This window comes from Streptomyces sp. NPDC093586, from assembly GCF_044764905.1.
Taxonomy (GTDB): domain Bacteria; phylum Actinomycetota; class Actinomycetes; order Streptomycetales; family Streptomycetaceae; genus Streptomyces.
Genome location: NZ_JBIWJA010000028.1, coordinates 1 through 105136, shown reverse-complemented (window position 1 = coordinate 105136; position 105136 = coordinate 1). Strand labels below are relative to the sequence as shown.

Sequence of the window (105136 nt, the reverse complement as noted above, 5' to 3'; positions counted from 1 at the left end):
GCGACGCCCGGCACGCTCCCCCGGAGGGGGTGCCCCCACTCGCCGCACCGGACGCCGCTCCTCACCGGGCGAACGTCGCCTGCCGCGGCACTAGGCCCTCGGGTACCGCGCCAGCCAGCCCGGGGACGAGCCCGCCGGGCCGTGGAGGGCCGGACCCTGGGTCAGCTCCATGGCGAAGTCGTCGGCCAGTTCCAGGATCGTGGGACGGCCCTCCAGCTCGGCCAGCCAGGCCGGCGGGAGGGCCGTCTCGCCGTGCAGGGCGCCGAGCAGCCCGCCCGTCAGCGCGCCGGCCGCGGCGGAGGGCCCGCCGTGGCCCACGGCCAGCCGCAGCCCGTGCCGTACGTCCTCGGCGACGAGGGCGCAGTACACGGCGGCGGCGACCAGGCCCTCCGCCGTGCCCTCGCCGGCCAGCCCGGTCACCCGCGCCGCCGTCGGGAGCCCCTGCCGGACCGCGCCCAGCGCGCGCCGCAGCGCCTCCGACACCGGCTCGTGTCCGGGCCGGACGGCGAGCAGCGTGAGCGCCCGCCGCACGGCCGGTTCCAGGCCCTCGCCCCGCGCCAGTCCGTGCACGACCACGGCGTACGCGCCCGCCGCGAGGTTCCCGGTGGGGTGGCCGTGGGTCTGCGCCGCGCACTCCACGGCGAGCTGGGCGACGAGTCGGGGGTCCCAGCCGACCAGCAGCCCGAACGGCGCCGACCGGGCGGCGGCCTCGGGGCCGCGCTCGCCGGGGTTCTTGGGCGCGTCGAGGGTACCCATCGTGTCGTCGCCGAGCCCGAGCAGCAGCGCGCGGGTGGGGTCCCGCCGGGCGTACAGCCACTCTTCGCGGGCCAGCCAGCCGTCCTCCGCGCGCCGCTCGTCGGGCCCCCAGTCCCGCTGGGTCGCGAACCAGCGCCGGTACGCCCGGTGCAGATCGGTCGGCGGGTGCCAGGCCCCGGTGTCGCGCCGCACCTGGGCGCGGATCAGCCCGTCGACGGAGAACAGGGTGAGCTGGGTGAGGTGGGTGACGGCGCCGCGCCGCCCGTGGACGGGGACGAGGTCGGCCGGTCCGTCGGGGCCGTGCGCCTCCCGGACGGCGTCGGGGTCCATCCGGTCGACGGGCGCCCCGAAGGCGTCCCCGACGGCGGCGCCGAGCAGCGTCCCGCGCACCCGGCTCCGGAAGTCCTGCTGCTCGGCACGACCCCACACGGCGGCACCGCCCGTCGCGCCCACCCGGCCTCCCACGGCATCGTGCGTACGTACGACGCGAGCACTGTAATCGACCGGGGACGGTCGGTTCAGGGGGTGGCGGGGCACAGGGGGCCGCCCGCCGGATGAACACCGGGCCCGCCGGGAATGAGGTGAGCATGACCACCACTACCGCCTCGCGGGCCTTGCCCCTGGCCGCGGCCCTCCTCACCGGCACCGTCGCCCTCTACATGGCCCTGGTCGCCTTCGGGAACATCACCGACTTCGGGACGAACCAGGCGTTCGTCCAGCACGTGCTCGCCATGGACACCACGTTCGAGGACGAGGACCTGATGTGGCGGGCCGTCACGAGCGAGGGACTGCAGAACGCGGCCTACGTGGCGATCATCGCCTGGGAGACGGTGTCGGCGCTCGTGCTGATCACCGGCACCTGGTCCTGGTTCCGCCGGGACCACGCGCGGGCACGCAGGGTCTCCACCCTCGGCCTGCTGATGGTGATGCTGCTCTTCGGCGTCGGTTTCATCGGCATCGGCGGGGAGTGGTTCGCGATGTGGCAGTCGGACACCTGGAACGGGCTGGACGCGGCGACGCGGATCTTCCTGCTCAGCGGCGTCGTGCTGATCGTCACGCACCTGACGCCGGAACGGGGCGGTGCTACGGGACGACCGTGACCTTCGTGCCGGTCGTCGCGAACGTCCACAGGGCCCGGCCGTCCGGCAGGTGCAGCCGGATGCCGCCGGTCTTCGTCCCGGGGACGGGCGGCGGGGGCGAGGAGCCGTCGGCCGCGTGGGAGAAGGCGACCCAGACGCCGTCCTCCAGGGCGAAGTACACGATGTGCTCGATCGGGACCCCGTCGGAACCGGTCGTGGAGTCCCGGCGTTCGCCGACCGTGTAGGTGCCGGGGTCGGGGTCGACCGTGCCGGGCCACACGGTGAAGGTCCGGCGGGTGGCGTCGCTCGCGTCGACCAGCCAGGCCCGCTTCTGCCCGAGGGAGTAGACGACGCGCCGTCCGGTGCCGGAGCCGTCCGGGACCGGGGCCGGTGCCGTCTCCTTCGGTGCGGGGGTCACCCGGGCCGAGGCCGACGGGTTCGGCCCGGCCACGGCGGCCGTGGGGTGCGGGCCCCGGTCCGCCTGCACGGTCAGGAAGCCGACCCCCGCTATCGCTCCCACGGTCAGACCGGAGACCCAGGCCCACGAGGGAAGTCGGGCAGGCACGGGCACGCATCTCCTCAGCTACGAGAACCCCCCGACACACCGGGGGCCCGATCATCGTACTGCGAGCGGCCCGTGCCCCCGGTCCGACGACGGTCAGGCGGTCAGTCCAGCACCGGCAGCAGCTCCGGCAGGTGCCCGTCCGAGGCCGCCGCCGCCCGCCGCCGCTCCTCGGGGACCTCGCCGTACAACGTGGTGCGGGGCTTCGCCGGGCGGCCCGCCGCGTCCGCGACCGCGATCAGGTCCTTGACCGACTTGTAGGAGCCGTACGACGAGCCCGCCATGCGCGAGATCGTCTCCTCCATGAGCGTGCCGCCGAGGTCGTTCGCACCGGAGCGGAGCATCTCCGCCGCGCCCTCCGTGCCCAGTTTGACCCAGCTCGTCTGGATGTTGGGGATATGGGGGTGGAGCAGGAGGCGGGCCATGGCCGTGACCGCGCGGTTGTCCCGCAGGGTGGGGCCGGGGCGCGCGATGCCCGCCAGGTAGACGGGCGCGTTGGTGTGGATGAAGGGCAGCGTCACGAACTCCGTGAAGCCGCCCGTGCGCTGCTGGATGCCGGCGAGGGTGCGCAGGTGGCCCAGCCAGTGGCGGGGCTGGTCGACGTGGCCGTACATCATCGTGGACGAGGAGCGGATGCCCAGCTCGTGGGCCGTCTCGATCACCTCGATCCACGTCGCCGTCGGCAGCTTGCCCTTGGTCAGGATCCAGCGGACCTCGTCGTCGAGGATCTCCGCCGCCGTGCCGGGGATGGAGTCGAGGCCCGCCTCCTTGGCCGCGGTCAGCCACTCGCGGACCGACAGGCCGGTGCGGGTGGCGCCGTTGACGACCTCCATCGGCGAGAAGGCGTGCACGTGCATGCCGGGGACGCGGGCCTTGACCGCCCTCGCGATGTCGAAGTACGCCGTGCCGGGCAGGTCCGGGTGGATGCCGCCCTGCATGCAGACCTCGACCGCGCCGACCTCCCACGCCTGCTGGGCGCGGTCCGCGACCTGGTCGAGGGAGAGCGTGTAGGCGTCGGCGTCCGTGCGGCGCTGCGCGAAGGCGCAGAAGCGGCAGCCGGTGTAGCAGACGTTCGTGAAGTTGATGTTCCGCGTGACGATGTACGTCACGTCGTCGCCGACGGCGGACCTGCGGACGTCGTCGGCCACCTTGCACAGGGCGTCCAGCGCGGGGCCGTCGGCGTGGAGGAGGGCCAGCGCCTCGTCGTCCGTCAGTTTCGTCGGGTCGTCGGCCGCCGTGGCCAGCGCGGCGCGTACGTCGGTGTCGATGCGCTCCGGGGCCATGCCGGGCGCCGCCGCCTCGCGCAGGGCGCCCCAGTCGCCGTAGACCTCGTCGAAGTCGTCGCGGCGGTCGGAGGTGCGGCCGTCGGTGTCGATGGTGCGGTGCAGGTCGGTGCGGCCGGACGCCTCGAAGACCTCGTCCGGCTCCTGCCACGGGTGGCCCTGAACCGTCGCGTCCTCGCGCGCGAGGCCCGTGGCCGGGTCGGCGAGCGCGGCCACGTGCGGGAGCAGGCGCGGGTCCAGCCAGGGCTCGCCGCGCCGCACGAACTCGGGGTAGACGCAGAGCCGTTCGCGCAGCTCGAACCCGGCCGCGCGGGACCTCTCGGCGAGTTCGTCGATCTGCGGCCAGGGGCGTTCGGGGTTGACGTGGTCGATGGTGAGCGGGGAGACCCCGCCCCAGTCGTCGATGCCGGCGGCGATCAGGCGCTCGTACTCCGCGTCCACCAGGTTGGGCGGGGCCTGGAGGCAGGCGGCCGGGCCCATGACGAGCCGGGCGACGGCCACCGTGGCGACCAGCTCGTCCAGTTCCGCGTCCGGCATGCCGCGCATCGCGGTGTCCGGCTTGGCGCGGAAGTTCTGGATGATCAGTTCCTGGACGCCGTGGTAGGCGCGGGAGACCTTGCGCAGCGCGAACAGGGACTCGGCGCGCTCCTCGTACGTCTCGCCGATGCCGATGAGGATGCCCGAGGTGAAGGGGACGGAGGAGCGGCCGGCGTCCTCCAGGACGCGCAGGCGCACGGCCGGTTCCTTGTCCGGGGAGCCGTGGTGCGGGCCGCCGGGCTCGGACCACAGGCGGGTCGCGGTGGTCTCCAGCATCATGCCCATGGAGGGCGCGACCGGCTTGAGCCGCTGGAAGTCCGTCCAGGTCAGCACGCCCGGGTTGAGGTGGGGCAGCAGGCCCGTCTCCTCCAGGATGCGGATGGAGACGGCGCGGACGTAGGCGATCGTGTCGTCGTAGCCGTGCGCGTCGAGCCACTCGCGCGCCTCGGGCCAGCGGTCCTCGGGCTTGTCGCCGAGGGTGATCAGGGCTTCCTTGCAGCCGAGGGCCGCGCCCTTGCGGGCGATGTCCAGCACCTCGTCCGGCGACATGAACATCCCGTGCCCCGCCCGGCGCAGCTTGCCGGGCACGGTGACGAAGGTGCAGTAGTGGCACTTGTCCCGGCACAGCCGGGTGAGGGGGATGAAGACGCTCTTCGAGTACGTGATGACGCCGGGGCGGCCGGCCGCCTCCAGGCCCGCGTCCCGCACCCGGGCGGCGGACGCGGTGAGGGCGTCGAGGTGCTCGCCGCGGGCCTGGAGCAGCACCGCGGCCTCGGAGACGTCGAGGGCGACACCGTCCCGGGCGCGTTTGAGGGCGCGACGCATGGAGTTCTCGGTGGGGCCGGTGGTGCCGGTGGCACCGGCGGGGTCGGCGGGTCCGGTTCCGGAGGTCGCGGAGGTCGTCATCCTTCGAGGATACGAGCGGCATGATCGGGCCGGGGTGCGCGCTCCGCTCCTCCGGGGATCATGGAGGCACACGAGACCAGGAGCTGAGCGAGCGATGTCGTCCTACGCCGAGACCAAGTACCGGGCCGTGACGGCCCTCCAGCGCCGGCTCAACGCGGTCGTGCGCCGGCTTCCCGCCCAGACCCTGCTGGAGACCACCGGCCGCGTCTCCGGCCTGCCCCGCCGTACGCCCGTCGGGGGACGCCGGGTCGGCGACTCCTTCTGGCTGGTGTCGGAGTTCGGTGAGCGGGCGCAGTACATCCGCAACATCCGGGCCGATCCCCGGGTACGGGTGCGGATCCGGGGCCGCTGGCACGCGGGCACCGCCCGTCTCCTCCCCGACGACGACCCGGTCGCGCGCCTGCGCCGCCTGCCCCGGTTCAACAGCCTGGCCGTACGGGCGATGGGGGTGGGAACGGGGCTGCTGACGGTACGGGTGGACCTGGAGAGGTGAGGGACCTGTGATCGGCGTCTCCCACCACTGACGTGGTCGGCATGAACAAGGCAAACTGGCGTAGTTGCTCAGGATGTCTAGGGGGACGGCATGGACGGTGGACCGCGCGCTCCGGAGCAGCGGCTTTCCGGGGCACCGGCGGAACCGGAGCCGCCGGCCGCGCTGCGGTTCGGCGTGCTCGGACCGGTGCGCGCCTGGCGCGGCGACGAGCCGCTGCCCACCGGGTCCCCGCAGCAGCGGGCCCTGCTGGCCGCCCTGTTGCTGCGCGAGGGCCGCACGGCCACCGCGGCCGAGCTGATCGACGCGCTGTGGGGCGAGGAACCGCCGTCGCAGGCGCTGGCGGCGGTGCGCACGTACGCGTCGCGGCTGCGGAAGGTCCTGGATCCGGGGGTGCTGGTCAGCGAGTCGGGCGGGTACGCCGTACGCGGGCTCGGAAGCGGTGCGCTCGACCTCGGCACGGCCCAGGACCTGGCCGCCGAGGCGGAGAAGGCGCGGGCCGCCGGGGACCTGTGCCGGGCACGTGAGGTGCTGCGGCGCGCGCTGGCGCTGTGGGACGGCGAGACGCTGGCGGGCGTCCCCGGCCCGTACGCCCAGGCGCAGCGGGTCCGGCTGGAGGAGTGGCGGCTCCAGCTCGTCGAGACGCGGCTGGACATGGACCTGGAGCAGGGCTGCCACGCGGAGGCCGTCTCGGAGCTGACCGCGCTGACCGCCGCGCATCCGCTGCGCGAGCGGCTGCGGGAGCTGCTCATGCTCGCCCTGTACCGCAGCGGACGCCAGGCCGAGGCGCTGGCCGTGTACGCGGACACGCGGCGCCTGCTCGCCGACGAGCTGGGCGTCGACCCGCGCCCCGGCCTGCGGGAACTCCAGCAGCGCATCCTCCAGGCCGACCCGGCCCTGGCGGAACCGTCCGCACCGGCCGCGGAGTCGGCCGCGGCACCGGTCCGCCCGGCTCAACTTCCCGCCACCGTGCCCGACTTCACGGGACGCGCGTCCTTCGTGCGCGAGCTGAGCGAGGTGCTGGGCTCGGCGTCGGGCACCGAGGGCCGGGTGATGGCCGTCTCCGCGCTGGCGGGCATCGGCGGCGTCGGCAAGACGACCCTCGCGGTGCACGTGGCCCACCAGGCGCGCTCCGCCTTCCCGGACGGGCAGCTCTACGTCGACCTCCAGGGCGCGGGCGCGCGGGCGGCGGAACCGGAGACGGTGCTGGGTGCCTTCCTGCGCGCCCTGGGCACGGCCGACTCGGCCATCCCCGACTCCCTGGAGGAACGCGCGGCCCTCTACCGCTCGGTCCTGGACGGCCGCCGCGTCCTGGTGCTGCTGGACAACGCCCGCGACGCCGCACAGGTACGCCCGCTGCTGCCCGGCACGGCCGGGTGCGCGGCGCTGGTGACGTCCCGGGTGCGGATGGTGGACCTCTCCGGCGCGCATCTGGTCGACCTGGACGTGATGGCCCCGGACGAGGCGCTGACGCTCTTCACGAGGATCGTGGGCGAGGAGCGGGTCGCCTCGGAACGGGAAGCGTCCCTGGACGTGGTCGCGGCGTGCGGTTTCCTGCCGCTGGCCATCCGCATCGCGGCGTCCCGTCTCGCGGCCCGGCGCACGTGGACGGTGTCCGTCCTCGCGGCGAAACTGGCGGACGAGCGACGCCGGCTGGACGAGCTGCAGGCCGGTGACCTGGCGGTCAAGGCCACGTTCGAACTGGGCTACGGGCAACTGGAGCCGGCCCAGGCCCGTGCGTTCCGGCTCCTCGGACTGGCCGACGGCCCGGACATCTCCCTGGCGGCGGCAGCGGCGGTACTGGACCTCCCGGCGGAGGACACGGAGGACCTGCTGGAGTCCCTGGTGGACACGTCCCTGCTGGAGTCGGCGGCGCCGGGGCGCTACCGCTTCCACGACCTCGTCCGGCTCTACGCGCGTGCGTGCGCCGAACGCGACGAGCACCCGCCGAGCGAGCGGGGGGCGGCGCTGTCGCGGCTGCTGGACTTCTACCTGGCGACGGCGGCGGGGATATACGCGATGGAGCGCCCCGGGGATCGCCTGGTGGACCACCTGGAACCGACACGGCATCAGGGCCTGCGCTTCGCCGAGGGCACGGAAGCCCTGGACTGGCTCTACACCGAGGGCGCGTCCTTGCTCGCCAGCGTGCGGCAGTCCGTGAACACGGACCGGCTGCGGCGTGGCGTGGATCTCCTCTGGGCTGCGAAGGACCTGGCCGAGTCGGGTGCCAACTCGCGTCAGTACGAGGACACGGCCAGCGCGGTGTGCGAGGCGGCCCAACTGATCGGTGACGACCGTACGGAGGGACGTGCCCGGGCAACCCTCACCAACGTCCTCCTCGTGTCCGGCCGCATTCATCAGGCGGAGGAGGAAGCCAGGCTCGCCATGGAGCGGGCCGCCTCCGCGGGGGACCTCGCCGCGGGCAGTTGGGCCGCCAACGACCGCGGGCTCATCTCACTGCATCAGCACCGGTACTCGGACGGCAAAGTCTTCTTCGACCAGGCCATCCGAGCCTTCAGCGAAGCGGGCAACCGAGCCGGCGAAGCGACGACGTCATTCAACCTGTCGCGCGCCCACTTGGCCATGGGCAACATCGGTAAGGCCGTCGACATCGCTCGGGACGGACTCGAGATGCTCGCTGAGCTGGGCCGGACCATGCGCTTGGCCAACGGCCACTACGCGCTCGGCATGGCGCTCACCCAAGCCGGACGGCACACCGAGGCACTTGGCCAGTTCAACGATGCCCTGGCCATTTTCATCGCCCATCGCCAACGTCTCTGGGAAGGGACCACCCACTTCCGGATCGCCGAGGCACACGTGGCCGCGCGCCGTCCGGCCCAAGCGGCTCAGCATGCCGAACAAGCCCTCGCCGTCGGATGCATCGGAGGCGACCGGATGCGCGGCAACGTCCTCACGCTCCTCGGACGAACGCTGTCCGCGCTGGGGCAGGTGGACCGGGCAAGGGCCTGCTGGCTCGAAGCCCTCAGGCTTTACGAGGAGAACTGTGCCCCTGAGGCTGACGACGTACGCGCTTTGCTGACTCCCGTCGATGCCGCATGAGCGGGCCGACGCCACTGCAAACGGCAGCGTTCATCGTTCGTTTATCTCCCCCGGCGATGCTGGCAATCACCAGATCGTCGCGTCGGGGGGCAGGCGATCTCATGAGGAGCCGACCGGGTTGACGTTCGGCTCCGAACGCCCGCCCGGTGGCCCTCGGGGGAGCTTCCGGGCGGGCGTTACGTACCCAGACCTCGTCGTTGCAGAGGAGCACCAGTAGATGAGCGAGCAGAAGGCCGCGCCTGCCAAGCCGCTGGACAACCAGATGCCCACCCCTCCGGCGGAGGGCGAAGCGATCACCACGATGGACAACCAGATGCCCACTCCTCCGGCGAAGGACGAGGCCATCACCACGATGGACAACCAGATGCCGGCCCCGCCCGCCCTGGACCTGGACGGCAAGTAGACCTTCTTCCCACACGGGGATCGGCCGCGGCGGCGCGGAGGGGGAGCCGCCGCGGCCGATGTATGTCTGTGATCATTTCCTGAGAACGTCCGGCGCCCAGCGTGCGAAGTACTCGGACACGCGCGCCTGGTACCTCTGCTCTCACCTCCTGTCTGGACACCCTCTGGCACACAGGAGTGGGGATGACCCGCGCCAAGAGGCTTCTCGCCACCGTCGCCCTCGTGCTCGGCGCCACCGCCGCCGCCACGAGCCCGGCGTCGGCCGACAACCACACGCCCTGACGCGGGCGCTTCGCCGAAGAGACCGAGGGGAACCTCGGCCTCACTCGCGTACGGCGCCGGTCTCCGCCCCGCCCACCTCGCACCACACCGTCTTCCCACCCGCGCCCCCGCGCTCCACCCCCCACCTGCACGCCACCGCGTCCACCAGCGACAGCCCGCGCCCGGACTCGTCCTCCGCGCCGGCGTGGTGGAGGACCGGCAGGACATGTGCCGCCGGGTCGGTGACCTCGATGCGCGTGGGCGCACCCGGCGTACGCCCGACCACCCGCACGTGTACCGGCGTCCCCTCCCCCACGTGCCGGACCACGTTCGCGACCAGCTCCGTCACACAGAGCTGCGCCTCGGCACGCACCCCGGCGTCCACGTACTCCCCGACCGCCCGGCGCAGTTCGGGCACCGCCTTGGGCAGGGCGAGCAGGTCGATCCGCAGGCACGGCGGGTCCTGGACCGGCCCGCTCACCCCTCCGCCGCCTTCCGGAGAACCTCCGCCAGCCGCCGTGCCGTCGCCAGGTTGCAGTTCCCCAGCGCGATCAGCCCGGCCGGCGGACGGTACGAGCCCGCGAAGCTCGGCAGATCGACACGGAGAGACGGCAGCGTGATGCCGTGGGCGGCCAGGGCGGCGCGCAGGGCCTCGGCGCAGAGCGTCACGTCGTGGGCCGTGGGACCGGGGTCGGGGACGGCGGGGGGCTGCGACTGCATGGACGTACACCTTCCGGACTCTGGGTGATGAATCAGTCACAGCGTGGATCCGTCCTCCCTATCGTGGAAGAGGAAAACCTTCCCGGCCGCGACCCGCGGAACCGGGCGTGGTGCTGGTGGAGTCGCGGGATCGGGGAGACGGGTGGCTGGCGTGCGGCGCAAGGACATCGACGGGTCGGAGAGCGTACCGAGCTTCTACGGCAAGGAACTTCGCTGGAAGCGGGAACAGGCGGGGCTCACTCTCGGCCAGTTGACCGAGGGGAGTTTCTACGGGCTCAGCCACCTCAGCGAGATCGAACGCGGCGAGCGCCGCATGCCCCGCGAACTCGCCGAGCACGTGGACCGCGTGCTCGGGACCGACGGCTTCTTCGCCCGGCGCTGCGAGGACGTGCACAAGGCCCGCCGGAAGGGACACGCCAAGTACTTCGAGCGGGTACTGGAGTCGGAACGGCACGCCGCGACCATCGAGGAGTGGTGCCCCACCGTCTTCCCCGGCCTGCTCCAGACCGAGCCGTACATCCGTGCCGTCGTCCGGGCCACGCACCCGTTGGAGCCGGTCGAGAGGACCGACGAGAAGGTACGGGCACGGCTCGGCCGCGCCCGGATCTTCGATGACGACGACACGACGCCCGAGTACTGGGTCGTCCTGCACGAATCACTGATCAGGCATCCGATCCTTCCGCCGGCGGAGATGGCGGAACATCTGGAGCGGGTGGTGGAGCTGGCCCGGCGGCCGAGGATCATTCCACAGGTGCTGCCGTGGAATCGCGGCGCGCACCCGCTCATGCAGGGCATGGCCAAGGTCATGACCTTCGCCGACGCCCCGCCACTGGTCTACACGGAGTCCGCGTACAGCGGTGACACCATCGACGAACCGTCCGTCGTGAAGCAGTACCGCAAGGCATACGATCGGCTCAGGGCCGCCGCTCTGCCGCCGGAGGCGTCCCTCGCCATGATCGAGGAAGCGGCTGAGGACTGTCGAAATGGCACACAGCGACTTTGACGTGAACTCCGCGCGCTGGCGCAAGAGCAGTCACAGCAATGGCGACGGCGGCGACTGCGTCGAGGTCGCCCACGGCCTCCCCGGCCTCGTCCCCGTGCGGGACTCCAAGCAGGTGCGGGACGGCGACGACGGCCCCGTCCTCCTCTTCCGCCCCCGCGCCTGGCAGGCGTTCGTCGACGGGTGCCGGGCCGGCTGAGGCCGGTTGTCCACAGGGCCGGGGCCACTCCCCCGTTCCACGGCACACCGGCGCCGTGGAGCACGAACGCAACGGCCTGCGCGCGCTCGTCGAGGAAGGCGTGCTGCTCACGTCACGCGCGCTGGAGGCCGGGTGGACCCGGTCCTCGCTGTTCCGGCGGCTCGGGGCGGAGGGCTGGGGCCGGGTGCGGCAGGGCGCCTGGGCCGAGCCCGGCACCGGCGCGGAGCACGACCCCGACGTCCGGCTGAAGGCGGTGCAGCTTCTCCATCCGCGGCTCGTGGTGAGTCACCGTTCCGCCGCCCGGCTCCAGCGGATCGAGACCCTCGGCCACGGCACGACCGAGCGCCTGGAATTCACGGACCCGGCACTCACTTTCCGCCAGAGGCCCACCGGCATCCGCGTGTACCGCGTCCCGCTCGCCGACACCGACGTGGAGGTCGTCGGGCGCCACCGGCTCCGGACCACGGCCCTCGCCCGTACGCTCGGTGACCTCCTGCGGTGCGGCCCGAGGGACGACGCCCTGGTCGCCGTCGAGTCCGCCCTCGGCCACCGCAGGGTCGGCGGTGTGCGCGGGCCTCCGCTCATCACGCCGGCCGCCCTCGCCATCGAGGTCGAGGCCCCACTGCCCGGCAGCGCACGAGCGCGGAAGTGGCTGGCGCTCGTGGACCGCGGCGCCGGTTCACCGGCGGAGACCGTCGCCCGGCTCCGTATGCACGACGCCGGGCTGCGCCCCGAGACGCAGGCGGAAGTGCGGACGCCGGACGGACGGTGCCGCTACCTGGACTTCCTCTTCCGTGCCGAGGGACTGGCGGTCGAGATCGAGGGCTACGCGTACCACGGCACCCGCGACTCCCACCGCCGGGACATGGTCCGCTTCGACGAGATCTCCCGCTGCCCCGAGGTCCGCCGCCTCCTCCGCTACGGCGCCGACGACGTCTTCCACCACCCCGCCCGCATGCTGGAGGAGATCCACGGCGTACTGACCGAGTGCCGCGCGCGTCCCTGACGGGGCCGGGCGAACGGGATCGGTGCGAATGTCCCGCGCGGACCGGCGGATACCCGGCAAGGGCGGGGGCGACGGGACCTTCCGCGTGGGACAAACGCTCCCATCACTGACACCGGCCCCGGCCCCCGCCGGGGGCCCACCCCGGCCAGTTCCGGCCAAGCCGTGGCCTGAGTCGTTCGAAAGGGTCGAACGAAGCCCCGTCCGTCACTAAGGTCTTCCCGACCTGTCGGTGTACGTCGGTGATGTCCCGGGGAGGGGGAAAACCGGCCCGTGAGTCCGCGAGCGATGAAGGCGCTGCTCCGTGCGCTCGGCAGGGAGGCCGCCCAGGATCTGGACCGGCCGGCGGAGCCGGAGGCCGTCATGCGGGCCTTCTGCCGGGCCATGAGCGTGCGCGCGGGGCGGCCGGTGGAGCTGGTGTTCCGGGCGTTCCCGGCGGACGTCCCGGTGTCGGGGCTGCGGCTGGACCTGGGGCACAGGTCCGTCATCGTGGTAGAGGAACGCACCGTCCCCGAGGCGCAGTTGGTGATCCTCGGGCACGAGCTGTGGCACGAGGAGCAGGGCGACTGCGGGCATCACGTCGCCGGGCTCGCCGACGCCTCCGCGCGGGCCGGCGCACCGTCGCGGCAGGCGTCCGACGCGGTGCGGCGGGCGGCGGAGCAGATCCTCGCCGAGGCCGAGGTGCCGCGCGACGCGCTGCTGGCCGTCGCCGCCCGGGCCGAGTCGCCGGACGGGCACGAGGTGGCCGCCGAGACCTTCGGGTTGCTGTTCGGCCGCGAGGTGCGCACCTGGATGCGCGGCCGGTACGCCGAGGGCCCGGTCTCCCCGGCGACGCTGGAGGGCCGCATGAACCTGTCGCTGACCAACCGCGGCGGACGCCTGCTCTGATGGTCCCGCACCTCCCGCCGTTCCACGTCCCCTACGCCCTGCCCACCGCCCTGCTCGCCCTCGCCGTCCTGCTCAAGCTGCCGACGTTCGTGCGGGCCTGGCGCACCCCCGAGGTGCGGGCGACGACCGTGCTGCTGGCGTGCGCGACCTGCGTGCTGGTGGTCATCACGCCCGTCAACATCGAGCGGCTCAACGGCTGGACGGGCATCCCCAACTTCGCCTCGCCCTGCGCGTACTCGTTCCTGACGGTGTCCGGCGCGACCGGGCTGGCCATGATCACCCGGTGGCGCCAGCCGCCGTCCGAACGGCGCCGGCGCGGCATCCGCCGTATTTACTGCGCGTACGGCGGGATCGTGGCCGGGCTCTGGGTGACCTTCCTGCTCGCACGCGTGCCGGAACCGCGGACCTACGACCTCGACACCTACTACGCCGGCACCCCGTGGATGCGCGAGCACATCCTTCTCTACCTGGGCGCGCACGCGGTGACCGGCATCGTCGCCACGCGGATGCTGCGGCAGTGGTCGCCGGCCGTGACCGACCGCTGGGTGAAGTCGGGGGTCGTCTTCCTGCTGCTCGGCTTCGCCACCGGGCTGCTCTTCGACGCGGCGAAACTCCTCGCCGTGGCGGCCCGGTGGTGCGGGACGGACTGGGACGTGCTCAGCACCCGGGTCGCGCCGCCGTTCGCACTGCTCCAGGCATCGCTGGTCGCCGTCGGGTTCATCGTCCCGCAGGCCGGGCCGGCGCTGCGCAACGCGGTGCGCGATCAGCGGGAGTACCTGCGGCTGCGGCCGCTCTGGCGGGCGCTGCGGGTGCTGGCGCCGGCGGCGGCACCGGCCCGCTTCGGGTTCTGGGTGCCGTTGGACCTGCGGGTCGTGCAGCGGCAGCAGCGCATCCACGACGCGCTGCGGCTGCTGGCCCCGTACTTCCGCCCCGACGTCCACGCACGGGCCCTCGCCGCGGCGCGGGCCGCCCACGGTGAGGCGCGGGCCCGTGACCTCGCCGGCGCGGTCGCGCTGCGCGCCGCCATCGACGCCTACGCGGCCGGTGTCCCGGCCCCCGCGAGCGAACGGCCGCCGGGCATCGGCACCGACATCAGCGACCACATCGACACCATCTCCCTCGCCCTGTACCGACGGCGTGCCCTCGCCGACCTCGGCCGCCGGGTGACCAGCACAGAAAGCGGCCTCGACACCCATGCCTGACACTCCCGCCGTCCCCCGGCCGCACGCCGTCGTCCTCGGCGCCGGCGCGGCGGGCCTCTTCGCCACCGCCGCGCTCACCGAGTTCGCCGACGTCACGGTCGTCGAACGCGACGTCCTGCCCGAGGGGCCCGAGCCGCGCCGGGGCGTTCCGCAGGCCCGGCACGCGCATCTGGTGTGGAGCGGCGGGGTGCGGGCCCTGGGCGAGCTGCTGCCCGGGCTCGTCGACGACGTGGTGGGCCGGGGCGGGCGCCTGGTCCACATCATGGGCGACATGGTGTCCCGGGCACCCAACGAGGTCTGGTTCCGCAGGTTCCTGGCGACCCACCACCGGAACCTGGTCTGCTCGCGCGACCTGCTCGACTCCGTCGTCCGCGACCACGTCCTCAAGAGCGGGCGGATCACCCTGCGCCAGGGCACCTCCGCCCTGGCCCTGGAGGGCGACGCCCGCCGCGTGCGCGGGGTCCGCGTCCGGTCCGGCGACGGCGAGCAGGTGCTGGCCGCCGACCTCGTCGTGGACGCGACCGGACGCGGCTCCCGCGCCCCGCGGTGGCTCGCCGACCTGGGCCTGCCCCGGGTCGCCGAGCGGGAGGTCGACGCCGGCCTCACCTACGCCACCCGCGTGTACCGCGCCCCCGGCACCACCGCCGACGGCACCTTCCCGCTGGTCAACGTGCAGGCCAACCCGGCCAGGCCGCCGGGGCGGGGCGGGGTGATCCTGCCCGTGGAGGGTGACCGGTGGATCGTCACCCTGGGCGGTACGCGCGGCGGCGAGCCCACCGCCGACCCGGACGCGTTCGTGCCGTTCGCGCTGGGCCTCGCCGACCCGGTCATCGGCGAGCTGCTGCGGGACGCCGAACCACTGGGCGACGTCACCGTCACCCGCAGCACCGCCAACCGGCGCCGCTACTACGAGAAGCTCGGACGCCGGCCCGACGGCTTCGTCGTCCTCGGCGACGCCGTCGCCGGCTACAACCCCGTCTACGGGCACGGCCTGACCGTCGCCGCCCAGAGCGCCCTCGCGGTCCGCGACGTGCTGCGCCGCACCGCGCTCACCGCGCCCGGGACGGCCGGTGCCCTCCAGCGGGCCGCGGCCCGCCCGGTCGCCGGCGCCTGGGACCTGGCGGTCGGCCAGGACGCCTTCTACCCGGGTGCCGCCGGGACACCGCCGACCGTGGTGGAGAGGCTGCTGGCCCGCTACGTCGACCGGGCCGTCGCCACCGGCGCCCGCAGTCCGCGCGCCATGGGCGCCCTGCTCGACGTGATGAGCATGGAGCGGCCCCCGACCCGGCTCTTCTCGCGGGACATGCTGGTGCCCATGCTGTTCGGGCCGAAGAAGCCGCACCTCCAGGGCCCGCCGCTCAGCGGGGCGGAACGCCGGGCGGCCCGCTCCTGACCCCGGGGGCCGCGTCACGTCAGCGGCAGGATCTCCTCGTCGTCCAGCTCGCAGTGGTCGACGGTCCCGCCCCGGTCGTCGAACGCGAGGCGTACGCGGTTCACGCCTCTGGCGGGGACGGTGGTCTCCTGGCGGGTGTCGTCGATCGTGACGTCGCCCGCGTCCTTGAAGAACACGGTGACGGCGAAGGTGTACTCGCGGTCGTTCGGGTTGGTGACCTCGACCGTGGCGTACGGGTCGGCCTCGGTCGCGCAGCTCACGAGTTCCACCGTGGCGGCCTGCAGGGCACTGCTGCCGCTGTCGCCGCCGCTGCCGCCGGTGTCGTCGTGGTCGTCGTCGGAGCCGGAGCCGGAGCCGGAGCCGGAGCCACCGTAGCCGTAGCCGCCGCTCGTGCCGCCTCCGTACGAACTGTCGTCGTCGTCCTTGTAGACGTCACCGCCCGACGTGGACGACGAGGTGTCGTGGTCCTGGCCGCTGCTGCTGCACCCGCCGCCCCCGCCGCCGTCACCGTGGCCGTGGCCGCGTCCCGTCGAGAAACCGGTCAGGCTGAGCACCACCAGTGCCGAGATCGCCGTGAACCTGAGTGCTCGTCCCCGTGTCGTCATGGCCCCCACGCTAGCGAGCCCCTGTCACGGGCATGTCACTGGCCTGCCACGGCCGGGCACACGGGGTGACCGGGCCGGGGCGGGGCGCGTCACGTCGTGCGCGCCGTCCCCGTGCCCTTCTCCGCGTCCAGCGCGTACACGCAGCGGTCCTTGCTGCACGCGTACACGATGCCGTCCCGCACCACCGGGGAGCCGGTGATCTCGCCGCCGGTCGCCAGCTTCCAGCGCAGCCGGCCGTCGTCGGCCTTCAGCGTGTAGAGGAGGTGGTCGGTGGAGCCGAAGTGGATCCGGCCCTCGGCGACCGCGGGCGCGCCGACGATCTCGCCGCCCGCCTGGAAGCGCCACTTGGGCGTGCCGGTGACGGCGTCCAGCGTGTACAGGCCCTTGCCGCTGCCCACGTGGACGTGACCGGCGGCCACCAGGACCGGGTCGGTGGAGGAGCGGCCCTCCGTCGCGATGCGCCAGCGGTCGCGGCCGTCGGTGGCGTCGAGGGCGTACACCGTGCCGAGGTAGTCGGCCAGGTAGACGCCGCCGCCGGTCACCGCGGGGCCCGGCACGAAGACCGGCGGGGAGAGGAAGACGGCCGGGGCCTCGAAGTGCCAGCGGACGTGTCCGGAGGCGACCTCCAGCGCGAGGACGCGGGTGCCGGCCGCGACGTACACGTAGCCGTCGGGCGCCTGGGCCAGGCGGACCGGAACGCCGCCGCAGGACGCCGCGTCGCCGATCGGGTACGACCAGCGCTCGTCACCGGTACGGGCGTCCAGGGCGCGCAGCCGGGCGTCCTGCCAGACGTACACCGTGCCGTCGTGGACCGTCGCGCCCGCTTCCGGGGACTCGAAGTCGGTCTGGGCGCCGGTGATCTCCCACAGCTTCTGGCCGCCCGAGGCCTCCCAGGCCTGGACGCCGCCGCCGCGGGTGGCGGTGACGACCGTGCCCCGGTCGGCCTGGAGGGAGTAGACCCAGGCGTCGGTCTGGACGCGCCACAGGTCGGCGCCCTCGCGGGCGTCCAGGGCGAAGAGGGTCGGGCCGTCGGAGGCGTGGATACGGCCGTCCGCGACCGCCATCGACCAGGCCACGTCCCGGGTCTTGAAGCGGCGGCGCCCGGTGGCCACGTCCAGGGCGTGCACCTCGAAGGAGGTGACGTAGACCAGGTCCCCGTCGACGGACGGCGTGCCCCAGACGTCGTTGGACATGCGGAAACGCCAGGGGCGCCAGCCGCTCGCCGCCGCTTCGGGGGGCGTCGCGGGGGCGGCAGGCGCCGGTACGACCGGGTCGGCGCCGCCCACGCCGGGGCGCGGCCGGGACCAGGAGGCGGCGAGGGCGGACTCCGGCGGCGGCGCGGCCACCGCGGCGGCCCGCATGTCGGCGACGCGCGGGCCGGGGCCGATGGGCACCGCGGCACCGGCCAGCCGGACGGGCCCGGCGTCCGGGGCGCCGACGGGCGCGGGCACCGGGGGGCCGTGCACGGACGGCGCCGGCACGACGGGGTCGTGCGAGGGCGGGGGCGGCAGCGGGGGCGCCGGCACGGCCGGCCGGGCACCGGCCGGGCCGCCGCCGCGCCCGCCGGCCGTCGCCGCGGGCCGGGCCGTGGGGCGGCCGTTGCGGCGTTCCTCGATCAGGCTCACCGCCCGTTCGGGCAGCCACGCCGAGGCCGTACCGCTGTCGTCGGAGCCGGAGCCGTACAGGTGCGGGGCGAGCTGGGACTGGAGGTCGGCGGGGTTGGGGCGGGCCGTCGCCTCCATCTGCATGCACGACTCGATGAGCGGACGCAGCTCGTCCGGGAGGCCCTCCAGGTCGGGGCCCTCGCGCAGCAGCATGAAGACCGTCTCGACCGGGTTGGCCCCGTGGAAGGGCGGGTGTCCGGTGGCGGCGAAGACCAGCATGGAGCCGAGCGAGAACACGTCGCTGGCGCCGGTGACGCTGCGCGAGTCCTTCGCCTGTTCCGGCGACATGTAGGCGGGGGTGCCGACGGCGACGTTCGTCATGGTCAGACGGGTGTTCGAGACGCCGGAGGCGATGCCGAAGTCGATCACCCGGGGGCCGTCCTCGACGACGAGGACGTTGGACGGCTTGAGGTCGCGGTGGACGAGCCCGGCGCCGTGGATCGACTGCAGCGCCTCCGCGACGCCCGCCGCCAGCCAGCGCACGGCCTGGGCCGGCAGCGGCCCGCACTCGTTCACTATCTCCTCGAGGGAGGGCGCGGGGACGTACGCGGTGGCCAGCCACGGCACGGCGGCCCGCGGGTCGGCGTCGACCACGGCCGCCGTGTAGAAGCCGGAGACCGCGCGGGCGGCCTCCACCTCACGCGTGAAGCGGACGCGGAACAGCTGGTCCTCGGCGAGCTCCGTCCGGACCGTCTTGATCGCCACGCGCCGGCCGGACGCCGAACGCGCCAGATAGACCAGCCCCATGCCGCCGGCGCCGAGCCGCCCCAGCACCTCGAACGGCCCGATCCGCCGCGGATCGTGCTGTGTCAGCTGATCCACCACTTGCCTGCCACCTCCCCGTACGAGCCGCACCACCCACATATGTACGCGGCCGACGTGCAGCGTCTCACCACCACACCGCCGCGGCGGCACACACCCCGATTCTTCCTGTCCGAGGCGCTGGTGGCGAACCCTGGGACAATCGGGGTGTCATGCCTCAATCCCGGGCGAACGACCATCCCGGTACGGTGTCGCGGCGGCCCTCAGCGCTGGAGCAGCGCGAACGACGCCCCCTGGTCGTCCGAGACCACGGCCACCCGCCCGTACGACGCCTCGAACGGCGGCACCCGCACCCGCCCGCCGAGCCGGGCCACCGTGCCGAGCGCCGCCTCGCAGTCCTCGACCCGGAAGTGCACGAGGAAGTGCGGCGGCATCTCGGCGGGGAAGACGTCGGTCACCGCGGCGCGGCCCACGTCGGGTGCGGCGCCGGGGCCGAAGAGGGTGTCGTGGAACAGGCCGCCGTAGAAGGCGTTGGCGGCCTCGGTGTCGCGGGTGTACAGCTCGGCCCAGGCGAAGGCACCCGGCTCGTGCCGCCTGCCGAAGCCGGTGAAGGCGGTGGAGGCGGTGGAGGCGGACCCGTCGGCGTCGGCGCCGGGGGCCGGTTGCCACAGGGCGAAGACCGCGCCCTGGGGGTCGGCGACGAGGGCGGTCGTGCCCAGGCCGTCCACCGGCCGGGGCGGCGTGACGACCTGCCCGCCGGCCTCCCGGATCCGCCCGGCCAGTGCCCCGGCGTCCCGGGCGGCGAAGTACACCGTCCACACGGTGGGCATCCGGCCGTCCGTCTTGGGAACCAGCGCGGCGACGGGCTCGCCGTCCAGGCGGGCCCACCTGGAGGCACCGGGCCCCTGGGTGAAGGCCCATCCGAAGAGCTCGCCGTAGAAGCGCTCGCCCGCCCGGACGTCGGAGAGCTGCGCGTCCACCCAGCAGGGGACGCCTTCCGCGTACCCGGACGCCCGCCGGGCGGATGCACCGTTTTCGGCCATACCGCCAACGTAACCGCCTCGCGCGCACCGCGCAGACCAGGCACAGCAGCCACTTCGCACCCGCACACCCCATTTGCAGTCGGCCGAATCGCGCGCCGATCGGCCGTCGGTAAGCTGACGGCATGACAGGACAAGTGCGCACCGTGGACGGCCGCGTGGCCGGTCGACGCGGGCAGGCGACCCGGCAGAAACTGCTCGACTGCCTGGGCGACATGCTGAGCTCCTCCCCCTACCGGGACGTCAAGGTCATCGACGTCGCCCGGAAGGCAGGAACGTCGCCCGCGACCTTCTACCAGTACTTCCCGGACGTCGAGGGAGCCGTCCTGGAGATCGCCGAGCAAACGGCCGCCGAGAGTTCCGGGTTGGCCGGGCTGGCGGCGGGACGCTCCTGGGCCGGCAAGGCCGGCTGGCAGACGGCGCAGGAACTGGTCGACGGGTTCCTGGACTTCTGGCGGAGGAACGACGCCATCCTGCGGGTCGTCGACCTGGGCGCCGCGGAGGGCGACAAGCGGTTCTACAAGCTCCGGATGAAGATCCTGAACTCGGTGAACACGGCCCTCGCGGACTCCGTCGCCGAACTGCAGGCCAAGGGCAGGGTCGACAAGGACGTGAACCCGGCGGCGATCGCCGGTTCGCTGGTCACGATGCTCGCGGCCGTCGCCTCGCACCAGAAGGGCTTCAGCTCCTGGGGCGTGAAGCAGGCCGAACTCAAGCCAAATCTGGCTCTGTTGATGCACCTGGGCATCACCGGCAAGAAGCCCTCCAGGTAACGCGCCCGTCCGGTCGCACGGCAGCCTGTCATCCCTGCCCGCTCCGCCACGCCCCGCCTCCCGGACGCCCTTCCCCGCCCCGGTGCTCCCACCGCCCTCCGCGCCCCCTGCGCCGCCCCGGTCCCCTTCCCCGACCGCGCGTCCGCCGCCGCACCCCGCCCGTGGCGCCGATCCGCCCGCCGCCGCCGACCGGCCCGCGCGGGAACAAGCACCCGCCCGGCCACCGTTGCGACCGCTGCAGGCACCCGAACAGCCGTACACCCGTACGCCGTTGAGGAGACGAGACCGGAATGGCCCTGACCCGCGAAGAGCGTGAACAGTTCCTGGCCGAACCCCACATCGCCGCGCTGGCGGTGGACGCGGGCCCCGGACGCGCCCCGCTGACCGTGCCCATCTGGTACCAGTACGCGCCGGGCGGCGACGTCTGGATCATGACCGGGCTCGACAGCCGCAAGAACGAGCTGATCAAGGCGGCGGGCCGGTTCTCCCTCATGGTCGACCGGCTGGAGCCCACCATCCGGTACGTGTCGGTGGAGGGCCCGGTCGTCGAGACGGTCCCCGCGACCGTCGAGCGACTGCGGGAGATGGCCGCCCGGTACCTGCCGGCCGAGAAGGTCGACGGCTACGTCGACTTCGCCCGGAAGAGCCACGGCGAACAGGTCGTCGTCCGGATGCGGCCCGAGCGCTGGGTCTCCTCCGACCTCGGCCAGGTGTGAACCGTACGGCGAACATCCCTCGCCCGGCCCGGCCCCACGTGACAATCGGGGCATGGAACCCGATCTTCACGAACTGCTGAGGTCACTGCGGGTGTGGGACCCGGCGGTCACCGAACTGCCCCCGTTCGACCCGGCCACCGCACCCGGCGACCCGCTGCCCCTGTTCACCCGGTGGTTCGCCGAGGCGGTGGCGGCCGGGCAGAGCGAGCCGCACACCGTGTCGCTGGCGACGGCCGACGCGGAGGGCTGGCCGGACGTACGGATCGTGATGCTGCACGGCGCGGACGCGGACGGCTGGTCGTTCGCCACGCACGCCGACAGCCGCAAGGGCCGCCACCTCGTCGCCCGGCCGTACGCCGCGCTCGTCTTCTACTGGCCGGTGCTGGGCCGCCAGGTGCGGGTCCGCGGCCCGGTCACCGTCGCCCCGGCCGAGGAGGCGCGGGCCGACCTGCACGCCCGGTCGACCGGCGCGCTGGCCGCCGCCCTCACCGGCCGGCAGAGCGCGCCGCTGAGCTCCCCGGACGAGCTGGCGCGCGCCTCCGAGACCGCCTGGGAGCGGGCCGAGCGGGAACCGGACGCGCCCGTCCCGTCCTGGACGCTGTACCGGCTGCGCCCCCAGGAGGTGGAGTTCTTCCAGGGCGACGCCCGGCGCCGCCACGTACGCCTCGCCTACCGGCGGACGGAGGAGGACTGGCGCACGCAACTGCTGTGGCCGTGAGCGGCGCTCACCGCGCGTCGGGGGCGGCCGGCTCCGCGTCGGTCGCCAGCCGGGCGTGCAGGTGGGCGTCCCGGAACGCGTCGCGCCGGTTCTCCTCGAACATCGCCCCGCGCATCGTCCCCTCGTAGCGGTACCCGCACCGCTCGGCGACCCGGCAGGAGGCGCCGTGGCCCAGGGCGTGGCCCAGTTCCAGGCGGTGGAGGCCGAGTTCCGCGAAGGCCCAGCGCGACGCGAGGAGCAGGGCGCGGGTGGCGACGCCCCGGCCGCGGGCCTCGGGCAGCACCCAGTAGCCGACGCGGGCCAGCTTCAGGGGCAGGTTGATCTCGCCGACGCCGATGTGTCCGAGCGTCGTGCCGTCCGCCCCGTCCGTGATCCGGAACGACGCGGACCTGCCCTCGCCGGCCTCCCGCGCCCGTGCGCGCAGCGACTCGCGGGCCGCGTCGAGGCCGGTCATCGGCCTGAGCGGCGTGTTCCAGCGCTGGAAGTCGGGGTCCAGGTGTCCGCGCAGCCACGTCTGCGCGTCGGCGTCGCTGCCGGCGTCCCAGGCACTCAGGTGCAGGCCGTGCCCGCGCGGTTCGGTGACGGAGGGAGCGAGGGTGCGTATACGTGTGTGGGCCATCGGTCCATTCAATCCGACCGTGGGCCGGCGGGGCCCGCGGATTTCCCCGTGACCGATCCACAACCGATTCCGGTCTTGACCGAGACCCATCAAGCGGAGCCGTGGTTGCGCTCGCCGCACGGCCGACTCCGCACCGCCTGCCGAACCCGGTCCGCCCGTCCCGCGGGCCTGCCCGTGCACGTCGTCGGCGGCGGCCCGGGCGGGCGGGCCGCCGCCCAGTGCCGCGACAGGCAGTGTTCGCCCCGTCGCGACGCCCGGCACGCTCCCCCGGAGGGGGTGCCCCCACTCGCCGCACCGGACGCCGCTCCTTACCGGGCAAACGTCGCCTGCCGCGGCACCAGGCACTGCGCGCACGCGGACCGCGTCTCCCGTCTGCCGGGCTGAGGCAGGCGCCCGGGACCGCGGCACCGCCGTCGCCGACGGCGTGGTCCGCCGGACCGTCGTACCGCCCCTCCGCGACGGCGGGCAGGCGCGGTGCACCGAGCGGCCGGTGCCCGATCCGCAGGCGTCGTCCACAGCCTGTGGAGGGTGAGGGCGTCACCGGGAGGCGTCGGCCGGCGGCGCGGCGCCGGCCGCCCCGGCCGTGGCGCCGCACGCCGCCACCCGACTCCGGCGCTCCCGCCCGGTTCCCGTCGCCCCCGGGGGAACCGCCGCCGAATCACGACCCACACTCGTCGAGGACCCCGTCACCGGGCCCTCGCCGTCCCCTCGCGGCGAATCGTTGTCCACAAGCGTGAGGAAGCGGTGACGATCCGTCAACCGCCGGGGAGTGTTTCCCCCCGGGGCTCCCGCTCGCGCGGGACGCGCACGGAAGCACACCCCGGCGCACTGCCGCACCGGCGTCGGCGGAAGCGGGGGCCGATGCGCCGGGCAATGCCTCCCCGCGTCGCCGGAACGGTCCGGACGACAGGTCCTACACCACTTCGTAGGTCATTCCCTCGTGGGGCACCGCGCCGCCCGTACGGACCGGCGGGGCCTCCCCCGGTCCGGCGCAGCGGTCCAGTTCGCACCAGATGCGCTTGCCGGCGCCCTCGCGGCTCCAGCCCCAGCGGTCGGCGAGGCCGTCGACGAGGGCGAGGCCCCGGCCGCCCGTCGCGTCGTCGTCCACGCACCGGGGCACCGGGGCGCTCCCGCTGGTGTCGTCCACCTCGAGGCGGACCGTGGTCTCCCCGGTCACCACGCCCGGCAGGACGAGCCGCAGCACGGCGGGGCAGCCGGTGTGCACCACGGCGTTGGTGACGAGTTCGGAGACGATCAGGACCAGCGTCTCGGCGAGTTGCTCGTCCGCCCGTATCCCCGACCCGGCCAGCCGCGAGCGAGCCCACCGGCGGGCTCGCCCCACCTCTGCGGGGTCGGGCCGGATCTCCAGCTGCACTTGAAGCACCTGCACCGCTCACACCATCCGAACCGGCGGACACAAAGGCTCGCGCCTCACGAGGGCCACGATCGTAGCCACTTCCTGCATGGCCAGAACAACGGCCGGGCCAGGGTTCACGGAACGTGAATCCCGTAGGGGACAGCATGGTTGACGTACAGTCACGCCAACAAGCGCTTCGGGCATATTCCAGCGCGAAGGAGTACTCGTGCGGCATACTGTGCGACGCCCGGTCCGGGCAGTCGAACAGGCGGTGGCCGACGGCCTCTCCGCCTTGCGGGGCAAGGCGCACACGCCCGGTCCCGGAGCCGCCCGGCGGGCGGCACCGGCACGGCCGGCGCTCGGGGGCACTCGCATCCCACACAAGGTACCGGAGGACGGCGCCGACTCCGGTCCGTGACGGGGCACACGCCGGACACGACCCGGCGACTACCCTCGGTGATCATGTACTGCCACGATCCGCGTCACCGCGGGCGGGGCCGACGCGGCCCCGCGCGCGTCACTCGGGCACGGTGAACCAGCGGGCGAACGCCGGAACGGCCTCCGCCTCCCCCACCTTGCCGTCGCCGTCCGTGTCGAGTTCGTCGGCGACCGCACGGGCGGTGGCCCCGGGGACGCCGAGCGCGGTGAGCGCCCGCGCGGTGTCGGCGACGGTGACGGCTCCGTCGCCGTCCGCGTCGGCGACGGCGAGGGCCGCGTGCAGGAACGGGCGGGCGATCTCGGCGAACCGCTCCGGGTTGTCCCGCAGCCGCTTGACCGCCGCGGTGACGAACTCCTCCCGGGTGATGCGCTGGTCGCCGTCGCGGTCGGCGATCCCGGCCATGCCCTGCCAGAGCGCCTCCGCTCCGCCGTACAGGGCCTGGCCCCTGTCGGACCGGGCGGCGACGGCGAACTCGGCGAGCAGCGCCTTGGCCGCCGTGTTGAAGTCCTGCCGGTCGATGTAGCCGTTGCCGTCCTGGTCGAAGGTGGCGAACCGTGCCGCGATCCTGCGCTCGTACTCGCTGCTGACCATGTCTTCTCCGACCGCCCTCTCGTCACGTCGGGTGGGTGCGTCTCGCACGGAGAGTACGACGCCCGGGGGCCGCCCGCAGGGCGAACCCGGGCCCGTCCCTCCCCCGCGCACACCGGGGGCACGCCCCTACGCGGAGAGCGGTCGCGGTCGGTCGCCGGTCGCCGAGGCGAGGTCGGGGTGGACGTCGAAGAGCCGGCGCACACCCAGCGCACCGAGGACCCGGTTGACATGGGAGCCGTCGACGGCTCCCCGGGCGGGCAGTATCAGGCGCAGCCTGCCCTGACAGGAGCGGATGAGACGCCGGGAGGCGATGAGCACGCCGACCCCGCTGGAATCGCAGAAGAGGACCTCGGAGAGGTCCAGGACGAGGCTGTGCCGCCCCTCGGCCACCTCGTCGTGCACCCGCTGCCGCAGCACCGGGGACGTCACCAGGTCCAGTTCGCCCGACACCTGGAGCACGGCCCAGTCGCCGCGCTCGCCGCCGGTCACCTTGAGCGTCACCGCCATGCCCTTCATCCGTCGGTGCGTCCGGACCCGCCGAAACGGAAGCCACGCCTACGCTTCTTGGTCGCGCGCCTGCCCACCGGCCGTTCCCGCAAACACCTGCCCGGAAACGGGATCCGATCAAAAGAGGCTTGTTTCAGACGGTTTCGATCTTGTTCGATCGAATTCGGTCGCACTATGGAGGGTAGGCGGTCGACCTGAGAGGTCGATGAGCGCCCTACCATCTGCGGCCCGCCGGGGGCGCGCATTGACACAAAGGGGCGTGCGTCGTCGGACGTGCCGACTACATTCGAGGAGACGGTGGCCACAGGCTGGACACCGGTGGGGGACCGGCCCGGCCGTCGGGCCCGAGCAGGGGGGAGGAGCCGTATGGCGAAGAAGGACCCGCCGCTGCGCTGGGACCGCACGATGCAGCAGCGGCTGGCCCGGGGCGAGGCCGCCGCCCTCGGCGAGTTCTACGACCGGTTCGCCTCGCTCGTGCACGGCCTCGCCCACCGCGTGCTGGACGACGAGCGGGCCGCCGACCACCTCACTCGTGACGTGTTCGCGCACGTCTGGGAGCACCCGGAGACCTACGACCCCAAGCAGGGCCCGCTGCGCAGCTGGGTCGCCGCCCTGACCCGCCGCCTGGCCGTGCAGCGGCTGCGGGCCACCGAGGCGGCCGCTCTCGCGCGCGGTGGCACCGGCACCACCGAGGAACTGGAGCGCAAGGTGCGCCACGCCTCGGTCGCCGCCCGCGCCGACTACATCGCCCAGTCCATGCCGGCCTCGCTGCGGGCCGCCCTGGAGCTGGCCTACTTCCAGCGCCGCGACTACCGCCAGACCGCCGCCGACCTCGGCGTCACGGAGGACGAGGCCCGTCGCCGCCTGCGCCTGGGACTGCAGCTGCTGGCCACCGCCCGCGACGTGCCGTCACCGGGGGCGCCGCCCGGATACGGGGGTGCGGCGTGAGCGGAGCGTACGGCGAGCACGACGGGCACGACGAGAAGGGCGAGAACGGTGGGAACGAGGCGTGCGACGGCGCCGGTGGGTCCGGCCCCGCGCCGCGCATCCCGCTGCCGCGTGCCTCCGTCGAGGACGGCGGACACCCGCTGCCCGCGGTGGAACCGGCCGCACCCCTCGTACTGGAGCACCACGTGCTGACCTCCCTCCTCGGTGCCTGGGCGCTGGCCGTCTGCTCCCCGGAGGAGGCCGCGGCCGTCGAGGAGCACCTGGACGAGTGCGGCACCTGCGCCGAGGAGGCGCTGCGGCTGCGCGACGCCGTCGGGCTGCTCCAGCGCCCGGAGAGCCTCGACCTGAACCCCGCCCTGCGCACCCGTGTCCTGGAGAGCTGCCTGGAACGTCGCCCGCCGCGCATCCCGGTGCCCGAGTGGGCCGCGCCGTACGACGCCGAGACCGCGCGCCTGGACGCGCTGCTGCAGGACATCGGGGACTCCGAGTGGCACGCGCCGGTACGGCTGCGCTGGTTCGGGGACGACGGCGCGGTGAGCCGGCGCACCACCGTCGCCGGGGTCATCGCGCATCTGCTGACGGTCGACGGACTGGTCGGGATCGCACTGGGCCTGCCCGACCCGCTCGGCGAGATCGCCGCCGAGGCCCCGGCCCCGGCGAGCCGCACCGAGGCCTACTGGCGTGCCTCGCACTACCCGCCCACGCGCGCGGTGCGGGCGCCGTGGCGCGAACAGAGCCACGCCCTCGTCCGGACCGTGGCGTTCACCGGCGGCACGGGCGGCACGGGTGGTGGCGCGGGCCGGATGCCGGTCTCCTACGGCGACTTCGAGCTGCCGCTGCGCGACGCCATGCTGGACCGGGCCTTCGAGTGCTGGGTGCACGCGGAGGACATAGCCGAGGCGGTGGACTACCCGTACGAGCCGCCCTCGCCGCGCCATCTCCACCGCATGATCGACCTCGCCGCCCGGATGCTGCCGGGCGTCCTGGCCGCACGCCGCAGGTCCGGCCTCGCCGCGCCCGCCGACGGCCGGCACCTGGTCACGGCGGGCGAGCCGGGGCGCAGCCTGCGACTGGAGATCGAGGGTTCGGGCGGCGGCGAGTGGCTCATCCCGCTGGACTCACCGGCGGCGGTGGGCTCCGCCGACCACGAGGTGGCCCATGTCGCCCTGGACGGCGTCGAGTTCTGCCACCTGGCCGCGGGCCACGTGCCTCCGGCGGAGGCGGCGGCGGGGCAGGTGGGGGACCGGGAGGCGATCCGGGACGTGCTGTTCGCCGCGGCGAGCCTGAGCCGGATGTAGGGGCGGGACGCGGCTTCGTCGGCGACTGCGGGCGGGTCGCGGCTGCGGGCGCGGGCGGGTCGCGCCCACGCGGCGGAGCCGCACATGCGACACAGCCCCGCGCCCCTGGAGGTACGTGCGGTGAACGCGTCCCGGAGGGACGCGGGGAACCGCGCGAACAACCACCGCTCGCCCGCGGCCGCCCGCGGGACCGAACGCCCCCGGGCTACTAGGCGAAGACGACGGTGCGGCGCCCGTTCAGCAGGATCCTCCGCTCGGCGTGCCACTTCACGGCCCGCGCCAGCGCCTGGCACTCCACGTCCCGGCCGATGGCGACCAGCTGGTCCGGCGTGACGTCGTGGCCGACCCGCTCGACCTCCTGCTCGATGATCGGCCCCTCGTCGAGGTCGGCCGTCACATAGTGCGCGGTCGCGCCGATCAGCTTCACACCCCGGGCGTGCGCCTGGTGGTACGGCTTCGCGCCCTTGAAGCTCGGCAGGAAGGAGTGGTGGATGTTGATGATTCGGCCGCTGAGCCGCTTGCACAGGTCGTCGGAGAGGACCTGCATGTAACGGGCCAGCACGACGAGTTCGACGTCCTCCTCGCGCACGATCTCCAGCAGCCGCGCCTCCGCGTCCGCCTTGGTGTCCTTCGTCACGGGGATGTGGTGGAAGGGGATGTCATAGGACCCCACCAGCTCCGCGAAGTCGGTGTGATTGGACACCACGGCGGCGATCTCCACGGGCAGCGCGCCGATCCGGGCCCGGAACAGCAGGTCGTTCAGGCAGTGCCCGAACCTGCTGACCATGAGCACGATGCGCATCTTCTCGTCGGCCCGGTTGATCTGCCAGTCCATGTGGAAGGAGTCGCCGATCGCCGCGAAGCTGGCGCGCAGCTTGTCCACGGTCACCGGGGCCTCGGCCGAGAAGTGGACGCGCATGAAGAACAGGCCCGTGTCGTGGTCGCCGAACTGCTGGCTGTCCTCGATGTTGCAGCCGGTCATGAACAGGTAGCTCGACACGGCGTGCACGATGCCCTGTTTGTCGGGGCAGGACAGGGTGAGGACGTACTGGTCGGCCGGTGCGGCGGCGGGGCTGGACTGCTCGTTCATGGAGGACAGGGTCCCATATCGGCCTCCCGGACCGACGGTCGTCCCGTCAGACGGGCGTCAGGCGGACCTGGTCATGATCCGCAGCACCTCGAGGCTGCGGGGCTCCGCCTCCGGGTCGTCGCCGTCACCGGTGGCCAGCCGCACGTGCGCGTCCCGCGCCGCCCGCACCGCCTCCGGCCAGTCCGGGTGCTCGAGGTAGGTGGCCACCGGCGCGTCCGGCCCCACCTGGTGCATGATCCGCAGGACGCGCAGCACGGCGGTGTCGACGAGGGCCGCCTCCTGGGAGTCGCGGAAGATGGTGCCGACGTACTTCTCGGCGGACCAGTGGTCCAGCCAGGTGTCCTCCACCAGCCGGTACACCGCGTCGGTGACGTCGCCGTAACCGGGCGTGCCGGCCAGCCAGACGTCCCGCTGGAACGCGGGCGCGGAGAGCATGTGCAGCGCGGAGCGCACCTGGCTGCGCCAGCGCCACCACGGCATGTCGTTGAGTGGCATGCCGCCCATGGTGGAGGAGCGGCGGCCGCGACGGGAAGAGTTCTCCGAACCTTGCACGGTCATCGATCGTACGTTCCCCTCCACCCGCGTCGGACCGGCCCCCGTAATTCACCTCGGCGTCACCACGCGTCGGCCGGAGGTCACGCCCAGGTTATCCGTGTGGCGGAATCGTGCGGGACCATGACCGGCAGGCGACGCAACCGCAGCACGTTCCTCCGCGGCCTCCCCGGCCGCTCCCGGCCCACCCGGACCGGCGCGCTGACCGCGGGTGCGCTGGTGGTGTGCGCGTCGCTCGCCGCCGGCTGCGGGGTCGTCCCCGGAGTCACGGGGGGCTCCGGGGACGACCCGATCACCGTCATGACCTGGGCGCCCTCGGACACGGACGCGACCAACAAGCCCGGCATGCCCGCCTTCGCCCGCGCCTACGCCCGCTGGATCAACGACCACGGCGGCCTCGGCGGCCACCGGCTGAACGTCCTGACCTGCAACGACCACAACGACAGCGTGGCCGCCGTGAAGTGCGCCCGCCGTGCCGTCAAGGAGGGCGCGGTCGCCGTGGTCGGCTCCTACAGTCAGCACGCCGACTCGTTCTTCCCCGTCCTGGAGGGCGCCGGCATCCCGTACATCGGCGGCTACGGCATCACCAACGCGGAGTTCACCAGTCCCCTGTCCTACCCCGTCAACGGCGGCCAGCCCACGCTGCTCGCCGGTCTGGGCAGCGCGCTCGCCGAGCCCTGCGGGCCCGTCACGCTCGTCCGCCCCGACACCATCGCGGGCGACCAGCTGGCCCCGCTGCTCGACTCGGGACTGACCGGGGGCGGGCACGCCGCGACCCACGACCAGCGGGCGCAGGAGGACGCCACCGAGTACCACGACGAGTCCGACCGGGCGCTGCGGCGGGCGACCGCCGACCCGGCGCGGCCGGGGTGCGTGGTGCCGGTCCTCGGGGACCGCACCGGCACCTTCATGGACTCCTTCCGGCGGGCCCGCGAGGAGTACCCGCGGGTGCGGACGGCGACCGTGCTCGGCAGCGTCGACCAGTCCGCCGTCAACGCGTCCGGCGGCGCCTCGGGCCCCTACGAGGGCGCGTACGTCACCGGCTGGTACCCGGAGGTGGACGATCCGGGCTGGGACGGGATGAAGAAGGTCATCCAGGAGGAGGCGTTCGGCGACAACAGCGTCGACGCCGCGGACGCCGGGGTGCAGACCACCTGGATCGCGTACACCGTGTTCAAGGAGGTCGTCGAGTCGCTCGGGGACGGCGGGGTGAGCGCCGACCGCGTCACCCGGGCCCTGGACGGCGGGCTGGAGGTCGGCACGGGCGGCCTCACGCCACCGCTCCGGTGGAAGTTCCAGGACAAACTGGCCTCGGTCGGCTTCCCGCGGCTGGTCAACGCCGAGGTCACCCTGCAGGTCGTCCGGCAGGGCCGGCTGGTGTCGGCCCGCAGGGGCGCCGTCGACACCACACAGACCCTGCGCGACGCCCGCCTCGCCTGACCGGACGGGCCGGTGAGCCCGCCCTCCCGCGGCCTGCCGTCCGCCCTCCGCGGTCAGGCCGTCCGCCCTCCGCGGTCAGAGCTGGGCCGGCTGGCGCTCGGTGAGCCCGTACTGCTTGGCGATGGCGTTCCAGAGGGCGGCGGCCTTCGCCTTCTCCTTGCTCGCCGTGCCGCTCGCCCGGTTGGCCTCCTGGGGCTGGGTGGCGGCCTTGCCCTTCTTGCAGCCCTTCTTCCCGGCCGTCCGGTCGGCCCAGGCCGCGTAGTGGTTGTCGGCCGACGCCGAGGCCTGCCACGCCTTGGTGAGCGCGGTGGTCAGCTCGGTGTGGCCGGGCAGCCTGTCCACGGACAGCTGGGAGAGGCTGGTGACCAGCCCGGTGCGCTGCTTGGCGGCCTCGCGCAGGTCCTTGGCGGCCTGGGGCAGGTTGTCGCAGGACTTCACGTCGGCCACCGCGTTGATCACGGTGCTCCGGCTGTTGCCGCTCTGGGCCAGCAGTTTGTCCAGCTCGACGGCCTGCTGCCGGACCGGGTCGACGGACGGTGACGCGGAGGCCGACGCGGAGTCCGCGGGGGCCGTGGCGGACACCGTCTGGTTGCCGCCCTTGTCGTCGCCCTCCTCCCCGCCGGCCATCATCGCGCCGGCGCCGATCCCGACGACGGCGATGCCGACGCCGACGGCCGCGAGGAGCGGCAGCCGGGAACCGGTCCGGCCGCCCCGGCCCGCGTCGTCGTGGCCGCCGCGGCGCCTGCCGCCGCCCGGGCCCTGCGGGACGTACGGGGGCGGGTCCGCGGGGCCCGGCTCGTCGAAGCGGGGCAGCTGCTGGGTGGCGGAGGCCGGTCCGTCGGCGGGGCCGCTGCGGAAGAGGCTGTCGAACTCGGCGGGCGGCTGCCGGCCGTCGTCGGCGCCGGGGACGCCGCCGTGGGGTGCCGCGGGGGGCCCGGCGGGCACGGGCGCGATGTACTGCGTGGCCTCGGCGTCGGGGTGGGACACGGCCGGGGCGTGCTGCGGCGCGTGGCCGAGGAACTGCGTCTCGTCGGCGGGCGGACCGACGGGTCTCTCGGGCGGCAGCGCCCCCGGGCTCACGGGGGGTATGTACTGCGTGGCCCCCTCGTCCGCGGGTGTGCCGACCGGCGGCAGGTACTGGGTGGCGTCCCCGTCGGCCGGGGGGAGCGGCGCGGACTGCTGCCCGTGCTGTCCGTACGCCGGCTGCCCGTAGGCGGGCTGCCCGTACTCCGGCTGCCCGTACGGCGGCTGCGCGCCCCGGGCGGCGTGCCCGGCCGCGGCCGGGCCGCCGTACGCCGGCGGCTGCGTGTTCTCCGGGGGCAGCGGGCCGGGGCCCGCCATCGGCGGCGGGCCGCCGGGGCCCTGCGCCGGACCCTGCGCGGGCCAGGCGTGCTGTGCGGCGGACGGGCCGCCGGTCTGCGGGGTCTCCCAGGGCCGGGCGCCGGGCGGAGCGGGCCGGCTCTCCTGCGGAGGCGGGCCGTACTGCTGTCCGGGGCCCCACGGCTGGTCCCATGCCCGGGCGTCGGACGGCGCCGAGGCGGGCGCGGGCCCGGCGGCTCCGCCCGCCTGCCCCGGCAGCACGGGCGTACCGCCGTCCGAGGGCAGCACGATGCCTTCGCGCGCTCGGCGCGGCGAGGGCTCCTCGCCCTGTCCACTCTGCGTCACCGGGACTCCTGTGAATGGGGGACCTTCGGAATCGTCGGCTCACGCTACCGGGTACCCCGAGCCCGCTGCCACGCCGCATGGGGCATGATCCACTTCCCCGCCTCCGCAGTAACGAAACCGGGCCTCGGCACGCTGTTTACGTTCCTTTCCGCTTCCCGCACGGAGTTCCACCGCACGTTCACACGCCGGCGGACCGTCGGTTCACGCGGCGGCGGGCAGGTCGAGCCGTGCCCCGAACTCCCGCACCACCGCCTCCTCCCGGTAGGGCTCCAGGCGCTGCTGGAAGTCCTCCAGGTACTCGGCGCCCCGGTTGGAGCGCAGCGTCTCCAGCAGGTCCACGGCCTTCAGCGCCGTGTGGCAGGCCTGTTCGATCTCCCGCTGCTGCACCTGCGCGGTGGCGAGCAGCACATGGCCGATGGCCCGCCTGCGGGCCCGCGACTCGGGGTGCCCGGCCAGGGACTCCTCGGCGCACCGCGCCGCCGCGTCGGCCTGCCCGAGGTCCCGGTGGCAGTGCGCCAACTCGTCGGCCAGGTAGGCCTGGTCGAAGTGCGCGATCCACGCCGGGTCGTCGCCCGAGGCCGCGTCGGCCGCCTCCATCGCCTCGACCGCGCGCCCGGCGGCCGCCTGGGCCGACCGCGCGTCGCCGAGCAGGGCGTGGCCGCGCGCCTCGGCCGCGTGGAACATCGACTCCGCGCGCGGGGTGACCCGCCCGCGCGCGCCCTCCTGCGCCGCGCGCGCCAACTGCGCGATCTCGCGCGGATTGCCGAGCTGCGCGGCCAGGTGGCTCATCGACGCGGCGAGGACGTAGCCGCCGTATCCGCGGTCGCCGGCCGCCTGCGCGAGCCGCAGCGACTGGATGTAGTACCGCTGGGCCAGGCCCGGTTGCCCGGTGTCGACGGCCATGTACCCGGCGAGCTCGGTCAGCCGGGCGACCGTGGCGAACAGGTCCCGTCCGACCGTCTCCCGGTAGGAGCCCGCGAGCAGCCCGGAGACGACGCTGTTGAGGTAGTGCACGACGACCGGGCGCACGTGCCCGCTGCCGTACTGGTGGTCCAGGTCCACCAGCGACTGCGTCATCGCCCGCACGGCCGCCACGTCGGACCGGCCCACCCGCGGCCCGGCCGAGCGCGCCACCTGCGGGTCGGGCGCGGAGATCAGCCAGTCGCGGCTCGGTTCGACCAGCGCGGAGGCGGCGACGGAGGAGCCGGACAGGAAGTCCCGCCGCCCCACGTCGCTGCGCCACAGCTCGCAGACCTGCTCGATGGCCCCCAGTACCGTCGGCGAGAACTGGAGACCGACGCCCGACGCGAGGTTCTTGCCGTTGGCCATGCCGATCTCGTCGATCGTGACCGTACGGCCGAGCTTGCGTCCCAGCGCCTCCGCGATGATCGCCGGGGCCCGGCCGCGCGGCTGCTGTCCGCGCAGCCAGCGGGCCACCGACGTCTTGTCGTACCTCAGGTCGAGGCCGTGCTCGACGCCGCACATGTTCACCCGGCGGGCCAGGCCCGCGTTCGAGCAGCCCGCTTCCTGAATGAGCGCCTGCAGCCGTTCGTTGGGCTGTCGCGCGACGAGAGGCCTTGCGGCCATGGCGTACCCCCATGCGGTCTCGATGCTGTCTCGGCGGAACGGGAGATGTCCGGCCGTGGAGATCAATGCCCCGTCGATGTGCCGACAATGCGAGGCTTGCGAGGTTTGCCGGGTGACGGCCGGAGCCGACCCCAGACGTGGTTACCCGGCTCGGGCCACGGATCCTCCCGCGCGCCCCCGAACGTGCACCCGTGCGCCCCGGATGCGGGACCGGTGCTCCTCCCCCGCGCGTGCGGGGGACGCTCCGGCCCCCGTGCGCGGGGGCCGTAACCCGTGGTGGGCACGGGAGTTGAGTTCCACGTGGAAGAGACCATCCCGGGCACCGAAACCGCTCATGTCCCGCTGCAGCGCGGAACGTCGCTGCTGGAGACCGCCGTCCGTTACGCAGAGGAACGCCACTGGGACGTGCTTCCCGGGACCTGGCTGGAAACCGACGGCGGGGTGCAGCGCTGCTCCTGCGGGGAGGCGGCGTGCGGCGCCCCGGGCGCACACCCGGCGCGCGAGGACTGGGCGACGCAGGCGGCCGGCAGCGCGGCCGCCGTCCGCCGGATGTGGCAGCAGCGACCGGCTGCGTCGGTGCTGCTGCCCACGGGGCGGACCTTCGACGTGATCGACGTGCCCGAGACCGCGGGGTTCCTCGCGCTCGCCCGGATGGAGCGGATGGAGCTGACGCTCGGTCCGGTGACGCTGGCGCCGGACCGGCGGATGCGGTTCTTCGTCCTGCCGGGGGCCACGGTGAAGGTGTCCGGTCTCGTCCGGCGGCTGGGGTGGTCGCCGGCGGCCCTGGATCTGACCGCGTCGGGCGAGGGCGCGTACGTGGTCGCGCCGCCGACGCGGTACGGGACGCGGGGGGCCGTGCAGTGGGTGTGCCGGCCGACGGCGGCGAACCGGTGGCTGCCGGACGTGGAGGAGCTGATCTCGCCGCTGGCGTACGCGTGCGGCAGGGACCGGTGCGGCAGGGACCGGTAGGGGGCGTCCTCTCGTCCGCGTGACCTGTGCCCGTCGGCGGCCTCCGGTCGTCCTCGGTCGCCCGCGCCCCTTCGGGGCGCTCTCCCTCCCCGTAGGGTTCTTGCCGGCGGAGGGAGACGTGGTGGGCACAAGTGCCGTACGGATTCAGGGTCTCTGGAAGCGGTTCGGGCAGCAGGTCGCCGTGGGCGGGATCGATCTGGAGCTGCCCGCGGGCAGGTTCATCGGGCTCGTCGGACCGAACGGGGCCGGGAAGACCACCACGCTCTCCATGGTCACCGGGCTGCTGCGGCCGGACCAGGGGGCGGTCGAGGCGGCCGGGCACGACGTGTGGCGCGATCCGGTCGAGGTGAAGGCCAGGATCGGGGTGCTGCCCGAGGGACTGCGGCTGTTCGAACGGCTGTCGGGGCGGGAGTTGCTCGTCTACTCGGGCCGGCTGCGCGGACCGCCCGGGGCCGAGGTGGACAGGCGGGCCACGCAGTTGCTGGACGTGCTCGACCTGGCCGGGGCCCAGCACAAGCTGGTCGTCGACTACTCGACCGGCATGCGCAAGGAGATCGGCCTCGCCACCGCACTGCTGCACAACCCCGAAGTGCTGTTCCCGGACGAGCCGTTCGAGGGCGCCGACCCGGTGTCGGCGCAGACGATCCGGGGCGTCCTGGAGCGCTACACCGCGTCCGGAGCCACCGTCGTCTTCTCCTCGCACGTGATGGAGCTGGTGGAGTCGCTGTGCGACTGGGTGGCCGTCATGGCCGTCATGGCCGCCGGCCGCATCCGCGCACCGGCACGCTCGGCGAAGTGCGCGGCCGAGCGGCCTCGTTGCAGGAGGCGTTCCTCGAACTCGTGGGCGCCGACGCCCGGAACGCCGGGAGCGACCTCGACCGGCTGGGCGGCGGGGTGCGATGAGCGCCCGGACCGCCCCCGTCACGCCGGCCGCCCCCGCCGCCCCGGCCACGCCCCTCACGGCCGTGTTCGTCCGGCTGAGACTGTCCCTGCTGCGCAACGGGCTGCGCCGGTCCGGCGGACGGCGGGCCGCCTACGTCGCCTCGGCCGTCGTCGTCCTGCTCCTCGCCGCGCTCCAGCTGATCGGCCTGATCGTGCCGGTGTTCAACGCCTGGCAGGGCACCGGCTCGGTCTGCTTCGCCTGCTTCGCCTGCTTCGCCGCCGGGATGCTCGGCATCCAGATGTACAACCAGTTCGGCCAGGACACGTCCGTCTTCTGGATCGTCGCGATGACGATCTCCTCGACGCGGGACGCGTACGTCGAGCTGCGGGCCCGCGCGCTGGCCCTGCTGCTGATCACCCTGCCGTACGCCACCCTCGTCACCGTCCTGACCACGGCGATGCTCGACGACGGGGACAAGCTGCCCGAGGCGCTCGGCCTGTCCTTCGCGCTGCTCGGCGCGATGCCGACGACCGGCGCCTGGGCCTCGGCCCGCTTCCCGTACTCCGTTCCGCAGGAGGGCCACAAGAACGTGGTCCCCGGTCAGGCCGGACTGCCCTGGATCTCCCTCTTCGGCGGGATGGTGGGCGCCGCCCTGCTGTGCGCGCCGGTCATCGCGCTGACCGTCTGGCCGCACCTGCGCGAGGGCGGCGACGGGTGGGGCGCGGTCCTGCTGCCGGTGGGCGCGGTGTACGGCGCGGTGCTCACCCTGCTCGGCCTGCGTCTGGCCGCACCGCAGACGGCCCGGCGGCTGCCGGAGATCCTGTCGGCCGTCAGCAAGGGATGACCGGGGCGGGGCGGCCCACCCCGCCTCACCCCTCTCCGAGAGCGTCCAGGAACGGCTCGATGGCCGCCCGCCACGCCTCCGGCTGGTCGTAGTGGACGAGGTGGCCGGCGTCGGCGACCTCCGCGTACTGGCCGCGCGGCAGGACGCGGACCATCTCCTGCGCCTCCGCGCGGCCGAGCTCGCCGTCCAGGCCGCGCACGACGAGGGTGGGGCAGCGGACCTGGGCCAGCTCCTCCCAGTGGGCGTCGTGGACCCAGGTCTCGCGGGAGCGCAGCATCTGCTCGGGTTCGAAGACCGGGCGCCAGCCGTCCGGGGACTCGGCCATCACCTCGGCGTAGAAATCGCCCCGGGCCGGATTGGGCCGTTCCACCCACGGGTCGTCCTCGCCGAACCACTTGCGGACGTCGGCGAGCGTCGCGAAGGGGACCGGCCAGGCCCGGAACCACTCGGCCCACACCTGCTGCGAGGCACCGCCGAGCGCGGAGGCCCGCATGTCGCAGACGACCAGGCCGCGGACCAGGTCGGGTCGTCTGGCGGCGAGCTGCCAGGCGGTGAGCGCCCCCATGGCGTGACCGACGAGGACGGCCGGGGCGAGACCGAGCTGTTCCAGGGCGGCCTCGACGTCCTCGACGTAGGCCTCCCGGGTGTAGGCGCCCCGCGGGGGTTTGTCGCTGCGGCCGTGGCCTCGCTGGTCGAGGGCGACGGCCCGGTGGCGCGCGGAGAGCCAGCGGGCCGTGGGCGCCCAGTGCGACGCGCGGCCCATCAGGCCGTGCAGTAACAGCACGCCCGGGAAGCCGCCGCTGCCGTCCGCCGGGTCCGTCCCGTGCGTCCCGTCGGGTTTGGGAGGGTCGCCGAACTCCCAGGCGGCGAGGCGTACGCCGCCCGCCCCGGTCACGTCGATGCGCCGCGCCATAGGTCCTGGCACCCCCAAGTGTCGCGCCCTGTCGTGCCTGCGCCCTGCCGTCCCCGCGCTTCGTCCGTCTCCGCGCTGGTCCTGGCCGGTGCCTGTCGTCCGGGCCGTTCGTGTCCGACAACCGCAGAGTATCGAATGGGCATTCGAAAACGCCGTTCGCCGGGCAACACCCCTCCTTCGAGTGACACCCCTCAGGGATTGATCGCCGCCGCCGGGGGGAGATCTTCAGCGGGGGGCGGACCGCTCGGGGAAAACGGTCCGAGGGGACTGACCCTGAGAGCTCGGGGCTCCGGGTCAGCACAGGGGAGGACAGGCCCCGGCGCCACCAGGCGCCGGGGCCCTCTCCGTCTCTCCGGCATGATCCCTCCCCTCTCCGGCCGGGGCCGACATCGCTGTCACCCACCGCCCGGAGCCTCACGCCCGCCGCTCCACGCGACAGCCTCGCACGCGAGACGCGCGACCGCTGCGATTCGGCGCACCCCGCCCGGAAACGACGGGATCGACGCGGTGGCACGGAACACCCCCGCGCCGCGCCCCCGCGCCACCGGCCGCCCGACGGCCCGCGGCCGGCCCGCGCGGACGCTCAGCGCTTGGCGACGAACACGTGGGAGGCGACGTCCGCGTCCAGCTCGGCCGCCTCGCCGCCGCTGCCGACCAGCACACCGCCCGCCGACTCCGTCACGCTCACCACCGAGCCCGGCTGCACACCCGCCCGGCGCAGCGTGTACATCAGCTGCGCGTCCGTCTGGATCGGCTCGCCGATGCGGCGCACGACGACCGTCTTGCCCTCGGGACCCGGACCGAGGTCGGCCAGCGAGACCATGCCCTCGTCCAGGAACGGGTCGGCGCCGTCCGCCTCGCCCAGCTCCTCCAGACCCGGGATCGGGTTGCCGTACGGCGACTCGGTCGGGTGCCGCAGCAGCTCCAGCACGCGGCGCTCGACGGCCTCGCTCATCACGTGCTCCCAGCGACAGGCCTCGGCGTGCACCTGCTCCCACTCCAGGCCGATCACGTCGACGAGCAGGCACTCCGCGAGCCGGTGCTTGCGCATCACGCGCGTGGCCAGCCGACGCCCCTCGTCGGTCAGCTCCAGATGCCGGTCGGCCGCCACGGACACCAGACCGTCGCGCTCCATCCGCGCCACCGTCTGACTGACCGTCGGACCGCTCTGGTCGAGCCGCTCGGCGATCCGGGCACGCATGGGGACCACACCTTCCTCCTCCAGCTCGAGGATGGTGCGGAGATACATCTCCGTGGTGTCGATCAGTCCGGACATACGTGCCCCTTGGTGAGATCTGCCGGAGGCGGAGGCCCACCGGCGCGTGCGCTGGCCCTGGTTCCAATTCTGACGCATACCACCGACAAGCGTCCCTCGCCGGGGGCCGCCGGGACGTCCGGCACCACCGGACACGGCCCGACACGGCCCGCCCGGCCGTATTGACACCGCACAGGTCCAGACCGCACGGTGATCCGCGACGCAGCCACACCGAAGGGGCCCCGCATGAGCGACCGCAAGCCGGCCGGCCAGTTCCTCGACGCGGCGATCGACCTGCTGCGCCGCGTCCGCGACGAGGAGGCCGACGCCGTCGAGGCGGCCGGCACCCTGCTCGCCGACACCGTCCGCGACGGGGGCCGCCTCTTCGCCTTCGGCGCCGGTCACTCCTCCCTCGCCGCGCAGGACGTCGTCTACCGCGCCGGCGGACTCGCCCTGATGAACCTGCTCGCCGTGCCCGGCGTCGTCGGCGTCGACGTCATGCCGGCCACGCTGGGCTCCGCCCTGGAGCGCGTCGACGGCCTCGCGAGCGCCGTACTGGACTCCTCGCCCCTGCGCGAGGGCGACGCCCTGGTGATCATCTCCCTGTCCGGGCGCAACGCGCTCTCCGTGGAGATGGCCATGAACGCCCGCGCCCTCGGCGTGAAGGTCATCGGCGTGACCTCGGTGGCCTACGCCGCCGAGACCAGGTCCCGGCACACCTCCGGCACCTTCCTGAAGGACCACTGCGACATAGTCCTCGACTCCAAGATCGCCGTCGGGGACGCGGAACTCACCCTCGACACCGTCCCGGCGCCCTTCGCGCCCGCGTCCACGGTCGTCACCACGGCACTGATGCAGGCCGTGATGGCCACGGCGGCCGGCACCCTCGCCGAGTACGGCATCGAGCCGCCGCTGCTGCGCTCCGGCAACGTGGACGGCGGCCACGAGTGGAACGGCCGCGTCATGACGGAGTACGGCGACCGGATCTTCTACCGCCACTGACCCGCGGACGCCCGGCCGTCGGTCAGCACCGGCCCGGGGCACCGGCGGCCGGTCACCGGGCCGATTCCGTCCGGCGCAGCGTCTCACCCCGGCGGCGTCCCCGCCCACGCCCGCCATGAGCGCCTCGCCGACGACGCGTCACCGGCCCCCGGCACGCGACGCCGGGCACCCAGGCACCCGAGGAGTGCGCCTACTCCTCGACCACCGCCGCCGCCAGGTCCAGCGTCGTCGCGATGCGCACCGCCACGTCCTCCGCGTACATCGCGTCGGGCCGCTCGAACGCGCTGCGGCCCGCGCCCCGCAGGAACGTCACGACCCCCAGCGTCCGCCCCCGGCTGCGCAGCACCGTGCACAGGGCGTGCACCGTGTCCGCCGGCCACTGCCGGGCCTCGGCCCACCGGCGCGCCTGCTCGTGCGGCACCCCACCGACGCCCGCGCTGGCCCGCACCGAACCGACCCGCTCCACGCACTGCAGCGCCGGATGCCCCTCGGCGTACCGCACCGGCAGCCCGGCCGCACCGGACGGCAGACCGGTCCCCGGCGCACCGGACGGCGTCGTCACGACCCGGACCAGACGGACCGGATCCGCCGCCCCCGAATCCTCGAGCGCCCCGCCCGCCACCCGGTCGATCAACGCGTGGTCCGCGAACCCCGCCAGCGCGAAGTCGAGATGCACGGTCGCCGCCTCCGCCGGGTCCTCGCACTCCGCCGCCGCCCGCGCCGCCCGGTGCAGCTGATTGGCGCGGAATCGCAGCAGCGCCGCCTCCTGCTCACCCTGCTTGGCCTCGGTGACGTCCTGGAACAGCCAGCCGACGCCCAGCGGCACCGGCTCCTCCGCCAGCGGCGAGGCCAGCCGCACGAACCCGCTGCGCCAGCACCGCCGCCGCTCCCCCTCCGGGCCGCGCACACTCACCCACACCTCGGCGGGCGCCGGCGGCGCGCCCTCCGCCAGGACGTGCGTGAGCGCGCTCTCCAGCTCCTCCACCCCCTGGGAGAGCAGATCGCCCAGCGGCCGGCCCAGCACCGACGTACGGCCGGCGCCCAGCGCGCGCGCCGCGTGGTCGTTGACCACGGCCGGCCGCAGATCCACGTCCACGAGCACGACGCCCCAGCTCGCATCCTCCAGCAGCGCCTCGCTCAACGCGATGGACCGCTCCAGGTCGATCTGCGCGTGCACCTCGCTGAACGCGCAGTACACCCCCGCGGGTCTGCCGTCCGGGCCGCGCACGGCCGCCGACTGGGTGCGCACCAGCACCCGCCCGCCGTCCTTCGTCAGCAACGCGAACTCGTTCACCTGTCGCCCGGGGGAGCGCATCGCGGACAGCAGCCGCTCCTCGACCTCCCCGGCGTCCGCGCTGCGCACCGCCCAGCCGGCGAACCCCCGCCGCCCCACGGCCTCGGCAGCGGTCCAGCCCAGGATCCGCTCCGCCTCACGGTTCCAGTGGGTGACGACCCCCTCCGCGTCGAAGGCGCACAGCGCCGCGTCCATCCCGTCGAGGAGCGCGGCCAGAAGATCCGCACCGTCCCGCTCGGGCTGCTCCGGTTCGTCCGGCCCCAGCTCGTCGGTGGTCCCACTACGCCGGGAAGCACTCACCTGAACCCCCTGCAGGCTGCGTCCGCCGTACCGTACGCCGGTTCGTCCACTGGCCTTCATTCAACTCGAACGTGATGCAGCACACACCGGGTTCCCGCAAGATTGCGGAAATCGTTGCACGGCGGAAATCCGGCATACGTCCCTGTCATCAAGGGTCCCGCCGTCACGCCCCGGCCGCCAGCCGTAGATCGACCCACTCGTCGCTCCCGCCGTCCAGGACGTACCGCTCCCGCTCGGTGAACCCCCGCGCCGCGGCGAACCGCAGCCCGTCCTCGTCGGCCGCCGGCACCACCGTCTCCACCGCCCCGGCGCCCAGCCCGCGCGCGTGCGCCAGCCCCCGCTCGTACAGCGCCGCGCCGATCCCCCGCCCCCGGAACGCCGGCAGCACCCGGGCGATCACGGTCGCCACCCGCTCCTCCCCCTCGGGCGGCCGCACGGTGGAACATCTGACGAGCGCGTCCCCCAGGTAGGCGTTCTCCAGCCGGTACCGGCCGGCGCGCTCGCGCACGTCGTCCAGGCTCATTGCGGCGGGCGGGACGATCTCGTTGTGGACGTGCCGCCACTCCTCGGCCATGGCGTCGCCGTCCACGGCCTCGATCCGCAGTCCCGAGCCGGGCCCGACGGGCCCCCGGCGCGCGTCCACCTCGATCTCGATGCGCATCCGCTCGTCCGCGAGCCCGCACACCGCCCTCGTGGCCGTCGGCCGCACCTCGCCGAACACCCGCCGCAGTACGGGCCGGCACGGCTCGAAGTCCTCCCGCTCGGGCAGCAGGTACCGCACCCGCACCACGTCCGCGAACGTGCAGCCCGCCTCGGCCAGCGCGGCCCCGGTGTTGCGCAGGCACTGCTCGGCCTGCTCCACCACACCGCCGGCGATGGTCATCGCCGCGTAGTCGAACCCGGGCGGACTGGGCAAAACGCACACTTTGGGCGCGCTCTCGGTCGGGCCGCTCGATCACGAGGGCGGGGACCGGATCGTACGGTTCGCCGGGGAGGTGCTGGTGGCCAAGGCCACCGGACGGGGCTCGTACGCGCGGACGACTCCGGACCGGTACGGCTTTCCCCGCCTACGGCGATCACGAGCCAAGCAGCACTTCGGCTTCGTCACCGGAGACCTCGTGCGAGCAATGCTGCCCCGCGGGAGGTGGGCGGGCACGTGGACCGGTCGGGTCTCGGTCAGGTCCAGGGGGCAACACAGCCTCACGACGCCGGCGGGGCGGATCAACGTCTCCCACCAGCATCTGCAGCTGCTGCAACGAGGCGACGGGTACGGGTATGACATCCGCCGTGAGCAGAGCCGACCTGCTACTCGAAAAATAGCTTGATAGGACGGAGACCGGTTCTTAGGGTGTGCCCTACACCGAAAGGAGGTGATCCGGCGAATGTATGAATCCCGGACGCGTGAGGTGGCTGCGGGCTAGCGGCCCGGCACCACACGGAGTGCGGTGCCGGACCAGCGCGTGAACGGTGCGCGCAGCCGGCCCCAATTCCCAGCAGTCACCCGACCCGCGAGTCGCCGGTACGTCCGGCCGGCTCCTCCACGGAGGAACCAGACTCGCGGGTCGTCTGCGTTCTGCGGGGTCTGACGGGGATCAGTCCGCGATGTCCTCGTAGCCCTCGACCTCGCGCGGGTCGCGGGGGCCCGGGCCGGTGTAGCGGGCGGAGGGGCGGACCAGGCGGCCCGTGCGCTTCTGCTCCAGGATGTGGGCCGACCAGCCGGCCGTGCGGGCGCAGGTGAACATGGACGTGAACATGTGGGCCGGGACCTCGGCGAAGTCCAGCATGATGGCCGCCCAGAACTCGACGTTGGTGGCCAGGACGCGGTCCGGACGGCGGTTGTGGAGCTCCGCCAGGGCCGCCTTCTCCAGGGCCTCGGCGACCTCGTAGCGCGGGGCGCCCAGTTCGCGGGCGGTGCGGCGCAGGACGCGGGCGCGGGGGTCCTCGGCGCGGTAGACGCGGTGGCCGAAGCCCATGAGGCGCTCGCCGGCGTCGAGGGTCCTCTTGACGTATCCCTCGGCATCCCCGGTGCGTTCGATCTCCTCGATCATGTGCAGGACGCGGGAGGGCGCGCCGCCGTGCAGCGGACCGGACATGGCGCCCACGGCGCCGGAGAGGGCGGCGGCCACGTCGGCGCCGGTGGAGGCGATGACGCGGGCGGTGAAGGTGGAGGCGTTCATGCCGTGCTCGGCGGCGGAGGTCCAGTAGGCGTCGACCGCGGCCACGTGCTTGGGGTCGGGCTCGCCGCGCCAGCGGATCATGAAGCGTTCGACGACGGACCGTGCCTTGTCGATCTCGCGCTGCGGGACCATGGGCAGGCTCTGGCCGCGGGCGGACTGGGCGACGTAGGACAGGGCCATGACGGCGGCGCGGGCGAGGTCGTCGCGGGCCTGCTCGGCGTCGATGTCCAGGAGGGGCTTGAGGCCCCAGGCCGGGGCCAGCATGGCGAGCGCCGACTGGACGTCGACGCGGATGTCTCCGGAGTGGACGGGGATGGGGAAGGGCTCGGCGGGCGGCAGGCCGGGGTTGAACGCGCCGTCGACGAGCAGGCCCCACACGTTGCCGAAGGAGACGTGTCCGACCAGGTCCTCGATGTCGACCCCTCGGTAGCGCAGGGCGCCGCCCTCCTTGTCGGGTTCGGCGATCTCCGTCTCGAACGCGACGACTCCCTCTAGCCCGGGTACGAAATCGGACATCAGGCGGCTCCTCGTGGTCGTGATGTGTGGCGACGCGCGGGGGGCGGTGCGGTCGTCCCCATGGATCCACGGCCGTGTCGCGGCTCGCGGTCCCTGCGGTCACCCGTGTGATGCCCCGTCCGGACGGGGCTCATCCGGCCGGGACGGAACCAGCACGATATCCCCGGGTGCCACCTTTGGGGAGGGGTTGCGGCACTCAGTGCCACTCCGTGACGTAGGACACCCCGGACGGGGGTGCCTCGGTACGGCAGGATGGCCGATGTGACCGACCGCGATGCCGTCCCCTTCGATCTTCCCTCGATGCGCAAGCAGTACCGGGCCGACGGGCTCCTGGAGAGCGAGCTCGCCGCCACGCCCGTCGAGCAGTTCGCGCGCTGGTTCAAGCAGGCCGCGACGGAGGCCGGCCTGTTCGAGCCGAACGCCATGGTCGTCTCCACGGCGGACGCCGAGGGCCGGCCCAGTTCCCGCACGGTGCTCCTGAAGCACTTCGACGAACGGGGCTTCGTCTTCTACACCAACTACGACTCCCGCAAGGGGCGTGAGCTGGGCGAGAACCCGCACGTGTCGCTGCTGTTCCCCTGGCATCCGATGGCCCGCCAGGTCATCGTGTCGGGTGTCGCGCTGCGGACCGGGCGGGACGAGACCGCCGCGTACTTCCGGACCCGGCCGCACGGCTCCCAGCTGGGCGCGTGGGCCAGCGTCCAGTCCGCGGTGGTGCCCGGCCGGGACGCCCTGGACTCCGCGTACGCCGAGCTGGCGGCGCGCTATCCGGAGGGCGAGCGGGTGCCGGTGCCGCCGCACTGGGGCGGGTTCCGGGTGGTGCCGCGCACGGTGGAGTTCTGGCAGGGCCGGGAGAACCGGCTGCACGACCGGCTGCGGTACGTGGCGGAGGGCGACGGGGGCTGGCGGGTGGAGCGGCTCGCCCCGTGAAGCGCCGGGCGGGCCGGGGCCCGGAACGGGGTCCTGGTCGGGGCCCGGAGCGCGGTCCGGAGCACGGTCCTGGTCGAGGTCCGGGTCGGGGTCCGGAGCACGGTCCTGGTCGAGGTCCGGAGCACGGTCCTGGTCGAGGTCCGGGTCGGGGTCCGGAGCACGGTCCTGGTCGAGGTCCGGAGCACGGTCCTGGTCGAGGTCCGGAGCACGGTCCTGGTCGAGGTCCGGGTCGGGGTCCGGGGCGGGTCAGCCCAGTGCCCGGTCCAGCAGGTCCGCCCACTGGGCGACGACCCGTTCGCGCCGGGCGGTGTCGTCGGTGAGGAGGTTGGCGAGGCCGAGGCCGCGGGCCATGTCCAGGAGGCCCTGGACGGTCTCGCGGACGCCGGGGCGGCTCTCGTCGGCGCCGAGGAGGTCGACGGCGATGCGGTGGCTCTCCCGGCCGACGCGGGCCTCCAGCTCGGTCACCCGGCCGCGCAGCTGCTCCTCGTCGGAGGCGGCGACCCACAGGTGGAGGGCGGCGCGGAACAGCGGGCCCGTGTAGAGGCCGACCAGGGCGGCCACCACGGCGCGGCGGTCGCCGGCCGCCGCGCCGCCGGGGAACAGGGCGCGCAGGGCGGTGGAGCGTTCCTCGGCGACGTACTCGACGGCGGCGGTGAACAGGTCCTCGCGGGTCGGGAAGTGGTGCTGGGCGGCGCCGCGGGAGACGCCTGCGCGTTCGGCGACGACGGAGACCGTGGAGCCGGCCCAGCCGTGTTCGGCGAGGCAGGCCACGGCGGCTTCCAGGAGCCGCTGCCGGGTGGCCCGGCTGCGGTCCTGCTTGGGTACTCGTCCGGCACGGTCGGCCGTGCTCACACCACCCATTCCGGATCCCGTCGTTCGAGGAGGGCCGTCATCCCCTCCCGTGCCTGCGGGGAGGAGAACAGCCGGGCCGAGAGCGCGGTCAGGCCGGCCGCGTCCCGGTCGAAGGTCTCCAGCACCCTAGTCGTGAGCAGCCGTTTCGTCTCGGCCAGGCCCTGGGGTGAGGCACGGCGCACACCGTCGAGGACGGGTGCGAGCACGGCGTCCACGTCGTCGCCGGCCGCCGTGACCAGGCCGGTGCGGACGGCCTCGGCGGCGTCGAAGCGCTCGCCGGTGAGGTAGTGGCGGGCGAGGGCGCGGGGGTCGGCGCGGGGCAGCACGGTGAGGCTGATGACGGCGGGTGCCACGCCGATGCGGACCTCGGTGAAGGCGAACGTGGCCGCGTGGGAGGCCGCCGCGATGTCACAGGCGGCGAGCAGGCCGAGGCCGCCGGCGCGGACGTGTCCGGTGACCCGGGCGATCACCGGTTTGGGCAGCTCCACGATCTGCCGGAGCAGGGCGGCGAGCGCGTCCGGGCGGGGCGGGTCCCGCAGGTCGGCGCCGGCGCTGAAGGTGGTGCCGGTGTGGGTGAGGACGACGGCGCGGACGCCGGTGTCCTCGCCGGCCTCGGTGAGCGCGTCGGCCAGGGCGGTGACGAGGGCGGCGGAGAGGGCGTTGCGGTGGTGCGGGGAGTCGAGGGCGAGGGTCTCGACTCCCCGCGTGCGGGTGCGGGCGATCAGGGTCACGGGCGGTCCCTCGGTTCAGGGTGGAGGAGCGCGGGGGGCACGTCGTCGCCGGGTCAGTACGACTTGGGCAGGCCGAGGGTCTGGTGGGAGACGTAGTTGAGGATCATCTCCCGGCTGACCGGGGCGATACGGGCCACGCGCGCGGCCGTGATCAGCGAGGCGAGTCCGAACTCGCGGGTGAGGCCGTTGCCGCCGAGGGTGTGCACGGCCTGGTCGACGGCCTTCACACAGGCCTCCCCGGCGGCGTACTTGGCCATGTTGGCCGCCTCGCCCGCGCCGATGTCGTCGCCGGCGTCGTAGAGGTGGGCGGCCTTCTGCATCATCAGGCGGGCGAGTTCGAGGTCGATGTGGGCCTGGGCGAGGGGGTGGGCGATGGCCTGGTGGGCGCCGATGGGGGTCTTCCACACGGTGCGTTCGCGGGCGTACGCGAGGGCCTTGGTGAGGGCGTGGCGTCCCATGCCGATCGCGAAGGCCGCGGTCATGATGCGTTCGGGGTTGAGGCCGGCGAAGAGCTGGAGGAGGCCGGCGTCCTCGTCGCCGACGAGGGCTTCGGCGGGCAGCCGGACGTCGTCGAGGGTCAGCTCGAACTGCTTCTCGGCGGCGGCGAGTTCCATGTCGATCCGCCGGCGTCCGAAGCCGGGGGTGTCGCGGGGGACGATGAACAGGCAGGGCTTGAGCCTGCCGGTGCGGGCGTCTTCGGTGCGGCCCACGATCAGGGTGGCGTCGGCGATGTCGACGCCGGAGACGAAGACCTTGCGGCCGGTGAGGATCCAGTCGCCGGTGGCGCCGTCGCGGCGGGCGGTGGTGGTGATGCGGTGGGAGTTGGAGCCGGCGTCGGGTTCGGTGATGCCGAAGGCCATCAGGCGGCTGCCGTCGGCCAGGGCGGGGAGCCAGGCGCGTTTCTGGGCCTCGGTGCCGAAGCGGGAGATCACCGTGCCGCAGATCGCCGGGGAGACGATCATCATCAGCAGGGGGGTGCCGGCGGCGCCCATCTCTTCGAGGACGAGGCAGAGTTCGGTGATGCCGCCGCCTCCGCCGCCGTACGCCTCCGGCAGGTTGACGCCGATGTAGCCGAGCTTGGCCGCGTCCTGCCAGAACTGTTTGTCGTCGGTGCGGGGGTGGTGCTTCGCGAAGGCGGCCACCGCGGTGCGGAGGGACTTGTGCTCTTCGGATTCGATGAGGGTGGTCACGGGGCTCCTTCGGGTGCGGGTCGTGTGTGGTTGCTCGCGCTCACGCGGTGGAGCCGCATGTTCGATACGGCCCCGCGCCCCTAACCGGCGTCCCCCTCGACCACGGCCAGGAGGGCGCCGACCTCCACCTGCCTGCCGGGCTCGGCGTTCAGGGCGGCCAGGACGCCCGTCACCGGGGCGGTGATCCGGTGTTCCATCTTCATCGCCTCCAGCCACAGCAGGGGCTGGCCCGCCTCGACGGGGGAGCCTTCCGTCAGGCCCTCCGCGACGCGGACGACCGTGCCCGGCATGGGGGCGAGGAGGGAACCGGGGGCGTGCTGGGTGGTGGGGTCGGGGAAGCGGGGCAGGGCGGTGAGGGCGGTGGTGTTCACGTGGATCTCGTCGCCGTAGCGGGAGATGCCGTACGTGCGCCGGACGCCGTCCGTTTCGAGGACGACGCGTGCGGCGTCGGCGTGGACGACGCGGACGCCGTCGGCGGTGAGGCCGTCGCGGGTGTGGTGGTAGCGGACCTCGTGCTCCTCGCCCGCCACGGCGTACCGCTTGGTCTGCGGCTGTGAGGGGAGGTTGCGCCAGCCGCCGAACCGGGAGCGGCCGTGGGCGTCGGCGAGGGCGGCGGCCAGCGGGGCGAGGGGGTCGGGGGCGGGCTCGGTGAGGGCGGCGAGGTGGCGGTCGTAGAAGCCGGTGTCCATGCGGGCGGCGGTGAACTCCTCGTGGCGCAGGGAGCGCACGAGCAGGTCCCGGTTGGTGACCGGGCCGTGGATCACCGCCCGTTCCAGGGCGCCGGCGAGCTTGCGGACGGCCTCCGCGCGGGTGGGGGCGTGGGCGACGGCCTTGGCGAGCATCGGGTCGTAGTGGACGCCGATGTCGTCGCCGTCGGTGCAGCCGGTGTCCAGGCGGATGCCGTCGGGCACGGCGAGGCGGTGCAGGCGGCCGGTCCGCGGGGCCCAGCCGTTCGCCGGGTCCTCGGCGTACAGGCGGGCCTCGACGGCGTGGCCGCGCGGGCTCGGCGGCTCGGGGGCGAGGGCGTGGCCCTCGGCGATCCGGAGCTGGAGGGCGACCAGGTCGATGCCGAAGACGGCCTCGGTGACGGGGTGTTCGACCTGGAGGCGGGTGTTCATCTCCAGGAAGTGGGTCTTCTCGCCGGGGGCGACCAGGAACTCCACGGTGCCGGCGCCGGTGTAGTCGACGGCGCGGGCGGCGCGCACGGCCTGCTCGTACAGGTCCTGGGTGAGCGAGGCGGTCAGGCCGGGTGCCGGGGCCTCCTCGATCACCTTCTGGTGGCGGCGCTGGAGGGAGCAGTCCCGGGTGCCGAGGGCCCAGACCGTGCCGTGCGTGTCGGCGAGGATCTGCACCTCGACGTGGCGGCCGTTCTCCACGTAGGGCTCGGTGAACACCTCGCCGTCGCCGAAGGCGCTCGCCGCCTCCGCGCGGGCGGCGGTCAGCGCGGCGTCGAGGTCCGCCAGGCGCCGTACGACGCGCATGCCGCGTCCGCCGCCGCCCGCCGCGGCCTTGACCAGGACCGGCAGGTCGGCCTCGGTGACCTCGCCCAGGGGCGCGATGCCCATCAGTTCCCTGGCGCGGGTCTTGGACGCCATCGCCTCGATGGCCTCCGGTGGCGGCCCGATCCAGGTCAGGCCCGCGTCGGTGACGGCGCGGGCGAAGCCGGCGTTCTCGGAGAGGAAGCCGTAGCCGGGGTGCACGGCGTCGGCGCCGGCCGCGAGCGCGGCCTTCACGATCAGGTCGCCGCGCAGGTAGGTGTCGGCGGACGCCGTTCCCGGCAGGCGGACGGCGGCGTCGGCCACGCGCGCGTGGAGGGCGTTCTCGTCGGCGTCGGAGTGCACGGCGACGGTCCGGACGCCCAGCTCGCGGCAGGTGCGGAAGATCCGGCAGGCGATCTCGCCCCGGTTGGCGACGAGGACGGTGCTGATCACGGGGAACCTCACATCCGGAAGACGCCGAAGCCACCGCGCGCGCCCTCGTAGGGCGCGGTGTGGACGGCCGACAGGCACAGGCCGAGAACGGTGCGGGTGTCGCGCGGGTCGATGACGCCGTCGTCGTAGAGCCGCCCGGACAGGAACACGGGCAGCGACTCGGCCTCGATCTGCCGCTCCACCATGGCGCGCAGCGCCGCGTCCGCCTCGTCGTCGTACGGCCGGCCCTTCGCGGCGGCCGACCGGCGGGCGACGATGGACAGGACGCCGGCGAGCTGCTGCGGGCCCATGACGGCGGACTTGGCGCTGGGCCAGGCGAACAGGAAGCGGGGGTCGTAGGCGCGGCCGCACATGCCGTAGTGGCCGGCGCCGTAGGAGGCGCCGAGGAGAACGGAGAGGTGGGGCACGCGGCTGTTGCTGACCGCGTTGATCATCATCGCGCCGTGCTTGATGATGCCGCCCTGCTCGTACTCCCTGCCGACCATGTAGCCGGTGGTGTTGTGCAGGAAGAGCAGCGGGATGTCGCGCTGGTTGGCGAGCTGGATGAACTGGGCGGCCTTCTGCGACTCCTCGCTGAACAGGACGCCCCGCGCGTTGGCGAGGATGCCGACCGGGTAGCCGTGCAGGCTCGCCCAGCCGGTGGTGAGGCTGGTCCCGTACAGGGGCTTGAACTCGTCGAAGTCGGAGGCGTCGACGATCCGGGCGATGACCTCGCGCGGGTCGAAGGGGGTCCTGAGGTCGCCGGGGACGATGCCGAGGAGTTCGTCGGGGTCGTACTTCGGCGGCTCGGCGAGGGGCGGGTCGGCGTACGCCTTGCGGTGGTTGAGGCGGGCGACGACGCGGCGGGCCTGGCGCAGGGCGTCCGGTTCGTCCACGGCGAAGTGGTCGGCGAGGCCGGAGGCGCGGGCGTGCATCTCGGCGCCGCCCAGCGACTCGTCGTCGCTCTCCTCGCCGGTGGCCATCCTGACCAGCGGCGGCCCGCCGAGGAACACCTTGGCGCGCTCCTTGACCATGATCACGTGGTCGGACATGCCGGGGATGTACGCGCCGCCCGCCGTGGAGTTGCCGAAGACGACGGCGATCGTCGGGATGCCGGCCGCCGACAGCCGGGTGAGGTCCCGGAAGATCGCGCCGCCGGGGATGAAGATCTCCTTCTGGGAGGGCAGGTCGGCACCGCCGGACTCGACCAGGCTGATGCAGGGCAGCCGGTTGGCGAGGGCGATGTCGTTGGCGCGCAGGGCCTTCTTCAGCGACCAGGGGTTGCTGGCGCCGCCGCGCACGGTCGGGTCGTTGGCGGTGATCAGGCACTCCACGCCCTCGACCACGCCGATGCCGGTGACGAGGGAGGCGCCCACGGTGTACTCGCTGCCCCAGGCCGCCAGCGGCGACAGCTCCAGGAAGGGCGTGTCCGGGTCGAGGAGCAGCTCGACGCGTTCGCGGGCGAGCAGCTTGCCGCGTTCCCGGTGCCGGGCGACGTACTTCTCGCCGCCGCCCGCGAGGGCCTTGGCGTGCTCGGCGGCCAGCTCCGCGAGCTTGGCGAGCATGGCCTCGCGGTGGGCCCGGTGCTCGGGGGCGGCCGGGTCGACGGCGGTGGGCAGGACCGTCACAGGAGTACCTCCGGGATGTCCAGGTGGCGGGCGCGCAGCCATTCGCCGAGCGCCTTGGCCTGCGGGTCGAAGCGGTGCCGGGCGGCGACGCCCTCGCCGAGGAGCGACTCGACCACGAAGTTCAGGGCGCGCAGGTTCGGCAGCACGTGCCGGGTGACGGGCAGGTCGCGGGCCTCGGGGATCAGCTCGCGGAACCGGTCGGCGGTCAGTTCGTGCGCGAGCCAGCGCCAGGCCTCGTCGGTGCGGGCCCACACGCCGACGTTGGCGTCGCCGCCCTTGTCGCCGCTGCGGGCCCCGGCGACGAGCCCGAGGGGCGCGCGTCTGCGGGGCCCCGCGGGCAGCGGCTCGGGCAGGGGCGGCTCGGGTACGGCGGCGAGTACGGCGGTGTCCTGGGCCGGTGGCACCGGTATCCGGCGCCCGTCGTGGAGGACGGCCACATGGTCGACGGCGCCGTGGGGGACGTACACATCCTCGAAGACCCCGTAGGGGGCGCCCTTTCCGGGTGGGGCCGCCACATGGAAGCCCGGATAGCTGGCGAGGGCCAGTTCGACGGCTGCCCCGCTCAGCGCCCGCCCGACGGCCCGCTGGTCGGCGTCGCGGACGACGAGCCGCAGCAGGGCGCCGGCCGTCTCCTCGGTCGGCGCGTCCGGCCGGTCGGTGCGGACCAGCTCCCAGCGCACGTCGGCGATCCTGGCCAGGGCGGGTTCCATCTGCTCCCGCACGAGCGCGGCCTTGGTCTCGACGTCGAGGCCGGTGAGCACGAAGACGACCTCGCCCCGGAAGCCGCCGAGCCGGCTGCGGCCGACCTTGAGCGTGGGCGGCGGGGCCTCGCCGCGCACGCCGTCGATCCGCACCCGGTCGGGGCCGTCCTGGGTGAGCCGTACGGTGTCCAGCCGGGCGGTGACGTCCGGTCCCGCGTACCGGGCGCCGCCCGTCTCGTACAGCAGCTGGGCGGTCACCGTGCCGACGTCGACGAAGCCGCCGGTGCCGTCGTGCTTGGTGATGACCGAGGTGCCGTCGGCGTGCAGTTCGGCGAGCGGGAAGCCGGGGTGCCGGACGTCGCCGTCCCGGAAGAAGGCGTAGTTGCCGCCGGTCGCCTGCGCCCCGCACTCCAGCACGTGCCCGGCGACGACCGCGCCCGCGAGCCGGTCGTACGCCGTCGGCGCCCAGCCGAAGTGCGCGGCGGCGGGCCCGGTGACCAGCGCGGCGTCGGTGATCCGCCCGGTGACGACGACGTCGGCGCCCGCGCGCAGGCACTCCGCGATGCCGAAGCCGCCGAGGTAGGCGTGCGCGGCCAGCGCTCCCGGATGGGCGGCGGTGAGGTCGTCGCCCTCGACGTGCGCGACCCGCACGGGGATGCCGAGCCGGGCGGCGAGGGCGCGTACGGCGTCGGCGAGTCCGGCGGGGTTGAGGCCGCCGGCGTTGGCGACGATCCTGACGCCCCGCTCGTGGGCGAGGCCCAGGCACTCCTCCAGCTGGCGCGGGAAGGTGCGGGCGTACCCCGCACCGGGGTCCTTGAGCCGGTCGCGGCCGAGGATGAGCATGGTCAGCTCGGCGAGGTAGTCGCCGGTGAGGACGTCCAGCGGGCCGCCGGTGAGCATCTCGCGCATGGCGTCGAAGCGGTCGCCGTAGAAGCCGGAGGCGTTGCCGACGCGGAGCGGCCGCGTCACCGCCGGGTCCCCTTGGGCTCGCGTCCCGCTCCCGGCGGTCCGGCGAAGGCCTGGGCGATGTCCAGCCAGCGGTCGGCGTCCGGGCCCTCGGCGGTGAGGGCGAGGTCGGCGCGGTGGGCGCGCTGGGTGGCGAGCAGACAGAAGTCGAGCGCGGGGCCGGTGACCCGCTGCGGGGCGTCCTCGGGGCCGTACGTCCACAGGTCGCCGCCGGGGCCGGTGAGTTCGACGCGGAACGGTTCGGCGGGCGGGGTGAGGCCGTGGGCCGCGTAGGCGAAGTCCCGGGCCCGGACGCCGATGCGGGCGACGTGCCGCAGGCGGTCGGTGGGCGGGCGGGACGCGCCGAGGGCCGCCGCGACGTCGAGGCCGTGGGCCCAGGTCTCCATGAGGCGGGCGGTGGCCAGGGAGGCGGTGGCCATGGGCGGGCCGTACCAGGGGAAGCGGGCGCCGGGGGCGGCGGCGCGCAGTGCCGCGTCGAGGGCGGCGCGGTCCTGCCGCCAGGACGCCAGCAGCGCGGCGGGGTCCTGCTTCGCCCCCTCCTCGGCGCCGTCGTCGACGTACCGGTCGGGCGCGGCGAGGGCCTGCTCGATCAGCCCCTCGAACCCGTCCTCGTCGGTGACGGCGACCAGGGCGGCCCGGTCGGTCCAGTTCAGGTGCGCGATCTGGTGGGCGACCGTCCAGCCGGGCGCCGGGGTGGCGAGCCGCCACTCCTCGGGGCCCAGCCGGGCGACCAGCGCGTCGAGTTCCTCGCTCTCGTCACGCAGGTCGTCGATCACGGGCGTCGGATCGGACACGGGCGCTCCCCTCGGGCACGGCGGCGTGCGGCGCGGTGGGGAGGAGCATGGCAGAGGTGTGAATAACAATCAAGCACGCTTGCATGATTTTTGGAGGCGCCTGGAAGGGCGGCTCCGTGGGGATGGCTCAGTCCTTCTTCGCCGGCCAGACGGTCGTGTCCATGGTGACGAAGGCGGAGTCCGGCATGGCGGTCGATTTCACCTGGACGACGAGCAACGCGATGTCCCCGTTGTTCCGCCTGAGGCAGATCTCCTGGCCGGCGGATGCTGCGGCCAGGGGAAGACGATGGGAGGCCTTCCGGCCGGCGGTCATCCGGTGGCACTCCTCATAGGTGGCACCCGGGTTACCGAACAGCATCATGAAGACGCTGGAGTCGCTCTCCAGCGCGCAGCCGGCGTTCTTGCAGTCGAAGCGGATGTCCCCCTTGCGGTCCTCGCGCATCGTGCCTTTGGTGAGACTGATCGAGTTGTCGCCGTTCACCAGCAGGCCGCCGTAGGCGTGGGCCCGCGGCAGCGCCGTCCCGGCGGCGGAGCCGTCGGAGCCTGCGGCGGCCCCCGACGACCCCTCCGCCACCGGACGGGGCGTGCCGGACGCGGATCCGGGTGCCGGCGCGGACTCCGAGGCGAAGGCGGACGCCGCCGCGTCCCGGGCCCGGTCGAGGCCCCGTTCCGTCGCGTCGAGGAGCGCCGAGCCCGCCAGGACGACCAGGCCGCACGCGACGACGGCGGCGGCCGAGACCAGGGCGCCGCGTCTTCTGCGGCGCTTGCGCTCCTGCGGCCCGTCCGGCCGCCGCGGCACGAGCGGCCCGCCCGGTCCGGCGGCACCCGGCCAGGGCAGGGGGGCGGTCCCCTGCGGGGCGGTCCACGGCGCCGTGTGTGTCGCGGTCCGCCCCGGGGCCGCGGCCGGAGCCGCGACGGTCGCCGGTCCGGTGGCCGCGACCGGCGGCGGAACCGTCACCGGCGGCCCGGCGATCTCCCGCCACACGGCCTGGCCCGCCGCTTCCCCGGCGTCGTCCCGGCCCAGCTCCCGGCGGCACCACTCGACGATCTCCGCCGGGGTGGCCCGTTCCCCGGGCTCGGCGGCCAGGCACCGGCCGAGCACGTCGCGCAGACGCTCGGGCAGCCCGGACAGGTCGGGCTCGGAGTGGACGATCCGATAGAGCACGGTGGCGGCCGGGCCGTCGCCGTACAGCGGCCTGCCCAGCGCCGCGTATGCGGCCGTCTGCCCGAGGGAGAACATGTCGGTGGCCGCCGTGACGGCGCCCCCGGTGGCCTGTTCGGGGGCCATGTACTGGGGCGTGCCGATGGTGGTGCCCGTGGCGGTGTGCGCGGTGCTGTCGGCGGCGAGCGAGATACCGAAGTCGATGACCCGCGGCCCGTCGGCGGCCAGCAGGACGTTCGCGGGCTTGAGGTCCCGGTGCACGATCCCCGCGCCGTGGATGGCCTGCAGCGCCTCGGCGACCCCCGCCATCAGCCACAGCACCGCGGGCACCGGCAGCGGCCCGCTCCGGGCGACCGCGTCCGACAGGGAGGGCCCGGGCACGTACAGCGTGGCCAGCCAGGGCGGGGTGGCGTCCGGGTCGGCGTCGATCAGTTCGGCGGTGTAGGCACCCTTGACCTTCCGGGCCGCCTTGATCTCCCGGCCGAAGCGCCGCCGGAAGGTCTGGTCGTCGGCCAGTTCCGACCGTACGACCTTGATGGCCACGGGCCGGCCGCCCCGGGTGTGCGACAGGTAGACCCGCCCCATGCCACCCGAGCCGAGCCGGGCCGCGAGACGGTAACCGGCCACGGTGCGCGGATCGTCGCCCTGCAAGGGCTGGAAGACCTCGGCCGTGTGATTCATCGGTTCCCTCCCCATGATCCCGATGAGCTGACCAGGTACGCAGCCTATGCGGTGCGGCTGCCGCCCGGCTCGGGCGGGGTGACCGGGACGTCGGGCGGCCCCCGGGTGCCTAGGTCCTGTCGTCAAACTCCCGTCGTCCGCCCGGAGGGCGGGTCTGGCGGCGTCAGGTGCGTGCTCCGGGCCCCCGGCCGGAGGCTGGGGGAGTGCCGGCCCCTGACCCTCGTACGGGATGTACTCGGGTCAGGGGCCGGTGCGGCGAGTGGGCCCCCTCTGGGGGGAGCGTGCAGGGCGGCGCCAGGCAGACGGGAGTTCGCCGACAGGACCTAGGACACCTCGGGGAGCGCCTTCGCCCTCCGGCGCCCCACCTGGGTCCGCACCGCGCCCATGCTGGCCGCGATGACCAGGGCGATGGCGGCGGACTGGGTGGCGGTCAGGGCCTGGTCGAGGACGAGGAAGCCGGCCGCCGCGGCGATGGCGGGCTCCAGGCTCATGAGGATGGCGAAGGTCGGCGCGGGCAGGCGCCGCAGGGCGAGCAGTTCGAGGGTGTACGGCAGGACGGAGGAGAGCAGGGCCACCCCGGCGCCCAGTCCGAGCGTCACGGGGTCGATCAGCCCGGTCCCCGCCTCGGCGATGCCCAGCGGCAGGAACAGCACCGCGCCGACCGCCATGGCGAGGGCCAGCCCGTCGGCCTGCGGGAAGCGCCTGCCGGTGCGCGCGCTGAAGACGATGTACGCCGCCCACATGGCCCCCGCCCCGAGCGCGAAGGCGGTACCGGCCGGGTCGAGGCCGTCGAAGCCGCCGCCGCCGAGCAGGAAGACGCCGGCCAGGGCGAGCGCGGCCCAGACCAGGTTGATCGCACGGCGGGAGGCGAAGACGGACAGGGCGAGCGGGCCGAGCACCTCCAGGGTGACGGCGGGGCCGAGGGGGATGCGGTCGACGGCCTGGTAGAAGAGGCCGTTCATGCCGGCCATGGCGATGCCGAAGGCGACGACCGTGCCCCAGTCGGTCCGGGAGTGGCCGCGCAGCCGGGGCCGGCAGACCAGGAGCAGGACGACGGCGGCCACGACCAGGCGCAGCGTCACCACGCCGAGGGCACCGACCCGGGGCATGAGGCTCACCGCCAGCGCGGCGCCGAACTGCACGGAGACGCCGCCGGCGAGGACCAGTCCGACCGGGCCGAGGGCACCCCACCGGCCGGTCGGGGCACCACCTGGCGCGGGCGCGTGGCCGACGGCCTGCGCCGCCTCGGGGCCCGTGGCGGGGGCGGCCGGGGAGGAGGTGCCGGGGGTGGCGCGGGAGGTGCTCACGAGGACTCCGGAACGGTCTGCGGGTCGATGACGGTCTACGGGTCGATGTCGTTCATCAAAATGTACGACACAGTCCAGGGCAATGGACCCGGTCAGGCGCATGGCCCTGTCATGCAACTGTCGTCGGCGGGGTGTGCGGCTGTCAACGGACGTCCACCCGGCGGTCGGGGACGCGCCCGCCGGGGCCGGCCGCCGAGGAGGTAGCGTCCGCGGGGTGAGACGACTCCTTGCCCGCCTCTGGCGCCTCCTGCGCCCGCTGCAGAGCCGCGTCATGTGGCTCCTGAACGCCAAGTTCGTGGTCGGCGTGACCGGCGTCGTGCGGGACGACGAGGGGCGGGTGCTGATGCTGAGGCACCGGATGTGGCCGCCGGGCCGCCAGTGGGGCCTGCCGAGCGGTTTCGCGCGCAAGGGCGAGGACTTCCGGGCGACCGTGGTGCGCGAGGTCAGGGAGGAGACCGGCCTGGACGTGGCGGTGGGCCGGCTGGTCATGCTGAACAGCGGCCTGCGCACCCGTCTGGAGGTGGCGTACGAGGCCCGTCTGCTGGGCGGCGAGCTGCGCCTCGACCCGCTCGAGATCCTGGAGGCCCGCTGGTGCGAGCCGGACGCCCTGCCCGAGGGCGTCCAGCCGGTGTGCGGTCCGCTGGTGCGGGGCGAGACGGTTCCCTGAACCGCGGCCCCTGGGTGTCGAAAGCGCCGGCGCCGAGCCGGTCTCCGGCTGGATCCGCACTCCGGCGGGCCGACGCGGCCGCGGACAGGCCAGGGTCGTCGGGACGCCCCCGGCCACGCACCCGAGGCACCGCTTCGTAGAGTGACCCGGCCGTCCCCGCGGCACCCGTGTCACAGCTGTGTTCGGAGTCCCGGCAGTGCTTTTCGACGTCACCCGCGGCGAACTCGCCGACACCTTCGGCGAGCACCGGCTCGCGACCCTGCCCGCCACCGCCTTCCCGCCCCTCGCCGCGGACACCGGGGGCGCCCGCCTCCTGCGGACCGTCGGCGTCCCCACCGGGACGCTCTCGCTGCGTGAGCCCGACGAGGAATCCGGTCGGCTGCCCCTCGTCCAGGAGGTCGTCGACCCCGAGGACTTCGAGGCCGCCTCACGGGGCGCGGGCGGATGGCCCGTCATCGGCTGGCTCCTCGGCGCCCACCTCGCTCTGGACCCCGGCAGCGGCAAGGTGTACGCCTTCGACCCCGACGAGGAGACCGTGCGGGAACTCCACACGGACGTCTCCTCCCTGGTCCGGGTCACCGTCCGGTTCCAGCGTCTGCTGGACGAGTTCTCCTTCGGTGACGACGGCGACGAGGAAGCCGGCTTCGAGCGCCTGGAACGCGAGGTCGAGCGCGTCCGCCGGGAGACGGACGCGCTCGACCCCCTCCCCTTCCGGGACGACGAGACGGTCTGGTCGGTGGTCGGCGAGGAGATCGCCATGGGGCAGCGGTTCGAGGGCGGCAGCCCGGGGGCCCGCTCGCTCTACGGGTGATCACCGGCCGCCCGCCCGACCGGACACCACCGGTCAGCCCATGCTCTTCGCACCGTCCAGGGACTCGCGGATGATGTCGGCGTGGCCGGCGTGCTGAGCGGTCTCGGCGATGAGGTGCAGCAGCACCCGGCGGGCCGACCAGTGCGTGTCCTCGAACCAGGGAGCCTTCGGCAACGGCCACGAGGCCCCCAGGTCGGGCAGGGTGGCGACCAGGTCGTCGGTCCGGCGGGCCGCCTCGTCGTAGTCGGCCAGGACACCGGCCAGCGTCTCGCCGGGCAGCATCCGGAACTCGTCGGCCCGCCGGGCCCAGTCGGCCTCGGTCATGGCCGTGAAGTCCCGCATCGCCGACGGACCGTTCAGGATGAAGTCCCCCCAGCTCCGCTCGCCCGCGGCCATGTGCTTGATCAGGCCGCCCAGGCACAGATCGCCGGCGGTGGTCCGGAGTCCGGCCTGCTCGTCGGTGAGGTCACGGGTGGTGAAGCGCAGGAAGTGCCGGTGCTTGGCCAGCGTCTCCAGCAGGTCGGCGCGCTCGCCGGTGACGGCCGGGGCCCCGGCCCGGTCGCGGGTGGTCGTCTCGTCGAAGGTCATGGTCTCCGCCTTCCGGTGGTGCTCTTCCGTCGGTCGGGGACCACGCTATGAACCATCGAGGTCAGATGCTGTCCTAGATCGTGAAGGGCGAGGGGTGGACCGCGGCGGCGTGGTGCGGGCGGGCCGACGGGCGGACGGACGGGCGGACGGGCGGACGGGCGGACGGGCGGACGGACGGACGCGATCGGAGCGAACGTCCCGGCGGAACAGTGTTCGTGCGGCGCGTCGGCGGGACTTCCGCTCCGATCTCCCTCCCCCCTGCCCGCGTCACTTCCCCAGCCCCTCCGCCAGCACCTCCGCCAGGTGCCGCCCCCGCACCCCCGCCAGCTGCTCCAGCTGGGTCCGGCACGAGAAGCCGTCCGCCAGGACCACCGCCCCGTCCGGCGCCTCGCGCACCGCCGGCAGCAACTGGTCCTCGGCGCAGGCGGCCGAGACCTCGTAGTGGCCGGCCTCGAAACCGAAGTCGCCCGCGAGACCGCAGCAACCGCCGCTCAGCTCGCCGGTGAGGCCGGCGGCGGCGCGCAGGCGGCGGTCGGCCGCGTCGCCCAGGACCGCGTGCTGGTGGCAGTGGGTCTGGCCGGTGACCGGGCGGTCCAGGACCGGCGGGGTCCAGTCGGGGGTGTGGCGTTCCAGGGTCTCCGCGAAGGTCAGCACCCGCGCCGCGAGCCGGGCCGCGCGCGGGTCGTCGTGCAGCAGCTCGGGCAGGTCCGTGCGCAGGGCGGCGGCGCAGCTCGGTTCCAGGACGACGACCGGTGCGGACGTCGTCAACACCGGTGCCATCAGGTCCAGCGTGCGGCGCAGCACCGCGCGGGCGCGGTCCAGCTGGCCGGTGGAGACGTACGTCAGGCCGCAGCAGACCCGGCCCCGGCGGGCGGTCAGCAGTCCCATGGCCGACCTCGACATACCGTCTCCGACGGCCCGGCCCCGCGTCCGCAGCGTCGGCGGCAGCACCACCCGCAGGCCCGCCGCCTCCAGCACCCGTACGGCCGCCCGGCCCACGGACGGGGACAGGTGCTCGGTGAAGGTGTCGGGCCACAGGACCACCAGCTCACCCCCGCCGGACGGTCCCCCACGCCCGCGCCACCACCGGCTGAACGTCTCCCCCGCCAGCCGCGGCAGCTCCCGCTCGGCCGCGATCCCGCCCAGCCGTTTCGCCACCGCGGCCAACGGCCGGACAGGGGCCAGGGCGTTGACGACCGGAGTCACCCGGGTCCGCGCCGCCCAGCGCAGCCACACCGGCAGCCACCCCATCGCGTAGTGCGCGGCCGGGCGGAGCCGGCCCGCGTAGTGGTGGTGCAGGAACTCCGCCTTGTACGTGGCCATGTCGACCCCGACCGGGCAGTCGGAGCGGCAGCCCTTGCAGGACAGGCACAGGTCCAGGGCGTCCCGTACCTCCGTCGACCGCCAGCCGTCGGTCACCAGTTCACCGGCGAGCATCTCGTGCAGCAGCCGCGCCCTGCCCCGCGTGGAGTGTTCCTCCTCCCCCGTCGCCCGGAACGACGGGCACATCACCGCCGCGCCGGACACCGACGTCGTACGGCACTTGGCGACCCCCACGCAGCGGCGCACCGCCGCCGAGAAGTCGCCGCCGTCGGACGGGTAGCCGAACTCCACGTCCACCGGGTCGCGCGGCAGCACGGAGAAGCGCAGGTTCGTGTCGAGCGGTGCCGGACGGACCAGCATCCCCGGGTTGAGCAGGTCGTCCGGGTCCCAGATCCCCTTGGCCCGTTCGAAGAGGGCGACCGTCTCCGCGCCGTACATCCGCGGCAGCAGCTCGGCCCGCGCCTGACCGTCCCCGTGCTCCCCGGACAGCGAGCCGCCGTGCGCCACGACCAGGTCGGCCAGCTCCTCGGAGAAACGGCGGAAGCGGGCCACCCCGGCGCCCGTCAGCAGGTCGAAGTCGATGCGTACGTGGATGCAGCCGTCGCCGAAGTGCCCGTACGGCGTGCCGCGCAGGCCGTGGGCGGCGAGCAGGCCCCGGAAGTCCCGCAGGTAACCGCCCAGCCGCGCCGGCGGCACCGCGCAGTCCTCCCAGCCGGGCCACGCCTCCGCACCTCCCCCGGACCCCGTCCGGGAGGTGCCCCCAGGCAGCCGCGTCGCCGTGCCGCTCGCGTCCTCCCTGATCCGCCACAGCGCCCGCTGCCCGGCCGGGTCGGTCACCACCAGCGCGTCCACGACGTCGGCCGCCCGCACGACCGCCTCGGCACGTGCGCGCGCCTGCGCCTGCGACGCGCCGCCCGTCTCCACGAACAGCCACGCCCCGCCCCGGGGCAGCCCCCGCGTGGACGGCACCAGGTCCACCGCCATGCCCTCCACCGTCAGCGGCCCGAGCGGCAGCAGCCCCGCCGCGGCCTCGGCCGCCCCGGTCTCGTCGGCGTACCCGAGGACCGCCAGCGCCCGTGCGCGCGGTGCCTCGACCAGGCGGACCACCGCCTCGGTCAGCACGCCCAGCGTGCCCTCCGAGCCGCAGAAGGAGCGGGCCACGTCCGCGCCCCGTTCCGGCAGCAGCGCGTCCAGCGCGTAGCCGGAGATACGGCGGGGCAGGGCGGGGAAGCCGGTGCGCAGGCGGGCCAGGTCGCCGTCCACCAGCTCGCGCAGGCCCTCGGGCGCCCCGGCCCACTCCCGCCCGAGGCGCAGGCGCCGTCCGCGCGCGGTGAGCACCGTCAGCTCGCGCACGCTGTCCGCCGTCGTGCCCCAGGCCACCGAGTGGGAGCCGCACGAGTTGTTGCCGATCATCCCGCCGAGCGTGCACCGGCTGTGGGTGGAGGGGTCGGGGCCGAAGCGCAGGCCGTGCGGGGCGGCGGCCTCCTGGAGGCGGTCGAGGACCAGGCCGGGCTGGACGACGGCCGTGCGCGCCTCGGGGTCGAGCGAGACCAGCCGGTTCATGTGCCGGGTGAGGTCCAGGACGACGCCCGTGCCGGTCGCCTGCCCCGCGATCGACGTCCCGCCGCCCCGCGCCACGACCGGCACGCCCCGCTCCCGGCACACCTCCAGCGCGGCCGCCACGTCGTCGGCGTCCCGTGGCGCCACCACGCCGAGCGGCACCCGGCGGTAGTTGGAGGCGTCCATGGTGGTCAACGCCCGCGCGGTCGTGCCGAAGTCGACCTCGCCGCGCACGGCCGACCGCAGTCCGGCCGCCAGGTCCCGGTGATCCGTCATGCCGTCAGGATGCCCCCGCCGGGACCCGGACACGGTGACGGCCTGCGCGTCGCGCCGCGCCGCGGAAGGCCCGAAGCACGCACCGGACACCTCGCATACCGAGAACCGAAGCGGAATCTCCCCAACCCGATCACGAACTCCCCTATAGTGACCGCGAATTGCGCGCAGTTGACGGGCCACGTTCGAAAATGACCCCCTGCATCCGGTCCGGCAGCGCAGTGGAACCTGCCCGAGGGCCGCGCGGACACGACGGTGCACGCCCGCGGACCGACCGAGGACGACCGAGGACCCTGATTGATGACCCCCCTGCTCCCCGGCGACCGCCCCACCCCCCGCAGCGTGCTGCCCGTCCCGCTGCTCACCGCGGTGCCCGCCGCGCTCGCCGTCGTCGCCGCCGTCCTCCTCGTACCGGACGCCGCGGCCGGCGCCGTCGCGGTGACGGGCACGGTCGCCGCCGCACTGCTGTGCGCGGCCGCCGCGGTCGCCGCCCACGCCGTCCTGTCGGCGCGGGCCGCCCGGACCCGGCTGGACACCGTCACCCAGGACGTCGGCCGACTGCTCCAGGACCGGTCCCGGCTGACCGAGGAGTCCCGCCGCCAGCACGAGCGGCTGACCGGCGAACTCGCCCGGGAACGAGCGCGGTTGTCCGCCGAACTGGACCAGGAGCGCAGCCGGCTCACCGAGTCCCTGGCCGCGGAACGCGACCGCCTCACCGAGCAGCACGCCGCCGAAGCGGCCCGTTCGGCCCGGGAGCACGCCGAGGAGCGGGACCGGATCGCCGGTGAACACGCCGCCGAACTGGCCCGGCTGGCGAAGGAACACGCCGAGGAGCGCGACCGGCTGGGCGACGAGCGCGCACGGCTGGAGCGGGAACAGGCCCAACTCGCCGCGGAGAACGCGCGGCTGACCACCCGGCTGCGCGAGGCCGACGCCGCGCGGGCCGCCGCGCTGTCCGCGACCGCCAACGCCGCCGGGCGGATGCAGGCCCTGGCCACCGGCATGCTCGCGGACCTGCGCGCGATGGAGGAGAAGCACCACGACGAGGAGGTCCTCGCCGACCTGCTCCACCTCGACCACCGCACCGCGCAGGCCGGCCGGCTCGCCGACTCCGTCGCCGTCCTCACCGGCGCCCGCTCCGGCCGCCGCTGGGCCCGGCCCATCTCCATGGAGTCGATCCTGCGCGGCGCCATGGGCCGGATCAGCGGCTACCGGCGGGTCCGCGTCCACTCCGCCAGCGACACCGCGGTCGCCGGACACGCCGCCGAGGGCGTGATGCACGCGCTCGCCGAACTCCTTGACAACGCTGCGAACTTCTCGCCGCCGACCGCCGAGGTCCACGTCTACGTCGAGGAGGTCCCGGCCGGGGTCATCGTGTCCGTGGAGGACAGCGGACTCGTCATGGGCGAGGCGCAACTGCGCCGCGCCGAGCGCGCGGTCGCCGGTGAGACCGCCGGGCTCGGCGGCCTCACCGGAACCCGGCTCGGCCTCGCCGTCGTCGGCCGGCTGTCCCGGCGGTACGGGCTCCGGGTCTCGTACCGCCCCTCGGCCCGCGGCGGCACGGGCGTCCTGATGCTCGTACCGCAGGACATCCTCGTACCGCCGAACGCGCCCACGGCGCCGACGGCCGCCCGCACCGCCGCTCCGGCCGGCCCGCCGTCCGTCCCCGACCGCCCGGCCCCCGAGCCCGCCCCCGGCCTGCCGGAACCGGAGACGAGCCACGTCACCGCCCGCGACGACGGCGACGGCACCGGCGTCACGGCCGGGCGGGAACAGCCCCGCGACGGCGCCCGCCCCGCCCCCTCCTACGCCGCCGCCCGCGCCGGGACCGACCTCGACCCCGACCCGGTGCCGGCCCACGGCTCCCCGGACCGGGGCACCGACGCGCCGCCGCTCGTCCTGCCCCGACGCCGCCGGGGCCGGACCCTCGCCGACGCGGAACGCGCCCGTTCCGGCGACCGGGTCACCGCTCCCCGGCCCGCGCCGACGGCCGAGGAGACCAGGGCGCGCACCGCCCGCTTCAGCAGCTTCCGTCAGGCCGTCCGCCCTCCCGCCCCGGACGACTCGGCCGGCCCGGACACCGGCACCGCCCCCGGCCCGGACACCGGCACCGCCCCCGACCCGACCCCCGAAGCACGACCCACCCCCCCGACCCCGGAAGGCGACACCACCTCATGACCGGCACGACGACCGCCGACGAGAAGCTCACCTGGCTGCTAGAGGGGCTGCTGAAGCGCACGCCGGGCGCGCGGCACGCGCTCGTGCTGTCCCGTGACGGCCTGAGGCTGTGCCGTACCCCGGAGCTGTCCACCGACCAGGCCGACCAGCTCGCCGCGATCGCCGCCGGCATCCAGTCGCTGTCGCACGGTGCCTCCGTCGAGTTCGGCGACGGCAGCGGCGGCGTGCGCTCGGCGATGACCGAGTTCTACGGCGGCGTGCTGTTCATCGTGGAGGCCGGCGAGGGCGCGCACCTGGCCGTCGTCACCACCGAGGACGCGGACGCCGGACTCGTCGGGCACAACATGAGCGAGCTCGTGGAGCAGCTCGGCGAGCACCTGACCGCACGGCCGCGCACCTCATGAGCAGGCCCGGCAGGGACGACGCCCCCGACCGGCTCTACACCCTCACCGGAGGGCGCAGCCGGTCCGGCCCCGACAACCCCTTCGACCTGGTCACCCTCGTCGTCGCCGAATGCGATCCGGTGCCCGGCATGCAGTCCGAGCACGCCGCGATCCTGCGGCTGACCGAACGCCCCACGGCGGTCGTGGAGATCGCGGCGGAGCTGAGACTGCCCGTGAGCATCACCCGGATCCTGCTCCGTGACCTCCAGGCGGCGGGCCGGGTCAGCGCCCGCCACCCCCGCACGGCCGCCGTACCCGACCCCGACATCCTGGAGCAGGTGCTCGTTGGACTCCGCAATCTCTGAGACGCGCACGCCGCTGGGCGCGTCGGCCGACAACGGCCTCAAGATCGTGGTCGTGGGCGGCTTCGGCGCCGGCAAGACGACCATGGTCCGCTCGGTCAGCGAGATCCGCCCCCTCAACACCGAGGAGACGATGACGCAGGCGGGCGAGGCCGTCGACGACATCAGCGAGGTGCGCGGCAAGACCGCGACCACCGTCGCCTTCGACTTCGGCCGCATCACCCTCGACACCCGCAACGTGCTGTATTTGTTCGGCGCCCCCGGCCAGGAACGCTTCTGGTTCCTGTGGGACCGGCTGTTCTCCGGCACGCTCGGCGCGGTCGTGCTGGTCGACACCCGGCGCATCGACGACTCCTGGTACGCCATCGACCGGCTGGAGAAGCACGGCACGCCCTTCATCGTGGCCTGCAACGACTTCGGCGGCCCCACCTTCACCCCGGCCCAGATCCGCGAGGCCCTCGACCTCGATCCGCACGTGCCGCTGGTCAACTGCGACGCGCGGTCCCGGGAGTCCAGCAAGATCGTGCTGATCACCCTGGTCGAGCACCTCCAGGCCCTGTACGCCGACCCGGCCCGAGCCCCCCGTCAGGAGCTGGTGTGACCTCCGCCCCCGCCCCCATCCCCGGCGCCGTCCGGTTCAGCGGCCCCCTGCTCCAGGACGACCCCGCCCGCGTGTACCGGGAGCTGCGGCGCGAGCACGGCAACGTCGTCCCGCTGCTGCTGGACGGCGACGCGCCGGCGTGGCTGGTGCTCGGCTACCGCGAACTGCACCAGATCACCGGCGACCCGGTGCTGTTCAGCCGCGACTCCGACCTGTGGAACCAGTGGGAGAACATCCCCGACGACTGGCCGCTGCTGCCGATGATCGGCCGGAAGCAGCCGTCGATCCTCTACACCGTCGGCGAACGGCACCGGCAGCGGGCCGCGATGCTGGTGAACGCGTTGGAGGCGGTCGACGCGTCCGAACTGCGCGGTTACGCGGAGAAGTTCGCGGACGAGCTGATCGACGGCATCTGCGCGAAGGGCTCGGCCGACCTGATCGGCGAGTTCGCGATGCTGCTGCCGGTGCGGGTGCTGGCGCGGCTCTACGGCTTCTCGGACGAGGAGGGGCCGGGCCTGGTCACCGCCCTCAACGACATGATCGACGGGCGGGAGCGGGCGCTGGCGGGCCAGACCCACCTGTTCACGTCGATGACCCGGCTCGTGGCCGACCGCAGGGAGCGGCCCGCCGAGGACGTCGTGTCCCGGATGCTCGCCGACCCCTCCGGCTTCACCGAGGAGGAGATCGGCCAGGACCTGATGGTGATGATGGCGGCCGGACACCAGCCGACCGCCGACTGGATCGGCAACTCCCTGCGTCTGATGCTCACCGACACCCGGTTCGCCGCCTCCCTCTTCGGCGGCCGCAACAGCATCGCCGAGGCGATGAACGAGGTGCTGTGGGAGGACACCCCGACGCAGAACGTGGCCGCCCGCTGGGCCTCCCGCGACACCCAGCTCGGCGGCCGCCGCATCCGCGCCGGCGACATGCTGCTGCTCGGCCTGCAGGGCGCCAACTCCGATCCCCAGGTACGGACCGACGGCTCGGCGCTGACCGGCGGCAACAGCGCCCACTTCTCCTTCGGCCACGGGGAGCACCGCTGCCCGTTCCCGGCGCAGGAGATCGCCGAGGTCATCGCCCGGACCGGCATCGAGGTCGTCCTGGACCGGCTGCCGGACATCGACCTCGCCGTGCCCGGCACCGACCTGACCCGCCGTCCCTCGCCGTGGCTGCGCGGACTGTCCGAACTCCCGGTCACCTTCACGCCCACCCCCGCCCTTGGAGGCTCCCTCATATGACGACTGGCACGCACACCACGACGACGGACACCGGACAGGCCCGTATCGTCCTCGACCCCTTCGTCTCCGACCTGGACGGGGAGAGTGCCGCGCTGCGGGCCGCCGGCCCGCTGGCCGCCGTGCTGCTGCCGGGCGACGTGCCGGTGTGGGCGGTCACCCACCACGCCGAGGCGAAGAGGCTGCTCACCGACCCGCGTCTGGTGAAGGACATCAACGTCTGGGGTGCCTGGCAGCGCGGCGAGATCGCCCCCGACTGGCCGCTGATCGGGCTGGCGAACCCGCCCCGCTCCATGCTCACCGTGGACGGCGCCGACCACCGCCGGCTGCGCACCCTGGTCGCGCAGGCCCTCACCCCGCGCCGGGTGGAGCGGATGCGGGAACGCATCACGGAGCTGACCGAGGGCCTGCTGGACCAGGTGGCCGGCCTGCCCGGTGACACCGTCGACCTGAAGGCGGCGTTCGCCTACCCGCTGCCGATGTACGTCATCGCCGACCTGATGGGGCTGCCGGAGGAACGGCTGCCGCGCCTGAAGGTGCTGTTCGAGAAGTTCTTCTCCACGCAGACCCCGCCCGAGGAGGTCATCGCGACGCTGACCGAACTGGCCGCGATCATGGCCGAGACGGTCGCGCACAAGCGCGAGAACCCGGGCGACGACCTGACCTCCGCGCTCGTCCAGGCCTCGGAGGACGGCGACCACCTCACCGACGAGGAGATCGTCTCCACGCTCCAGCTGATGGTGGCGGCCGGCCACGAGACGACGATCTCCCTCATCGTCAACGCGGTGGTCAACCTCTCCCTCCACCCCGAGCAGCGCGAGCTGGTGCTGACCGGCAAGGCGGAGTGGTCGGCGGTGATCGAGGAGACCCTGCGCTACGCCACGCCCACCTCGCACGTGCTGATCCGGTTCGCGACGGAGGACGTACCGGTCGGTGACAAGGTCCTCCCGGCGGGTGACGCGCTGATCGTGTCGTACGCGGCGATCGGCCGGGACGAGCAGGCGCACGGACCGACGGCCGGCGTCTTCGACATCACCCGCGAGAGCGCCAACCGGCACATCTCCTTCGGCCACGGACCGCACGTCTGCCCCGGCGCGGCCCTGTCCCGCCTGGAGGCCGGCGTGGCCCTCCCCGCCCTGTACGCCCGCTTCCCGGGGCTCGACCTGGCGGTCCCGGCGAGCGAACTGCGCAACAAGCCGGTGGTCACCCAGAACGACCTGTACGAGCTCCCGGTGAGGCTCGGCGGCTGATCCCCCGGGCGGTGGACGGGCCCCGTGCCCTCCACCGCCCGCCCGCCGGCCGCCCGCCGCCTGTCCACCGTCCGTCTCAGCGGACGGACGATTTTTCACCCGGCTTTCCCTCAGCCGATAGGCTCCCGCTCGTGGCTGAGATCCAGATTCCTGCTGACATCAAGCCCGCGGACGGTCGATTCGGCGCGGGTCCCTCCAAGGTGCGGGTGGAGGCGCTGGACGCCCTGGCCGCCACCGGTACGTCCCTCATGGGCACCTCCCACCGCCAGGCTCCGGTCAAGAACCTGGTCGGCAAGGTGCGCGAGGGCATCTCCGAGCTGTTCCGGCTCCCCGACGGTTACGAGGTGGTCCTCGGCAACGGCGGGTCCACCGCGTTCTGGGACGTCGCGACGCACGGCCTGATCGAGAACAAGTCGCAGCACCTGACCTTCGGCGAGTTCTCCTCCAAGTTCGCCAAGGCGGCCAAGCTCGCCCCCTGGCTGGCCGAGCCGACGGTCGTCTCCGCCGACCCGGGCACCCACCCCGAGGCACACGCCGAGGCCGGCGTGGACGTGTACGCGTTCACGCACAACGAGACCTCGACCGGCGTCGCCATGCCGATCAAGCGTGTCGCCGGTGCCGACGAGGGCTCCCTCGTGCTGGTCGACGCCACCTCCGGCGCCGGCGGCCTGCCCGTGGACATCGCCGAGACCGACGTCTACTACTTCGCCCCGCAGAAGTCCTTCGCCTCCGACGGCGGCCTGTGGATCGGCGTCTTCTCCCCGGCCGCGATCGAGCGCGCCGAGCGGATCCACGCGAGCGGCCGGCACGTCCCGGAGTTCTTCTCGCTGCCGACGGCGATCGACAACTCCCGCAAGAACCAGACGTACAACACCCCGGCGCTGGCCACCCTCTTCCTCCTGAACGAGCAGCTGGAGTGGATGAACGGCCAGGGCGGCCTGGACTTCACCACCGGCCGCACCAAGGACTCCTCGTCCCGCCTGTACGCCTGGGCGGAGGAGGCCAAGTACGCCACCCCGTTCGTCACCGACCCGGCCAAGCGGTCGCAGGTCATCGGCACCATCGACTTCTCGGACGACATCGACGCCGCCGCCGTCGCCAAGGTGCTGCGCGCCAACGGCATCGTCGACACCGAGCCGTACCGCAAGCTGGGCCGCAACCAGCTGCGGATCGCGATGTTCCCGGCGATCGACCCGGCCGACGTCGAGGCGCTGACCAAGTGCATCGACCACGTCATCGAGAAGCTCTGACCACCACTCCCGTACGACGGCGAGGGGCGCCCGGCACACCGCCGGGCGCCCTTCGCCGTTCTCCCGCTCCTGCCGGCTCAGCGACCGCGGGCCCGCCGCCGCAGCCGTAGCGCGAACAGGGCACCACAGGCGGCCACCAGGACGCCCCCGCCGACCTTGAGCGTGCCCCAGTCGGAGCCGTCTCCGGAGGCGGACGACGCGCTTCCCGGGGCGTCCGTGCCTCCCCCGCCCTCGTCACCGCCGGGCACGTCCTCGGCCTTGACCGGGCTGTTCTGCCCCTCCATCCCGAGCAGCAGCTTCTTCCCGTCGGTGGTGTAGGTGGCGGACTCCCCCTGCCCCAGGGGCACGCTGATCCGCCCCTCGCGCCGGATCTTCCCGCCGTTCCAGGCGTACCAGACGCCGCCCAGGTAACCGCGCACGGCGAGCTGCTCGCCGTCCGGGGAGAACGCGGCGTCGGTGGCCCAGAGGTCGACGGGGACGGTGGGCCGGAAGACGTTGGTGCCGGAGGGGGACAGCTTCGCCGGGCCCTCGTACAGGTGCCCGCCGTCCTCGTTCTTGTCGATGATGTAGACGCGCCCGGTCTTCGGGTGGACGGCCATCGACTCGGCGTCGCGGGCGCCGTCCGCGTACTTCACCACGTACTGCGTGGCCCTGACCGTCTGGTCCTTCAGTTCCTTCGGCTCGGGCAGCTCGTAGATCCACACGTGCGGCCAGGTGCCGCCGAGGTTGTCCCCGATGTCGCCGACGAAGATCTTGTTCCCCGGTCCGATGGAGATCGCCTCGACGTCCCGGGGCGTGCCGACGCCGGACAGCGTGATCCGGGCGACGGTCTCGCCGGTGGCGCCGTCCACGGCGTAGAGGTAGGGCCCGGTGTCCTGGTCGTTGTGCGTCCAGTAGACGCCGGGGTGGAGGCGGGAGGCGGCGAGGCCGCTGGACTCGGTGATGCGCGGGTCCTTGATCGTGAACCCGCCGGACCCGGCCACCTCGCCGTCCCCGTCGGCGGCGGAGGCGGGCACGGCGAAGGCGCCCACGAGAAGGGCCGAGGCGAGAAGGGCGAAAGATCGGCGCATGCGCCAAGCCTGCCATCCCGCGCGGGCGTTCACGGCGGGTGGTCGGTCTCACATCGCGCCGACCAGGCGAATCATCCATGATGAGCGGATGCTCAGGTTCATGTTCGTCGGTGACTCCATGACGATCGGGAGCGCCGGCGAACACACATGGCGCTACCGCATGTGGCAGCACCTGCGCGACGCGTACGGCCGCCCCTTCGCGTTCGTCGGCCCCCGCGAGACGCTGCACGACCCGTCGGCGGACGCCCCCACCTCGTACGCCTACGCCGACCCCGCCTTCCCCCGCGCCCACCTGGCCGGCTGGGGCGAGGGCTGGCACCACATGACGCCGCTGATCGGCGAGGCGGTCCGCGCCCACCGCGCGGACGTGCTCCTGGTCTCCCTCGGCCTGATCGACCTCGGCTTCTACACCAACCCGGAGCAGACCGCGGACAACGTCCGCTCCTTCGTCGCCGAGGCCCGCTCCGCGAACCCGCGCATCCGCATGGCCGTCATGCCGGTGATCACGAACATCCGGGTGGAGGCGGACCCGGCGTTCGCCGGGCAGGTCGCCCACTTCAACGACCTCCTGGCGAAGACGATCGCCGACCTCGACGACCGGGGCTCCGCCCTCCTCCTCGTCCCGCCGCCGGCGTCGTACGACTTCCACGTCGACACCTACGACGGCACGCACCCCAACGCCGACGGCGAGCACAAGATCGCGGGCGCGTTCGCCCAGGCGCTGGCCGAGGAGTGGGGGCTGGGTGAGCCGTACGCGGGCGAGTCCTAGCTCCCTGGCATATTCGCGCCCTGCCGTGACCTGGCCGCCGTGCGTATCGTTGTACCGCGTGGCTGCACTCGTCGTTGGGTCAGCCGGGGAGGAGCGCCACGATGACCGTCGTAGACGACAGGATCGCCATGGTCAACATCAGTACGGAGCGCTTGGACGAGTGGTTCGAGCGGCTTGAACGGATGCCTGTCCCCGAAGGAATCAGGGCTGAGATCGTCGGGGGCACCGTCTACATGACACCGCAGCGCAGCACCCACCACAAAATCATCCGCCGTATCGAACGGACCATCGAAGACCGCTTCGGCATGGACGTCGAACTCCTTTCGGACGTCCGCATCGACTTCCCAGGCCACGAGAACGGTTTCTGCCCGGACGTGGTCAAGATGCGCGATGGCGCGAAGGAGGACGCCACGGGCCACTGGCGCCACGAGGACGTCGAGTTCGTCGCCGAGGTCATCTCCCAGGGCACCGCCGCCAACGACTACGGTCCCAAGAAGCTCGCGTACGCCGCCGCCGAGGTCCCCCTCTACCTGATCGCCGATCCGTACCAGGGCAGGTGTCACATCTTCACGCGGCCCAAGGACGGCGACTACACGACCGAAACCCGGGTTGCCTTCGGGCAGGAACTGGATCTCACCGACACCGTCCTCGGTCTCACCCTCAGGACCGACGCCTTCCCCCGCGACTGAGCCGGCCGGCACGGCGGACCGCTTGCCTGGAGCGCACTCCAGGCCGTTGGCTTGGGGACCATGAAGTACACGCAGCTCGGACGCACAGGACTCAAGGTCAGCCGTCTCGTCCTCGGCACCATGAACTTCGGTCCGCAGACCGACGAGGCCGACAGCCACGCGATCATGGACGCGGCGCTGGACGCGGGCATCAACCTCTTCGACACCGCCAACGTGTACGGCTGGGGCGAGAACAAGGGCCGTACCGAGGAGATCATCGGCAACTGGTTCGCCAAGGGCGGCGACCGGCGCGACAGGACCGTCATCGCCACCAAGGTGTACGGCAACATGGGCGCCGACGGCGAGGCGTGGCCCAACCACGACAAGCTGTCCGCCGTGAACATCCGCCGGGCCGTCGACGCCAGCCTGAAGCGGCTGCGGACGGACCGCATCGACCTGTACCAGTTCCACCACATCGACCGCGCCACCGGCTTCGACGAGATCTGGCAGGCGATCGACGTCCTCGTCCAGCAGGGCAAGATCCTCTACGCCGGGTCCTCGAACTTCCCCGGCTACAAGATCGCCCAGGCCAACGAGACCGCCGCCCGCCGCGGCGGCACCATCGGCCTCGTCAGCGAGCAGTGCCTCTACAACCTGGCCGAGCGGCGCGCCGAGATGGAGGTCATCCCGGCCGCGCAGGACTACGGCCTCGGCGTCATCCCGTGGTCGCCGCTGCACGGCGGGCTGCTGGGCGGCGTCATCAAGAAGGAGGTCCAGGGCGGGCGCCGCGCCTCCGGGCGGGCGGCCGACACCCTCGCCGACCCCGCGAAGCGCGCGCAGATCCAGGCCTACGAGGACCTGCTCGACAAGCACGGGATCGAGCCCGGCGAGGCCGCGCTGGCCTGGCTGCTGACCCGGCCCGGCGTGACCGGCCCCATCGTGGGACCGCGCACCGCCGAGCAGCTGGCGTCGGCGCTGCGGGCCGTGGAGCTGGAGCTGTCCGACGAGCTGCTGGCCGGGCTGGACGAGATCTTCCCGGGGCCGGGGCCGTCGCCGGAGGCGTTCGCCTGGTAGCGGGGTGAGCGGGGCGGCGGCCACCCCACCGGGGGTTATCCGACGGCCGCCGCCACCGCCACCACGACGAGCATCAGCACGAGCACACCGGCCATGATCCGGTTACGGGTCTTCGGGTCCACGCCCATGAGCCTAACCGGCCGCGCCGAGCGTGCCGCGGGCGACCGTCTCGTAGCGGGGCTGCTCACCCGGCACGCCGGACCGCGGCAGGTTGCTGCGCACCAGCGCCAGGTCCGTCACGGTCCAGGCGCGGCCGGTGAAGCCGGCCAGCGCGTCGACGTACGGCCCCACGTCGTACGCCTCCCGGCCGCGGGCCAGCGTCAGGTGAGGGTGGTAGCGCCGGTGCTGTCCCATCGGGACGCCCGCCTTGCGCGCCGCCGACTCCGCGCGGTCCGCGAGCAGCCGCAGCGTCGCCAGGTCACCGTCCGCCCCCGCCCACAGCGCCCGGCCGTGCCCGAAGTGGCCGCCGCCGCGCAGCGCCAGCTCGAAGGGCGCGGTGCGGTGCGCGGCCCGCTCCAGGCGGGCCGACAGGTCCGGGACGACGTCGTCGTCGACCTCGCCGTAGAAGGCGAGGGTGAGGTGCCAGCCGGGGCGGCCGGTCCAGCGCAGCCGGTCCGCGCCGGGCAGCCGCCGCAACGCGGCCACCTCGGCGGCGAGGGCGGCGACGACGTCCTCCGGGGGCAGGACGGCGGCGAAGAGTCTCATGCGGTCAGTCTCCCCCGGAGAACGCATGTGCGTCCGCGCGTGTCCTGGTCACCGTGCGTATCGTTGTACCGCGCGGCTGTGCTCGTGTCGGGGGCAGCCGGGGAGGAGCGCCACGATGACCGTCCTTGACGACAGGATCGAGATGGCCGAGGAGAGCACCGAGCTGACTCTGGACGTCATGTTCGAGTGGCTCGAGAAGATGCCCGTCCCCGAGGGATACAAGACCGAGATCGTCGGGGGTCACATCTTCATGACGCCGCAGCGGGACACCCACTGGGACATCATCGCGGACATCTACGACCAGCTTCGTACCAAGTACCCGCGCAAACGCGTCAAGTCCGACGTCCGCATGGACTACCCGGGGCACCTCAACGGCTTCACCTCCGACGTCGTCGCCCTGACCGAGGGCGCCGAGCGGGACGACAAGGGGCACTGGCGCCCCGCGGACGTGGAGTTCGTCGCCGAGGTCGTCTCCCGGAGCACCGCCGGCAACGACTACGGTCCGAAGAAGGACACCTACGCAGCCGCCGGCGTCCCGGTGTACCTGATCGTCGACCCGTACACCGGCGAGTGGCACCTGCACACCCTCCCCAAGGACGGCACCTACCACAGCACCGTCACCTTCGGCTTCGGCGAGGACGTCGACCTGACCGGGACCGTCGTCGGCCTCACCCTCACGACCGGCGACTTCCCCCGCGACTGACCGGGGCACCGGCTACGCCGCCGGCGCCAGCTCCTCCCGCCGCTCCCGCGGCACGAACCGCACCTGGGGGTGCCCTCGGTGCCAGCCGACCGACAGGCGCAGGTTGCCGACGCGGGCCAGGACCAGGCCGATCACGGCCGCCGCGGTGGCCGCGACGGCGCCGCCCGCGGCGAAGCCGACCCGGGCGCCGTAGGTGTCGGTGACCCAGCCGACGATCGGGGCGCCGACCGGGGAGCCGCCGAGGAAGACCATCATGTACAGGGCCATGACGCGGCCCCGCATGGCCGGGTCGGTGGACATCTGGATGCTGGTGTTGGCGGTGACGTTGACCGTCATGCCGAAGACGCCGATCGGGATCATCAGCAGGGCGAACAGCCACAGCTCCGGGGCCGTCGCCGCGACGATCTCCAGGGCGCCGAAGGCGAGGGCCGCCGCGATCAGGACGCGCAGCCGGGCCGTGCCGCGCCGGGCGGCGAGCAGGGCGCCGGTCAGGGAGCCGACGGCCATCAGGGTGTTGAAGAGGCTGTACTCGCCGGCGCCCGCGTCGAAGACGTCGTCGGCGAAGGCGGACAGGAACACCGGGAAGTTGAAGCCGAAGGTGCCGACGAAGCCGACCAGGACAATGGTCCAGACCAGCTCGGGACGCCCGGCGACGTAGTGCAGGCCCTCCCGCAGCTGCCCCTTGCCGCGCGGGGCGCGCCGGACGGCGTGCAGCTCGCGGGCGCGCATCAGCAGCAGGCAGCTCAGCGGCGCGACGAAGGACAGGCCGTTGGCGAGGAACGCCCAGCCGGTGCCCACGCCGGTGATCATGAGGCCGGCGACGGCGGGGCCGACCAGGCGGGCGGACTGGAAGTTGGCCGAGTTCAGGCTGACCGCGTTCTGCAGCTGGTCGCGGCCGACCAGCTCGGAGACGAAGGACTGCCGGGCCGGGTTGTCGACGACGGTGGCCAGGCCCATCGCGAAGGCGGCGACGTAGACGTGCCAGACCTGGACGTGCCCGGTCAGGGTGAGGGCGGCCAGGGCGAGCGCGGTCAGCGCCATCGCGGACTGGGTGACCAGCAGCGTGGGCCGCTTGCGCAGCCGGTCGACGAGGACGCCGCCGTAGAGACCGAAGAGCAGCATCGGCAGGAACTGCAGGGCCGTCGTGATGCCGACGGCCGCGGAGGACCCGGTGAGGCTGAGCACCAGCCAGTCCTGGGCGATGCGCTGCATCCAGGTGCCGATGTTGGAGACGACCTGCCCCAGGAAGAACAGGCGGTAGTTCCTGACCCTCAGGGAGGCGAACATGGACGTCTTGCGGGGGGCCTCGGGGGCTTCGGGCAGGGAGTCGTCGTGGTCAGGTGCGGGGGCGGAAGCTGCTCCGGATCCCGTACTCAAAAGGGTTCGCCTCCTCGCGAATGCTGCCTACAGGTGTGCGAGCTTCTCCAGCACGGGGGCCGCCGCGCGCAGCTTCGCCCACTCGTCCTCGTCGAGGCCCTCGACCAGCGCGGCCAGGAACGCGTTCCGCTTGCGGCGGCTCTCCTCGAGCATCACCACGGCCTGCTCGGTCTGCGTCACGACCTTCTGGCGCCGGTCCTCGGGGTGCGGCTCCAGCCGGACCAGTCCCTTGGCCTCCAGCAGCGCCACGATGCGGGTCATCGAGGGCGGCTGGACGTGTTCCTTGCGGGCGAGCTCGCCCGGGGTCGCGCTGCCGCAGTTGGACAGGGTGCCGAGCACCGACATCTCGGTGGGGCTGAGCGACTCGTCGACCCGCTGGTGCTTGAGTCGACGGGACAGGCGCATCACGGCGGAGCGCAGGGAGTTCACGGCGGCAGCGTCGTCGCCATGCTTGAGGTCCGGCATGTCCTTAGCGTAACTCATTAGTCTCGCGAAATACCAACGCTCACCCCGCCGCCTGCCCGTGACGCGCGCCACTGAAACACGATCTTCACCCGTACGAGTGAGCTATTTCCGGAAACCGGAGCGGCACCCGGCCCACGGGGGCGACCCTCGTGCGCATGGGGACCAGCGTGCTCAGCCTGCGGATGGACGGGGAGCTGCTCGAACGGCTCCGGGACCATGCGGCGAAAAGAGGAATGAGCGTCCAGGACTATGTCGTCCGGACGCTCATTCGCAATGACTTCGACGAGCGGTTCCAGTCCGCCGTCGAGGAGACGGAACGGTTCTACGGGGTGCCCTGACCCCCCGGAACCGTCCGCCGCGGGATCAGGTCAGGCCCAGGGCCGGCATCAGGTAGTAGAAGGCGAACACCGCCGAGACCGCGTACATCGCCACCGGCACCTCCCGGCCCCGGCCGACCGCCAGGCGCAGCACCGTGAAGGTGACGAAGCCCATGCCGATGCCGTTGGTGATCGAGTACGTGAACGGCATCATCAGCATCGTCACGAAGGCCGGGACGGCGATCGTGAAGTCGGCCCAGTCGATCTCCTTGATCGACCCGGCCAGGATCAGGAAGCCGACCGCGACCAGTGCCGGGGTGGCCGCCTGCGACGGGACCATCGTGGCGACCGGCGTGAGGAAGAGGGCCAGGGCGAACAACCCGCCGCTGACGATGTTGGCGAAGCCGGTGCGCGCGCCCTCGCCGACGCCGGCCGTGGACTCCACGAAGCAGGTCGTGGCCGAGGCGGAGCTGGCACCGCCCGTGGCGACCGCGATGCCGTCCACGAACAGGACCTTATTGATGCCCGGCATCTGCCCCTTCGCGTCGGTCAGCTTGGTCTCGTCGCTGACGGCCATGATCGTGCCCATGGCGTCGAAGAAGCAGGACAGCAGGACGGTGAAGACGAAGAGGACGCCGGTCAGGACGCCGACCTTCTCGAACCCGCCGAACAGGCTGACCTGGCCGACCAGCCCGAAGTCGGGCGTGGCGAGCGGGTTGCCGGGCCACTTGGGGGTGGTCAGGCCCCAGGACGGAACGTCGGCGACGGCGTTGATGATCATCGCGATGACCGTCATCACGACGATGGAGATCAGGATGGCGCCGGGGGTCTTGCGGACGATCAGCGACAGCGTGAGCAGCACGCCGAGGACGAAGACCAGGACGGGCCAGCCGAGCAGGTGACCGCCCGTGCCCAGCTGGAGCGGGACGGTCGTGTGGGCGGCGTCCGGCATCCGGGTGACGAACCCGGAGTCGACGAGGCCGATCAGCATGATGAACAGACCGATGCCGATGGCGATGGCCTTGCGCAGCCCGAACGGGACGGCGTTCATCACGCGCTCGCGCAGCCCCGTGGCGACCAGCAGCATGACGACGAAACCGGCCAGCACCACCATGCCCATGGCGTCCGGCCAGGACATCCGCGGGGCGAGCTGGAGGGCGACGACGGAGTTCACGCCGAGACCGGCCGCGAGCGCGATCGGGACGTTGCCGATGACGCCCATCAGCAGCGTGGTGAACGCCGCCGTCAGCGCCGTCGCGGTGACCAGCTGGCCGTTGTCGAGCTGGTGGCCGTACATGTCCTTCGCGCTGCCCAGGATGATCGGGTTCAGCACGATGATGTAGGCCATCGCGAAGAAGGTGGCGAAACCGCCCCGGATCTCGCGGGGCAGCGTGCTGCCGCGCTCGGAGATCCTGAAGTAACGGTCGAGGGCGTTCTGCGGGGGCCGCCGGTCTTCGGGCGACTCGGGGGACGGGGGGACCTTGGCAATGGCCGAGGCAGACATGCGAGACCTCATCACCAACAGGTTCCCCCACGGCCTTGTTGGTGTTTTCTACGAATGAAAGCGGTCAGAGACAAACGGTTTCAGTATGAACGTATGAGCGACAGATCGCTATCTCCGCGCGTAGACCCGTGTGGCGTGCCGGGAGAAGCCGGGGAAGCCCGGCGGCGGGGCGGGAGTGGCCGGGGAAGGGCGGGCGGCTGGGCGGGAGGGCGTTCGTGTTGTCCTCGTAAGCTGTACGCATGGCGAAGTGGACACCTACGCATGAGGCGCCGGAGCCCCTGGAGGGCCCTGTGGTCGCGACCATCACCGGCGGCACCATCCTCTGGTTCGTCCTCTTCCTCGTCCAGCTGCCCTTCTACGGCTGGTTCGACGACCACGGGCACACCTGGTGGGTGTGGACCTGCCTGGCCGGCGGCGGGCTCGGCCTGATCGGCATCTGGTACGTCCGCAGGCGCGACGCCGCGATCAAGCGGGACGCCGCGGCCCGGCAGGAAGCGGTGGACCGGGAGGCCCGCCCCACCGCGTAGTACCACGGCAGCACACGGCGCCGGACCTCCTCGTCCCCCGGTCGGATCTTCCGCCCGTCCAGCGGGTGAAGCCGCAAAACCGCACGTACCGTCGAATGCATGACGCACATCGACCCGGGCGCCGCACTCGATCCCGCGCATCCAGCTCCCCTGTCCCCGCCGGAGACGGGGCTGACCGCCGCGGAGGTCTCCGAACGGGTCGCGCGCGGACAGGTCAACGACGTGCCGGTGCGCAGCAGCCGCTCACTCGGCGAGATCGTCCGCGCCAACGTCTTCACCCGCTTCAACGCGATCATCGGCGTGCTGTGGGTGATCATGCTGATCGTGGCGCCGATCCAGGACAGCCTGTTCGGCTTCGTCATCCTCGCCAACACCGGCATCGGCATCCTCCAGGAGTGGCGGGCCAAGCGGACCCTCGACTCCCTGGCCGTGATCGGCGAGGCCAGACCGGCCGTGCGCCGGGACGGGAGGACCGTCGAGATCAGCACCTCGCGGATCGTGCTGGACGACGTCATCGAGATCGGCCCCGGGGACAAGGCCGTGGTCGACGGGGTGTGCGTCGAGGCCGACGGACTGGAGATCGACGAGTCGCTGCTGACCGGTGAGGCCGACCCGGTCGTCAAACGGCCCGGGGACCAGGTCCTGTCCGGCAGCTTCGTGGTCGCGGGCGGCGGCGCGTTCCGGGCGACCAAGGTGGGGCGCGAGGCCTACGCCGCGCAGCTCGCCGAGGAGGCGTCCCGCTTCACCCTCGTCCAGTCCGAGCTGCGCTCCGGCATCTCCACGATCCTGAAATACATCACGTGGATGATGGTGCCGACCGCGATCGGCCTGATCATCAGCCAGCTGCTCACCAAGGACGACGCCTTCAAGGAGTCCGTCGCGCGGACGGTCGGCGGCATCGTGCCCATGGTCCCGGAGGGGCTGGTCCTGCTCACCTCCGTCGCCTTCGCGATCGGCGTCGTCCGGCTCGGCCGCAAGCAGTGCCTCGTCCAGGAGCTGCCCGCCATCGAGGGTCTGGCCCGCGTCGACACCGTCTGTCTGGACAAGACCGGCACCCTCACCGAGGGCGGCATGGACGTCACCGAACTGCGCCCGCTCGGCGGCGCCGACGAGGAGTACGTCCGCGCGGTGCTCGGCGCCCTCGGCGAGTCCGACCCGCGCCCGAACGCCTCCCTCCAGGCGATCATCGACGCCTACCCGGTCGCCGAGGTCGCCGAGGACTGGCGCTGCACCGAGTCCCTGCCCTTCTCCTCCGCCCGCAAGTACGCCGGCGCCACCTTCGGCGAGGGCGACGGCACCTCCAGCACCTGGCTGCTCGGGGCTCCGGACGTGCTGCTGTCCGAGGGCGACCCGGCCCTCGCCGAGACCGAGCGGCTCAACGAGCAGGGCATGCGGGTGCTGCTGCTCGCCCGCGCCACCCGGGACCTCGACGACGCCGAGCCGGCCGAGGGAGCCGTGCCGACCGCGCTGGTCGTGCTGGAACAGCGGCTGCGACCCGACGCCGCCGACACCCTGCGCTACTTCGCCGACCAGGACGTGCGCGCCAAGGTCATCTCCGGGGACAACGCGGTCTCCGTCGGCGCGGTGGCCGCCAAGCTCGGACTGTCCGGCACCACCGTCGACGCGCGCCGGCTGCCCGCCGAGCAGGAGGGCATGGCCGACCGCCTCGACGCGGGCACGGTGTTCGGGCGGGTCACCCCGCAGCAGAAACGGGAGATGGTCGGCGCCCTCCAGTCGCGCGGGCACACGGTCGCGATGACCGGCGACGGCGTGAACGACGTCCTGGCGCTCAAGGACGCCGACATCGGCGTGGCGATGGGCTCCGGCTCGGAGGCCACCCGGGCGGTCGCGCAGATCGTGCTGCTGAACAACAGCTTCGCCACCCTGCCGTCGGTGGTGGCCGAGGGCCGCCGGGTCATCGGCAACATCACCCGGGTCGCGACCCTGTTCCTGGTGAAGACGGTGTACTCGGTGCTGCTGGCGGTGCTGGTGGTGTGCTCGCGGGTCGAGTACCCGTTCCTGCCCCGCCATCTGACCCTGCTGTCCACCCTCACCATCGGCGTCCCGGCCTTCTTCCTCGCCCTCGCCCCCAACAAGGAGCGGGCCAGACCGCACTTCGTACGGCGGGTGATGCGGTACGCGATCCCCGGCGGGGTGGTGGCCGGGGCGGCCACCTTCGTGACGTACCTCCTGGCCCGGCACCACTACAGCGGGCCGGGGGCGCTGGACGCGGAGACCAGCGCGGCGACGCTGACGCTGTTCCTGATCTCGATGTGGGTGCTGGCGATCATCGCGCGGCCCTACACCTGGTGGCGGGTGCTGCTGGTCGCGGCGATGGGCCTGGCCTTCGTGGTGGTGCTGGCGGTGCCGTGGCTGCAGGACTTCTTCGCGCTGAAGCTGGTGGGCGTGACGATGCCGTGGACCGCCGTCGGCGTCGCGGTCGTCGGTGCGGTGCTGCTGGAGGTGGCGTGGCGGTGGGTCGCCCGGCGGTTCCCGGCCTGATTCTGCGGTTCCCGGCCTGATCGGCGGGCCCGCGGCGGCGGGGAAGGGACACCTGTCCGGGAAATCGTGAGCGATCCGGCCCGCACCGTCCTCGATGCGCTCATCGGAGCGCATCGAGGACAGCCTCCCGCCAAGTGCGCGCGAAAGCGGGGACACCCCTAGTCGAACCAGCGGTCCCGGGCCAGTTCCTCCGTGCGGGACGGGTCCTCCAGCAACGCCGCCACCTCGAAGCGGCGGGGCCACTGGCCGGCCGCCCAGGCGAGGCCGGCGGCGACGCCCTCCAGGGTCGCGGCGTGCAGCACGCCGTCGGGCGTGAGCCGCCAGTCGATCTCCACGCCGTCGACCACCAGCTCCTCGTGCTCCACGTACGACGCCGGGGTCCCCGCCCCGAGCAGCACCCGCACCGGCTCCGGCACCTCGTGCTCGGTGCCCTCGGAGTGCACCTCGCCGGTGACGGACTCGCTCAGCCGCCGCACCTGGAACAGCTCGGCCAGCTCGGCGGCCAGCGCCGGCCGTACCGGCAGCAGCGGGACGCCCGACGTGAAGGGCAGCAGGTCGGGCGAGTCGACCACGACGGCCTCGGAGGCGTCCACCACCTCGACGCGGCCGTCGCGCACGGCACGCACGTCGTCCGGCAGGGTGACCTGGTCCGGGTCCAGCTCGGCCAGCGCCCCGTACAGGGCGTGCAGCTGGGCGGCCGTGACCGGGCGGTCGGGGTCGGCGAGGCGGTCCAGCAGCTCGGCGGCGCCGCCGGGCTCGGCGAGGAGCGCGGCGACGGACGTGCGCACGCCGAGCGCCCGCAGCACCTGCTCGTCCTCGAAGCCGGTCGCGTCCGCCTCGTCGTACAGGCCCCGCAGCAGCGGGTCGCTCCCGGCCGCGCGCAGTCCGGCCGGGCGCCGTCCGCCGAGCACCGGGTGCCCGCGCAGCCACCACGCGGTGTACGACCGCACGACCTCGTGGGTGCCGTCGGGCAGCAGGACGCGCACCGGCTCGACCAGGGCGTCCCGCAGCGGCGGCCGCGACAGCAGGGCGAGGGCGCGCGGCCACCGGTCGTCGTCCACCAGGTCCAGGTCGCGCACGGCGACGATCTCGGTGGCGACCGGGGGGACGGGACTGTCCGGGAAGCGGTCGAGGACGTCCTCGCTCCACACGTCCACGGCGTCCAGCAGGCCCGCGTCGTCGGGTTCGGCGAAGTCGCCCTCGCGGGGCTCCAGTTCGTCCGGGTCCAGGACGACGTCGGTGGCACGGACGAGGGCGAAGGTGACGAGGACGCCGCAGGCGGCGAGCGGTTCCGGACCCCACTTGCCGGCCAGCTCCGCGTCCACGGCGGCGAGTTCGCCCTCGCGCATGACCTGGGCGAAGGGGCCGCCGGGGAAGACGAGTTCACCGGCCGGGGAGAGTTCGCCCTCCTCGTCGGGCAGGGCGAGCGCGCCGAGCCACGGCTCGTCGCCCGGTTCGAGCCCGGCGTCGCGGACGAGGCCGAGGACCGTGTCGGCCAGTTCCTCGGCGTCGAGGGCGTCCTCCTCCCAGTTCATGCCGCCCTCGTCGTCCAGGGAGGCGGCGACGGCGGCCCGCACCTGCGGGGTGGTGAGCACGGCGCGCGGGGTGGCCGGGAGGGCACCGAGCTTCTCCAGGAGCGGATGGGCGGCGTCCGGGTGAACGACCTTGAGACCGAGGCGGGTGAGGACCTCGGGGTCGAGGGAGACGGCGTCCGGGGAGGGCAGCAGCACCTGCCGGGGGCCGATGGTGGTCCGCCCTCCCCCGGCGCCGAAAGCCCGGGAGGTGTCCCCGGCCAGGGGCACCGGCAGCCCGGACAGCCGCTCCGGGTCGACCCCGGCGAGGCTGTCGTAGAGCCGCCACCACCACGCGGGGTCCTTCTCCAGCCCGGCCAGCCGGTCGATCGCGTCGGGCAGCGACACCCGCGCCACACCCAGCGTGCGCAGCTCCGGCCGGCGCTCCAGGCCGCCGGGCAGCAGGGTGGGCAGCACCTCGGCGAGCACGCGCACCGTCTCCGCGCCCGCCCCCTCGACCACCTCGGCGTCACGGGGGCGCAGGGTCTCGGGCAGCTCGTCGAGCCCGTCCCCGTGCTCCCCGCCGACGGGCAGCGCGGCGGCGTCCTCGAAGCGGTCGGACCCGGTGCCGGCGCCGCGCGGTGCGACGGCGGGCGGCAGGAAGGCGGTGCGCGGCAGCCGGTCGAGGATCGCCTGCCGCAGCGCGCCGTCCAGTCCGCCCTTGCCCAGCGGGCCGGGCACGAGGTCGATGATCCCGGTGGTGACCGGGCGCCAGCCGGCGAGGAGCGCGGCGTAGGCGTCCGCCGCGCGCTGCGTCAGGAAGTCGGTCAGCGGTCCGGGCGCGGCGTGCCGGCGGGTCGAGTCCAGCGGGAAGGACGCGATGAGCAGGGCGGGGACGCCGAGGGGCTCGTCGCTGGGGGTGGGGGCGTGCACGACGGGGCTGGTGCGAGGGCGGGCGGGGGCGCCGTCGGCGTCCACGGGGACGGCCCACGTGACGGACCAGTGGGGGCGCAGGCGTTCCTCCACCGGCCGGTCGGCGAGCAGGTCGGGCGTGAGCGGACCGTGCGCGGCGGACGTGCGCCAGCGGGTGGTGCCCTCCCGCGAGTCCTCGACGACGGTGAGGGCTCCGTCGGTACGGCGGCGCAGCGTGCGTACGTCGTCCCCCGCCTCGATCACGACCTCCTCCAGGCCGGGCAGGGCGAGCAGCAGCGCGTCGTCGACGGCGTGCAGGAGCCGTTCGGCGAGGTCGGCGGCGGCGGCGTCCCGCAGGGGCAGGATGACGGCCGTGTCGTACGGGCCGGGGGCGCTGCCCTCGGCGGGGAACGGCAGCCGCAGCAGCGGCACGTGCCCGTCGCGCCGCCGGATCTCGTCCCCGAGGCCGGGACTGTGCCGCGCGGTGTCGGCGGCCAGTCCCCGCGCCTCGGCCAGGGACCAGCGCACGCCGCCGTGCCGGCTGACGACGGCGGGTTCGTCGGTGACGGCGAGGACGGCGGCGAAGCCGACCCCGAACCGGCCGACGGCGCCCTCGCCGCCCTCCCGTTTGGCGGAGGCGCGCAGCGTGGACAGCGACTCGGCGCCGGCCGCGTCCAGCGGGGCGCCGGTGTTGGCGGCGACGAGGACGCCGTCGCGCAGGGTCAGCCGGAACCGGCCGGGCACGCCCGCGCGGGCGGCGGCGTCGGCGGCGTTCTGGGCCAGCTCGACGACCAGCCGGTCGCGGTAGCCGCCGAGGACGAGGTCCTCCTCGGCGTTGGCGTCCTCACGGAACCGGGCGGGGCTCGTCGCCCAGGCGTCCAGCACCCCGCGCCGCAGACGTGCCGTGGCGAAAGGGTCCGCCCCCTCGTCGGCGGGCCGCACGAACATGCTCACGGTCATCTCTCCTCATCGGCCCTGATCTGCGTGGAGTCGAAGGTACCGCTCCACCCGGCACGGCAACGCACGGCACCGGGTTCCACACGGCACCGCGTCCCACTCACGCCGAAGCCGCCCCGCCCGCTGCTGGAGCGGTCGGGGCGGCCCCGGTGCGCGATCAGACCTCGGGCACGTACGGGACGAAGGCCGCCCACGCACCCGGCGCGAAGGCGAGGCGAGGCCCGTCGGCTGGGGAGTTCTTGGAGTCACGGACGTGGACGGTGCCGGGGGTGAGGGCCAGCTCGACACAGGAGTTGCCGTCGGGGCCGTCGCTGTAGCTGCTCTTGAACCACGCCAGCTCGGAGGCGTCCCCGGCAGTGGTCTTGCGGATCATGCTTCTCCCAGCAGTTGCTCGATGAAGGCCAGCGATTCACGCGGAGTGAGCGCCTGCGCCCGGATGGTGCCATACCGCAGCTCAAGGATTCGGAGTTGCCTCGGGTCTGCAGTGGGGCGACCACCATATGCGCCGTCCGACCTGCCAACAGCGGTGCCGTCAGCGAACTTCAGCACTTCGATCTTTCCGTTCAGTCCGGGATGGGCGTCGGCGCTCGTTGGCATCACTTGCAGATCAACATTACGTAGCCGCCCCACCTCCAACAGGTGTTCGAGCTGCTGGCGCCAGACCATTGTGCCTCCAACTGGCCGACGCAGTGTGGCCTCTTCCTGCACGAAGCTGAGCGCAGGTGCCGGGGACCGTTCGAAGATGGCCTTGCGTGCCATCCGAGCGGCAACCATCTGCTCCACTTCCTCCGGCGAGTAAGCAGGCTGCCAACCCTCGAACAAGGCACGCGCGTGTTCCTGCGTCTGCAACAGCCCATGGATGCTGAGCCCTACGTACACGCCGAGCTCGACCGCTGTGGCCTCCAACATGGCCAACTCCCGAACCTTCTTCGGGTACCGGACCTTCTTCACGTCCTCCCACGTCGCCGCGATGAGCCCGCCCGCGTCCAGAACCTCGTCGGCCCTGTCCAGGTACTCCTGCCGGGGGATCCGCTTGCCGCCCTCGACCTTGTAGACCAGGTCCTCCCCGTACCCCACCGCCGCCGCGAAGTCGGCGGCCCGCATCCCCACCGCCTCCCGCCGCAGCCTCAACTGCCGCCCCACGGTGGTGATGACGGCCACACCCCACTCGTCGTCCGGATCCACCTCCCACCCCGGCTCGTCGGCCTCGTCCCCGAGCCGCCCCGTCTCCACCCCGACCGCCGTCATCCCGCGCCCCTTCGCCGTACCGGTTGCCTCACCCCCAGCGCCCTACCCGTACGCCCCGCTCCGACAGCCCCGACAGCACCGGACAAGCCTCGGACAGTCACCATACGTACCCGCTGAGTCACTTCTCACGGTACGCACCCACCGCCACGCTGAGTGACGTGAACCAGAAATCCGCCGAACTCACGACGTCCGTCCGCAACTTCAGCGTGCAGCTCTCCCCCACACCACGCGGCGCCCGTCTGGCCCGCCTGCTGGCGACCGAGCAACTCCGTTCCTGGGGGCTTCCGCTGGACCCGGCCCGCCTCGTGATCGCCGAACTGGCCAACAACGCGAGCGCCCACGGACGCGTCCCCGGCCGCGACTTCCGGCTCACCCTCTACGTCGTCGGCGGCACCCTGCGCATCGAGGTCACGGACACCCGGGGCGAACAGCTCCCCGAACCCCGAACACCCGCCCCGGACGCGGAATCGGGCCGCGGTCTGCTGCTCGTGGAGGCGTTGGCCCACCGCTGGGGAGTGACCGAGGGCCGCTTCCCGCGCAAGACCGTGTGGGCCGAGCTGCGCTGAAGGAACTTTCACCCCTGGCGATCGGCCTCGGCTGCCACCTCCAGTCGGTGCCCAGCGGCACCCCCGTCGACATCAAGTCGCTCGCCGCCCGCTTCCCACGGCTACCTGCGTCGCGAACGCGTCCGCCCCCCACCGGACGCATCGTCACCGAAACCCACTGCCGTGACTGCCGAACGGCAGCCACCACTCTCCTGAGCCAGCAAGGACCCCCATGGTCAGCTCGTCCCACGAGGCGATGCACCGCATCTTCCAGGACTGTCCGGGACTCTTCTCCCGCGTCTCCGAAGCGCTCAACATCCCGTTTCCCCAGGCCACCGCAGTCAGCGTGCTGCCCAACGACGTCACCGAGACAAAACCCGTCGACCGCCGGATCGACACCCTGCTGCAGATCGACACAGAGGGACACGGGTCCTTTCTCCTCGCGGTCGAGGCACAGAAGAAGAAGGACCCGGAGAAACCGGCCAGCTGGGCCTACTACCTTGCGTATCTGCGCAGCAAGTACCGACTGCCACCGCTGCTGCTCGTGGTCTGCCAGGACCGCGCCACGGCCGAGTGGGCGACCCGGCCGGAGCCCATCGGATTCTGTTCGTGGCCCTCTCTGACCGTACGGCCGATTGTCGCCGGGCCCCACAACATGCCGGTGATCACCGACCCCGACGAGGCACGTACCGACCTGGCCCTGACCACCTTGTCGGCCATCACGCACGCGGCGAATCCGGATATCGGTGACATACTGAAAGCCCTGTCCACCGCACTGCGGGACGTTCCCGAAGACGTAGCACATCCCTTCATCGAATTCATCGCTCAAGGCCTGGGAAACCGCCCGGCCCGATATCTCTGGAGGAACCTGGTGGCCGTGGACCTGTCGTTCTACAAGTCCTACCTCTCCGAAGAGATCCGCGACGAAGGCCGCGAGCAGGGACGTGCTCAGGGACGGGCCGAGGATGTCCTGCTCGTCCTGGAACAGCGCGGCCTCGACATCTCCGACGACGTCCGCACACGCGTCAGTGAATGCGGCGACCCCGAACTCCTTCGCCACTGGCTCACCCGCGCCGTCACCGCGCCGACAGCCGAAGCGATCTTCGAAGAGGGCTGACCGCGCCGCGGGGGGCCTGGCTCCAGAGCCAGGCCCCCCGCTCACCGACGGCTACGAGTGCCCGAGCTCCGCCGACGCCTCGTCCTCGGTCACCGGCACCGACCCGGAGTCCGGCGCCGGGCGCAGCGGGAACGGGTCGATCCGCGTCTCGTCGATCACCGGCGGCGCCGGCTGCGGGGCCTTCGGCATGACCGCGGCCTCGGAGTGGCCGCCGCAGCCGTAGGCCAGGGACACGACCCGGCCGTCCGCCGGGGAGAACTCGTTGGCGCACACGCCGAAGGCCTGGCCCAGTGAGCCGCCGATACGGGCGAGGAAGCCGCAGGAGACGCACGACGCGGGGGCCGCCTGCGCCATCGCGGTCCTCGGGCCGAAGGAGTCCTCCCAGCGCTCGGCGGCGGCACGCAGGCCGTAGCGGGAGAGAACCCGCGCCCGGCGCAGGCCCAGCTCCTCGGCGACCGCGGCGATCGTGCCGCGGGCCGGGGTGGTCGGCAGCTCGGCGGGGCGTCCGTCCGTGACCTCGGCGTCCTCGGCCTCGACCAGGTCGGCCATCTCGTGGGAGACGACGGAGTTCGGCGGCGGCTCCTCCTCGCCGATCCAGCCCGGCTCCAGCCGCAGGTCCTCCGCGTCGGTGGGCAGCAGATCGCCGGGCCCCATGTCGCCGGGGCGCAGCCGCTCGCTCCACGGCACCCACTCGGGGGCGAGGAGGGCGTCCTGGCCGGGCAGCAGCACCGCCTCGTCCACGGTCACGATCTTGGCGCGGGAGGCGCGGGCCACGGTGACGGCCCAGCGCCAGCCGCGGTAGCCGAGCTCCTTGGCGGCGAAGAAGTGCGTGACGACCCGGTCGCCCTCCGACACCATCCCCTCGTGTTCGCCGACGACGCCGGGTGCGGCGGCCTCCTCGGCTGCGGCGCGGGCGAGGTCGACGGCCTCGGCGCACAGACGGTCAGGGGTGCGGCTTCGCGTTGTCGCTGCGCTCACAGGTATCGCTTCTCTCCATACGCCGTCTCACGAGTGCGCCGCTGCCTGCGAGGGGGCGGACGGAGCGGACCTGTGGACCGCGTCGACGTCCGCGCCCATCGCGCTCGGGCACACCTACGTCATCCATTCTGCGGTATGGCCGTAAGGCGCGCGGCCGAGAACGTTCGCCACGGCGCGCTAGGCACGCTACCTGCTCAGGTGCGCTGGGCCTACACCGACGGGAGTTTCGGCGAGGGAACGTTCCTCTTCGCCCCGGCCCCGCCCCCCTCCGCGCCCGGACGGAACCGGCACCGGACCCTGTGCGGGACACGGCCGAGAGCGGTCCCGGACCCCGCGCCGCACCCGGTGAAGACACTACGCCGGAGCCCGCACCGGCCCGCACACCGGCCCCGCTCCCGCCCCGCGCCCCAGGAGCGCCACCCGACTCGATCAGCGCCATCCGTGCCGCAACGGCGCTACAGCCCGGGCTCTCGGGGCACTATGACGGGGTGGCAGCCGCACGGACGGAGTTCAAGAGCGGGAGCCGGGGACGCGGTCCCGGCCGGTTCCGCGCGGTCGGCCGCGCCCTGCACCTGCCGGTGACGGGGGCCGCGCGCGGCATCCGCCGGGCGACGCACGCGCACGGCGCCGGCGAGTCCGGCCTCGGCAAGCTGATCGAACTGCACGGGGTGAACGGCGCCGGCGACGTCATGATCACCGTCGCCCTCGCCTCCACCGTCTTCTTCTCCGTGCCGACGGACGAGGCGCGGGGCCGGGTCGCGCTCTACCTCGCCATCACCATGGCCCCGTTCACGCTCCTCGCCCCGGTCATCGGCCCGATCCTGGACCGCGTCCCGCACGGCCGGCGCGCGGCCATGGCGACGGCGATGGGGGCCCGCGCGCTGCTCGCGCTGGTGCTGTCCGGGGCGGTGATCACCGGCAGCATCGAGATGTATCCGGCGGCGCTCGGCGTACTGGTCGCCTCCAAGGCGTACGGCGTGGTCAGAAGCGCGGTCGTGCCCCGGCTGCTGCCGCCCGGGTTCTCCCTGGTGAAGGCCAACTCCCGGGTGACGCTGTGCGGGCTGCTCGCCACCGGCGTGGCCGCGCCGGTCGCGGCGGGGCTCCAGGGCCTCGGGCCGCGCTGGCCGCTGTACGGCGCGTTCGTGATCTTCGTCGCGGGGACCGTGCTGTCGTTCACGCTGCCGCGGAAGGTGGACTCCGCGCGGGGCGAGGACCGGGCGCTGCTCGCCGCCGACGAGCGGCACCTGCACGGGCCGCGCCGCAGGCCCGGCAAGCGCCCCGGACTGCGCACGGTGGGCCCGGCCGTCACCCACGCGCTGGCCGCCAACGCCGCCATCCGCTGCCTGTCCGGCTTCCTGATCTTCTTCCTGGCGTTCCTGCTGCGCGTCCACCCGATGACGGGCCAGAGCGCGGCCGTGTCGCTGGGGATCGTGGGCGTCGCGGCCGGCGCCGGCAACGCGCTGGGCACGGCGGTCGGGGCGTGGCTGCGGTCCCGGGCGCCGGAGATCATCATCGTGACGGTCGTCGCGATCGTGCTGGGCGTGGCGCTGGTGGCGGCGGTGTTCTTCGGGGCGGTGCTGGTGGCGTGTCTGGCCGCGGTGGCCGGTTTCGCGCAGGCGCTGGCCAAGCTGTCCCTGGACGCGCTGATCCAGCGGGACGTGCCCGAGCACGTCCGCACCTCGGCGTTCGCCCGTTCGGAGACGCTGCTCCAGGTGGCCTGGGTGCTCGGCGGGGCGGTGGGCATCGCGCTGCCGCTGAACGGCACGCTGGGCCTGTCGGTGGCCGCCGCGATCGTCGCCGCCGGATGGCTGACCACCGTACGGGGGCTGATCGGTTCGGCCCGGCACGGGGGCGCCGCGCGGGCGCGGGTGGCGTGACCACGCCACGCCGTACCCAGGTGGGGGGACGGCCGGAGCCGCAATATAGCCTTCGTTCCATGACCACGTTGCCCCGCGGCGCAGCCGCCATCGGACACCGCGTTGTGCGACGCCGCCGTGCCGTCGCCGCCGCCGGTGCCGTATCCGCAGGACTGCTCCTGCTGTCCGCCTGTGACGAGCCGACTGCCATGTCCACGATCACGGTCGGCAGTGACTCGGTCAATTCCGAGGCCACCTGCGGAGGGAAGGGCAAGGCCCTCTCCGACGACGAGATCAACAAGTGCCTGAAGAACGCGGACGCCAAGTCCATCGGCGTCGACCCGGACGAGACCGTCCGCTTCGGCGTCGACCCGGAGATCGCCGACGACCACTGGACGATCCTGATGAACGGGCAGCAGCTGGTCGAGGACAGCAAGAAGACCTACCGCGCCATCCCGGGCAGCGTCTTCTTCAACGCCCAGTACGGCGCCCAGGGCAACTCGACGAACGTCGCCGTCGCGGCCCGCGACGGCAAGGACGGCAGCCAGAAGGTCACCGGCGTGTGGGTCTTCAAGCTGAAGAAGGACGACTGACCACGTCCTCCGTACGCGTCCTCGTGGCCGCCGCGGTCCCCGTCGAACGGGACGCGGTGGCCCAGGCGTTGCCGGGCCCGGCGGTGGAGACATCCCGGCCCGGGGTGGTCCTCCACCGGTTCCCGGACGGGCCGGACCTGCTGGCGGCCGGTGTCGGCCCCGCCCTCGCCGCCGCCTCCACCGCCGCCGCCCTGACCGCCGCGGCCCTGGACGGCGCCCCGTACGGCCTGGTCGTCTCGGCCGGCATCGCCGGCGGCTTCGCGCCCGGGGCGCCCGTCGGCTCGCTCGTCGTCGCCGACGAGATCACCGCCGCCGACCTGGGCGCCGAGACCGCCGACGGCTTCCTGCCGGTGACCGACCTCGGCTTCGGCACCGTCACCCACCGCCCGCCCGCCGGGCTGGTGCGCCGGGTGGCCGCCGCGACCGGGGCCCGTCCCGGCACCGTCCTGACCGGCTCCACCGTCACCGGGACCGCCGAGCGCGCCGCGCTGCTGCGCGCCCGCCACCCCCGCGCCCTCGCCGAGGCCATGGAGGGCTTCGGCGTCGCCGAGGCCGCCGCCGCGCACGGGGTGCCCGTGCTGGAACTGCGCGCGGTCTCCAACCCGGTCGGCCCGCGCGACCGCGCCGCGTGGCGCATCGGCGACGCGCTCTCGGCCCTGACGGACGCCTTCGGGAAGCTCGCACCCGTCCTCACGAGTTGGAACCCACATGAGCCCTGAGACCCTGCAGATCGCGTACTCGCCCTGCCCGAACGACACCTTCGTCTTCGACGCCCTGGCCCACGGCCGCGTCCCCGGCGCCCCCGCCGTCGACGTGACGTTCGCCGACATCGACATCACCAACGGCATGGCCGAGCGCGGCGAGTTCGACGTGCTGAAGGTGTCGTACGCGGTCCTGCCGTACGTCCTGGGCCAGTACGCCCTGCTGCCCTGCGGCGGCGCGCTGGGCCGGGGCTGCGGGCCGCTGGTGCTGACCCGGGAGGCGGGGGCCGACCTCCGCGGGCGCACGGTGGCGGTGCCGAGCGAGACGTCGACGGCGTACCTGCTGTTCCGGCTGTGGGCGGCGGACACGGTCCCCGGCGGGGTCGGGGAGATCGTCGTCATGCCGTTCCACGAGATCATGCCGGCCGTGCGGGACGGGAAGGTCGACGCGGGCCTCGTGATCCACGAGGCGCGCTTCACGTACCAGAACTACGGGCTGCACAAGCTCGCCGACATGGGCGAGCACTGGGAGGCGACCACCGGGCTGCCCATCCCGCTCGGCGCGATCATCGCCAAGCGGTCGCTGGGCGCCGAGGCGCTGACGCGGCTCGCCGACTCCGTCCGCGCGTCGGTGCGCGCGGCGTGGGACGACCCGGAGGCGTCCCGCGCGTACGTGATGGAGCACGCCCAGGAGATGGACCCGGCCGTCGCCGACCAGCACATCGGGCTGTACGTCAACGAGTTCACGGCCGACCTGGGCGAGGACGGCTACGCGGCCGTGCGCGGTCTGCTGACCCGCGCGGCGGCCGAGGGCCTGGTACCGGCCCTCGGCCCGGACGCGCTGGCGTTCCCGTAGGGACTTCGGGGTCAGACGTCGAGCTGGTCGGCGACCGCGCGCAGCAGGCCCGCGATCTTCTTGCCGGCCGCCTTCTCGGGGTAGCGGCCCCGTTCCAGCATCGGGGTGATGTTCTCCAGGAGGGTCGTCAGGTCCTGCACGATGGAGGCCAGTTCGTCCGGCTTCTTGCGCTGCGCGGCCGCGACCGAGGGGGCCGGCTCCAGCAGGGTGAGGGACAGGGCCTGGTCGCCGCGCTGGCCGGCGACGACGCCGAACTCCACGCGCTGTCCCGGCTTCAGTGTCTCGACTCCGGCGGGGAGGACCGAGGAATGGACGAAGACGTCACCGCCGTCGTCGCGGGAGAGAAAGCCGAAGCCCTTCTCGCTGTTGAACCACTTGACCTTGCCGGTAGGCACGTCCGTCCTCGTCCTCGTACTCGTCGGAAAACTGCTCTTGATAGCACTCGGGCGGGTCGTGGGACCCGCCGGTACCCAGGCTAATGGTCTATGGGCCGGTGACAAGACGTCCCCCGGCTGTTCCTTCGCGCTGGGAACTACCCTGGCCGGGTGCGTGACGAAACTCGAACGAATTCCGCCGAGCCCGGCGACCGGCTGATCCGCGCCGGTGCGATCGTCTTCTTCATCGGCGCCGTGGCCACCCTGGTCACGGTGGCCCCGCTGTTTCTGGGGACGACGCCCTTCCCCACCTACATGTTCGGCCTGAGCATGCTCATGGGAGTGGGTTTCCTGGTCTCCGGGGCGGGGGTGCTCCGGTCGATCGCCGCGGGGCGGCGTCAGGCGCGCGCCGTGTCGAGTCCGTCGGCGTCGCGGTAGCCCGCGAGCCATTCCGGGAACTCCGTCAGGTCGGCGAGGACGACGTCGGCGCCGGCCGCGCGCAGTTCCTCCGCGCCGCACGGTCCGCTGGCCACGGCGACCGAGAGGGCGCCCGCCGTGCGCGCGCCGCGGACGTCGCCGAGGTGGTCGCCGACGTACACGTCCGCGCCGTGCTCGCGCAGCGCCACGGCCTTCTGCTCGGCCCACAGGTCGCCGATCACCGCGTCCGGCTCGATGCCGAGGTGCTCCAGGTGCAGCTTGGCGTTGGGTTCGTACTTGGCGGTGACGACGATCGCGCGTCCGCCGGCCTCCCGCACCGCCTCGATCGCCTCGCGGGCGCCGGGCAGCGCGGGCGTGGCGGTGACGGCGTACTCCGGGTACATCTCGCGGTACAGGTCGGCGGTGGCCGCGATCTCCTCGGCGGGGAACCAGTGCGCCAGCTCCTCCACGAGGGGCGGCCCGAGCCGGGTGACGGCCAGGTCGGCGTCGACGTACGTCCCCGTCCGCTCGGACAGCGCCAGGTAGCAGGCGCGGATGCCGGGCCGGGAGTCGATCAGCGTCATGTCGAGGTCGAAGCCGACGGTGGGGGCGGAGCCGGGGCGGTTCGTGGAGGCCATACGGCCATTGTGCCGGGCGTCCGCCGAGGACCGACGGGCCGCCTGCGGGGACCGGCGGGGGCGCGGCCCCGGGCGGCGGTCAGGACGCGTCGGCACATCCACCCGACGGCTGTCGGGCGCCTCCCCCGGGCCCCCGGGCCTCCGGGCCCGTGGATCTCCGGGCCCCGTGATCGGAGCGGATGTCCCGGCAGAGCACCGTGCGGGCGGCGTGTCGCCGGGACATCGGCTCCGATCGCCGCGCTCGGCGGCGACGTCCTCGTGCCGCGCTCCCGCGCCACCCGGTGGGCGTCGTACGCCCGGCTGAACCGCCGCCCCCCTGGGCCGGGGCGCGCCCGCCGCCGTCCGGTCAGGCGCGGGGGCGGCGGGAGCGCCAGAGGAGGTACAGGGCCGTGGCGACGGCCGCGGAGCGCAGGACCCAGGGCCAGGTCTCGGCGACGGCGTCGCTCATGCGGCCCTCGGCGATCGGGTCGCCCCAGCGGCCCTCCGTGCGGCCCCAGAGCCAGAGGACGCCGGCCGCCGCGACCGTGCCGGGCAGGCCCATTACCGCCCACTTCGCCTGTGCCGGGGTCAGCCGGCGGGAGAGGTAGGCGATCAGCCAGCCCAGGCCCAGCGGGACGAGGCTGCCGAGTACGGCGCCGGCGATCAGCAGGGCGGCGGCGAGCAGCAGGAGGGGGTTGTTCCAGCCGCCCTCGGGCCACAGGCGGGGGCGGCGGCGCGGGGGCTTTCCGGCGGGCGGGTCCGCCGGCCGGTCCACCTCGGCCTCCGCCGGCGCCTTCCGGCCGGTCCTTCCTCTGCCGTCCTTGCCGTCCTCGCCGTTCTTCTCGCCCGGCTCCCTCGGCGGGTGCCTGAGCAGGTCCGGGATCTCCACGCCGCCGACGAATCCCGGCACGCTGTCGCCGCCCCCGAACGGCCCGTCGTCCACCCGCCACCAGTCCGGCTGCCCGGCGCCGTCCCCCAGCTCCCGCGCGCTCGCCAGGTGCGGCGGGGAGGCGGCCGGCTCGGGCGGAGGCGCGGCGGGGCGGGGGCGCGGTACGACGCGCCGCAGGCCCTTGCGCTTCTCCCGGCCCTCCGGCTCGCCGTCCCGCTGTTCGGGCACGGCGGTGGACGGCTCCCGTACCGCCGCGCCGGACGCGCCGGTGCCGCCCGCCGCGTCGACGACGTCGTCGGGGCTGCCGATCCGGTCCAGGATGCGGCGGACGGCGGCCGGGCTGTCGACGGTCGTCCTCGCGCGGTGCCGGTCGATCTCGTTGCGCAGCTCGGAGACCAGCCGCATGCGCGTGGCCGACGGCAGCTGCCGTTGCTGGGCCACGTCGCCGACGCGGCTCAGATACTCGTAGACGACCTGGTCGCTCTCGATCCCCACGAACCCCTCCGGGGCGGGTGAGTTGTGATACCCCGTCGGACGACGGTACCGAATGTTCCCGTGTGCGGCGGACGCCCCCGCGAACGCCCGCGCGCGGCGGACCGCACCGTGCGCGCGCCGCTCCACCGTCGTACCCACCCGCTAACGTTGGCCGGATGAGCACCGAGGAGAAGTCCGCGGCCCCCCGGTCCCTCGCGGAAGCGCTCCGCGCGAGGGACGACGTCTCGCTGGCCGCCCTCCTGCGCAGCCGTCCCGACCTCATCACCCCCGTGCCCACGGACCTCACCCAGCTCGCCACCCGGGCCGGCACCCGTGCCTCGGTGGTGCGGGCGCTGGAGCGGCTGGACCGGTTCACGCTGCAGACGGCGGAGGCGCTGGCCGTGGCGTCGGACCCGGCGACGTACACCGAGCTGCTCGGTCTCATGGCCGGGGACGACGGTGATCCGGCCGTCACCGGTGCCCTGCCGCGGGCCGTGGCCCTGCTGCGCGAGCAGGCCCTGGTGTGGGGCGGCGACGACCGGCTGCGGCTGGTGCGCACGGCCCGCGAGCTGCTGGCGCCCTCCCCGCAGCATCCGTCCCCGACGGGTCTGGGGCCGACCGTGCGGGAGGCCGCGGCGGGGATGTCGCCCGGCCGCGTCCAGGAGATCCTGACCGCCCTCGGCCTGCCCTCGACCCACGACTCGGTCACCGCGCTGGCCGAGCTCGGTGCCCTGTTCACCGACCGGGAGCGGATGTCGGACCTGCTGGCCGAGCTGCCGGCGGGCTCCCTGGAGGTGCTGGACCGCCTGGTCTGGGGCCCGCCCTACGGGCAGGTCACCCACGATCCGGCGCCCCATCTGCGCCGGCTGCTGGACCGCGGCCTGCTGCTGCCGACCGCGCCCGGCACGGTCGTCCTGCCCCGCGAGGTCGCCCTGCACCTGCGCGCCGGCCGGGCGCACCGGACGCCCGAGCCGGTGCCGCCACCGGTGGAGGCCGTTGCCACGCATCCTCCGCGGGTGGTGGACGCCACCGCGGCCGGCCAGGCCCTCGCGGCGCTGGCGACCGTCGAGGAGCTGCTGAAGGACTGGCACGAGGGCGGTCCCGCGGTGCTGCGGGCCGGCGGGCTGAGCGTGCGCGACCTGAAGCGGACGGCCGTCGCGCTGGACGTGCCCGAGCCGGTCGCCGCGTTCTGGGCCGAGCTGGCCTACGCGGCCGGGCTGCTGGCCTCCGACGGCGAGGCCGACGAACGGTACGCGGCGACCCCGGCGTACGACGAGTGGCGCGAGCTGCCGGCCGCCGAGCGCTGGGCGCGGCTGGCCGGGGCGTGGCTGACGGCCACCCGCACGCCGGGGCTGGTCGGCGGGCGGGACGCCAAGGACCGCACGCTCTCGGCGCTGGGCCCGAACCTGGACCGGTCGGCCGCGCCCGAGGTGCGGCACCGGGTGCTGGCCCTGCTGGCCGGGCTGCCGGAGGGGTCCGCGCCGACCGAGGAGTCGGTGCTGGCCAGGCTGCGCTGGGAGCGTCCGCTGCGCGGGCCGCGGCGGGACGGCCGGGACGGGCAGGATGACGATCTGCGCACCCGGCTCGCCCGCTGGACGCTGTCCGAGGCGGAGCTGCTGGGCGTCACCGGGCGCGGCGCGCTGGCGGCGCCGGGGCGGGCACTGATCGGGGCGCCCGAGCCGCCCCGCCCGGTGGGCGCTCCCGAGGAGTCCGAGGGCCCGGGCGCCAAGCTCCCCGTCCACCACCGCACGCCCCCCGCGCTCCCGTCGCCCGGTGCCGCCGAGCGGGCCGCCGCCGTCGAGGCCGCCGCCCGGCTGCTCGCGCCCCTGCTGCCCGAGCCGCTGGACCACGTGCTGTTGCAGGCCGACCTGACGGCGGTGGCGCCGGGGCCGCTGGAGCGTCCGCTCGCGGACACGCTGGGGATGCTCGCGGACGTGGAGTCGAGGGGCGGGGCGACCGTCTACCGGTTCACGCCGGGCTCGGTGCGCCGCGCGCTGGACGCCGGCCGGACCGCCGCCGACCTGCACGCCTTCCTCGCCCGGCACTCCCGTACGCCGGTGCCGCAGCCGCTCACGTACCTGATCGACGACGTGGCCCGCCGGCACGGGCGGCTGCGGGTCGGGGCGGCCTCGGCGTACGTGCGGTGCGACGACGACGCGACGCTGGACGAGATCCTCGCCGACAAGCGGGCCGCCGGCCTCGGTCTGCGCCGCCTCGCGCCGACGGTGCTGGCCGCGCGGGCCGACCCGGCGGCGCTGCTGGAGGGGCTGCGCGCGATGGGGTTCGCGCCGGCCGCCGAGTCCGCCGGGGGCGACGTGCTGGTCGCCCGCGCCGACGCGCACCGCACGCCGCCGCGTTCGGCGCCGGAGCCGGTCCCGGACGGGCCGCCGGTGCCCGACGACACGCTGCTGGCGGCCGCGATCCGCGCCGTGCGGGCCGGTGACCTGGCCTCCACGGCCCCGCGCAAGCCCGTCGGCGACCCCCTGGCGGGCGACGGGCTTCCCCGCACGAGCGCGGCCGAGACCCTGGCCACCGTGCAGGCGGCCGTGCTGACCGGCGAGGCGCTGTGGATCGGTTACGTGAACGCCGAGGGCGCCGCCAGTCAGCGCGTCGTCGCGCCGATCCGGGTCGAGGGCGGTTTCGTGACGGCGTACGACCATACGGCGGACGAGGTGCGCACGTATCCGCTGCACCGGATCACGGGCGTGGCGGAGCTCGCCGACGACGCGACCTGAGGTTTTCCGTCCCACGGCCCCGCACACCTGGTTCCGTTTCCGTGCGCACTTTCGGGCGTACGGGCCGGTTCATGCACGCCACGCCGGGGTTTTCCCACCCGCGAGGGAGCTTTCGTTGCATTCCGCATCGGTCTGCCGGGGCGGGGGCAGCCACCGGGTGTCCCACCGCCGCACCGAAAGGAAGGTCCCGATGCGGGCCGGCGGGCGTGCCGCCCCCCCGACCCGTCCGTCCCGTATCGGTGTCGTCGGCGGGCCGGTCCCGGTCCTCTCCCCGGGGCCGGCCCGTTCCCGCTCCCCCCCTGAGCGCCCCGAAAGGCCGGACAGCCCCATGTGGTCCAAGCTCCCCGAATCCGCCCGCTCCGCCGTCGCCGTCTCCGTCGCCGCCCTGATCACCGCGGCCGCCCTGTTCGGCTCGCTCGCCCCCGGCATCACCGCGCCGCCGGCGGTGGGCGTCGAGCCGTCGGCCGCCACGGGAGCCGCGGTGGAGGGAACGCTGCTCGACCGCCTCGCTCCGCGGTAGCCGGCCCTCTTCGCGCCGCGATCAGGCACACTGGACGATCGGCCGTGCCGTCGTCCGGCCGTACGCACGCGAAAGGGTGCCGCTTGTGAATGGTCCGCTCATCGTCCAGTCCGACAAGACCCTGCTCCTGGAGGTCGACCACGAGCAGGCCGACGACTGCCGCCGTGCCATCGCTCCCTTCGCCGAACTGGAGCGGGCGCCGGAGCACATCCACACCTACCGGCTGACCCCGCTGGGCCTGTGGAACGCGCGGGCCGCGGGGCACGACGCCGAGCAGGTCGTGGACGCGCTCGTGCAGTACAGCCGCTACCCGGTGCCGCACGCGCTGCTCGTCGACATCGCCGAGACGATGGACCGCTACGGCCGCCTCACCCTCTCCAAGCACCCGGCGCACGGACTGGTCCTGACGACCACCGACCGGCCGGTGCTGGAGGAGGTCCTGAAGTCGAAGCGGATCGCCCCGCTGGTCGGTGCCCGCATCGACCCGGACACGGTGGCCGTGCACCCCTCGGAGCGCGGTCAGATCAAGCAGACGCTGCTGAAGCTGGGCTGGCCGGCCGAGGACCTCGCCGGGTACGTCGACGGCGAGGCGCACCCGATCGAGCTGGCCGAGGACGGCTGGGCGCTGCGCCCCTACCAGAAGCAGGCCGTGGAGAACTTCTGGCACGGCGGCAGCGGTGTCGTCGTCCTGCCGTGCGGCGCGGGCAAGACGCTGGTCGGCGCCGGGGCGATGGCGCAGGCCAGGTCGACGACGCTGATCCTCGTCACCAACACCGTCTCGGCCCGGCAGTGGAAGCACGAGCTGGTGAAGCGGACGTCGCTGACCGAGGACGAGATCGGCGAGTACAGCGGGACGAGGAAGGAGATCCGGCCCGTCACCATCGCCACCTACCAGGTGCTGACGACGCGCCGCAAGGGCGTCTACCCGCACCTGGAGCTGTTCGACTCCCGGGACTGGGGTCTGATCGTCTACGACGAGGTGCACCTGCTGCCGGCGCCGGTCTTCAAGTTCACCGCCGACCTCCAGGCGCGGCGGCGGCTGGGGCTCACCGCGACGCTGGTGCGCGAGGACGGCCGCGAGTCGGACGTGTTCTCGCTCATCGGGCCCAAGCGCTTCGACGCGCCGTGGAAGGAGATCGAGGCGCAGGGCTACATCGCGCCCGCCGACTGCGTCGAGGTCCGGGTCAACCTCACCGACTCCGAGCGGCTCGCGTACGCCACCGCCGAGGCGGAGGAGAAGTACCGCTTCTGCGCGACGACCGCGACCAAGCGGAAGGTGACGGAGGCGATCGTGCGCCGCTTCGCCGGGCAGCAGATCCTCGTCATCGGCCAGTACATCGACCAGCTCGACGAACTGGGCGAGCACCTGGGCGCGCCGGTCATCAAGGGCGAGACGTCCAACGCCCAGCGGGAGAAGCTCTTCGAGTCCTTCCGGCAGGGCGAGATCAACGTCCTCGTGGTGTCGAAGGTCGCGAACTTCTCCATCGACCTGCCGGAGGCGACGGTCGCGATCCAGGTGTCCGGCACCTTCGGTTCGCGCCAGGAGGAGGCCCAGCGCCTGGGCCGGGTGCTGCGCCCCAAGGCCGACGGGCACCAGGCGCACTTCTACTCGGTCGTCGCCCGCGACACGCTCGACCAGGACTTCGCCGCCCACCGCCAGCGCTTCCTGGCGGAGCAGGGCTACGCCTACCGGATCATGGACGCGGACGAACTGCTGGCGGAGAGCTGAGCCCCCCGCCCGGCCGGGGGCCGGTCCCGCCTACGGCTCGGGCAGGGTGAAGACCAGCAGCAGGACGAACAGGGGCGGCAGCAGCGAGGCGAACGCCAGCCAGGCGCGCAGGGCGGCCCACCGGCGGGTCCACGGGATCATCCAGGCGGCGGCCCAGGCGCCGAAGGTGAGGAAGCCGCCGAAGCACAGGGTCCCGTAGATCAGTGACAGGGACGTCTCCAGGGCCTGCGAGCAGTCGTCCGGGCCGCAGCTGTCGGTCGCCATGGCCGACAGCCCGCCGAGGAACAGCGCCGCCGGGCCCAGGACGATCAGGAGCCCGGTCGCGACGGTCGGGGCGACCCAGGCGAAGCGGTCCCGGTCGGCCCGCGGCGGCAGGACCGCCTGCGGCCGCGCCGTGAGGTGCTGTGTGGTCATGCGGCCAGTGAAGCCGAGCGACCGGTGCCCGCGCACCGGCGGGCGTACTCAACCGCCGTGCGTCGGCGTACTCAGGCCGCCCGTGCCCGTGCGGGCGTCACCGGCGGCGGACGCCGGCCTCCTCGCCGTACTCGCCGAGGACGACCACGTCGAAGGCGGCGTCCGCGAACACCCTGACGGCGCGTAGGGCGTCACCGAGCCGGTGCCGGTGGCTGCCGGCCACGGGCGTGGCACCGGACGCGCGGACCGGTGCCGGGGCGGGGGAGATGGTTGCTGCGCTCATGTCCCCATGGTGCGATTCGGGACATAAGAGTGTCATCGGTCTCCGGGCCGACCCGCGCCGCCGCCCGCTACGACCGTGGGGGGAGCGCGCACCCCGGAGCGGAGGACGTGATCCCCTAGGGGAAGCAGGCGGAGGAAAACCGTTGGCCCGCACCGCGCCCGTTCCCCTACAATCTCCGCTCTTGCCCGCCTCCCCTACGGAGTGCCGCCGTCCGGACGGAAACCGGTCGGTCCCTCGCGCGAAGCCCGCGCCCACCACGCAGCAGGTCATCCCGGAGGCACCCCCTTGTCCACGCCCGTCCACGACGACCCCCAGTCCGGCCCCGCGTCCGACGACCCCCTGTCCCGCGAGCGCGCCCATCTCGCCGCGTCCCGTTCCGCGCTGAAGGCCATGCGGGAGGACGTCGAGTCCCTCGACATCACCGACGTCACCGCGAACTGGGTCAACGCCGCCGTCCTGGAGAACCAGATCGAGGAGCGCATCAAGGCGCTCGCCGACCTCAGCGACACCCCGCTGTTCTTCGGCCGCCTCGACTACCTGCACTCTCCGGGCGCGGAGCAGGCGGAGGGCGCGGAAGGCGAGCGCTTCTACATCGGGCGCCGGCACGTGCACGACGCGGACGGCGACCCGATGGTGATCGACTGGCGTGCGCCGGTCTCGCAGCCGTTCTACCGGGCGTCGAAGAAGGACCCGATGGACATCGGGCTGCGCCGCCGCTTCGGGTACACCGGCGGGGAACTCACGGCGTACGAGGACGAGCACCTGTCCGACCCGGCCGAGGCCGCGGCCACCAGCAAGCTGCTCCAGCAGGAGATCGAGCGGCCCCGCGTCGGCCCGATGCGCGACATCGTGGCGACGATCCAGCCCGAACAGGACGAGATCGTGCGCGCCGGACTCGCCGGGTCGGTCTGCGTGCAGGGCGGCCCCGGCACCGGCAAGACCGCCGTCGGCCTGCACCGGGTCGCCTACCTCCTGTACGCCCACCGCGAGCGGCTCGCCCGCACCGGCACGCTGGTCATCGGGCCGAACAAGTCCTTCCTGCACTACATCGAGCAGGTCCTGCCCGCGCTCGGCGAGCTGACGGTGCGCCAGGCGACCGTCGACGACCTGGTCGCGCACGTCGAGGTGCGCGGCACGGACGACGCCGCGGCGGCGGTGATCAAGGGCGACGCGCGGATGGCGCAGGTGCTGCGCAGGGCCCTGTACTCGCACGTCACGCTGCCCACCGAGGGGATCGTGGTCGTGCGCGGCTCGCGTCGCTGGCGGGTGGCGGCGTACGAACTGGAGGAGATCGTCCGCGAGTTGCTCGCCCGCGACATCCGCTACGGTGCCGCCCGCGAGGCCCTTCCGCAGCGCATCGCGCACGCGGTGCTGGTGCAGATGGAGCGGGCGGGCGAGGCGCCGGACGACCGGGTGCAGAACGCGGTGGCGCGCAACGCCGCGGTGAAGGCGGCGGTGAAGGCGATCTGGCCGCAGGTCGACCCGGCGAAACTGGTGCTGCGGCTGCTCACGGACGCGGACTTCCTCGCCGAGCACGCCGAGGGCGTCCTCACCGACGACGAGCAGAAGGCGATCCTGTGGGTGAGGCCGGCCCGCTCGGTGAAGTCCGCCCGGTGGGCGCCCGCCGACGCCGTGCTGATCGACGAGGCGACCGACCTGATCGAGCGCACGCACTCCCTCGGGCACGTCGTCCTCGACGAGGCGCAGGATCTCTCCCCCATGCAGTACCGCGCGGTGGGCCGGCGCTGCACCACCGGCTCGGCGACCGTCCTCGGCGACCTGGCGCAGGGCACCACGCCCTGGGCGACGCGGAGCTGGGAGGAGGCGCTGGCCCACCTGGGCAAGGGCGACGCGGTGATCGAGGAGCTGACGGCCGGTTTCCGCGTGCCGACGGACGTCATCACCTACGCGTCCCGGCTGCTGCCGCACATCGCGCCGGGGCTGACGCCGGTGGCGTCGATCCGCGAGAACCCGGGCTTCTTCGAGATCCGCACGGCCGCGGACGGCACGGCCGACGTGGTGGCGGCGTGCCGGGAGCTGCTGCGCCGGGAGGGTTCGGTCGGCCTGATCGCCGCCGACGCGCGCGTGCCGGAGCTGGCGGAGGCGCTGGGTGCGGCAGGGGTCGGTTCCATCGGCCCCGGCGAGGAGACGACGCGGGCCACCCGCCTGACCCTGGTCCCGGCGTCCCTGGCCAAGGGCCTGGAGTACGACTACGTGGTCCTGGACGAGCCGCGGGCCGTGGTCGACGGCGAGCCGGACGAACGCACGGGCCTGCGCCGCCTGTACGTCTGCCTGACCCGAGCGGTCTCGGGCCTGATCGTCACCCACGCGACGGACCTGCCTCCGCAACTGGCGTAGCCGCCCCGGCTGCCCGCAGCTGCGGCAGCTGCGGGCAGCCATGCCTCCCCCCAGTGCCTGAACGGCCTGGGAGGTACCCCCGGGGGCGATGGGGGCCCCGCGCGAGCGCGGCCGAACGTGGGGGAGGCGCCCGTCAGCGCCGGGCCACGCACCCCCCGGCCCGCACCCGCGCCGGGCACGGACACCCGCCGCTCAGCCCCCCAACACCCGCCGCCACTCCGCGACCGCCGCCACCGACACCGGCCCACCCCACCCGGAGGGCCGCGCCGCACCGCCGATGTGGAACCCGTCGATCCCCGCGTCCAGCAGCGTCGGCACATGCTCCAGCTGCAACCCGCCGCCCACCAGAAGCTGCTGCTCGTACCCCGGCTCCCCCCGCCGCCGCGCCTCGGCGAGCAGCGTGGGGAGCCCCTCGCCGACTCCCCCGACCGCCCCGGCCGTCAGATAGGTGTCCAGCCCGGGGAAGTCGGCCAACCGCTTGCGCACCGCGTCCCGGTCCGCGGCCCGGTCGATGGCCCGGTGGAACGTCCACCGGCACCCCTCCAGCGCCCCGGCGACCCGCTCGACCGCCGCCAGGTCCACGTCCCCGTCCGCGTCGAGGAACCCGAGCACGAACTGGTCCGCCCCGGCTCCCCGCATCTCCTCCGCGACCCCCACCAGCCGCTCGACGTCCCCGGCGGCGAACCCGTCCGCGAGCCGCAGCATGACCCGTACGTCGATGTCGACGGCGGCGCGGATCGCGGCGACGGTCGAGACCGACGGGGTGAGCCCGTCGGCCGCCATGTCGGTGACCAGTTCGAGGCGGTCCGCGCCTCCGGCCCGGGCGGCGACGGCGTCCTCGACGTCGAGGGCGATCACCTCCAGGACTGCACGCTTGCTCATGAGGCCCCATTCGTCAGGTCGTCGCGGCTTCTCGAACCACTACAGGTCTAGTCCAATCCAAGCCTACGCCCGACACCGCCGCGAGGCGCCCGCACCCCGCGATCAGCGGCCGAAGATGTTCAGCTCCGCCGCCTCGACCCCGGCCAGCTCGTACCCGGCCCCGGTGTCCACCGGCCGCCCCGCGTACAGCCGCACCAGCGTCGCCGCGTCGCCGATGAACCGTCCCGGCGTCCGCTCGCCGCTCACCTCGCCCAGCTTCAGCGGCTCGTCCACGTCGTCGAGGTCGGCGTGCAGCGGCACGTGGCCGAGGTCCCGGGTGACCGTGGTCAGCAGCGTGAGCGCGTCCGGCAGCCCGCGCCCCGCGTACGCCCCCGGCTCGTCGAAGGCCACCCGCACATCACCGGCGTGCACCCACTCGCCCAGGGCCACCTGATCCAGCGCGCCGCCCGCACGGGCGATGACCGGCCCGGCCCCGGTCATGCCGCGCTCCAGCTCGTCCACGATCCGGGCGTTCGTCCAGTCGGCGCGCTCGGCGATGTCCCGCTCGTTGGACTCGGGCGAGAAGACGCCCCTCTCGAAGCGGCCCTCCACCACCCGCGTCAACGCGGACGAACAGTGCGCCAGCACGTCCCGCACGGTCCAGCCCGGACACGCCGCCACCGGCAGCGCGAAGTCACCGTCCGCCCGGGACCGCAGCAGCGGCACCAGCTCGTCCCGCTCGACGGCCAGCAACCGCCCGGGCAGCTCGGGATCACGTACGTCGTGCACATCGGCAGGAGTCGTCATGGGCTCCACGCTAGTGACCTGAGTCGGAGATTCGTCGGCAGTAGGCGGCGACTTTGTCGAGGATCTCGTCGGCGGTCTTCGTCCAGACGAACGGCCTGGGGTGCT

The 105136-nt window shown here is 73.8% G+C and carries 94 protein-coding genes and 3 pseudogenes; 49 read left to right on the top strand and 48 right to left on the bottom strand.

The features are described 5' to 3' along the window. Positions 1 to 90: 90 nt before the first annotated feature. Complete coding sequence (locus ACIRFH_RS26070) at positions 91 to 1209, bottom strand: ADP-ribosylglycohydrolase family protein (RefSeq protein WP_403525394.1); 1119 nt, start codon at positions 1207 to 1209, stop codon at positions 91 to 93. 134 nt (positions 1210 to 1343) lie between these two features. Here ACIRFH_RS26070 and ACIRFH_RS26065 point away from each other — a divergent pair, with 134 nt between their 5' ends. Beyond that, positions 1344 to 1856, top strand: a complete 513-nt coding sequence (locus tag ACIRFH_RS26065) for a DUF2165 domain-containing protein (protein ID WP_403525392.1) — start codon at positions 1344 to 1346, stop codon at positions 1854 to 1856. Here the strand turns inward: ACIRFH_RS26065 and ACIRFH_RS26060 are convergent. Both ACIRFH_RS26060 and ACIRFH_RS26055 read right to left on the bottom strand, forming a co-directional pair. Further along, positions 1840 to 2400, bottom strand: a complete 561-nt coding sequence (locus ACIRFH_RS26060; protein ID WP_403525389.1) for a hypothetical protein — start codon at positions 2398 to 2400, stop codon at positions 1840 to 1842. The genes ACIRFH_RS26065 and ACIRFH_RS26060 overlap by 17 nt on opposite strands. A gap of 101 nt (positions 2401 to 2501) precedes the next feature. Further along, the gene (locus ACIRFH_RS26055; RefSeq protein ID WP_403525386.1) at positions 2502 to 5123 is read right to left on the bottom strand and encodes a bifunctional FO biosynthesis protein CofGH; all 2622 of its coding nucleotides are present in this window, start codon (positions 5121 to 5123) and stop codon (positions 2502 to 2504) included. 94 nt (positions 5124 to 5217) lie between these two features. Here ACIRFH_RS26055 and ACIRFH_RS26050 point away from each other — a divergent pair, with 94 nt between their 5' ends. The 3 genes from ACIRFH_RS26050 to ACIRFH_RS26040 all read left to right on the top strand — a co-directional run bounded on the left by ACIRFH_RS26050 (position 5218) and on the right by ACIRFH_RS26040 (position 9076). Next, the gene (locus ACIRFH_RS26050; protein ID WP_403525383.1) at positions 5218 to 5616 is read left to right on the top strand and encodes a nitroreductase family deazaflavin-dependent oxidoreductase; all 399 of its coding nucleotides are present in this window, start codon (positions 5218 to 5220) and stop codon (positions 5614 to 5616) included. A gap of 90 nt (positions 5617 to 5706) precedes the next feature. Continuing rightward, positions 5707 to 8673 carry an AfsR/SARP family transcriptional regulator gene (locus ACIRFH_RS26045; RefSeq protein ID WP_403525381.1) on the top strand — a complete coding sequence of 989 codons (2967 nt, stop codon included), beginning with the start codon at positions 5707 to 5709 and terminating at the stop codon, positions 8671 to 8673. A 217-nt stretch (positions 8674 to 8890) separates the two neighbouring features. Then, complete coding sequence (locus ACIRFH_RS26040) at positions 8891 to 9076, top strand: hypothetical protein (protein ID WP_403525378.1); 186 nt, start codon at positions 8891 to 8893, stop codon at positions 9074 to 9076. A 321-nt stretch (positions 9077 to 9397) separates the two neighbouring features. Here ACIRFH_RS26040 and ACIRFH_RS26035 read toward each other — a convergent pair whose 3' ends face one another. Both ACIRFH_RS26035 and ACIRFH_RS26030 read right to left on the bottom strand, forming a co-directional pair. Then, a complete protein-coding gene (locus tag ACIRFH_RS26035; protein WP_403525375.1) occupies positions 9398 to 9817 on the bottom strand; it encodes an ATP-binding protein in 420 nt (139 codons plus the stop codon). Beyond that, the gene (locus ACIRFH_RS26030) at positions 9814 to 10056 is read right to left on the bottom strand and encodes a hypothetical protein (RefSeq protein WP_403525372.1); all 243 of its coding nucleotides are present in this window, start codon (positions 10054 to 10056) and stop codon (positions 9814 to 9816) included. Before ACIRFH_RS26030 ends, ACIRFH_RS26035 begins: the two co-directional genes overlap by 4 nt. A gap of 151 nt (positions 10057 to 10207) precedes the next feature. Here ACIRFH_RS26030 and ACIRFH_RS26025 point away from each other — a divergent pair, with 151 nt between their 5' ends. From ACIRFH_RS26025 to ACIRFH_RS26000, 6 genes are all read left to right on the top strand, one after another. Further along, positions 10208 to 11059, top strand: coding sequence for a helix-turn-helix domain-containing protein (locus tag ACIRFH_RS26025; protein ID WP_403525369.1), 852 nt, complete (start codon positions 10208 to 10210; stop codon positions 11057 to 11059). Beyond that, the gene (locus tag ACIRFH_RS26020) at positions 11040 to 11255 is read left to right on the top strand and encodes a DUF397 domain-containing protein (protein WP_403525366.1); all 216 of its coding nucleotides are present in this window, start codon (positions 11040 to 11042) and stop codon (positions 11253 to 11255) included. Before ACIRFH_RS26025 ends, ACIRFH_RS26020 begins: the two co-directional genes overlap by 20 nt. Before the next feature lie 55 nt (positions 11256 to 11310). Continuing rightward, positions 11311 to 12261, top strand: a complete 951-nt coding sequence (locus ACIRFH_RS26015; protein ID WP_403525363.1) for a hypothetical protein — start codon at positions 11311 to 11313, stop codon at positions 12259 to 12261. Between the two features lie 270 nt (positions 12262 to 12531). Beyond that, entirely contained in the window at positions 12532 to 13146 is a 615-nt protein-coding gene (locus tag ACIRFH_RS26010) for a toxin (RefSeq protein WP_403525360.1), read from the top strand. Beyond that, positions 13146 to 14348: an MAB_1171c family putative transporter gene (locus tag ACIRFH_RS26005; protein ID WP_403525358.1), complete on the top strand. Its 1203-nt coding sequence runs from the start codon at positions 13146 to 13148 to the stop codon at positions 14346 to 14348. Before ACIRFH_RS26010 ends, ACIRFH_RS26005 begins: the two co-directional genes overlap by 1 nt. After that, positions 14341 to 15741, top strand: coding sequence for an NAD(P)/FAD-dependent oxidoreductase (locus ACIRFH_RS26000; RefSeq protein WP_403525355.1), 1401 nt, complete (start codon positions 14341 to 14343; stop codon positions 15739 to 15741). Before ACIRFH_RS26005 ends, ACIRFH_RS26000 begins: the two co-directional genes overlap by 8 nt. Before the next feature lie 14 nt (positions 15742 to 15755). Here ACIRFH_RS26000 and ACIRFH_RS25995 read toward each other — a convergent pair whose 3' ends face one another. The 3 genes from ACIRFH_RS25995 to ACIRFH_RS25985 all read right to left on the bottom strand — a co-directional run bounded on the left by ACIRFH_RS25995 (position 15756) and on the right by ACIRFH_RS25985 (position 19815). Next, entirely contained in the window at positions 15756 to 16346 is a 591-nt protein-coding gene (locus tag ACIRFH_RS25995) for a hypothetical protein (protein ID WP_403525352.1), read from the bottom strand. 89 nt (positions 16347 to 16435) lie between these two features. Then, a complete protein-coding gene (locus ACIRFH_RS25990; RefSeq protein WP_403525350.1) occupies positions 16436 to 18835 on the bottom strand; it encodes a PQQ-binding-like beta-propeller repeat protein in 2400 nt (799 codons plus the stop codon). A 200-nt stretch (positions 18836 to 19035) separates the two neighbouring features. After that, the gene (locus tag ACIRFH_RS25985; RefSeq protein ID WP_403525347.1) at positions 19036 to 19815 is read right to left on the bottom strand and encodes a VOC family protein; all 780 of its coding nucleotides are present in this window, start codon (positions 19813 to 19815) and stop codon (positions 19036 to 19038) included. A gap of 134 nt (positions 19816 to 19949) precedes the next feature. Here ACIRFH_RS25985 and ACIRFH_RS25980 point away from each other — a divergent pair, with 134 nt between their 5' ends. The 3 genes from ACIRFH_RS25980 to ACIRFH_RS25970 all read left to right on the top strand — a co-directional run bounded on the left by ACIRFH_RS25980 (position 19950) and on the right by ACIRFH_RS25970 (position 22019). Beyond that, positions 19950 to 20585: a TetR family transcriptional regulator gene (locus tag ACIRFH_RS25980; protein ID WP_403525407.1), complete on the top strand. Its 636-nt coding sequence runs from the start codon at positions 19950 to 19952 to the stop codon at positions 20583 to 20585. A 290-nt stretch (positions 20586 to 20875) separates the two neighbouring features. Then, positions 20876 to 21301 carry a pyridoxamine 5'-phosphate oxidase family protein gene (locus ACIRFH_RS25975; RefSeq protein WP_403525344.1) on the top strand — a complete coding sequence of 142 codons (426 nt, stop codon included), beginning with the start codon at positions 20876 to 20878 and terminating at the stop codon, positions 21299 to 21301. Positions 21302 to 21353: 52 nt separating this feature from the next. Beyond that, a complete protein-coding gene (locus tag ACIRFH_RS25970; protein WP_403525341.1) occupies positions 21354 to 22019 on the top strand; it encodes a pyridoxal 5'-phosphate synthase in 666 nt (221 codons plus the stop codon). 7 nt (positions 22020 to 22026) lie between these two features. Here the strand turns inward: ACIRFH_RS25970 and ACIRFH_RS25965 are convergent, their stop codons facing one another. Then, positions 22027 to 22638 (bottom strand): GNAT family N-acetyltransferase, encoded by a 612-nt coding sequence (locus ACIRFH_RS25965; RefSeq protein ID WP_403525338.1) that lies wholly within the window; start codon positions 22636 to 22638, stop codon positions 22027 to 22029. A 394-nt stretch (positions 22639 to 23032) separates the two neighbouring features. On the opposite strand from ACIRFH_RS25965, the pseudogene ACIRFH_RS25960 reads away from it, so the two are divergent. Next, a pseudogene (locus tag ACIRFH_RS25960) lies at positions 23033 to 23155 on the top strand (AraC family transcriptional regulator); the annotation flags it as partial. A gap of 396 nt (positions 23156 to 23551) precedes the next feature. Here the strand turns inward: ACIRFH_RS25960 and ACIRFH_RS25955 are convergent. The 3 genes from ACIRFH_RS25955 to ACIRFH_RS25945 all read right to left on the bottom strand — a co-directional run bounded on the left by ACIRFH_RS25955 (position 23552) and on the right by ACIRFH_RS25945 (position 25532). Then, the gene (locus ACIRFH_RS25955) at positions 23552 to 24013 is read right to left on the bottom strand and encodes an ATP-binding protein (protein ID WP_403525404.1); all 462 of its coding nucleotides are present in this window, start codon (positions 24011 to 24013) and stop codon (positions 23552 to 23554) included. 499 nt (positions 24014 to 24512) lie between these two features. Continuing rightward, positions 24513 to 25025 (bottom strand): EF-hand domain-containing protein, encoded by a 513-nt coding sequence (locus tag ACIRFH_RS25950; protein ID WP_403525335.1) that lies wholly within the window; start codon positions 25023 to 25025, stop codon positions 24513 to 24515. A gap of 126 nt (positions 25026 to 25151) precedes the next feature. Next, a complete protein-coding gene (locus ACIRFH_RS25945; protein WP_403525332.1) occupies positions 25152 to 25532 on the bottom strand; it encodes an STAS domain-containing protein in 381 nt (126 codons plus the stop codon). Between the two features lie 366 nt (positions 25533 to 25898). On the opposite strand from ACIRFH_RS25945, the gene ACIRFH_RS25940 reads away from it, so the two are divergent. Next, entirely contained in the window at positions 25899 to 26480 is a 582-nt protein-coding gene (locus ACIRFH_RS25940) for a sigma-70 family RNA polymerase sigma factor (RefSeq protein ID WP_403525329.1), read from the top strand. Beyond that, positions 26462 to 27778, top strand: a complete 1317-nt coding sequence (locus ACIRFH_RS25935; protein WP_403525401.1) for a zf-HC2 domain-containing protein — start codon at positions 26462 to 26464, stop codon at positions 27776 to 27778. The genes ACIRFH_RS25940 and ACIRFH_RS25935 overlap by 19 nt, the downstream gene beginning before the upstream one ends. A 208-nt stretch (positions 27779 to 27986) precedes the next feature. On the opposite strand, the gene purU is transcribed toward ACIRFH_RS25935, so the two are convergent. Continuing rightward, complete coding sequence (gene purU / locus ACIRFH_RS25930) at positions 27987 to 28868, bottom strand: formyltetrahydrofolate deformylase (protein ID WP_403525326.1); 882 nt, start codon at positions 28866 to 28868, stop codon at positions 27987 to 27989. Between the two features lie 57 nt (positions 28869 to 28925). Continuing rightward, entirely contained in the window at positions 28926 to 29426 is a 501-nt protein-coding gene (locus ACIRFH_RS25925; protein WP_403525323.1) for a hypothetical protein, read from the bottom strand. Positions 29427 to 29543: 117 nt separating this feature from the next. Here ACIRFH_RS25925 and ACIRFH_RS25920 point away from each other — a divergent pair, with 117 nt between their 5' ends. Further along, positions 29544 to 30860: an ABC transporter substrate-binding protein gene (locus ACIRFH_RS25920; RefSeq protein WP_403525320.1), complete on the top strand. Its 1317-nt coding sequence runs from the start codon at positions 29544 to 29546 to the stop codon at positions 30858 to 30860. 75 nt (positions 30861 to 30935) lie between these two features. Here the strand turns inward: ACIRFH_RS25920 and ACIRFH_RS25915 are convergent, their stop codons facing one another. Both ACIRFH_RS25915 and ACIRFH_RS25910 read right to left on the bottom strand, forming a co-directional pair. Continuing rightward, positions 30936 to 32525 (bottom strand): hypothetical protein, encoded by a 1590-nt coding sequence (locus tag ACIRFH_RS25915; RefSeq protein ID WP_403525317.1) that lies wholly within the window; start codon positions 32523 to 32525, stop codon positions 30936 to 30938. Positions 32526 to 32726: 201 nt separating this feature from the next. Further along, the gene (locus ACIRFH_RS25910) at positions 32727 to 34112 is read right to left on the bottom strand and encodes a transcriptional regulator (protein ID WP_403525314.1); all 1386 of its coding nucleotides are present in this window, start codon (positions 34110 to 34112) and stop codon (positions 32727 to 32729) included. 300 nt (positions 34113 to 34412) lie between these two features. Between ACIRFH_RS25910 and ACIRFH_RS25905 the strand changes: the two genes are divergently transcribed. The 3 genes and pseudogenes from ACIRFH_RS25905 to ACIRFH_RS25895 all read left to right on the top strand — a co-directional run. Beyond that, a complete protein-coding gene (locus ACIRFH_RS25905; protein WP_403525312.1) occupies positions 34413 to 35081 on the top strand; it encodes a bifunctional DNA primase/polymerase in 669 nt (222 codons plus the stop codon). A gap of 118 nt (positions 35082 to 35199) precedes the next feature. Continuing rightward, positions 35200 to 35984: pseudogene (locus ACIRFH_RS25900) on the top strand (ABC transporter ATP-binding protein). 179 nt (positions 35985 to 36163) lie between these two features. Next, a pseudogene (locus tag ACIRFH_RS25895) lies at positions 36164 to 36808 on the top strand (transporter); the annotation flags it as partial. 25 nt (positions 36809 to 36833) lie between these two features. Here the strand turns inward: ACIRFH_RS25895 and ACIRFH_RS25890 are convergent. Together ACIRFH_RS25890 and ACIRFH_RS25885 are read right to left on the bottom strand one after the other, a co-directional pair. Beyond that, positions 36834 to 37721 carry an alpha/beta fold hydrolase gene (locus ACIRFH_RS25890; protein ID WP_403525309.1) on the bottom strand — a complete coding sequence of 296 codons (888 nt, stop codon included), beginning with the start codon at positions 37719 to 37721 and terminating at the stop codon, positions 36834 to 36836. Positions 37722 to 38304: 583 nt separating this feature from the next. Then, on the bottom strand, positions 38305 to 38997 hold the full coding sequence (locus ACIRFH_RS25885; RefSeq protein WP_403525306.1) for a metal-dependent transcriptional regulator: 693 nt from the start codon (positions 38995 to 38997) through the stop codon (positions 38305 to 38307). A gap of 225 nt (positions 38998 to 39222) precedes the next feature. Between ACIRFH_RS25885 and ACIRFH_RS25880 the strand changes: the two genes are divergently transcribed. Further along, entirely contained in the window at positions 39223 to 39978 is a 756-nt protein-coding gene (locus ACIRFH_RS25880; protein ID WP_403525304.1) for an SIS domain-containing protein, read from the top strand. A gap of 190 nt (positions 39979 to 40168) precedes the next feature. Here ACIRFH_RS25880 and ACIRFH_RS25875 read toward each other — a convergent pair whose 3' ends face one another. The 3 genes from ACIRFH_RS25875 to ACIRFH_RS25865 form a co-directional block, all read right to left on the bottom strand. After that, positions 40169 to 41632 (bottom strand): PAS domain-containing protein, encoded by a 1464-nt coding sequence (locus ACIRFH_RS25875; RefSeq protein WP_403525301.1) that lies wholly within the window; start codon positions 41630 to 41632, stop codon positions 40169 to 40171. Between the two features lie 103 nt (positions 41633 to 41735). After that, a complete protein-coding gene (locus tag ACIRFH_RS25870) occupies positions 41736 to 42455 on the bottom strand; it encodes a GNAT family N-acetyltransferase (RefSeq protein ID WP_403525399.1) in 720 nt (239 codons plus the stop codon). 709 nt (positions 42456 to 43164) lie between these two features. Further along, positions 43165 to 44265: a citrate synthase 2 gene (locus ACIRFH_RS25865; protein ID WP_403525298.1), complete on the bottom strand. Its 1101-nt coding sequence runs from the start codon at positions 44263 to 44265 to the stop codon at positions 43165 to 43167. Between the two features lie 252 nt (positions 44266 to 44517). Here ACIRFH_RS25865 and pdxH point away from each other — a divergent pair, with 252 nt between their 5' ends. Then, positions 44518 to 45195 (top strand): pyridoxamine 5'-phosphate oxidase, encoded by a 678-nt coding sequence (gene pdxH, locus ACIRFH_RS25860; RefSeq protein WP_403525295.1) that lies wholly within the window; start codon positions 44518 to 44520, stop codon positions 45193 to 45195. Between the two features lie 246 nt (positions 45196 to 45441). On the opposite strand, the gene ACIRFH_RS25855 is transcribed toward pdxH, so the two are convergent. From ACIRFH_RS25855 to ACIRFH_RS25815, 9 genes are all read right to left on the bottom strand, one after another. Then, entirely contained in the window at positions 45442 to 46056 is a 615-nt protein-coding gene (locus ACIRFH_RS25855) for a TetR/AcrR family transcriptional regulator (RefSeq protein WP_403525293.1), read from the bottom strand. Then, positions 46044 to 46778 carry an enoyl-CoA hydratase family protein gene (locus ACIRFH_RS25850; protein WP_403525290.1) on the bottom strand — a complete coding sequence of 245 codons (735 nt, stop codon included), beginning with the start codon at positions 46776 to 46778 and terminating at the stop codon, positions 46044 to 46046. The genes ACIRFH_RS25855 and ACIRFH_RS25850 overlap by 13 nt, the downstream gene beginning before the upstream one ends. A gap of 53 nt (positions 46779 to 46831) precedes the next feature. Continuing rightward, on the bottom strand, positions 46832 to 47968 hold the full coding sequence (locus tag ACIRFH_RS25845; protein ID WP_403525287.1) for an acyl-CoA dehydrogenase family protein: 1137 nt from the start codon (positions 47966 to 47968) through the stop codon (positions 46832 to 46834). 80 nt (positions 47969 to 48048) lie between these two features. Next, the gene (locus tag ACIRFH_RS25840; RefSeq protein ID WP_403525284.1) at positions 48049 to 49899 is read right to left on the bottom strand and encodes an acetyl/propionyl/methylcrotonyl-CoA carboxylase subunit alpha; all 1851 of its coding nucleotides are present in this window, start codon (positions 49897 to 49899) and stop codon (positions 48049 to 48051) included. Positions 49900 to 49907: 8 nt separating this feature from the next. Next, complete coding sequence (locus tag ACIRFH_RS25835; RefSeq protein WP_403525281.1) at positions 49908 to 51506, bottom strand: acyl-CoA carboxylase subunit beta; 1599 nt, start codon at positions 51504 to 51506, stop codon at positions 49908 to 49910. Next, positions 51503 to 53176, bottom strand: coding sequence for an acyclic terpene utilization AtuA family protein (locus ACIRFH_RS25830; protein ID WP_403525278.1), 1674 nt, complete (start codon positions 53174 to 53176; stop codon positions 51503 to 51505). The genes ACIRFH_RS25835 and ACIRFH_RS25830 overlap by 4 nt, the downstream gene beginning before the upstream one ends. Continuing rightward, positions 53173 to 53967, bottom strand: a complete 795-nt coding sequence (locus tag ACIRFH_RS25825; protein ID WP_403525275.1) for a TIGR03084 family metal-binding protein — start codon at positions 53965 to 53967, stop codon at positions 53173 to 53175. Before ACIRFH_RS25825 ends, ACIRFH_RS25830 begins: the two co-directional genes overlap by 4 nt. A gap of 127 nt (positions 53968 to 54094) precedes the next feature. Then, entirely contained in the window at positions 54095 to 55810 is a 1716-nt protein-coding gene (locus tag ACIRFH_RS25820; RefSeq protein ID WP_403525272.1) for a serine/threonine-protein kinase, read from the bottom strand. A 323-nt stretch (positions 55811 to 56133) separates the two neighbouring features. Next, entirely contained in the window at positions 56134 to 57117 is a 984-nt protein-coding gene (locus ACIRFH_RS25815) for an EamA family transporter (RefSeq protein WP_403525269.1), read from the bottom strand. Between the two features lie 214 nt (positions 57118 to 57331). Here ACIRFH_RS25815 and ACIRFH_RS25810 point away from each other — a divergent pair, with 214 nt between their 5' ends. Together ACIRFH_RS25810 and ACIRFH_RS25805 are read left to right on the top strand one after the other, a co-directional pair. Beyond that, positions 57332 to 57784 (top strand): NUDIX hydrolase, encoded by a 453-nt coding sequence (locus ACIRFH_RS25810; RefSeq protein ID WP_403525266.1) that lies wholly within the window; start codon positions 57332 to 57334, stop codon positions 57782 to 57784. A gap of 196 nt (positions 57785 to 57980) precedes the next feature. Further along, on the top strand, positions 57981 to 58595 hold the full coding sequence (locus tag ACIRFH_RS25805; protein WP_403525263.1) for an SUKH-4 family immunity protein: 615 nt from the start codon (positions 57981 to 57983) through the stop codon (positions 58593 to 58595). Between the two features lie 33 nt (positions 58596 to 58628). Here the strand turns inward: ACIRFH_RS25805 and ACIRFH_RS25800 are convergent, their stop codons facing one another. After that, positions 58629 to 59183, bottom strand: a complete 555-nt coding sequence (locus ACIRFH_RS25800; RefSeq protein ID WP_403525260.1) for a DinB family protein — start codon at positions 59181 to 59183, stop codon at positions 58629 to 58631. Positions 59184 to 59450: 267 nt separating this feature from the next. Further along, complete coding sequence (locus ACIRFH_RS25795; protein WP_403525257.1) at positions 59451 to 62342, bottom strand: FAD-binding and (Fe-S)-binding domain-containing protein; 2892 nt, start codon at positions 62340 to 62342, stop codon at positions 59451 to 59453. 294 nt (positions 62343 to 62636) lie between these two features. Here ACIRFH_RS25795 and ACIRFH_RS25790 point away from each other — a divergent pair, with 294 nt between their 5' ends. The 7 genes from ACIRFH_RS25790 (at position 62637) to serC (ending at position 69598) form a co-directional block, all read left to right on the top strand. Next, positions 62637 to 64517: an ATP-binding protein gene (locus ACIRFH_RS25790; RefSeq protein ID WP_403525254.1), complete on the top strand. Its 1881-nt coding sequence runs from the start codon at positions 62637 to 62639 to the stop codon at positions 64515 to 64517. Next, positions 64514 to 64921: a roadblock/LC7 domain-containing protein gene (locus ACIRFH_RS25785; RefSeq protein ID WP_403525251.1), complete on the top strand. Its 408-nt coding sequence runs from the start codon at positions 64514 to 64516 to the stop codon at positions 64919 to 64921. Before ACIRFH_RS25790 ends, ACIRFH_RS25785 begins: the two co-directional genes overlap by 4 nt. After that, positions 64918 to 65265, top strand: coding sequence for a DUF742 domain-containing protein (locus ACIRFH_RS25780; protein ID WP_403525248.1), 348 nt, complete (start codon positions 64918 to 64920; stop codon positions 65263 to 65265). The genes ACIRFH_RS25785 and ACIRFH_RS25780 overlap by 4 nt, the downstream gene beginning before the upstream one ends. Then, complete coding sequence (locus ACIRFH_RS25775) at positions 65246 to 65863, top strand: GTP-binding protein (RefSeq protein ID WP_403525245.1); 618 nt, start codon at positions 65246 to 65248, stop codon at positions 65861 to 65863. The genes ACIRFH_RS25780 and ACIRFH_RS25775 overlap by 20 nt, the downstream gene beginning before the upstream one ends. Continuing rightward, positions 65860 to 67101 carry a cytochrome P450 gene (locus ACIRFH_RS25770; protein WP_403525242.1) on the top strand — a complete coding sequence of 414 codons (1242 nt, stop codon included), beginning with the start codon at positions 65860 to 65862 and terminating at the stop codon, positions 67099 to 67101. The genes ACIRFH_RS25775 and ACIRFH_RS25770 overlap by 4 nt, the downstream gene beginning before the upstream one ends. After that, positions 67098 to 68348, top strand: coding sequence for a cytochrome P450 (locus ACIRFH_RS25765; protein WP_403525239.1), 1251 nt, complete (start codon positions 67098 to 67100; stop codon positions 68346 to 68348). Before ACIRFH_RS25770 ends, ACIRFH_RS25765 begins: the two co-directional genes overlap by 4 nt. A gap of 131 nt (positions 68349 to 68479) precedes the next feature. After that, positions 68480 to 69598 carry a phosphoserine transaminase gene (gene serC, locus ACIRFH_RS25760; protein ID WP_403525236.1) on the top strand — a complete coding sequence of 373 codons (1119 nt, stop codon included), beginning with the start codon at positions 68480 to 68482 and terminating at the stop codon, positions 69596 to 69598. 77 nt (positions 69599 to 69675) lie between these two features. Here the strand turns inward: serC and ACIRFH_RS25755 are convergent, their stop codons facing one another. Then, positions 69676 to 70668, bottom strand: a complete 993-nt coding sequence (locus tag ACIRFH_RS25755; RefSeq protein ID WP_403525233.1) for a WD40 repeat domain-containing protein — start codon at positions 70666 to 70668, stop codon at positions 69676 to 69678. An 88-nt stretch (positions 70669 to 70756) separates the two neighbouring features. Between ACIRFH_RS25755 and ACIRFH_RS25750 the strand changes: the two genes are divergently transcribed. The 3 genes from ACIRFH_RS25750 to ACIRFH_RS25740 all read left to right on the top strand — a co-directional run bounded on the left by ACIRFH_RS25750 (position 70757) and on the right by ACIRFH_RS25740 (position 73179). Then, positions 70757 to 71437 carry a GDSL-type esterase/lipase family protein gene (locus ACIRFH_RS25750; RefSeq protein WP_403525230.1) on the top strand — a complete coding sequence of 227 codons (681 nt, stop codon included), beginning with the start codon at positions 70757 to 70759 and terminating at the stop codon, positions 71435 to 71437. A gap of 101 nt (positions 71438 to 71538) precedes the next feature. Then, positions 71539 to 72126 carry a Uma2 family endonuclease gene (locus ACIRFH_RS25745; RefSeq protein WP_403525227.1) on the top strand — a complete coding sequence of 196 codons (588 nt, stop codon included), beginning with the start codon at positions 71539 to 71541 and terminating at the stop codon, positions 72124 to 72126. 60 nt (positions 72127 to 72186) lie between these two features. Further along, complete coding sequence (locus ACIRFH_RS25740) at positions 72187 to 73179, top strand: aldo/keto reductase (RefSeq protein WP_403525224.1); 993 nt, start codon at positions 72187 to 72189, stop codon at positions 73177 to 73179. A gap of 132 nt (positions 73180 to 73311) precedes the next feature. Here the strand turns inward: ACIRFH_RS25740 and thpR are convergent, their stop codons facing one another. Further along, entirely contained in the window at positions 73312 to 73884 is a 573-nt protein-coding gene (gene thpR / locus ACIRFH_RS25735) for an RNA 2',3'-cyclic phosphodiesterase (protein ID WP_403525221.1), read from the bottom strand. A gap of 115 nt (positions 73885 to 73999) precedes the next feature. On the opposite strand from thpR, the gene ACIRFH_RS25730 reads away from it, so the two are divergent. Next, positions 74000 to 74587 (top strand): Uma2 family endonuclease, encoded by a 588-nt coding sequence (locus ACIRFH_RS25730; RefSeq protein WP_403525218.1) that lies wholly within the window; start codon positions 74000 to 74002, stop codon positions 74585 to 74587. A 12-nt stretch (positions 74588 to 74599) separates the two neighbouring features. On the opposite strand, the gene ACIRFH_RS25725 is transcribed toward ACIRFH_RS25730, so the two are convergent. Then, on the bottom strand, positions 74600 to 75964 hold the full coding sequence (locus ACIRFH_RS25725) for an MFS transporter (protein ID WP_403525216.1): 1365 nt from the start codon (positions 75962 to 75964) through the stop codon (positions 74600 to 74602). Between the two features lie 27 nt (positions 75965 to 75991). Further along, on the bottom strand, positions 75992 to 76429 hold the full coding sequence (locus ACIRFH_RS25720; RefSeq protein WP_351014225.1) for a MarR family transcriptional regulator: 438 nt from the start codon (positions 76427 to 76429) through the stop codon (positions 75992 to 75994). Between the two features lie 149 nt (positions 76430 to 76578). Between ACIRFH_RS25720 and ACIRFH_RS25715 the strand changes: the two genes are divergently transcribed. After that, positions 76579 to 76767 (top strand): ribbon-helix-helix protein, CopG family, encoded by a 189-nt coding sequence (locus ACIRFH_RS25715; RefSeq protein WP_161165430.1) that lies wholly within the window; start codon positions 76579 to 76581, stop codon positions 76765 to 76767. A gap of 25 nt (positions 76768 to 76792) precedes the next feature. Here the strand turns inward: ACIRFH_RS25715 and ACIRFH_RS25710 are convergent, their stop codons facing one another. Further along, positions 76793 to 78250 (bottom strand): NCS2 family permease, encoded by a 1458-nt coding sequence (locus tag ACIRFH_RS25710; RefSeq protein WP_403525212.1) that lies wholly within the window; start codon positions 78248 to 78250, stop codon positions 76793 to 76795. 239 nt (positions 78251 to 78489) lie between these two features. On the opposite strand from ACIRFH_RS25710, the gene ACIRFH_RS25705 reads away from it, so the two are divergent. Together ACIRFH_RS25705 and ACIRFH_RS25700 are read left to right on the top strand one after the other, a co-directional pair. Then, a complete protein-coding gene (locus ACIRFH_RS25705) occupies positions 78490 to 78777 on the top strand; it encodes a DUF2530 domain-containing protein (protein ID WP_403525210.1) in 288 nt (95 codons plus the stop codon). A 99-nt stretch (positions 78778 to 78876) separates the two neighbouring features. Continuing rightward, a complete protein-coding gene (locus ACIRFH_RS25700) occupies positions 78877 to 81279 on the top strand; it encodes an HAD-IC family P-type ATPase (RefSeq protein WP_403525207.1) in 2403 nt (800 codons plus the stop codon). Between the two features lie 158 nt (positions 81280 to 81437). Here the strand turns inward: ACIRFH_RS25700 and ACIRFH_RS25695 are convergent, their stop codons facing one another. The 3 genes from ACIRFH_RS25695 to ACIRFH_RS25685 form a co-directional block, all read right to left on the bottom strand. Beyond that, positions 81438 to 84656 (bottom strand): sacsin N-terminal ATP-binding-like domain-containing protein, encoded by a 3219-nt coding sequence (locus ACIRFH_RS25695; protein WP_403525204.1) that lies wholly within the window; start codon positions 84654 to 84656, stop codon positions 81438 to 81440. Positions 84657 to 84816: 160 nt separating this feature from the next. Next, positions 84817 to 85032 (bottom strand): DUF397 domain-containing protein, encoded by a 216-nt coding sequence (locus ACIRFH_RS25690; RefSeq protein ID WP_403525201.1) that lies wholly within the window; start codon positions 85030 to 85032, stop codon positions 84817 to 84819. Then, the gene (locus tag ACIRFH_RS25685; RefSeq protein WP_403525198.1) at positions 85029 to 85907 is read right to left on the bottom strand and encodes a helix-turn-helix domain-containing protein; all 879 of its coding nucleotides are present in this window, start codon (positions 85905 to 85907) and stop codon (positions 85029 to 85031) included. The genes ACIRFH_RS25690 and ACIRFH_RS25685 overlap by 4 nt, the downstream gene beginning before the upstream one ends. A gap of 158 nt (positions 85908 to 86065) precedes the next feature. Between ACIRFH_RS25685 and ACIRFH_RS25680 the strand changes: the two genes are divergently transcribed. Together ACIRFH_RS25680 and ACIRFH_RS25675 are read left to right on the top strand one after the other, a co-directional pair. Further along, entirely contained in the window at positions 86066 to 86473 is a 408-nt protein-coding gene (locus tag ACIRFH_RS25680; protein ID WP_403525195.1) for an ATP-binding protein, read from the top strand. Between the two features lie 211 nt (positions 86474 to 86684). Further along, the gene (locus ACIRFH_RS25675) at positions 86685 to 87569 is read left to right on the top strand and encodes a hypothetical protein (protein ID WP_403525192.1); all 885 of its coding nucleotides are present in this window, start codon (positions 86685 to 86687) and stop codon (positions 87567 to 87569) included. Positions 87570 to 87620: 51 nt separating this feature from the next. Here ACIRFH_RS25675 and ACIRFH_RS25670 read toward each other — a convergent pair whose 3' ends face one another. Continuing rightward, complete coding sequence (locus ACIRFH_RS25670) at positions 87621 to 88547, bottom strand: DUF3027 domain-containing protein (RefSeq protein WP_403525189.1); 927 nt, start codon at positions 88545 to 88547, stop codon at positions 87621 to 87623. A 488-nt stretch (positions 88548 to 89035) separates the two neighbouring features. Here ACIRFH_RS25670 and ACIRFH_RS25665 point away from each other — a divergent pair, with 488 nt between their 5' ends. From ACIRFH_RS25665 to ACIRFH_RS25650, 4 genes are read left to right on the top strand one after another with little or no spacing between them, the layout of a single operon-like run. Further along, positions 89036 to 90424 carry an MFS transporter gene (locus ACIRFH_RS25665; protein ID WP_403525186.1) on the top strand — a complete coding sequence of 463 codons (1389 nt, stop codon included), beginning with the start codon at positions 89036 to 89038 and terminating at the stop codon, positions 90422 to 90424. Between the two features lie 59 nt (positions 90425 to 90483). Further along, entirely contained in the window at positions 90484 to 90996 is a 513-nt protein-coding gene (locus ACIRFH_RS25660) for a DUF2771 domain-containing protein (protein ID WP_403525183.1), read from the top strand. Between the two features lie 23 nt (positions 90997 to 91019). Continuing rightward, positions 91020 to 91715: a futalosine hydrolase gene (locus ACIRFH_RS25655; RefSeq protein WP_403525397.1), complete on the top strand. Its 696-nt coding sequence runs from the start codon at positions 91020 to 91022 to the stop codon at positions 91713 to 91715. After that, on the top strand, positions 91705 to 92553 hold the full coding sequence (locus ACIRFH_RS25650) for a 1,4-dihydroxy-6-naphthoate synthase (RefSeq protein ID WP_403525180.1): 849 nt from the start codon (positions 91705 to 91707) through the stop codon (positions 92551 to 92553). The genes ACIRFH_RS25655 and ACIRFH_RS25650 overlap by 11 nt, the downstream gene beginning before the upstream one ends. A gap of 11 nt (positions 92554 to 92564) precedes the next feature. Here the strand turns inward: ACIRFH_RS25650 and ACIRFH_RS25645 are convergent, their stop codons facing one another. Further along, positions 92565 to 92948, bottom strand: coding sequence for a cold-shock protein (locus ACIRFH_RS25645; protein WP_077798017.1), 384 nt, complete (start codon positions 92946 to 92948; stop codon positions 92565 to 92567). A 150-nt stretch (positions 92949 to 93098) separates the two neighbouring features. Here ACIRFH_RS25645 and ACIRFH_RS25640 point away from each other — a divergent pair, with 150 nt between their 5' ends. Further along, positions 93099 to 93365 carry a hypothetical protein gene (locus ACIRFH_RS25640; RefSeq protein ID WP_403525177.1) on the top strand — a complete coding sequence of 89 codons (267 nt, stop codon included), beginning with the start codon at positions 93099 to 93101 and terminating at the stop codon, positions 93363 to 93365. Here the strand turns inward: ACIRFH_RS25640 and ACIRFH_RS25635 are convergent. Both ACIRFH_RS25635 and ACIRFH_RS25630 read right to left on the bottom strand, forming a co-directional pair. Continuing rightward, a complete protein-coding gene (locus tag ACIRFH_RS25635; protein ID WP_403525174.1) occupies positions 93326 to 93982 on the bottom strand; it encodes an HAD family hydrolase in 657 nt (218 codons plus the stop codon). The two genes, ACIRFH_RS25640 and ACIRFH_RS25635, sit on opposite strands and share 40 nt — an antisense overlap. A gap of 346 nt (positions 93983 to 94328) precedes the next feature. Beyond that, positions 94329 to 95345 (bottom strand): hypothetical protein, encoded by a 1017-nt coding sequence (locus tag ACIRFH_RS25630; protein WP_403525171.1) that lies wholly within the window; start codon positions 95343 to 95345, stop codon positions 94329 to 94331. Between the two features lie 155 nt (positions 95346 to 95500). On the opposite strand from ACIRFH_RS25630, the gene ACIRFH_RS25625 reads away from it, so the two are divergent. The 3 genes from ACIRFH_RS25625 to ACIRFH_RS25615 all read left to right on the top strand — a co-directional run bounded on the left by ACIRFH_RS25625 (position 95501) and on the right by ACIRFH_RS25615 (position 100308). Then, positions 95501 to 98059, top strand: coding sequence for a helicase C-terminal domain-containing protein (locus tag ACIRFH_RS25625; protein ID WP_403525168.1), 2559 nt, complete (start codon positions 95501 to 95503; stop codon positions 98057 to 98059). Between the two features lie 328 nt (positions 98060 to 98387). After that, positions 98388 to 98579, top strand: coding sequence for a hypothetical protein (locus tag ACIRFH_RS25620; RefSeq protein ID WP_403525165.1), 192 nt, complete (start codon positions 98388 to 98390; stop codon positions 98577 to 98579). Positions 98580 to 98664: 85 nt separating this feature from the next. Then, entirely contained in the window at positions 98665 to 100308 is a 1644-nt protein-coding gene (locus tag ACIRFH_RS25615) for a DNA repair helicase XPB (RefSeq protein ID WP_403525162.1), read from the top strand. A gap of 30 nt (positions 100309 to 100338) precedes the next feature. On the opposite strand, the gene ACIRFH_RS25610 is transcribed toward ACIRFH_RS25615, so the two are convergent. Both ACIRFH_RS25610 and ACIRFH_RS25605 read right to left on the bottom strand, forming a co-directional pair. Next, on the bottom strand, positions 100339 to 100722 hold the full coding sequence (locus ACIRFH_RS25610) for a hypothetical protein (RefSeq protein WP_403525159.1): 384 nt from the start codon (positions 100720 to 100722) through the stop codon (positions 100339 to 100341). 97 nt (positions 100723 to 100819) lie between these two features. Further along, the gene (locus tag ACIRFH_RS25605; RefSeq protein WP_403525156.1) at positions 100820 to 101005 is read right to left on the bottom strand and encodes a hypothetical protein; all 186 of its coding nucleotides are present in this window, start codon (positions 101003 to 101005) and stop codon (positions 100820 to 100822) included. A 285-nt stretch (positions 101006 to 101290) separates the two neighbouring features. Here ACIRFH_RS25605 and ACIRFH_RS25600 point away from each other — a divergent pair, with 285 nt between their 5' ends. Beyond that, the gene (locus ACIRFH_RS25600; protein ID WP_403525153.1) at positions 101291 to 103363 is read left to right on the top strand and encodes a HelD family protein; all 2073 of its coding nucleotides are present in this window, start codon (positions 101291 to 101293) and stop codon (positions 103361 to 103363) included. A 192-nt stretch (positions 103364 to 103555) separates the two neighbouring features. On the opposite strand, the gene ACIRFH_RS25595 is transcribed toward ACIRFH_RS25600, so the two are convergent. Both ACIRFH_RS25595 and ACIRFH_RS25590 read right to left on the bottom strand, forming a co-directional pair. Further along, entirely contained in the window at positions 103556 to 104245 is a 690-nt protein-coding gene (locus ACIRFH_RS25595) for a copper homeostasis protein CutC (protein WP_403525150.1), read from the bottom strand. Positions 104246 to 104347: 102 nt separating this feature from the next. Continuing rightward, positions 104348 to 105031: a maleylpyruvate isomerase family mycothiol-dependent enzyme gene (locus ACIRFH_RS25590; RefSeq protein ID WP_403525147.1), complete on the bottom strand. Its 684-nt coding sequence runs from the start codon at positions 105029 to 105031 to the stop codon at positions 104348 to 104350. Between the last annotated feature and the right edge of the window lie 105 nt (positions 105032 to 105136).

Bases quoted from the DNA above. Each gene is read 5' to 3' on its own strand.
- ACIRFH_RS26065 (WP_403525392.1), top strand. From the start codon at position 1,344: ATGACCACCACTACCGCCTCGCGGGCCTTGCCCCTGGCCGCGGCCCTC.
- ACIRFH_RS26055 (WP_403525386.1), bottom strand. From the start codon at position 5,123: ATGACGACCTCCGCGACCTCCGGAACCGGACCCGCCGACCCCGCCGGT.
- ACIRFH_RS26050 (WP_403525383.1), top strand. From the start codon at position 5,218: ATGTCGTCCTACGCCGAGACCAAGTACCGGGCCGTGACGGCCCTCCAG.
- ACIRFH_RS26045 (WP_403525381.1), top strand. From the start codon at position 5,707: ATGGACGGTGGACCGCGCGCTCCGGAGCAGCGGCTTTCCGGGGCACCG.
- ACIRFH_RS26040 (WP_403525378.1), top strand. From the start codon at position 8,891: ATGAGCGAGCAGAAGGCCGCGCCTGCCAAGCCGCTGGACAACCAGATG.
- ACIRFH_RS26030 (WP_403525372.1), bottom strand. From the start codon at position 10,056: ATGCAGTCGCAGCCCCCCGCCGTCCCCGACCCCGGTCCCACGGCCCAC.
- ACIRFH_RS26020 (WP_403525366.1), top strand. From the start codon at position 11,040: ATGGCACACAGCGACTTTGACGTGAACTCCGCGCGCTGGCGCAAGAGC.
- ACIRFH_RS26005 (WP_403525358.1), top strand. From the start codon at position 13,146: ATGGTCCCGCACCTCCCGCCGTTCCACGTCCCCTACGCCCTGCCCACC.
- ACIRFH_RS26000 (WP_403525355.1), top strand. From the start codon at position 14,341: ATGCCTGACACTCCCGCCGTCCCCCGGCCGCACGCCGTCGTCCTCGGC.
- ACIRFH_RS25995 (WP_403525352.1), bottom strand. From the start codon at position 16,346: ATGACGACACGGGGACGAGCACTCAGGTTCACGGCGATCTCGGCACTG.
- ACIRFH_RS25985 (WP_403525347.1), bottom strand. From the start codon at position 19,815: ATGGCCGAAAACGGTGCATCCGCCCGGCGGGCGTCCGGGTACGCGGAA.
- ACIRFH_RS25975 (WP_403525344.1), top strand. From the start codon at position 20,876: ATGGCCCTGACCCGCGAAGAGCGTGAACAGTTCCTGGCCGAACCCCAC.
- ACIRFH_RS25970 (WP_403525341.1), top strand. From the start codon at position 21,354: ATGGAACCCGATCTTCACGAACTGCTGAGGTCACTGCGGGTGTGGGAC.
- ACIRFH_RS25965 (WP_403525338.1), bottom strand. From the start codon at position 22,638: ATGGCCCACACACGTATACGCACCCTCGCTCCCTCCGTCACCGAACCG.
- ACIRFH_RS25950 (WP_403525335.1), bottom strand. From the start codon at position 25,025: ATGGTCAGCAGCGAGTACGAGCGCAGGATCGCGGCACGGTTCGCCACC.
- ACIRFH_RS25945 (WP_403525332.1), bottom strand. From the start codon at position 25,532: ATGGCGGTGACGCTCAAGGTGACCGGCGGCGAGCGCGGCGACTGGGCC.
- ACIRFH_RS25940 (WP_403525329.1), top strand. From the start codon at position 25,899: ATGGCGAAGAAGGACCCGCCGCTGCGCTGGGACCGCACGATGCAGCAG.
- purU (WP_403525326.1), bottom strand. From the start codon at position 28,868: ATGAACGAGCAGTCCAGCCCCGCCGCCGCACCGGCCGACCAGTACGTC.
- ACIRFH_RS25925 (WP_403525323.1), bottom strand. From the start codon at position 29,426: ATGACCGTGCAAGGTTCGGAGAACTCTTCCCGTCGCGGCCGCCGCTCC.
- ACIRFH_RS25920 (WP_403525320.1), top strand. From the start codon at position 29,544: ATGACCGGCAGGCGACGCAACCGCAGCACGTTCCTCCGCGGCCTCCCC.
- ACIRFH_RS25910 (WP_403525314.1), bottom strand. From the start codon at position 34,112: ATGGCCGCAAGGCCTCTCGTCGCGCGACAGCCCAACGAACGGCTGCAG.
- ACIRFH_RS25890 (WP_403525309.1), bottom strand. From the start codon at position 37,721: ATGGCGCGGCGCATCGACGTGACCGGGGCGGGCGGCGTACGCCTCGCC.
- ACIRFH_RS25885 (WP_403525306.1), bottom strand. From the start codon at position 38,997: ATGTCCGGACTGATCGACACCACGGAGATGTATCTCCGCACCATCCTC.
- ACIRFH_RS25880 (WP_403525304.1), top strand. From the start codon at position 39,223: ATGAGCGACCGCAAGCCGGCCGGCCAGTTCCTCGACGCGGCGATCGAC.
- ACIRFH_RS25875 (WP_403525301.1), bottom strand. From the start codon at position 41,632: ATGAAGGCCAGTGGACGAACCGGCGTACGGTACGGCGGACGCAGCCTG.
- ACIRFH_RS25870 (WP_403525399.1), bottom strand. From the start codon at position 42,455: ATGACCATCGCCGGCGGTGTGGTGGAGCAGGCCGAGCAGTGCCTGCGC.
- ACIRFH_RS25865 (WP_403525298.1), bottom strand. From the start codon at position 44,265: ATGTCCGATTTCGTACCCGGGCTAGAGGGAGTCGTCGCGTTCGAGACG.
- pdxH (WP_403525295.1), top strand. From the start codon at position 44,518: ATGGCCGATGTGACCGACCGCGATGCCGTCCCCTTCGATCTTCCCTCG.
- ACIRFH_RS25855 (WP_403525293.1), bottom strand. From the start codon at position 46,056: ATGGGTGGTGTGAGCACGGCCGACCGTGCCGGACGAGTACCCAAGCAG.
- ACIRFH_RS25820 (WP_403525272.1), bottom strand. From the start codon at position 55,810: ATGAATCACACGGCCGAGGTCTTCCAGCCCTTGCAGGGCGACGATCCG.
- ACIRFH_RS25800 (WP_403525260.1), bottom strand. From the start codon at position 59,183: ATGACCTTCGACGAGACGACCACCCGCGACCGGGCCGGGGCCCCGGCC.
- ACIRFH_RS25795 (WP_403525257.1), bottom strand. From the start codon at position 62,342: ATGACGGATCACCGGGACCTGGCGGCCGGACTGCGGTCGGCCGTGCGC.
- ACIRFH_RS25785 (WP_403525251.1), top strand. From the start codon at position 64,514: ATGACCGGCACGACGACCGCCGACGAGAAGCTCACCTGGCTGCTAGAG.
- ACIRFH_RS25780 (WP_403525248.1), top strand. From the start codon at position 64,918: ATGAGCAGGCCCGGCAGGGACGACGCCCCCGACCGGCTCTACACCCTC.
- ACIRFH_RS25765 (WP_403525239.1), top strand. From the start codon at position 67,098: ATGACGACTGGCACGCACACCACGACGACGGACACCGGACAGGCCCGT.
- ACIRFH_RS25755 (WP_403525233.1), bottom strand. From the start codon at position 70,668: ATGCGCCGATCTTTCGCCCTTCTCGCCTCGGCCCTTCTCGTGGGCGCC.
- ACIRFH_RS25750 (WP_403525230.1), top strand. From the start codon at position 70,757: ATGCTCAGGTTCATGTTCGTCGGTGACTCCATGACGATCGGGAGCGCC.
- ACIRFH_RS25745 (WP_403525227.1), top strand. From the start codon at position 71,539: ATGACCGTCGTAGACGACAGGATCGCCATGGTCAACATCAGTACGGAG.
- ACIRFH_RS25740 (WP_403525224.1), top strand. From the start codon at position 72,187: ATGAAGTACACGCAGCTCGGACGCACAGGACTCAAGGTCAGCCGTCTC.
- thpR (WP_403525221.1), bottom strand. From the start codon at position 73,884: ATGAGACTCTTCGCCGCCGTCCTGCCCCCGGAGGACGTCGTCGCCGCC.
- ACIRFH_RS25730 (WP_403525218.1), top strand. From the start codon at position 74,000: ATGACCGTCCTTGACGACAGGATCGAGATGGCCGAGGAGAGCACCGAG.
- ACIRFH_RS25720 (WP_351014225.1), bottom strand. From the start codon at position 76,429: ATGCCGGACCTCAAGCATGGCGACGACGCTGCCGCCGTGAACTCCCTG.
- ACIRFH_RS25710 (WP_403525212.1), bottom strand. From the start codon at position 78,250: ATGTCTGCCTCGGCCATTGCCAAGGTCCCCCCGTCCCCCGAGTCGCCC.
- ACIRFH_RS25705 (WP_403525210.1), top strand. From the start codon at position 78,490: ATGGCGAAGTGGACACCTACGCATGAGGCGCCGGAGCCCCTGGAGGGC.
- ACIRFH_RS25700 (WP_403525207.1), top strand. From the start codon at position 78,877: ATGACGCACATCGACCCGGGCGCCGCACTCGATCCCGCGCATCCAGCT.
- ACIRFH_RS25690 (WP_403525201.1), bottom strand. From the start codon at position 85,032: ATGATCCGCAAGACCACTGCCGGGGACGCCTCCGAGCTGGCGTGGTTC.
- ACIRFH_RS25685 (WP_403525198.1), bottom strand. From the start codon at position 85,907: ATGACGGCGGTCGGGGTGGAGACGGGGCGGCTCGGGGACGAGGCCGAC.
- ACIRFH_RS25675 (WP_403525192.1), top strand. From the start codon at position 86,685: ATGGTCAGCTCGTCCCACGAGGCGATGCACCGCATCTTCCAGGACTGT.
- ACIRFH_RS25660 (WP_403525183.1), top strand. From the start codon at position 90,484: ATGACCACGTTGCCCCGCGGCGCAGCCGCCATCGGACACCGCGTTGTG.
- ACIRFH_RS25650 (WP_403525180.1), top strand. From the start codon at position 91,705: ATGAGCCCTGAGACCCTGCAGATCGCGTACTCGCCCTGCCCGAACGAC.
- ACIRFH_RS25635 (WP_403525174.1), bottom strand. From the start codon at position 93,982: ATGGCCTCCACGAACCGCCCCGGCTCCGCCCCCACCGTCGGCTTCGAC.
- ACIRFH_RS25625 (WP_403525168.1), top strand. From the start codon at position 95,501: ATGAGCACCGAGGAGAAGTCCGCGGCCCCCCGGTCCCTCGCGGAAGCG.
- ACIRFH_RS25620 (WP_403525165.1), top strand. From the start codon at position 98,388: ATGTGGTCCAAGCTCCCCGAATCCGCCCGCTCCGCCGTCGCCGTCTCC.
- ACIRFH_RS25610 (WP_403525159.1), bottom strand. From the start codon at position 100,722: ATGACCACACAGCACCTCACGGCGCGGCCGCAGGCGGTCCTGCCGCCG.
- ACIRFH_RS25605 (WP_403525156.1), bottom strand. From the start codon at position 101,005: ATGAGCGCAGCAACCATCTCCCCCGCCCCGGCACCGGTCCGCGCGTCC.
- ACIRFH_RS25595 (WP_403525150.1), bottom strand. From the start codon at position 104,245: ATGAGCAAGCGTGCAGTCCTGGAGGTGATCGCCCTCGACGTCGAGGAC.
- ACIRFH_RS25590 (WP_403525147.1), bottom strand. From the start codon at position 105,031: ATGACGACTCCTGCCGATGTGCACGACGTACGTGATCCCGAGCTGCCC.